Annotated in this window: 107 protein-coding genes (1 of these 107 only partly in view); 23 read left to right on the forward strand and 84 right to left on the reverse strand. The window is 59.7% G+C overall.

Features of this window, described 5'->3' with window-relative positions:
* The 7 genes from NAV33_RS12220 to flhA form a co-directional block, all read right to left on the reverse strand.
* Positions 1 to 1,923, reverse strand: the 5' portion of a protein-coding gene (locus NAV33_RS12220) for a chemotaxis protein CheA (protein ID WP_255980366.1). The gene continues 240 nt to the left of window position 1, outside the view; only the first 1,923 of its 2,163 coding nucleotides appear in the window; it begins with the start codon at positions 1,921 to 1,923; its stop codon lies beyond the left edge, outside the window.
* 12 nt (positions 1,924 to 1,935) lie between these two features.
* Complete coding sequence (locus NAV33_RS12225; RefSeq protein WP_255980368.1) at positions 1,936 to 2,730, reverse strand: protein phosphatase CheZ; 795 nt, start codon at positions 2,728 to 2,730, stop codon at positions 1,936 to 1,938.
* A gap of 20 nt (positions 2,731 to 2,750) precedes the next feature.
* Positions 2,751 to 3,125, reverse strand: coding sequence for a chemotaxis response regulator CheY (locus NAV33_RS12230; RefSeq protein ID WP_243604701.1), 375 nt, complete (start codon positions 3,123 to 3,125; stop codon positions 2,751 to 2,753).
* Positions 3,126 to 3,243: 118 nt separating this feature from the next.
* Entirely contained in the window at positions 3,244 to 3,969 is a 726-nt protein-coding gene (gene fliA, locus NAV33_RS12235; RefSeq protein WP_255980372.1) for an RNA polymerase sigma factor FliA, read from the reverse strand.
* A gap of 17 nt (positions 3,970 to 3,986) precedes the next feature.
* Complete coding sequence (gene fleN / locus NAV33_RS12240) at positions 3,987 to 4,814, reverse strand: flagellar synthesis regulator FleN (protein ID WP_255980374.1); 828 nt, start codon at positions 4,812 to 4,814, stop codon at positions 3,987 to 3,989.
* Positions 4,815 to 4,905: 91 nt separating this feature from the next.
* Complete coding sequence (gene flhF, locus NAV33_RS12245; RefSeq protein WP_255980376.1) at positions 4,906 to 6,192, reverse strand: flagellar biosynthesis protein FlhF; 1,287 nt, start codon at positions 6,190 to 6,192, stop codon at positions 4,906 to 4,908.
* A gap of 15 nt (positions 6,193 to 6,207) precedes the next feature.
* Positions 6,208 to 8,328, reverse strand: a complete 2,121-nt coding sequence (flhA, locus tag NAV33_RS12250; RefSeq protein WP_255980378.1) for a flagellar biosynthesis protein FlhA — start codon at positions 8,326 to 8,328, stop codon at positions 6,208 to 6,210.
* 268 nt (positions 8,329 to 8,596) lie between these two features.
* Here flhA and sodC point away from each other — a divergent pair, with 268 nt between their 5' ends.
* Positions 8,597 to 9,118 (forward strand): superoxide dismutase [Cu-Zn] SodC, encoded by a 522-nt coding sequence (gene sodC / locus NAV33_RS12255; RefSeq protein WP_255980380.1) that lies wholly within the window; start codon positions 8,597 to 8,599, stop codon positions 9,116 to 9,118.
* A gap of 431 nt (positions 9,119 to 9,549) precedes the next feature.
* Here the strand turns inward: sodC and flhB are convergent, their stop codons facing one another.
* From flhB to fliE, 18 genes are all read right to left on the reverse strand, one after another.
* Positions 9,550 to 10,686 carry a flagellar biosynthesis protein FlhB gene (flhB, locus tag NAV33_RS12260; protein ID WP_255980382.1) on the reverse strand — a complete coding sequence of 379 codons (1,137 nt, stop codon included), beginning with the start codon at positions 10,684 to 10,686 and terminating at the stop codon, positions 9,550 to 9,552.
* Between the two features lie 42 nt (positions 10,687 to 10,728).
* The gene (fliR, locus tag NAV33_RS12265; protein WP_255980384.1) at positions 10,729 to 11,508 is read right to left on the reverse strand and encodes a flagellar biosynthetic protein FliR; all 780 of its coding nucleotides are present in this window, start codon (positions 11,506 to 11,508) and stop codon (positions 10,729 to 10,731) included.
* Positions 11,508 to 11,777, reverse strand: coding sequence for a flagellar biosynthesis protein FliQ (gene fliQ, locus NAV33_RS12270; RefSeq protein WP_255980386.1), 270 nt, complete (start codon positions 11,775 to 11,777; stop codon positions 11,508 to 11,510). Before fliQ ends, fliR begins: the two co-directional genes overlap by 1 nt.
* A gap of 18 nt (positions 11,778 to 11,795) precedes the next feature.
* Positions 11,796 to 12,572 carry a flagellar type III secretion system pore protein FliP gene (fliP, locus tag NAV33_RS12275; RefSeq protein ID WP_255980388.1) on the reverse strand — a complete coding sequence of 259 codons (777 nt, stop codon included), beginning with the start codon at positions 12,570 to 12,572 and terminating at the stop codon, positions 11,796 to 11,798.
* Positions 12,572 to 12,991 carry a flagellar biosynthetic protein FliO gene (gene fliO / locus NAV33_RS12280; protein WP_255980390.1) on the reverse strand — a complete coding sequence of 140 codons (420 nt, stop codon included), beginning with the start codon at positions 12,989 to 12,991 and terminating at the stop codon, positions 12,572 to 12,574. The genes fliP and fliO overlap by 1 nt, the downstream gene beginning before the upstream one ends.
* Before the next feature lies 1 nt (position 12,992).
* Positions 12,993 to 13,463 (reverse strand): flagellar motor switch protein FliN, encoded by a 471-nt coding sequence (fliN, locus tag NAV33_RS12285; protein WP_255980392.1) that lies wholly within the window; start codon positions 13,461 to 13,463, stop codon positions 12,993 to 12,995.
* Between the two features lie 40 nt (positions 13,464 to 13,503).
* Positions 13,504 to 14,475 (reverse strand): flagellar motor switch protein FliM, encoded by a 972-nt coding sequence (gene fliM / locus NAV33_RS12290; protein ID WP_255980394.1) that lies wholly within the window; start codon positions 14,473 to 14,475, stop codon positions 13,504 to 13,506.
* A gap of 12 nt (positions 14,476 to 14,487) precedes the next feature.
* Positions 14,488 to 15,021 (reverse strand): flagellar basal body-associated protein FliL, encoded by a 534-nt coding sequence (gene fliL, locus NAV33_RS12295; RefSeq protein WP_255980396.1) that lies wholly within the window; start codon positions 15,019 to 15,021, stop codon positions 14,488 to 14,490.
* 197 nt (positions 15,022 to 15,218) lie between these two features.
* The gene (locus tag NAV33_RS12300) at positions 15,219 to 16,466 is read right to left on the reverse strand and encodes a flagellar hook-length control protein FliK (protein WP_255980398.1); all 1,248 of its coding nucleotides are present in this window, start codon (positions 16,464 to 16,466) and stop codon (positions 15,219 to 15,221) included.
* A gap of 132 nt (positions 16,467 to 16,598) precedes the next feature.
* On the reverse strand, positions 16,599 to 16,907 hold the full coding sequence (locus tag NAV33_RS12305; protein ID WP_255981046.1) for an Hpt domain-containing protein: 309 nt from the start codon (positions 16,905 to 16,907) through the stop codon (positions 16,599 to 16,601).
* A gap of 77 nt (positions 16,908 to 16,984) precedes the next feature.
* Positions 16,985 to 18,691 (reverse strand): fused response regulator/phosphatase, encoded by a 1,707-nt coding sequence (locus NAV33_RS12310; protein ID WP_255980399.1) that lies wholly within the window; start codon positions 18,689 to 18,691, stop codon positions 16,985 to 16,987.
* Positions 18,692 to 18,997, reverse strand: a complete 306-nt coding sequence (locus NAV33_RS12315; protein WP_255980400.1) for an STAS domain-containing protein — start codon at positions 18,995 to 18,997, stop codon at positions 18,692 to 18,694.
* 188 nt (positions 18,998 to 19,185) lie between these two features.
* A complete protein-coding gene (fliJ, locus tag NAV33_RS12320) occupies positions 19,186 to 19,638 on the reverse strand; it encodes a flagellar export protein FliJ (protein ID WP_255980402.1) in 453 nt (150 codons plus the stop codon).
* A 3-nt stretch (positions 19,639 to 19,641) separates the two neighbouring features.
* Positions 19,642 to 21,000, reverse strand: coding sequence for a flagellar protein export ATPase FliI (gene fliI, locus NAV33_RS12325; protein WP_255980404.1), 1,359 nt, complete (start codon positions 20,998 to 21,000; stop codon positions 19,642 to 19,644).
* Positions 20,990 to 21,778, reverse strand: coding sequence for a flagellar assembly protein FliH (gene fliH, locus NAV33_RS12330; RefSeq protein ID WP_255980406.1), 789 nt, complete (start codon positions 21,776 to 21,778; stop codon positions 20,990 to 20,992). The genes fliI and fliH overlap by 11 nt, the downstream gene beginning before the upstream one ends.
* 16 nt (positions 21,779 to 21,794) lie before the next feature.
* The gene (fliG, locus tag NAV33_RS12335; protein WP_255980408.1) at positions 21,795 to 22,811 is read right to left on the reverse strand and encodes a flagellar motor switch protein FliG; all 1,017 of its coding nucleotides are present in this window, start codon (positions 22,809 to 22,811) and stop codon (positions 21,795 to 21,797) included.
* Positions 22,804 to 24,588: a flagellar basal-body MS-ring/collar protein FliF gene (gene fliF / locus NAV33_RS12340; protein WP_255980410.1), complete on the reverse strand. Its 1,785-nt coding sequence runs from the start codon at positions 24,586 to 24,588 to the stop codon at positions 22,804 to 22,806. Before fliF ends, fliG begins: the two co-directional genes overlap by 8 nt.
* Positions 24,589 to 24,603: 15 nt before the next feature.
* Positions 24,604 to 24,933, reverse strand: a complete 330-nt coding sequence (gene fliE / locus NAV33_RS12345; RefSeq protein ID WP_255980412.1) for a flagellar hook-basal body complex protein FliE — start codon at positions 24,931 to 24,933, stop codon at positions 24,604 to 24,606.
* A gap of 307 nt (positions 24,934 to 25,240) precedes the next feature.
* Here fliE and NAV33_RS12350 point away from each other — a divergent pair, with 307 nt between their 5' ends.
* The gene (locus NAV33_RS12350; RefSeq protein WP_255980414.1) at positions 25,241 to 26,437 is read left to right on the forward strand and encodes a benzoate/H(+) symporter BenE family transporter; all 1,197 of its coding nucleotides are present in this window, start codon (positions 25,241 to 25,243) and stop codon (positions 26,435 to 26,437) included.
* Between the two features lie 21 nt (positions 26,438 to 26,458).
* On the opposite strand, the gene NAV33_RS12355 is transcribed toward NAV33_RS12350, so the two are convergent.
* Positions 26,459 to 27,220 carry an SDR family oxidoreductase gene (locus NAV33_RS12355; protein ID WP_255980415.1) on the reverse strand — a complete coding sequence of 254 codons (762 nt, stop codon included), beginning with the start codon at positions 27,218 to 27,220 and terminating at the stop codon, positions 26,459 to 26,461.
* A 215-nt stretch (positions 27,221 to 27,435) separates the two neighbouring features.
* On the opposite strand from NAV33_RS12355, the gene NAV33_RS12360 reads away from it, so the two are divergent.
* Positions 27,436 to 28,440, forward strand: a complete 1,005-nt coding sequence (locus NAV33_RS12360) for an NADP-dependent oxidoreductase (RefSeq protein ID WP_255980417.1) — start codon at positions 27,436 to 27,438, stop codon at positions 28,438 to 28,440.
* A gap of 58 nt (positions 28,441 to 28,498) precedes the next feature.
* Here the strand turns inward: NAV33_RS12360 and pyrF are convergent, their stop codons facing one another.
* Positions 28,499 to 29,194 (reverse strand): orotidine-5'-phosphate decarboxylase, encoded by a 696-nt coding sequence (gene pyrF / locus NAV33_RS12365; protein ID WP_255980419.1) that lies wholly within the window; start codon positions 29,192 to 29,194, stop codon positions 28,499 to 28,501.
* Between the two features lie 169 nt (positions 29,195 to 29,363).
* Between pyrF and NAV33_RS12370 the strand changes: the two genes are divergently transcribed.
* Complete coding sequence (locus tag NAV33_RS12370; protein ID WP_255980421.1) at positions 29,364 to 29,531, forward strand: DUF2897 family protein; 168 nt, start codon at positions 29,364 to 29,366, stop codon at positions 29,529 to 29,531.
* A gap of 125 nt (positions 29,532 to 29,656) precedes the next feature.
* On the forward strand, positions 29,657 to 32,251 hold the full coding sequence (locus NAV33_RS12375) for a bifunctional diguanylate cyclase/phosphodiesterase (RefSeq protein ID WP_255980423.1): 2,595 nt from the start codon (positions 29,657 to 29,659) through the stop codon (positions 32,249 to 32,251).
* Between the two features lie 18 nt (positions 32,252 to 32,269).
* Here the strand turns inward: NAV33_RS12375 and NAV33_RS12380 are convergent, their stop codons facing one another.
* From NAV33_RS12380 to NAV33_RS12410, 7 genes are all read right to left on the reverse strand, one after another.
* On the reverse strand, positions 32,270 to 32,785 hold the full coding sequence (locus NAV33_RS12380) for a hypothetical protein (protein ID WP_255980425.1): 516 nt from the start codon (positions 32,783 to 32,785) through the stop codon (positions 32,270 to 32,272).
* A 24-nt stretch (positions 32,786 to 32,809) separates the two neighbouring features.
* Positions 32,810 to 34,240: a PLP-dependent aminotransferase family protein gene (locus NAV33_RS12385; protein WP_255980427.1), complete on the reverse strand. Its 1,431-nt coding sequence runs from the start codon at positions 34,238 to 34,240 to the stop codon at positions 32,810 to 32,812.
* 123 nt (positions 34,241 to 34,363) lie between these two features.
* Complete coding sequence (locus NAV33_RS12390) at positions 34,364 to 35,164, reverse strand: OmpA family protein (protein WP_255980429.1); 801 nt, start codon at positions 35,162 to 35,164, stop codon at positions 34,364 to 34,366.
* Entirely contained in the window at positions 35,161 to 35,490 is a 330-nt protein-coding gene (locus tag NAV33_RS12395; protein WP_255981047.1) for a DUF4398 domain-containing protein, read from the reverse strand. The genes NAV33_RS12390 and NAV33_RS12395 overlap by 4 nt, the downstream gene beginning before the upstream one ends.
* Positions 35,491 to 35,521: 31 nt before the next feature.
* Complete coding sequence (locus NAV33_RS12400) at positions 35,522 to 36,349, reverse strand: substrate-binding periplasmic protein (protein WP_255980431.1); 828 nt, start codon at positions 36,347 to 36,349, stop codon at positions 35,522 to 35,524.
* 133 nt (positions 36,350 to 36,482) lie between these two features.
* The gene (locus tag NAV33_RS12405) at positions 36,483 to 37,412 is read right to left on the reverse strand and encodes an electron transfer flavoprotein subunit alpha/FixB family protein (RefSeq protein ID WP_255980433.1); all 930 of its coding nucleotides are present in this window, start codon (positions 37,410 to 37,412) and stop codon (positions 36,483 to 36,485) included.
* A complete protein-coding gene (locus NAV33_RS12410) occupies positions 37,413 to 38,162 on the reverse strand; it encodes an electron transfer flavoprotein subunit beta/FixA family protein (RefSeq protein WP_255980435.1) in 750 nt (249 codons plus the stop codon). It abuts the gene before it with no gap.
* A gap of 332 nt (positions 38,163 to 38,494) precedes the next feature.
* On the opposite strand from NAV33_RS12410, the gene NAV33_RS12415 reads away from it, so the two are divergent.
* Entirely contained in the window at positions 38,495 to 40,150 is a 1,656-nt protein-coding gene (locus NAV33_RS12415) for an electron transfer flavoprotein-ubiquinone oxidoreductase (protein ID WP_255980436.1), read from the forward strand.
* An 83-nt stretch (positions 40,151 to 40,233) separates the two neighbouring features.
* Here the strand turns inward: NAV33_RS12415 and NAV33_RS12420 are convergent, their stop codons facing one another.
* The 3 genes from NAV33_RS12420 to NAV33_RS12430 all read right to left on the reverse strand — a co-directional run bounded on the left by NAV33_RS12420 (position 40,234) and on the right by NAV33_RS12430 (position 42,225).
* Positions 40,234 to 40,800 (reverse strand): DUF1285 domain-containing protein, encoded by a 567-nt coding sequence (locus NAV33_RS12420; protein WP_255980438.1) that lies wholly within the window; start codon positions 40,798 to 40,800, stop codon positions 40,234 to 40,236.
* 9 nt (positions 40,801 to 40,809) lie between these two features.
* Complete coding sequence (locus NAV33_RS12425) at positions 40,810 to 41,412, reverse strand: DUF4823 domain-containing protein (RefSeq protein ID WP_255980440.1); 603 nt, start codon at positions 41,410 to 41,412, stop codon at positions 40,810 to 40,812.
* A gap of 192 nt (positions 41,413 to 41,604) precedes the next feature.
* Positions 41,605 to 42,225, reverse strand: coding sequence for a TetR/AcrR family transcriptional regulator (locus NAV33_RS12430; protein ID WP_255980442.1), 621 nt, complete (start codon positions 42,223 to 42,225; stop codon positions 41,605 to 41,607).
* Between the two features lie 72 nt (positions 42,226 to 42,297).
* On the opposite strand from NAV33_RS12430, the gene NAV33_RS12435 reads away from it, so the two are divergent.
* A complete protein-coding gene (locus tag NAV33_RS12435; protein ID WP_255980444.1) occupies positions 42,298 to 43,434 on the forward strand; it encodes an aminotransferase class V-fold PLP-dependent enzyme in 1,137 nt (378 codons plus the stop codon).
* Positions 43,435 to 43,650: 216 nt separating this feature from the next.
* Here NAV33_RS12435 and NAV33_RS12440 read toward each other — a convergent pair whose 3' ends face one another.
* The 14 genes from NAV33_RS12440 to NAV33_RS12505 form a co-directional block, all read right to left on the reverse strand.
* Positions 43,651 to 45,045, reverse strand: a complete 1,395-nt coding sequence (locus NAV33_RS12440) for an amino acid permease (RefSeq protein WP_255980446.1) — start codon at positions 45,043 to 45,045, stop codon at positions 43,651 to 43,653.
* Between the two features lie 191 nt (positions 45,046 to 45,236).
* A complete protein-coding gene (locus tag NAV33_RS12445) occupies positions 45,237 to 46,022 on the reverse strand; it encodes a TatD family hydrolase (protein ID WP_255980448.1) in 786 nt (261 codons plus the stop codon).
* A gap of 144 nt (positions 46,023 to 46,166) precedes the next feature.
* Positions 46,167 to 46,523, reverse strand: coding sequence for a PilZ domain-containing protein (locus tag NAV33_RS12450; protein ID WP_019342489.1), 357 nt, complete (start codon positions 46,521 to 46,523; stop codon positions 46,167 to 46,169).
* Between the two features lie 31 nt (positions 46,524 to 46,554).
* Positions 46,555 to 47,544, reverse strand: a complete 990-nt coding sequence (locus NAV33_RS12455) for a DNA polymerase III subunit delta' (RefSeq protein WP_255980450.1) — start codon at positions 47,542 to 47,544, stop codon at positions 46,555 to 46,557.
* The gene (gene tmk, locus NAV33_RS12460) at positions 47,537 to 48,169 is read right to left on the reverse strand and encodes a dTMP kinase (RefSeq protein WP_255980452.1); all 633 of its coding nucleotides are present in this window, start codon (positions 48,167 to 48,169) and stop codon (positions 47,537 to 47,539) included. Before tmk ends, NAV33_RS12455 begins: the two co-directional genes overlap by 8 nt.
* Positions 48,166 to 49,233: an endolytic transglycosylase MltG gene (gene mltG, locus NAV33_RS12465; RefSeq protein WP_255980454.1), complete on the reverse strand. Its 1,068-nt coding sequence runs from the start codon at positions 49,231 to 49,233 to the stop codon at positions 48,166 to 48,168. Before mltG ends, tmk begins: the two co-directional genes overlap by 4 nt.
* Complete coding sequence (pabC, locus tag NAV33_RS12470) at positions 49,230 to 50,045, reverse strand: aminodeoxychorismate lyase (RefSeq protein WP_255980457.1); 816 nt, start codon at positions 50,043 to 50,045, stop codon at positions 49,230 to 49,232. The genes mltG and pabC overlap by 4 nt, the downstream gene beginning before the upstream one ends.
* Before the next feature lie 2 nt (positions 50,046 to 50,047).
* Positions 50,048 to 51,292, reverse strand: coding sequence for a beta-ketoacyl-ACP synthase II (gene fabF / locus NAV33_RS12475; protein ID WP_255980459.1), 1,245 nt, complete (start codon positions 51,290 to 51,292; stop codon positions 50,048 to 50,050).
* 180 nt (positions 51,293 to 51,472) lie between these two features.
* Entirely contained in the window at positions 51,473 to 51,709 is a 237-nt protein-coding gene (gene acpP, locus NAV33_RS12480) for an acyl carrier protein (protein WP_255980461.1), read from the reverse strand.
* A 190-nt stretch (positions 51,710 to 51,899) separates the two neighbouring features.
* A complete protein-coding gene (fabG, locus tag NAV33_RS12485; protein ID WP_255980463.1) occupies positions 51,900 to 52,643 on the reverse strand; it encodes a 3-oxoacyl-ACP reductase FabG in 744 nt (247 codons plus the stop codon).
* Positions 52,644 to 52,657: 14 nt separating this feature from the next.
* On the reverse strand, positions 52,658 to 53,596 hold the full coding sequence (gene fabD, locus NAV33_RS12490) for an ACP S-malonyltransferase (protein WP_255980465.1): 939 nt from the start codon (positions 53,594 to 53,596) through the stop codon (positions 52,658 to 52,660).
* Between the two features lie 59 nt (positions 53,597 to 53,655).
* Entirely contained in the window at positions 53,656 to 54,726 is a 1,071-nt protein-coding gene (gene plsX, locus NAV33_RS12495; protein ID WP_255980467.1) for a phosphate acyltransferase PlsX, read from the reverse strand.
* A 3-nt stretch (positions 54,727 to 54,729) separates the two neighbouring features.
* Positions 54,730 to 54,912: a 50S ribosomal protein L32 gene (gene rpmF / locus NAV33_RS12500; RefSeq protein WP_037021568.1), complete on the reverse strand. Its 183-nt coding sequence runs from the start codon at positions 54,910 to 54,912 to the stop codon at positions 54,730 to 54,732.
* Positions 54,913 to 54,924: 12 nt separating this feature from the next.
* Entirely contained in the window at positions 54,925 to 55,452 is a 528-nt protein-coding gene (locus NAV33_RS12505; protein WP_255980469.1) for a YceD family protein, read from the reverse strand.
* Positions 55,453 to 55,556: 104 nt separating this feature from the next.
* Between NAV33_RS12505 and NAV33_RS12510 the strand changes: the two genes are divergently transcribed.
* A complete protein-coding gene (locus NAV33_RS12510; RefSeq protein WP_255980471.1) occupies positions 55,557 to 56,135 on the forward strand; it encodes a Maf family protein in 579 nt (192 codons plus the stop codon).
* A gap of 14 nt (positions 56,136 to 56,149) precedes the next feature.
* Here NAV33_RS12510 and NAV33_RS12515 read toward each other — a convergent pair whose 3' ends face one another.
* From NAV33_RS12515 to rluC, 3 genes are read right to left on the reverse strand one after another with little or no spacing between them, the layout of a single operon-like run.
* Entirely contained in the window at positions 56,150 to 57,133 is a 984-nt protein-coding gene (locus NAV33_RS12515; RefSeq protein ID WP_255980473.1) for a S49 family peptidase, read from the reverse strand.
* Positions 57,123 to 57,809, reverse strand: coding sequence for an HAD-IA family hydrolase (locus NAV33_RS12520; protein WP_255980475.1), 687 nt, complete (start codon positions 57,807 to 57,809; stop codon positions 57,123 to 57,125). The genes NAV33_RS12515 and NAV33_RS12520 overlap by 11 nt, the downstream gene beginning before the upstream one ends.
* Positions 57,802 to 58,755 carry a 23S rRNA pseudouridine(955/2504/2580) synthase RluC gene (rluC, locus tag NAV33_RS12525; RefSeq protein WP_255980477.1) on the reverse strand — a complete coding sequence of 318 codons (954 nt, stop codon included), beginning with the start codon at positions 58,753 to 58,755 and terminating at the stop codon, positions 57,802 to 57,804. The genes NAV33_RS12520 and rluC overlap by 8 nt, the downstream gene beginning before the upstream one ends.
* A gap of 551 nt (positions 58,756 to 59,306) precedes the next feature.
* Here rluC and rne point away from each other — a divergent pair.
* Entirely contained in the window at positions 59,307 to 62,441 is a 3,135-nt protein-coding gene (gene rne / locus NAV33_RS12530; RefSeq protein WP_255980479.1) for a ribonuclease E, read from the forward strand.
* 127 nt (positions 62,442 to 62,568) lie between these two features.
* On the opposite strand, the gene murB is transcribed toward rne, so the two are convergent.
* The 8 genes from murB to NAV33_RS12570 form a co-directional block, all read right to left on the reverse strand.
* Positions 62,569 to 63,588 carry a UDP-N-acetylmuramate dehydrogenase gene (gene murB, locus NAV33_RS12535; protein WP_255980481.1) on the reverse strand — a complete coding sequence of 340 codons (1,020 nt, stop codon included), beginning with the start codon at positions 63,586 to 63,588 and terminating at the stop codon, positions 62,569 to 62,571.
* Positions 63,585 to 64,049: a low molecular weight protein-tyrosine-phosphatase gene (locus tag NAV33_RS12540; protein ID WP_255980483.1), complete on the reverse strand. Its 465-nt coding sequence runs from the start codon at positions 64,047 to 64,049 to the stop codon at positions 63,585 to 63,587. Before NAV33_RS12540 ends, murB begins: the two co-directional genes overlap by 4 nt.
* Positions 64,050 to 64,051: 2 nt before the next feature.
* On the reverse strand, positions 64,052 to 64,816 hold the full coding sequence (gene kdsB / locus NAV33_RS12545; RefSeq protein ID WP_255980485.1) for a 3-deoxy-manno-octulosonate cytidylyltransferase: 765 nt from the start codon (positions 64,814 to 64,816) through the stop codon (positions 64,052 to 64,054).
* A complete protein-coding gene (locus NAV33_RS12550; RefSeq protein WP_158189379.1) occupies positions 64,813 to 64,998 on the reverse strand; it encodes a Trm112 family protein in 186 nt (61 codons plus the stop codon). Before NAV33_RS12550 ends, kdsB begins: the two co-directional genes overlap by 4 nt.
* 46 nt (positions 64,999 to 65,044) lie before the next feature.
* Positions 65,045 to 66,049, reverse strand: coding sequence for a tetraacyldisaccharide 4'-kinase (lpxK, locus tag NAV33_RS12555; RefSeq protein ID WP_255980488.1), 1,005 nt, complete (start codon positions 66,047 to 66,049; stop codon positions 65,045 to 65,047).
* Positions 66,049 to 66,477: an ExbD/TolR family protein gene (locus NAV33_RS12560; RefSeq protein WP_255980490.1), complete on the reverse strand. Its 429-nt coding sequence runs from the start codon at positions 66,475 to 66,477 to the stop codon at positions 66,049 to 66,051. Before NAV33_RS12560 ends, lpxK begins: the two co-directional genes overlap by 1 nt.
* Positions 66,474 to 67,106: a MotA/TolQ/ExbB proton channel family protein gene (locus NAV33_RS12565; RefSeq protein WP_102834821.1), complete on the reverse strand. Its 633-nt coding sequence runs from the start codon at positions 67,104 to 67,106 to the stop codon at positions 66,474 to 66,476. The genes NAV33_RS12560 and NAV33_RS12565 overlap by 4 nt, the downstream gene beginning before the upstream one ends.
* Positions 67,107 to 67,177: 71 nt before the next feature.
* Entirely contained in the window at positions 67,178 to 69,403 is a 2,226-nt protein-coding gene (locus tag NAV33_RS12570; RefSeq protein ID WP_255980492.1) for a DNA internalization-related competence protein ComEC/Rec2, read from the reverse strand.
* A 178-nt stretch (positions 69,404 to 69,581) separates the two neighbouring features.
* Between NAV33_RS12570 and NAV33_RS12575 the strand changes: the two genes are divergently transcribed.
* Positions 69,582 to 70,097, forward strand: coding sequence for a DUF2062 domain-containing protein (locus NAV33_RS12575; protein WP_255980494.1), 516 nt, complete (start codon positions 69,582 to 69,584; stop codon positions 70,095 to 70,097).
* 10 nt (positions 70,098 to 70,107) lie between these two features.
* On the opposite strand, the gene NAV33_RS12580 is transcribed toward NAV33_RS12575, so the two are convergent.
* The 3 genes from NAV33_RS12580 to NAV33_RS12590 are packed head-to-tail and all read right to left on the reverse strand — an operon-like array spanning position 70,108 to position 73,308.
* Positions 70,108 to 71,355 carry a lipoprotein-releasing ABC transporter permease subunit gene (locus NAV33_RS12580; protein WP_255980496.1) on the reverse strand — a complete coding sequence of 416 codons (1,248 nt, stop codon included), beginning with the start codon at positions 71,353 to 71,355 and terminating at the stop codon, positions 70,108 to 70,110.
* Complete coding sequence (lolD, locus tag NAV33_RS12585) at positions 71,355 to 72,053, reverse strand: lipoprotein-releasing ABC transporter ATP-binding protein LolD (RefSeq protein WP_255981049.1); 699 nt, start codon at positions 72,051 to 72,053, stop codon at positions 71,355 to 71,357. Before lolD ends, NAV33_RS12580 begins: the two co-directional genes overlap by 1 nt.
* 7 nt (positions 72,054 to 72,060) lie before the next feature.
* Complete coding sequence (locus NAV33_RS12590; protein ID WP_255980498.1) at positions 72,061 to 73,308, reverse strand: lipoprotein-releasing ABC transporter permease subunit; 1,248 nt, start codon at positions 73,306 to 73,308, stop codon at positions 72,061 to 72,063.
* Between the two features lie 100 nt (positions 73,309 to 73,408).
* Here NAV33_RS12590 and NAV33_RS12595 point away from each other — a divergent pair, with 100 nt between their 5' ends.
* Genes NAV33_RS12595 through NAV33_RS12605 form a run of 3 tightly spaced genes read left to right on the forward strand, consistent with a single transcriptional unit; the run spans position 73,409 to position 75,009 of the window.
* The gene (locus tag NAV33_RS12595; protein WP_255980500.1) at positions 73,409 to 73,981 is read left to right on the forward strand and encodes a PilZ domain-containing protein; all 573 of its coding nucleotides are present in this window, start codon (positions 73,409 to 73,411) and stop codon (positions 73,979 to 73,981) included.
* 3 nt (positions 73,982 to 73,984) lie between these two features.
* The gene (locus NAV33_RS12600) at positions 73,985 to 74,287 is read left to right on the forward strand and encodes a phosphodiesterase (protein WP_255980502.1); all 303 of its coding nucleotides are present in this window, start codon (positions 73,985 to 73,987) and stop codon (positions 74,285 to 74,287) included.
* Positions 74,287 to 75,009, forward strand: coding sequence for a glycerophosphodiester phosphodiesterase (locus NAV33_RS12605; protein ID WP_255980503.1), 723 nt, complete (start codon positions 74,287 to 74,289; stop codon positions 75,007 to 75,009). The genes NAV33_RS12600 and NAV33_RS12605 overlap by 1 nt, the downstream gene beginning before the upstream one ends.
* A gap of 156 nt (positions 75,010 to 75,165) precedes the next feature.
* On the opposite strand, the gene sthA is transcribed toward NAV33_RS12605, so the two are convergent.
* The 10 genes from sthA to NAV33_RS12655 form a co-directional block, all read right to left on the reverse strand.
* Positions 75,166 to 76,560, reverse strand: coding sequence for a Si-specific NAD(P)(+) transhydrogenase (gene sthA, locus NAV33_RS12610; RefSeq protein WP_255980505.1), 1,395 nt, complete (start codon positions 76,558 to 76,560; stop codon positions 75,166 to 75,168).
* Between the two features lie 134 nt (positions 76,561 to 76,694).
* On the reverse strand, positions 76,695 to 76,925 hold the full coding sequence (gene nqrM / locus NAV33_RS12615) for a (Na+)-NQR maturation NqrM (RefSeq protein ID WP_255980507.1): 231 nt from the start codon (positions 76,923 to 76,925) through the stop codon (positions 76,695 to 76,697).
* A complete protein-coding gene (locus tag NAV33_RS12620; RefSeq protein WP_255980509.1) occupies positions 76,922 to 77,947 on the reverse strand; it encodes an FAD:protein FMN transferase in 1,026 nt (341 codons plus the stop codon). The genes nqrM and NAV33_RS12620 overlap by 4 nt, the downstream gene beginning before the upstream one ends.
* A 1-nt stretch (position 77,948) precedes the next feature.
* Complete coding sequence (nqrF, locus tag NAV33_RS12625) at positions 77,949 to 79,172, reverse strand: NADH:ubiquinone reductase (Na(+)-transporting) subunit F (protein ID WP_255980511.1); 1,224 nt, start codon at positions 79,170 to 79,172, stop codon at positions 77,949 to 77,951.
* A 15-nt stretch (positions 79,173 to 79,187) separates the two neighbouring features.
* Complete coding sequence (gene nqrE, locus NAV33_RS12630) at positions 79,188 to 79,796, reverse strand: NADH:ubiquinone reductase (Na(+)-transporting) subunit E (RefSeq protein WP_255980513.1); 609 nt, start codon at positions 79,794 to 79,796, stop codon at positions 79,188 to 79,190.
* Positions 79,796 to 80,470 (reverse strand): NADH:ubiquinone reductase (Na(+)-transporting) subunit D, encoded by a 675-nt coding sequence (locus NAV33_RS12635; RefSeq protein ID WP_255980515.1) that lies wholly within the window; start codon positions 80,468 to 80,470, stop codon positions 79,796 to 79,798. Before NAV33_RS12635 ends, nqrE begins: the two co-directional genes overlap by 1 nt.
* On the reverse strand, positions 80,467 to 81,255 hold the full coding sequence (locus NAV33_RS12640; protein ID WP_255980517.1) for a Na(+)-translocating NADH-quinone reductase subunit C: 789 nt from the start codon (positions 81,253 to 81,255) through the stop codon (positions 80,467 to 80,469). Before NAV33_RS12640 ends, NAV33_RS12635 begins: the two co-directional genes overlap by 4 nt.
* Positions 81,248 to 82,459: an NADH:ubiquinone reductase (Na(+)-transporting) subunit B gene (locus NAV33_RS12645; RefSeq protein ID WP_255980519.1), complete on the reverse strand. Its 1,212-nt coding sequence runs from the start codon at positions 82,457 to 82,459 to the stop codon at positions 81,248 to 81,250. The genes NAV33_RS12640 and NAV33_RS12645 overlap by 8 nt, the downstream gene beginning before the upstream one ends.
* 3 nt (positions 82,460 to 82,462) lie before the next feature.
* On the reverse strand, positions 82,463 to 83,800 hold the full coding sequence (locus NAV33_RS12650; RefSeq protein ID WP_255980521.1) for a Na(+)-translocating NADH-quinone reductase subunit A: 1,338 nt from the start codon (positions 83,798 to 83,800) through the stop codon (positions 82,463 to 82,465).
* Positions 83,801 to 84,125: 325 nt separating this feature from the next.
* The gene (locus NAV33_RS12655) at positions 84,126 to 85,577 is read right to left on the reverse strand and encodes a glyceraldehyde-3-phosphate dehydrogenase (RefSeq protein ID WP_255980523.1); all 1,452 of its coding nucleotides are present in this window, start codon (positions 85,575 to 85,577) and stop codon (positions 84,126 to 84,128) included.
* Positions 85,578 to 85,734: 157 nt separating this feature from the next.
* Between NAV33_RS12655 and mfd the strand changes: the two genes are divergently transcribed.
* From mfd to pdeM, 7 genes are all read left to right on the forward strand, one after another.
* Positions 85,735 to 89,184: a transcription-repair coupling factor gene (mfd, locus tag NAV33_RS12660; RefSeq protein WP_255980525.1), complete on the forward strand. Its 3,450-nt coding sequence runs from the start codon at positions 85,735 to 85,737 to the stop codon at positions 89,182 to 89,184.
* Positions 89,185 to 89,248: 64 nt separating this feature from the next.
* Entirely contained in the window at positions 89,249 to 92,521 is a 3,273-nt protein-coding gene (locus NAV33_RS12665) for a DEAD/DEAH box helicase (RefSeq protein WP_255980527.1), read from the forward strand.
* A gap of 274 nt (positions 92,522 to 92,795) precedes the next feature.
* The gene (locus NAV33_RS12670) at positions 92,796 to 93,350 is read left to right on the forward strand and encodes a hypothetical protein (RefSeq protein ID WP_255980529.1); all 555 of its coding nucleotides are present in this window, start codon (positions 92,796 to 92,798) and stop codon (positions 93,348 to 93,350) included.
* Positions 93,351 to 93,430: 80 nt separating this feature from the next.
* Positions 93,431 to 94,447, forward strand: a complete 1,017-nt coding sequence (locus NAV33_RS12675) for a ligase-associated DNA damage response exonuclease (protein ID WP_255980531.1) — start codon at positions 93,431 to 93,433, stop codon at positions 94,445 to 94,447.
* A gap of 88 nt (positions 94,448 to 94,535) precedes the next feature.
* Positions 94,536 to 96,242 carry an ATP-dependent DNA ligase gene (locus NAV33_RS12680; protein WP_255980533.1) on the forward strand — a complete coding sequence of 569 codons (1,707 nt, stop codon included), beginning with the start codon at positions 94,536 to 94,538 and terminating at the stop codon, positions 96,240 to 96,242.
* Between the two features lie 193 nt (positions 96,243 to 96,435).
* Positions 96,436 to 99,045, forward strand: a complete 2,610-nt coding sequence (locus NAV33_RS12685) for a ligase-associated DNA damage response DEXH box helicase (RefSeq protein ID WP_255980535.1) — start codon at positions 96,436 to 96,438, stop codon at positions 99,043 to 99,045.
* A gap of 154 nt (positions 99,046 to 99,199) precedes the next feature.
* Complete coding sequence (gene pdeM / locus NAV33_RS12690; protein ID WP_255980537.1) at positions 99,200 to 99,856, forward strand: ligase-associated DNA damage response endonuclease PdeM; 657 nt, start codon at positions 99,200 to 99,202, stop codon at positions 99,854 to 99,856.
* 7 nt (positions 99,857 to 99,863) lie between these two features.
* On the opposite strand, the gene NAV33_RS12695 is transcribed toward pdeM, so the two are convergent.
* Positions 99,864 to 100,097, reverse strand: coding sequence for a hypothetical protein (locus NAV33_RS12695; protein WP_255980539.1), 234 nt, complete (start codon positions 100,095 to 100,097; stop codon positions 99,864 to 99,866).
* A 185-nt stretch (positions 100,098 to 100,282) separates the two neighbouring features.
* Here NAV33_RS12695 and NAV33_RS12700 point away from each other — a divergent pair, with 185 nt between their 5' ends.
* Both NAV33_RS12700 and NAV33_RS12705 read left to right on the forward strand, forming a co-directional pair.
* Positions 100,283 to 101,614, forward strand: coding sequence for an erythromycin esterase family protein (locus NAV33_RS12700; protein WP_255980541.1), 1,332 nt, complete (start codon positions 100,283 to 100,285; stop codon positions 101,612 to 101,614).
* A gap of 3 nt (positions 101,615 to 101,617) precedes the next feature.
* Positions 101,618 to 102,310 (forward strand): phosphoribosyltransferase, encoded by a 693-nt coding sequence (locus NAV33_RS12705; protein ID WP_255980543.1) that lies wholly within the window; start codon positions 101,618 to 101,620, stop codon positions 102,308 to 102,310.
* Between the two features lie 2 nt (positions 102,311 to 102,312).
* Here the strand turns inward: NAV33_RS12705 and NAV33_RS12710 are convergent, their stop codons facing one another.
* The 6 genes from NAV33_RS12710 to cysM form a co-directional block, all read right to left on the reverse strand.
* A complete protein-coding gene (locus NAV33_RS12710) occupies positions 102,313 to 102,465 on the reverse strand; it encodes a hypothetical protein (protein ID WP_255980545.1) in 153 nt (50 codons plus the stop codon).
* Between the two features lie 540 nt (positions 102,466 to 103,005).
* Complete coding sequence (locus tag NAV33_RS12715; protein ID WP_255980547.1) at positions 103,006 to 103,545, reverse strand: DUF2058 domain-containing protein; 540 nt, start codon at positions 103,543 to 103,545, stop codon at positions 103,006 to 103,008.
* A 121-nt stretch (positions 103,546 to 103,666) separates the two neighbouring features.
* Entirely contained in the window at positions 103,667 to 104,497 is an 831-nt protein-coding gene (mazG, locus tag NAV33_RS12720; RefSeq protein ID WP_255980549.1) for a nucleoside triphosphate pyrophosphohydrolase, read from the reverse strand.
* Positions 104,498 to 104,659: 162 nt separating this feature from the next.
* Positions 104,660 to 106,903, reverse strand: coding sequence for a GTP diphosphokinase (relA, locus tag NAV33_RS12725; protein WP_255980551.1), 2,244 nt, complete (start codon positions 106,901 to 106,903; stop codon positions 104,660 to 104,662).
* 364 nt (positions 106,904 to 107,267) lie between these two features.
* Complete coding sequence (gene rlmD / locus NAV33_RS12730; protein WP_255980553.1) at positions 107,268 to 108,623, reverse strand: 23S rRNA (uracil(1939)-C(5))-methyltransferase RlmD; 1,356 nt, start codon at positions 108,621 to 108,623, stop codon at positions 107,268 to 107,270.
* Between the two features lie 33 nt (positions 108,624 to 108,656).
* Positions 108,657 to 109,559 carry a cysteine synthase CysM gene (cysM, locus tag NAV33_RS12735; protein ID WP_255980555.1) on the reverse strand — a complete coding sequence of 301 codons (903 nt, stop codon included), beginning with the start codon at positions 109,557 to 109,559 and terminating at the stop codon, positions 108,657 to 108,659.
* 268 nt (positions 109,560 to 109,827) lie between these two features.
* On the opposite strand from cysM, the gene ggt reads away from it, so the two are divergent.
* Entirely contained in the window at positions 109,828 to 111,624 is a 1,797-nt protein-coding gene (gene ggt, locus NAV33_RS12740) for a gamma-glutamyltransferase (RefSeq protein WP_255980557.1), read from the forward strand.
* Between the two features lie 136 nt (positions 111,625 to 111,760).
* Here the strand turns inward: ggt and NAV33_RS12745 are convergent, their stop codons facing one another.
* Both NAV33_RS12745 and NAV33_RS12750 read right to left on the reverse strand, forming a co-directional pair.
* Positions 111,761 to 114,514 carry a response regulator gene (locus tag NAV33_RS12745; RefSeq protein WP_255980559.1) on the reverse strand — a complete coding sequence of 918 codons (2,754 nt, stop codon included), beginning with the start codon at positions 114,512 to 114,514 and terminating at the stop codon, positions 111,761 to 111,763.
* 140 nt (positions 114,515 to 114,654) lie between these two features.
* The gene (locus NAV33_RS12750) at positions 114,655 to 115,281 is read right to left on the reverse strand and encodes a trimeric intracellular cation channel family protein (protein ID WP_255980561.1); all 627 of its coding nucleotides are present in this window, start codon (positions 115,279 to 115,281) and stop codon (positions 114,655 to 114,657) included.
* Between the last annotated feature and the right edge of the window lie 62 nt (positions 115,282 to 115,343).

The raw sequence follows: 115,343 nt of genomic DNA on the forward strand, positions 1-115,343 counted from the left end.
CACCAGCCAGCGCTTGAGATAGAACAACGGCAGCGCCTTGTCGCGCACGATCACTACTTCCTGGCCATCAACCACGTTGGTGCGGGACAAGTCGAGGTGGAATATTTCGTTGACGCTCACCAGCGGGAAAGCGAACGCCTGGTTGCCGAGCATCACCATCAGGGTCGGCATGATCGCCAGCGTCAGCGGCACCTTGATCACTACTCGCGAGCCCTGGCCTTTGTTCGAGAACACATTGACCGTGCCGTTGAGCTGGGAAATCTTGGTCTTGACCACGTCCATGCCGACGCCGCGGCCGGACACATCGGAAATCTCCGATTTGGTGGAGAAACCCGGCGCGAAAATAAGGTTGTAGCTTTCCAGATCGCTCAGGCGATCGGCAGCATCCTTGTCCAGCAGACCCTTTTCTACCGCCTTGGCACGCAAAATTTCCGCGTCCATACCTTTGCCGTCGTCGGTGATCATCAAGAGGATATGGTCACCCTCCTGCTCAGCCGACAACACCACACGGCCCGTCCGAGGCTTGCCTGCTGCTTCGCGTTCTTCCGGCGTCTCGATACCGTGATCGACGGCGTTGCGCACCAAGTGCACCAGCGGGTCGGCCAGCGCTTCCACGAGATTCTTGTCCAGATCGGTTTCTTCGCCGACCAGCTCAAGATTGATCTCTTTCTTCAGGCTACGCGCCAAATCGCGAACCAACCGCGGGAAACGGCCGAAGACCTTCTTGATTGGCTGCATGCGCGTCTTCATTACGGCGCTCTGCAGATCGGCGGTCACCACATCCAGGTTGGATACGGCTTTGGCCATCGCCTCGTCGCCGCTATTGGAGCCCAGGCGCACCAGACGGTTACGCACCAGCACCAGCTCGCCGACCATGTTCATGATTTCATCGAGCCGCGCAGTATCGACCCGCACGGTTGTTTCAGCTTCGCTCGCCGGCTTCTCGGACACAGCGGCAGCTTTTGGCGCAACCTCCGTCTTCGCTGGTGCCGCAGCGATCTTGCTCGGCGCGAGTGCCGCCGCCGGCTTTACTGGAGCATCTTTTTTGGCGACTGGCGTGACAGGCGCTGCTGCTACGGCTGAAGTCGTCGCTTCCGGCTCGAACTTGCCTTTACCGTGAAGCTGATCCAGCAGCGCTTCGAATTCATCATCGGTAATTTCATTGCCACCCACCGTGGCAGGCGAGGCATCAGCGACAGGCGCTGCTGCAGCCGGCTCGACGAACTGACCCTTGCCGTGTAACTGATCCAACAACGCTTCAAATTCGTCGTCGGTAATCTCGTCACTGGCGGGTGCGACAGGCGCCTGAGCGGCCGGTACGGCACTGGGCTCTGCTGCGAACTGGCCGACACCATGAAGCTGATCCAGCAGCGATTCGAATTCTTCGTCAGTGATTTCGTCACCGGCACTCGCGGGCAGAGCGCCAGTGGAATCATCCAGAGCGCCGAGAAATTGCTCGAACTCGTTATCTGCCGTCGAGGTTTCCGGCTCCGGTTCAACCGCAGCGGGCTCGGCAACCGGAACTTCCGCTCCGGCAGGTTCAGCCAGACGCGACAGCGCGGCGAGCAGCTCGGGAGTGGCTGGCGTGACCTCGGTGCGCTCACGCACTTGGGTGAACATTTCGTTGACGGCGTCCAGTGCTTGCAGCACGACGTCCATCAATTCCGAGTCGACGCGACGCTCACCCTTGCGCAGGATGTCGAAGACGTTTTCGGCAATGTGGCAGCACTCAACCAGCTCATGCAGTTGAAGGAAGCCCGCACCACCTTTTACCGTATGGAAACCGCGAAAAATCGCATTGAGCAGCGCGGTGTCATCGGGGCTGCTTTCCAGCTCCACCAACTGCTCTGACAATAGTTCGAGAATCTCGCCGGCCTCTACCAGGAAGTCCTGGAGGATTTCTTCATCGGCGTCGAAGCTCATATTCACCTTCCCCTAAAAGCCCAGGCTCGAAAGCAGATCGTCGACATCGTCCTGTCCGGATACGACATCCTCACGTATATCGGCATGCATCTGCGGACCTTCACCGTGGGAAGGTTCTTTTTCTTGTTTTTTCTTTTCCTGCTCGGCGCGCATCGCTTCTCGGTCATGCTGAATGCCCGCCACGCGATCGACCTGGCCGGCCATCAATACAAGATTGAGAAGGTTGCTTTCGAGCTCACTGATCAGACGGGTGACACGCTTGATCACCTGACCAGTCAGGTCCTGAAAATCCTGGGCCAGCATGATTTCGCTGAGATTCTGCGACAGCTGGCTGCCATCGTTCATGGTGCGCTGGAGGAATTGATCAATGCGTTTGACCAGATCGCGGAACTGCTCGGCATTCATGTCACGGCGCATGAAGCGCTGCCAATCAGCGGTCAGGCTCTGGGCTTCGTAACTGACGTAGTTCACCAGCGGCGCGGATTCTTCAACGAGATCCATCGTGCGATTGGCCGCTTTTTCGGTCATCTCCACCACGTATGAAAGCCGGTCTGTCGCGTCGGTAATCGGTGATGGGTCTCCGCCAGTGGCGCAGGTATCCAGCTCCAGTTTGACGATGGCGTTATGCAGCTCACGGGTGAGCTTGCCCACTTCCTGATAGAGCCCGTGATTACGGGCCTGATTGAGCTCGTTGAACATCTGCACGGCTTCGTCGAAGCGGCCTTGCTGCAGACTTTCGATCAGTTGAGGTGAATGAGCCCTCAGAGTCGCTTCGAACTCTGCCAGGCTTTGGTCTGCTTGCGTCATAGTGCCCTCGCGGCGTTACTTCAGCCGTTGACGCGCTCGAAGATTTTTTCAATCTTTTCTTTGAGCACTTGAGCCGTGAATGGCTTGACCACATAGCCGTTTACGCCTGCCTGCGCGGCCTCGATAATCTGGTCGCGCTTCGCTTCGGCGGTGACCATCAACACCGGAAGGTGCTTCAGGCGATCGTCGGCGCGCACAGCTCGAAGCAGATCGATGCCGCTCATCCCGGGCATGTTCCAATCGGTGACGAGGAAGTCGAAACTCCCGCTCTTTAACATGGGCAGCGCGGTCGTGCCGTCATCCGCCTCAGCGGTATTGGTGAAGCCCAGATCGCGCAGCAGATTCTTAATGATCCGTCTCATGGTCGAGAAGTCATCGACGATGAGAATTTTCATGTTCTTGTCCAAGTACACCTCCGTAATCCCGAAATCCCCAGAACCTGCTCACGGTCTGTTGCGGGCCTCATGAATGAAGCTCGTAAGGGCCTCTAATGCTTTTTTTGCGAACCGGCCGTTAACGGGCGCGCCACTCACCAAGGCGAGCACGCAGGCGCGCCGCGCACTGACTGTGCAACTGGCTCACCCGTGATTCGCTGACGCCCAACACCTGGCCGATCTCCTTCAGATTCAACTCTTCGTCGTAATACAACGAAAGCACCAGCTTTTCACGTTCGGGCAGGTTTCCGATGGCCTCGGCCAGCGCCAGTTGAAAACGCTCGTCTTCAAGATCCCGGGACGGCTCCGGATGCGCACTGGCGGCATCCTCCCCAAATTCCCCATGTTCGCCTTCCTGAAGTAAATCATCGAAGCTGAACAAGCGACTACCCAAGGTGTCGCCCAGAATGCCGTAGTACTCATCGAGACTCAATTTAAGTTCGGCCGCAACTTCTTGATCTTTAGCGTCGCGGCCTGTTTTGGCTTCAATTGCCCGAATCGCTTCGCTGACCATGCGCGAGTTACGGTGAACCGAACGCGGTGCCCAGTCGCCCTTACGGACCTCGTCGAGCATCGCGCCACGAATGCGAATTCCAGCGTAGGTCTCGAAGCTCGCGCCTTTGCCGGAATCGTATTTTTTTGACGCCTCCAGTAGACCGATCATGCCCGCCTGCATCAGGTCATCCACCTGCACACTCGCCGGCAAACGCGCCAGGAGGTGATAAGCGATGCGTTTGACTAACGGTGCGTACTGATCGATGAGCTGATACTGCGAGTCTTTTGCATGAGCTTTGTTGTAATACATACCGAGTCCAGCCACTGTCAGTCGTTAGGCTCTGTGGCGGGCCTGACAAGGCGCTCCACAAAGAACTCCAGATGGCCCCGCGGCGTTGCCGGCAGCGGCCAGGTATCGATCTTCTGCGCGATGGCCTTGAACGCCAGCGAGCACTTAGCTCGCGGATAGGCCTCGTAGACGGCACGCTGTTTCTGTACTGCCTTGCGCACCGCCTCGTCGTAAGGAATCGCGCCGACGTACTGCAGCGCCACGTCGAGGAACCGCTCGGTCACTTTGGTCAGCTTGGCGAACAGGTTCCGGCCTTCCTGCGGAGCGTGTGCCATGTTAGCCAGCACACGAAAGCGACTGATGCCGTAGTCGCGATTGAGCAACTTGATCAACGCATAGGCATCGGTAATGGACGTCGGCTCGTCAGTCACGACTAGCAGCACTTCCTGCGCGGCGCGAACGAAACTCACGACGCCATCGCCGATACCCGCTGCGGTGTCGATAATCAGCACGTCGATATCGTGACCGATGTCGCTAAACGCCTGTATCAGCCCGGAGTGCTGCAACGTAGATAGCTGCACCATGCTCTGGGTTCCCGAAGCCGCGGGCACTATGCGAATGCCGCCCGGCCCCTGAATCAGTACATCACGCAGATCGCATTCGCCAGCAATGACGTCGGCCAACGTGCGCTTGGTAGCCAACCCTAGCAGCACGTCGACATTGGCCAGCCCAAGGTCGGCATCAAGCAACACCACCCGGCGACCGAGGTCGGCCAGCGCCAGCGCCAGATTGACCGACACATTGGTCTTGCCGACGCCACCCTTGCCGCCAGTCACGGCAATAACCTGTACGGGATGAATACCCATTTTCAAACGCCTATATCTTGCTGGGGCCCTGAGGCCATCGATGCGTTCAGCCCGAACGCGTCTTCTTTGTCTGTGTCACGGAGCAAAGCGTTCATCCGACCTTCCGTGAAGAACCGTTGTACAGCCCGGAGAACATATCGGCCATGGCCTCTTCGCTGGGAGCCTCTTCGGATTGCAGGCTCACCGCACGGCTGACCAGCTGATGGCTGCGCGGCAGATGCAGATCATCGGGGATGCGCGGTCCATCGGCGAGGTACGCGATGGGCAAATGCTGGCTGATCGTGAGACCAAGCACATCACCCAGGCTTCCCGCCTCATCCAGTTTAGTCAGAATGCAGCCAGCCAGCCCACAGCGGCGATAGTTATGCCATGTCGCTTTGAGCACCTGGCTCTGACTGGTTGCCGGCAGCACCAGATAATTCTTCGATTTGATACCACGATCAGCCAGCGCTTCGAGCTGCATACGCATCATCGGGTCGCCCGCAGGCAAACCGGCGGTATCGACGAGAATCAGGCGCTTGCGGGCCAACGGCTCCAGCGTCTTGCTCAATGGCTGACTGGGGTCGATCTGAATGACCGGCACATCAAGGATGCGACCAAGGGTCTTCAATTGCTCCTGTGCACCGATGCGGTAGTTGTCCATGCTCGCCAGGGCAATGCTCTGCGCGCCGTGTTTGAGCACGTAGCGCGCGGCGAGCTTTGCCAGCGTGGTGGTCTTGCCGGCGCCAGCCGGGCCAACCAGCGCAATGATTCCGCCCTCTTCCAACGGCTCGACCTTGCTGACCTTGATCGCCTGCGCCAGGTACGCCAGCAACATGCGCCAGGCCTGGCGTGGCTCGGACACGGTAGCAACCTTCTCCAGCAACGCGCGCGACAGTTCGGCCGGCAGGCCGATTCGTTGCAGGCGGCGCCAGAGACTGGCCTGTTGCGGACGGCGACTCTGCTCATGTCCCCAGGCAATCGAGCCAAGCTGCACTTCGATCAGTTCACGCAGACCTTGCAGCTCCGAATGCATGGCTTCGACCGCACGCGAATCTAACGACGCAGCCGCGGCGCTGGAAATCGGTGCCGGCTGAACGGCAGCCTCTGGCTTCTCGTCAAGCAGTTGACGGTCTTTACCCGCCTGAGTGCGTGACGGCGAGCTCAGCTCAGCGTGAGCATTGGCGATACGCGCCTGCGTTTTGCGCAGTTCCGCCTCGAGCGCCGGATTCGGCTGCTTGGGCGCTGCCGACTCCATCGGGTAATCAAGCACAGCGGTCAACTCGACGCCGCCAGCGACACGACGATTACCCGTGATCACGGCATCAGCGCCCAGCTCGTCACGAATCATCTTCATGGCGATACGCATGTCGGCTGCGAAGAAACGTTTGACCTGCATGGCCTGTACCCTCGGTTAATTCTGACCCACCGTTGAAACGATGGTGACTTGCTTGTTGTCCGGTATTTCCTGATAGGCCAGGACGTGAATGTTCGGTACTGCCAGCCGGGCGAACCGCGACAGCATCGCGCGGACCGGACCTGCCACCAGCAGAATCGCCGGCTTACCCAACATTTCTTGACGCTGTGCCGCCTCTACCAGGGAACGTTGCAACTTTTCGGCCATTCCCGGCTCCAGAAGAATGCCATCTTCGGAACCTTGACCAGCCTTCTGTAGACTATTGAGCAATATCTGTTCCAACCTTGGCTCAAGCGTGATGACAGGTAGCTGCGGCTCAAGCCCCACAACGTTTTGCACGATTGCACGCGAGAGCGCGACCCGCACCGCAGCCACCATCATGGCGGGATCTTGACTCTTTGCGGCGACGTTGGCGATAGCCTCGGCGATGGTGCGGATATCGCGAACCGGAACCTGTTCCTGCAGCAACGCCTGCAACACCTTGAGTAGCGTCGACAACGAAATCATTCCAGGCACCAGCTCTTCAGCAAGCTTCGGCGAACTCTTGGCCAGCAGTTGCATCAGTTGCTGGACCTCTTCATGTCCCAGCAACTCGTGGGAATGTTTGTGCAGCACCTGGTTCAGGTGAGTCGCGACTACAGTACTGGCATCGACGACGGTGTAGCCGAGCGACTGTGCCTGATCGCGCTGGCTGGCCTCGATCCACACCGCTTCCAGCCCGAATGCCGGGTCCTTGGCGGCGATTCCGTTGAGCGGGCCGAATACCTGGCCCGGATTGATCGCCAACTCGCGATCCGGATAGACCTCGGCTTCGGCCAGACTCACGCCCATCAGCGTCAAGCGGTAGGCGTTAGGCAGCAGGTCGAGGTTGTCGCGGATATGCACTGAGGGCATCAGGAAACCAAGATCCTGCGAGAGCTTCTTGCGCACGCCCTTGATCCGCGCCAGCAACTGACCACCCTGGTTGCGATCGACCAGTGGAATCAGCCGATAGCCCACCTCAAGCCCGACCATATCTACCGGGGTCACATCATCCCAGCCAAGCTCCTTGGTTTCTGTCGCACGCTGCGCTGGCAGCATTTCCTGTTGTTTTTGAACTTCCTGCTCGGCCTGTTGCTTGACCTGTTTCTGCCGATGCCAGATCCAGTAGGCGCCGCCCGCAGCGACCGCACCCAGGCCGAGAAACGACATGTGCGGCATGCCAGGCACCAGGCCCATGGCGATCATGATTGCGGCTGACACGGCCAGCGCCTTGGGCGAGGCGAACATCTGCCGGTTGACCTGCTGGCCCATGTCCTCGGAGCTGGTAACACGGGTAACCATGATCGCCGCCGCGGTAGACAGCAGCAGCGAGGGGATCTGAGCCACCAAGCCGTCACCGATGGTCAACAACGCGTAGATCTCTGCTGCCTCGGCAAAGCTCAGGCCGTGCTGTGCCATACCGATGCCCATACCACCGAGCAGATTGATGAACAGAATCAGCAGACCGGCGATGGCGTCGCCACGCACGAACTTGCTGGCACCGTCCATAGAACCGTAGAAATCAGCCTCAGAGGCAACTTCGACGCGACGCTTTTTAGCTTCGTTCTGGTCGATCAAGCCAGCGTTGAGATCGGCGTCGATGGCCATCTGCTTGCCAGGCATGGCATCCAAGGTGAAGCGGGCGCTGACCTCGGAAATTCGCCCAGCACCCTTGGTGACCACCACGAAGTTGATGATCATCAAGATCGCAAAGACCACCACGCCGACTACATAGTTACCGCCGATCACTACGTTGCCGAACGCTTCGATCACATGACCGGCTGCCGAACCTCCTTCATGGCCATGAATCAGCACCACACGAGTGGACGCAACGTTCAGCGCCAGACGCATCAGCGTCGCAACGAGCAGAATCGTCGGGAACACTGCGAAGTCGAGCGGGCGCAACGCGTAAACGCTAACCAGCAGAACGACAATGGACAACGCGATGTTGAAGGTGAACAGCACGTCCAGCAGGAATGCCGGCACGGGCAGCATCATCATGCCCAGCATTACGAGCAGCAGCAGCGGCACGCCGAGATTGCCGCGGCCAGCGCCCGCCAGACCATTGCGGATGTTGATGAGTTGCGTGCGATCCAATGGAGACCCCGGCAAGCAGAACAAAGAATTGACGCAAAGCGCGCCCTGCCGGGGCTATAGCAAGAAGGAGTCCAACTTGTTCCAGACTGCTGCGCGGGGCTTGGATAGCGCCTGCCGCCAAGATGGATGCTGCACTGGCCAGCGGTATTCGAACCGACCGGGGACTGAACAGTCTCACCCCTAGCAGCGCCGCCCGAGGTCACAGAGGCCGAGACGGCGCCAGCTACCAGCGGCATTCCGCTTCTTTTCACTTCACAGGAGTTTTGCCATGAAACAGTGGATCATTGCGGCACTCGCCAGCTGCACGGCCATGGGCTTACAAGCCGAAACCCTCAGCGTGCCGGTCAAGGCCGTGACAGCTCAAGGCATCGGCGAGTCCGTCGGCACTGTCAAGATCGAAAGCAGCCAGTACGGGCTGGTATTCCGACCCGCGCTGTCCGGCCTGGACTCCGGCGCTCATGGTTTCCACATTCATGCCAAAGGCAGTTGTGAACCGGCAGACAAAGACGGCGAAGCCGTCGCAGCGGGCGCCGCCGGAGGCCACTGGGACCCGAAGAACACCGGCAAACACGGCGAGCCCTGGGGCGAAGGCCATATGGGCGATCTCCCAGCACTGATGGTCGACGACGAAGGCAAGGCCAACCAACCGGTCCTCGCGCCCCGCCTGAAAAGTCTTGGCGACATCAAGGGCCTGGCACTGATGGTCCACAAGGGCGGCGACAACCATTCCGACCATCCACAGCCGCTCGGTGGTGGAGGCGCAAGGGTTGCGTGTGGGGTCATCGAATAACAGCAGCTGGAGGCTGGACGAGGGCTATAGTTCTGGCCACGGTGGGCCGAGGCCCACCCTACAAAAAGCAGCGGAGCGCCGCCCAATCCACACTATAGGGCGTGCCGCGGCGGCGGTTTCGCGGCATGCTCCGGACCACGTAGGGTAGGCTTTAGCCCACCAAATCACGCTCGCATACCGCCACGGCGGTTGAAGCGGAGCGCCGCGCTAATAAATTCAGGCTCAAGGCTTCTACCGACCAGATTCGCATCCGCTCTGGTGGGCTGAAGCGGAGCGCCGCCCGGCCCACCACCCTACAGACCGCGCCGCGGCGGTTCCGAGCCACACTCCCGGGCCACCGTAGGGTGGGCTTCAGCCCACCAGTTTTGGTAAGCGGGGTTGCACCCGCGTTACAGCAATTTCAGCCTCAAGCGCTTTTTTTCGGATTTTAGCTATTCATCCCGGCGCAAGTCCGGCGGAATAGGCAGACTGCTCAACGGATCAGGCCGCTTGCCCTTGCCAGAACGGTACTGGCGTAGCTGGTAGACATATGCCAGTACCTGCGCCACCGCGAGGTAAAGACCCGCCGGAATTTCCTGCTCGAGCTCGGTGGAGTAGTAAACCGCCCGCGCCAGCGCAGGTGATTCGAGAACCGTCACCTGATGCTCCTGCGCGATCTCGCGAATCTTCAACGCGAGGAAGTCGCCACCCTTGGCCACCAGCATCGGCGCCCCACCCTTGTCACCGTCATACTTCAGCGCCACAGCAAAGTGCGTCGGGTTGGTAATGACCACATCGGCATCCGGCACGGCCTGCATCATCCGGCGCTCGGCCATTTCGCGCTGCATCTGGCGAATCCGCGATTTAACCTCGGGTTTGCCCTCGCTGTCCTTGTATTCGTCGCGCACTTCCTGCTTGGTCATCATCAGCTTTTGCTTGTTGTCCCAGAGCTGGAACGGCACATCCACCGCCGCGATCAGAATAAGCCCGCAGGCCATCCACAATGCGCACCAGCCCACGACCTCAGCGCTGTGCATGATCGCCAAATCCAGCGGTTGCTTGGCGATCGACAGCAAATCGTCCTGATAGGCGCCCAGCACTGCCAGCGCCACCAGCAGTACCACTATGAATTTGGCCAACGCCTTCAGCAGCTCGACCAGCGCATGGGTCGAAAACATCCGCTTCAACCCGGAACCGGGGTTCATCCGGCTGAACTTGGGCGCCATTGACTTGCCCGAAAACAGCCAGCCGCCGAGCGAGATCGGACCGATGATGGACACGATCAGCAGCACGATCAGCAAGGGCATGATGGCCTCGAGCGCGATCATGCCGCTGCTCATGAGCAGCCGCACCATGGCATTTTCGTCCAGCAGCGTTTCCCGGCTGAGTTCGAAACTGCCCTGCATCATTGCCATCAGGCTGCCCGCCAGGCTGCCGCCGGAGGCCAGCAGACCGCCGATCCCACCCAGGGTGACCGCTACGGTATTCAGCTCGCGGGAACGGGCAAGCTGACCTTTCTCGCGAGACTCACGAAGACGTTTCTCCGTGGGTTCTTCGCTTTTATCGGCACCGCTTTCGCTCTCAGCCATGCGAGGCCTCCCGAAGCTGTAAAGAAGGCAAAGGCGAGTGCATTAGCGCAGCCCGATCAGTTCACGAAGCATGCCCAGCGCCTCGCTGACGAAGGTCTGGTATTGCGCCAGGATGTCGGCCATACCGATCCAGACGATGACCAGACCGAGCACCAGTGTCAGCGGGAAGCCGATCGAGAAGATGTTCAGCTGCGGCGCCGCACGCGTCATCAGGCCGAAGGCCAGGTTGACCACCAACAGCGCGGTGATGGCCGGCAAGACCAACAGCAACCCCGCGCCCAAGACCCAGCCGAGCTTTCCCGCCACTTCCCATAAGTGATTGGTGCCGACCAACCAACCGCCGATCGGCAAAGTAGTGAAGCTTTCGGTGAGGATTTCCAGCACCACCAAGTGACCGTTCATGGTCAGGAATAGCAGGATCACCAGCATATTGAAGAACTGGCCGATCACCGGCACCGAGACACCGTTGGCCGGATCGACCATCGACGCGAAGCCCAAACCCATCTGCATAGCGAGCAACTGCCCGGACACGATGAATACCTGAAAGAACAACTGCAGCACGAACCCCAGCATCACGCCGATTAGAATCTGCTCGGCAATCAACATCATTGCCTGCGCACTCAGCGCCTCGACCACTGGCACTGGCGGCAACCCCGGTACCAGCACGACGGCGATGGCGACCGCCAGATACAGCCGTATGCGCATCGGCACCAACTGGGTTCCGATGATCGGCATGCTCATCAGCAGCGCCGCGATGCGAAACAGCGGCAGCAGAAACTGCCCCACCCACGCGCCGATCTGCGCGTCGCTCAGCTCCAGCATCAGCCGATTATCAGCGGGATGTTCTGGATAAGGCCCTGGGTATATTCCATCAACTCACGGACCAGCCAGGGTCCCGCCCAGATCAGCGTCATCAGCATGACCAGCAGGCGCGGCAGGAAGCTCAGGGTTTGTTCGTTGATCTGCGTGGCTGCCTGAAACATCGCCACCACCAGACCGACCAGCAGGCTCGGGACCACCAGCACACCGACGAGCATGGCGGTCATCCACAGTGCTTCACGAAACAGGTCAACCGCGACTTCGGGTGTCATGACGAAACTCCGATGGGCTTATAACGTGCCGAAACTGCTGGCGAGCGTGCCGATGATCAGGCCCCAACCATCGACCAGCACGAACAGCATGATCTTGAACGGTAACGAAATGATCAGTGGCGAAAGCATCATCATGCCCATCGCCATCAGCACGCTGGCTACTACCATGTCGATGATCAGAAACGGGATAAAAATCATGAAGCCGATCTGGAAGGCCGTCTTCAGCTCTGACGTCACGAATGCCGGTACGAGTATGGTCAAGGGAGCCGCGTCCGGCGTCTGGATATCGGTACGCCTGGACAGCCGCACGAACAGTTCCAAATCACTCTCACGGGTCTGCGCCAGCATGAAGTTCTTGAGCGGGACTTCAGCACGGGCGATCGCGTCGGGAGCCGACAGCTGCTCATTCAAATAAGGCTGCACCGCTTCGTTATTTATCCGCTCGAACACCGGCGCCATGATGAACAGCGTGAGGAAAATCGTCAGGCCGACGAGAATCTGATTCGATGGCGTCTGTTGCAGGCCCAGGGCTTGGCGCAGGATGGAGAAGACGATAATGATCCGGGTGAAGCTGGTCATCAGCATGACGAACGCCGGAATGAAACTCAGCGCCGTCATGATCAGCAGAATTTGCAGGCTGACCGAATATTCCTGCTGGCCTTCAGCATCGGTGCTCAAGGTAATCGCTGGGATCGACAATGGATTATCGTCCTGGGCGATCAAGCCTCCGGCATCCTGACCCAAGGCGAGCGGAGCGGCCAGCACCAGCAGGACCGCCAACAACAATCGAAACATCAGGGCTTGTCCTTCTGATCCCTGCCAAGCAGCTCCATGAGGCGCTGGGCAAACTCCGGGTTGGCCGGCTCGGCGTCCGGCAAATGGACAGGTTCTTCAAGCACATGCAGAGGCGTGATGCGGCCAGCACTCAGGCCGAGCAAAACCTGTTCGCTGCCGACCTGCACCAGCACCAGCCGCTCACGCGGGCCCAGCGCATGGCTGGAAATCAGCTTGATGGCCTGGTTGCCGCGCGGATTGAGCTGTTGCATTCGACGCAGGAGCCAGGCAAGCAGAAAAATCAATCCGATCACCAACAGCAGCCCGAACAGCAGCTTGGTCATCTGCGTGCCCATGCCGCTGCTGTTCATGCTCGCCGATGGCTCGGCTGCCATCGCCGGCAAGGTCAGCAATAGCGGAAGGAAGGCCAGGATTCGCATGTCAGCGCAACTTCTTGATGCGTTCGCTCGGGCTGATCACGTCGGTGAGACGGATGCCGAACTTCTCGTTTACCACCACCACTTCGCCGTGGGCAATCAGGGTGCCGTTGACCAGGACATCCAGCGGCTCGCCTGCCAGCCGGTCGAGTTCTACGACCGAGCCCTGGTTGAGCTGCAGCAGGTTGCGAATGCTGATTTCGGTGCTGCCGACCTCCATGGATATCGACACCGGAATATCGAGTATCACATCCAGATTCGGGCCCTCAAGCCCGGCCGGTACGGCCGCCGGCTTCGGGCTGCTGCCGAATTCTTCCAGCGGAGCGCGCGGTGGTGCCGGCGCCGCTGCCGGCCCCTGATTCAACAGCGCGTCGATATCGTCCTGGTTGGCATCTCCCGCCTCTGCCAACGCCGAAGCCCATTCATCGGCAAGCGCCTGCTCTTCAGCGGATGTGTGTTCGTGTTCGTCTGCCATCGCTAGTCCTCGATCGGCTGGTAATTGAATTGGGGCTGGATCAACGGGGTCGCAATACGGATTCCAGCACCTGCAGGGCCAGGTTGCCCTTGTGTGCGCCCAGCTTGACCTTGAAGGACGGCATGCCGTTGGCGCGCATGATCATGTCTTCGGGCATTTCCACCGGTATCACGTCGCCCGGTTGCATGTTGAGAATGTCGCGCAATTTGAGTTGGCGCCGCACAACCGTCGCACTGAGCGGCACATTCACGTCGAGGATGTCCTCGCGCAGGGCGTTGACCCAGCGTTCGTCCTGGTCGCTGACATCCGATTGGAACCCGGCGTCGAGCATTTCGCGGATCGGCTCGATCATCGAGTACGGCATGGTCACGTGAAAGTCGCCACCGCCACTGTCGAGTTCGATATGGAAGGTCGAAACCACCACCACTTCGCTGGGGCTGACGATGTTGGCCAATGCCGGATTCACTTCCGAGTGCACGTACTCGAAGTTGACGTCGAGCACCGCGTGCCAGGCTTCCTTCAGATCGACGAAGGCCTGGTCCAGCACCATACGCACGACGCGCAGTTCGGTCGGCGTGAACTCGCGCCCCTCGATCTTGGCGTGCCGACCGTCGCCACCGAAGAAGTTGTCAACGAGCTTGAACACCAGCTTGGCGTCGAGGATAAACAGCGACGTTCCGCGCAGTGGCTTGATTTTCACCAGATTGAGGCTGGTCGGCACATACAGCGAATGCACGTACTCGCCGAATTTCATTACCTGCACGCCACCCACCGACACATCTGCCGAGCGACGTAGCAGATTGAACATGCTGATGCGGGTGTAACGGGCGAAACGCTCATTGACCATTTCCAGCGTAGGCATGCGCCCACGGACGATGCGGTCCTGGCTGGTCAGGTCGTAACTTTTGATGCTGCCCGGTTCGGCATCGCTCTCGGTATCGACCAGACCATCGTCCACACCGTGCAGAAGCGCATCGATCTCGTCTTGCGAGAGCAGGTCTTGAACAGCCATCTACAGCGACCCCTATTGCAATACGAAGTTGGTGAACAGCACTTGCTCGATGGCAAGCTTGCCGATTTCCTTCTGCGCCAGCTCCTGAACGCTGGCAGTGGCCTTCTGCCGCAGCATCTCCTGTCCTACCGGCGTGGCCAGGGTGGCGAACTCCTGACTGGAAAACAGCATGACCAGTTGATTGCGCAACAGCGGCATGTGTTCCTTCAGCGCATCGAGCGCCGCCTGATCGCGGGACATCAGCGCCACGCTTACCTGCATGTAACGCTGCCGGCCACCGGTATTACTGAAGTTGACGATGAACGCCGGCGCCAATACTTCATAGATCGCCGCCTGGTGCTGTGGTGCCGCCTGAGTATCAGCGGACTCGTCCGATTGTTGTTCAGCGTCGCCCCGGCTCATGAAGTAAATGGTACTGCCCACCGACACCCCGACCGCCAACAACAGGCCAAGCACGATCAGGATAATCAGCTTGAGCTTGCCTTTGCCATCCGGAGCTGCAGCGCCAGGATTCGCTACATCTGGGGGTCCCTGTTTCTTAGCCATGCCAAATATCCGTCATCACACGTGATTTCACTCGCATCAAAGCGTTACGAGCAACTGCTGTGCCAAAGTATCGACCAGGCAAGGGGCGCCGTAAACGATTGCCGGACGCCCCGGCTGATTTCTGACGAATAGTCAGTCGACGAAAACAAGAAAACCGGGCGTCTAGCCCGGTTTTCGGTTGTCGGCAAAAACGATTGTCAGGCGTAGTAATCCACGAGCCCGCGATCACCGCTGATACGGCTGCTGCTGATCTCCATGGTGCCGTGAGTGAATTCATCGTCCCCGCCAGCCAGCCCGCCGGTCGCAGCACTCTTGCCGCGCGACTCGCCGCCCCCTTCACCCTGCCAACCGCGCGAGAGGGACTGGTCCGAAACGTTCACGTCCATGGTCATTCCCTGTTGCGCGAACATGTCGCGCAATCGCTGCATCTGTCCTTCCAGCGCATCGCGGACGCCCGCATGAGGACTGAGGAAGGTCACTTGGGTTTGGTCCTTGGTCATGTCGATGCGCACTTCCATACGGCCCAGTTCGGCCGGGTCGAGCTGTATCTCGGCGGATTTGAGGTTCTGACTCGACAACCACATCACCCGATCGACCACCGCCTCGCTCCAGCCGGATTGCTGAATTTGCACTGGCTGTCCGGGTACGAGCGTCGACCGCTGTGCCTGCTGGGCCTGGTTCTGCTGGGTGATCGCCTGGGTCAGCGGATTGAGCCGGTTGGCTGCGGCATCGGCTGCGCTTGTGCGGCTCTCCTTCGGCGCGTCCAACTTGTCGAGCAACTCACCGAAACCCTCTTCCAGCGAGAGCTTGTCGAGATCTTCGGAGAACTCCTTGCCTGCCAGCAGGCTCGCCGGGAGCAGGTCCTGCGCATCCGCTGACGCTCCATCCTGCATAACGAGGTCCGAGAGCGGAAGCTTCTGCGTCGCAGACTGAGTCTCGAGCAACGCGCGTTGGCCGACTAATGCCTCCTCGCCCTCGCCCTCAGCATTTATCACGGTTGCCTGTGCCTGAGCCAAGCCAGCCAGGAACTCGCTGCCGGTCGGCGGCTGCGCGGCCAGCGGATCGTCAGTGCCTTCACCCTGCCCGCCCATGCCCAGCAGCAATAGCGGGTCCAGCTCCGCTTCGTCGCTTTGTGCGGCGTCATCAGCCGCCACCTCGTCACCAGGCAATTCGTTGCCGGCCTCGGCCGTATCCGGCTTTTGGATGCCGCCCGCCTCGGCAGTTTCCTGACTAGGCTTCTCGTTCACCGGCTTGTCACGGGCAGGCTTTGCCGCAGCGTCCGAGCGCTCGGCCGGTTTGGCCTGGCGCTCTTTCGCGTAAACGTTCGCGAAGCTGGAGGGCTCGTCCCGGCTGGCTTGTGGGGCTGGTTTGGGGGACGCGCTCGCAGCCTTGGCGGCAGCCGTAGGCGTCTTGATATTGAGCAACAGATCGGGGGAAACGGCCATGGGTCTTTCCGCTGAGATTGATGACGTGCGCTTTCTAAAGCAAAGTCCAGGCCAGCGGCACTACCCATCTGTTCTTGTCCACCACGATGGGCTTGACGGAGATGATGCGAGTGCGACGAAGAACGCAAAAAATCAGGCGAGCCCGCTAAAACGCTGGCGTTCGGCACGATAGAGAATGCGCACAATGGCGAACTCACGCTCGATGCGCTCGATCAGCTCAGGTGCATCGCCGAGCTGTTCACGTCTTGCGAACTCTTCCAGTTCGCGACAAAGTTCCGCCAGCAAGGCTGCGCCCATATTGCTGCAGCTCCCCTTGAAGCTGTGCGCGGCTTGGCGAAGGCTTTCCGCCTCGCCGCCCTGGCAGGCGTTCTGCAACAGGCGCAGCCTTTCTTCCGAGTCGACCAGAAAGGTGTCCAGCAGCACCGGATACTCCGCTTCCATCACTTCCTGAAGGGTCGCCAGCACGCTACTGTCGAGATGATCGACCACAGTTGTGCTCCTGGCTGCAAAGCGTTGAATTATGCATGACCGCCCCAGTGGAACTCTACGCTCATGCCCTTGCCGTCCGGCTGCCAATGGAAGTGCTCACTCAGTTGGCGAATCATCCGCAACCCCCTACCTCCTAGACATTCAGCGCAGTACTGCTTGCTTAACGCCTGCTGCACATCGAACCCCGGCCCGCTGTCACGCACCCCGATACGCAAATAGCCTTTGGCCCCTTCGGATTTAATGTCCAGATCGATCGACACACAGCCTTCCGTCAACTCGTCCAGCCGCCGCTGACGCTCACGGTAGTATTTGGCGAAACCCTCGGCATCGCACTTCAAAGACGAGTCGAGTAAAAGCACCCCATGTTCCAGCGCATTGGCATAAAGCTCGGTCAGCACCGTATAAACGGTGCCGGCGCGGTGGCGCAACGGCGGGATCTGCAGAAACAACTGCATCATCAGCGGCAATGGGTTCGATGTGCGCAAGCTGGCGGGACGGAGCTCGAAGCTCGCCGACCAATCCATCGGCCGTAACTGGCGCGCGCCAAGCGGGAATATGCCGAACGGTGGAATGTCGGTCGAAGCCATTTCTTCGGTCATGCTCACTTCGACCAGGCTCAGGTCGTCAAGTATTTGACCGTGAAAGGCGTGCAGCGCCTCTTGGATTTCGTCGAACAGCAAAGCCGGTTCGCTGTTTGCATCCATCACCGCCAGCAGACGCTGCTCGCCAAACAGCTCGTCATCGATATTGCTGATTTCCAGTACGCCATCGGACATCAGCAGCAAGCGATCACCGACTTCCAGTGGCAACGTGTCGAAGGCATCGTCGAAGGTCGAATCTCCGAGCACGCCAAGCGGCAGATGCCGGGACGGCAGTGGCAGCCGCTCCCCATTGGATGCCTTGAGCAAATAACCTTCCGGCAATCCGCCATTCCACACCCGTAATGTGCCGTGTTTAAGGCCGATATCCAGCAGTGTCGCGCAGCAGAACATCTCTACCGGCAGGATCAGTTTCAACTTGGCATTGATCTCGCGGAGGATGTCGGTGCTCGAATAGCCCTTGGCGGTCATTCCGTAAAAGGTTTCGGCCAACGGCATGGCACCAATCGCAGCGGGCAGGCCGTGTCCGGTGAAATCGCCCAGAAGCACGAACATTCGCTCGGCAGGCGCCTGCGCGGCCAGCAACAAATCGCCGTTGAACAATGCACGAGGGGACTGGCGGTAACGGATGTTCGGCGCGTTCAAGCAACCGGCATGGGCGACTTTGTCGAAAATAGCTTTGGCGGCGCGCTGCTCGTCGAGCAGCTGCTGATTCCGACGTGCGATCAGATCGCGCTGCTCCAACACCGTCGCCTGCAGTCGGCGCAGGCGATACATGGCCTGAATCTTTGCTTCGAGGATGACTGGGTTGTAAGGCTTGGCGATGAAGTCGTCACCACCTGCTTCGAGGCAGCGCACCAGCGCCTCATGCTCCGTCAGTGAGGTGAGAAAGATGATCGGTACCAACTCGTTGCCGGCCAGGCGCTTGATCTGTCGCGCAGCCTCCAAACCATCCATCACCGGCATCAGCGCGTCCATCAGCACCAACTGTGGCCGCTCGCGCTCGAACAGCTTTACCGCTTCGGCGCCATTCTCCGCAGTCGTCACCCGGTGCCCCTGACGACTGATGATGGCTGCCAGCAGCATGCGGTCGGCAACGCCATCCTCGGCGATGAGTATGGAAAGCCGACCCGACATTCAGGCGATCACGAACAATTGTTCGAAATTGGAAACCGCAAGGACCTTGCGTACATCTGGATTGCAGTTGATCAGGCGGATGTCGGCCTTATCGCCGCCGCCGTGATCGCGCAACAGCAGCAACATGCCAAGGGCGGAGCTGTCGAGGTAAGTGGCGCCACAGAGGTCCACCACGTAACGTTGCGCGGTGCTGCAAGCGCGCTGATACGCATCGCGAAAGGCCTGATGGGTATTGAAATCGAAGCGCCCCCGGATGGTAATCGTCAGCTCCTGTCCATCTGCCGATAGCTGTGAACTGATGGTCATGTAGCACTCCCTGATCCGAAACGAGGTCGTGGCTGCCGCCACGGCTGTCGTGTTAGCTGGGTAGGCGCTGGCGCATTCGCCGGTGGCGTCTCGTCCAGCCTGCGTCTGCGGCTTCTATGCCAGCCGTGCTGTAACAAAGAAGCTAAAGCTAATGAAGATTTAGCATTCAAAGCCCTGCGCAGCAAGGTTCAGCCCTGTTTCGGCCGGCCCGCAAGGCGCTGCGAAAATTCATCGAGCAGCTTTTGCTCGCGCTTGTCGGCCGCCGTTCTCGCTTCCTGCAGGTAACGCTCGACCAGTTTGCGCAGGCCGTCCAGCCGCGCACGTCGCTGTTGCCACTGATCGCGCAGCTTGTCGAGATTGTTGCGGTGCCAATCCAGGCTGCGTTGCTGCTGCCCGATGGCCGATTCGAGTTGCGAAAGGAATCGCTGGTAGTTCACCAGCCATTGGCCGGACACGCCCTGACTGCCCTGAGTCATCCACTGCTGCTGGTAATCGCTGAAATACTGGCGCAATTCGCCCAGTTTGGCTTCGGCCTGGGATAGCTGGGTTTGACCCTGACCGAACAGACGCGCGGCATCGCGCTCGGCGCGCTCGGCCATGTCGATCACTGGCGCCAGACGGGCTGCACGACTTGCCGACAAGGCTTAGCTCGCCGCTCTGGGGTTGAATACGCTGGCCAACGCTGCTTCGCTCTGGGCCAGGTACTCGGCCTCGTTCAAGCCCTGTCGAAGATAGCGGACCATCTCTGCCTGACGCGCGATGGCCAAATCCGTCTCGGGATCGCCGCCGGGCACATAGGCACCGACGCTGATCAGATCGCGGCTCTGCTGGTAGCGTGACCACAGCTGTTTGAACCGCTGCGAATGGCGCACATGCTCAGCACTGACCACCTGCGGCATGACCCGGCTGATGGAGGCCTCGATGTCGATAGCCGGGTAATGACCCTCTTCAGCGAGGCGCCGCGACAGCACGATGTGACCATCGAGCACGCCGCGCGCAGCATCGGCTATAGGGTCCTGCTGGTCGTCGCCCTCGGACAGTACGGTATAGAACGCGGTGATCGAGCCACCGCCCTCTTCGGCGTTACCAGCACGCTCCACCAGGCTCGGCAGCTTTGCAAATACCGAAGGCGGATAACCCTTGGTCGCCGGCGGCTCGCCAATGGCCAGCGCGATTTCCCGCTGGGCCTGGGCAAAGCGGGTCAGCGAATCCATCAGCAACAGGACGTTCTTGCCCTTGTCACGGAAATATTCGGCGATGCGCGTGCAGTACATGGCTGCGCGCAGCCGCATCAGCGGCGCATCGTCAGCTGGCGACGCCACTACCACGGAGCGCTTGATACTTTCCTCGCCTAAGATGTTCTCGATGAATTCCTTGACCTCGCGGCCACGCTCGCCAATCAGCCCGACAACGATCACGTCCGCCTCCGTGAAGCGGGTCATCATGCCCAGCAGCACGCTCTTGCCGACGCCGGTGCCGGCGAACAAGCCGAGGCGCTGGCCGCGACCGACCGTCAGCAAACCGTTGATACTGCGGATACCAACGTCCAGCGGTTCGCTGATGGGGTGGCGCTTGAGCGGGTTGATCACCGGACCATCCATCGGCACCCAATCCTCGGCCTTCATACCGCCCTTGCCATCCAGCGCCCTGCCGGCGCCATCGAGCACCCGACCGAGCATCGAGGTACCCATCGGCAGGCGGCCGGTATTGGCAAGCGGCACGACACGCGCACCCGGCGCGATGCCGGCCAGACTGCCAACCGGCATCAGATACAGCTTGCCGCTGGAAAATCCCATCACCTCGGCTTCGACCTGGGTCGGGTGATAGCTGTCCTCGTTGATCACCAGGCAGCGGCTGCCGACAGCAGCACGTAAGCCTTCAGCCTCCAGCGTCAGGCCAACCATACGCAACAACCGACCCTCGAGGATCGGTTGGCTGGGTAGTTTGATCGCCTCGCCGTAGGTTTCGAAGCGCTTGGCAAAACTGGTGCGCTCAAGACGCATCGGGCCGCTCCGTATTCGAACTCAGATCCAGCTGCAAATCAGCCTCGGGCGGGCTGGTAGCGTTTTCGCGCTGTTGTTCGAACAACTGCTTGATGGCCTGACCCAGACGCGTTTCGACGCTGGCGTCGATACGGCTCTGTTCGGTTTCTATTCGGCAACCACCCGGCAGCAGCTCGCTGTCTTCGACGATCCGCCAGGTCTCTTCGTGGCGCTCACGCAGCGCCTTGACCAGTTCGAAATCCTGCGGATTGATATGGATTCGCACGTTGCTGGCACCCATCGGTAGCAGCTTCAACGCATCGCGCAAAACCTGACGGATCTGGCTGGAGTCGACCAGCAGGTCGCGTTGAATCACCTCGCGGGCCAACTGGCTAACCAGCGTGACCATGGCGTGTTCGAGATTGCGATCCTGATCAGCGATGGGCTCGAGCAATTGCGTCATCAATTGCTCCAAGCTGGCGAGCTTGGGCGCCAACGCCGCGTCGGCCTCCTGCCTGGCCTTGAGCTGGCCGGCGTGAAAGCCGTCTTTTTCGCCCGTGCTGAAGCCTTCGTTATAGGCTTCCTGACGAATCGCTTCGAGTTCGTCGAGCGTCAGCGGTTTGACTTCCTCGACTGGAACATCCTCGCTGTGCGACAGGTCTTCGACTTCCGCCGGATCGTCGCCCGTCTGTAGCTCTTCCGGCTCCGCGCCTAGCGGGTCGAAGCTCGGCAAGGCCCAGCGGTTGAAGGCGTTGACATCCTTTGCGCGGATGACGTCGCTGGGGTTTTCCTTGGACATCAGGGTTATGGCTCGCTTAGATCATTTCTTCGCCGCCCTTGCCGCCGAGAACGATCTCTCCGGCTTCGGCCATACGGCGGGCGATGGTAAGAATTTCCTTCTGGGCACTTTCGACTTCGCTAATGCGCACCGGCCCCTTGGCTTCCAAATCGTCGCGCAGCAACTCGCCGGCGCGCTTGGACATATTCTTGAATACCTTTTCCTTGATACCTTCGTCAGCACCCTTGAGCGCCATCACCAGCACATCGGAGGATACTTCGCGCAGCAGTATCTGGATGCCCCGGTCGTCGACATCCGCCAAGTTGTCGAAGACGAACATCAAGTCTTCTATCTGTACCGACAAGTCTTCGTCGACGTCGCGGATGGCGTCCATCAGTTGGCCTTCGACCGAGCTATCGAGGAAGTTCATGATGTCCGCGGCCCGCTTGACGCCGCCCAGCGTCGCGCGGGTGGTGTTGGCGTTGCCGGAGAACTGCTTCTCGAGGATCAGGTTGAGTTCCTTCAGCGCCGCCGGTTGTACGGTATTGAGCGACGACACCCGCAAAACGATGTCGAGCCGCACCTTGTGATCGAAATGCGACAGCACTTCACCGGCCTGGTCAGGATCGAGATACGCCACCACGATCGCCTGGATTTGCGGGTGTTCGTAGCGAATCACATCGGCGACCGCGCGCGGCTCCATCCATTTCAGGCTGTCCAGGCCGCTGGTGTTGCCACCCAGCAGGATGCGATCGATCAGACCGCCCGCCTTGTCCTCACCCAGCGCCTGGGTGAGCATCTTGCGAATGTAGCCATCAGCGCCCACGCCGAGGCTGGTCTGGTCGCCAACGATCTCGACGAATTCACCCATCACCCGCTCGACTTGCTCGCGATGAATGTTGCGCATCTGTGCCATCGCCGTACCGACTCTCTGTACCTCTTTTGGCCCGAGGTGGCGCAGCACTTGGGCCGCATCGGCCTCGCCCAGCGACAGCAGCAGAATCGCGGCCTTGTCGACTTTGTTCATCTTGACGGGAATTCGAGCGTCACTCATCAGCGTTGATCCACTCTTTGACGACCTGAGCCACCCGGCCCGGATCTTCAGCTACCAGATTCTTGATGGCATTCAGTTGCGCATCATATCCCTCGGTCGGGCTCGGCAGCATGATGCTCTGGGGCCCGCTCAGGCTGACCCGATCATTGACTAGCGAACCGTCCATTTCATCCATGCCGCCCAGTTCGGCGTCACCACCGACAGGCTGAAGCTCCTTGCCCTTACTAGCATTGGTCAGGTTATTCAGCACTGGCCGCAAGACGCCGAACACCAGCACCAGGATGAACAGCACGCCGAGCACCTGTTTGACGATGTCCCAGAACCAAGGCTGCGAGTAGAACGGGATATCGATGAAGGTTTCGTCCAGCGAATCGGCAGCGAACGGCGCGTTGATCACGCTGACGCTGTCACCACGGCTGGCGTCGAAACCGACGGCGTTCTGCACCAGGCGAGTGAAGCGCGCCAGTTCTTCAGCGGTCAGCGGTACACGTGTAGTCTGCCCATCCGCTGAGACCGTCACCTGGTCGTCGAGTACCACGGCAACCGACAAGCGGCGCAGGCGACCCTGTTGCTGCTTGGTGTGACTGATGGAGCGGTCCAGCTCGTAATTGCGGGTCGATTGCTCGCGTTTGTCTGCCGGATACGGCGCCAGCATCGGCTGGCCGGTTGCCGGGTCCATCACCTGCTGCCCGTTGGCATCCAGCAACGGCTGTCCGGGAGCGACGGCACCAGCGGCGTCCTGTCCCGCCAGAGCGTTTTCCGGAGCCGTCGCCGGACCCGGTGGCTGGTTGCTCAGAGCACCCGGAACGCCTTGTGGGCCAAGACTGCTTTGGCGCTGCTCGCTGACGCTCTGCTCACTGCGCAGGGCAGGCTGGTCTGGATTGAAGGTTTCCGAGGTAGATTCCACCGCGCTGAAATCGACGTCGGCGGAGACCTCGGCCTTGTAGCGACCATTGCCCAGCACCGGCTGCAGGATGTTGTGTATGCGTTGGGTGTAGAGGCTTTCCATACGACGGCTGTAATCGAATTGCTTGCCGGCCATGGTCAGCTCGGAGAGCTGTTGCTGGTCGGATAGCAGATTGCCCTTCTGGTCCACCACGGTGATCTGCGATTTGTTCAGCTCCGGCACGCTCGTGGCTACCAAATTGATGATCGCCATCACCTGGCTCGGCTCGAGGTTGCGCCCCGGATAGAGCTCAACCAGAACCGAGGCGCTGGGTTTGCGCTCGTCGCGCACGAAGACTGAACTCTTCGGAATCGCCAGGTGCACACGGGCCGCCTTGACGTTATTGAGGCTGGAAACGGTGCGACCCAATTCACCTTCCAGGCCACGCCGATAACGTGTGGCCTCCATGAATTGGCTCGTGCCGAGGCCCTGCTCTTTGTCGAGAATCTCAAAGCCGATGTTGCTGTCGGTCGGCGCAATGCCAGCGCCAGCGAGCTTCAAGCGCGCACGGGCGAGATCGTCGGCCTTGACCAGCAAGGCGCCGGAGGTAGGCTCGACGGTGTAGGTAATATCAGCGGCTGCGAGGGTTTCCATCACTTGATTGGCGTCCATCCCGGCCAGGCTTCCCAGCAATGGACGGTAGTCTGGCTGCTGTGACCAGAGCACCACGGCGAAGCCGATGGCGACGCTTGCAGCCAGCCCGACCAGCAGACCGATCTGCCGCAACATCGACATTTCAGAAAGATTTTCCAGAAAGGACAAGCCAAGCAGGGGCTTCTTCGGATCGCCCGAATCAACCGTTGCCGGAACTTTGCTAAGCGCTTCAGCCATTATTCAAACCCTGCCTTAAACCGGCATCTGCATGATGTCTTGATACGCCTGCACCAGCTTGTTACGCACCTGGGTCATGGCTTGCATGGAAACGCTGGCTTTCTGCGAAGCGATCATCACTTCGGTCAGATCAATGCCGCCCTGCCCCATCTCGAAGGCGGTCGCCAGTTGGCTGGCAGCTTGCTGGGTTTCGCTCACTTTATTGACGGCCAGACCGAGCATGTCGGAAAAGCTTGGCGCGCCGGCCTCGGGGGCAGCGACCACTGGTTTCGAGCGCGCCATCGCATCGGTCTGCATGGCCCGCATTTCCAGCATCAAGCGATTGAATTCAATACCCTGGCTCATTCTTCCTCCGACAGCTGCGGTTTTTTTGACGCTTCGCAGCGACCACCTGAGTAATAGCAACATCGGTGCCATTGTCTGATCTGGGATCTCGTACCAGATCGTGACGGAGGACGAACGGTATCTGGCGGCGTAGTAGCACTGTTACGCTGATCCCGCTTGCGGCTGTACCGCGACGCAGCGCGCCTTGGCAACTAGCCTGCAGCTGCCGGGAAGCAAGGATCATGCGCGATGCCAACCGCCTGCTTCCCTGACATACCGTCCCCTCGCATTCACGTGCGTTGCCACGAAACCGGATCCGACCCCGACGATGACCAACACCGCCGCCCCGCTGCTGCGACCGCTTAAGGACAGCTCAGCCTCAACTATCGTCGCTGGCTTCATTGCCATGCTCACCGGCTACACCAGTTCGCTGGTGCTGATGTTTCAGGCAGGCCAGGCAGCAGGACTCAGCGGCGCACAAATCTCCTCCTGGATCTGGGCGCTGTCGATCGGCATGGCGGTGTGCAGCATCGGATTGTCGCTGCGCTACCGGACCCCGGTGGTTATCGCCTGGTCGACGCCCGGTGCGGCGCTGTTGATCAGCAGCCTGCCCGGCGTTCCCTATGGCGAAGCGATCGGTGCTTTTATCTTTGCGTCGGCATTGATCGCGTTGTGCGGGCTCACCGGCAGCTTCGATCGCCTGATGCGCAGAGTTCCGGCGTCCCTGGCGGCGGCGCTGTTGGCCGGCGTATTGTTCAACATCGGCAGCGAAATCTTCCGCGCGGTAGAAGTGCAACCCTTGTTGGTGTTGGGGATGTTCTTCAGTTATTTGCTGGCCAAGCGCCTGGTTCCGCGCTATGCGGTGCTCTCGGCACTGATCATCGGCTGCGCGCTGGCCGGCGGGTTGGGTTTGCTGGATTTTAGCGAGCTGAGCCTGGAAATCGCGGTGCCGGTCTGGACCACACCGACGCTGTCGTTCGCAGCTATTTTCAGCATCGGCATTCCTTTGTTCGTCATCGCCATGGCTTCGCAGAACATGCCGGGGCTGGCCGTATTGCGGGCGGAGGGTTATCAGGTGCCCGCCTCGCCCTTGATTTCCACGACCGGTATCGCCTCGGTCCTGCTCGCCCCGTTCGGCTCTCACGGTATCCATCTGGCGGCTATCACCATGGCAATCTGCAGCGGACCGGAGGCGCATCCAGATCCATCCCGGCGCTATACCGCGGCGGTCTGGTGCGGGTTGTTCTACGGGATTGCCGGAATCTTTGGCGCGACGCTGGCAGCCCTGTTCGCTGCATTTCCGCCGACGCTGGTGCTATCCATCGCAGCGCTGGCATTGCTCGGCTCGATCGGTAGCGGCCTGACCCAGGCCATGCAGCTGCCGCGTGAGCGCGAGGCTGCATTGATTACCTTCATGGTCACCGCGTCGGGGCTGACGCTGTTCGGCATCGGCTCGGCATTGTGGGGACTGGTGGCGGGAATCTTGACATTGCTGATCGTCAGCGGACGCAAGGCCGCGGCCTAATCGCCGCGGCTGTTGATACTTTCAGATGGCCGTGGCGCCACCATCGACAGCCAGTGCGTGGCCGGTCGTGAAGGCGGCGCCATCGCTGCAGAGATAGAGCACTGCGGCGGCGATCTCCTCAACCTTGCCGACCCGGCCGACCGGGTGCATGGCCGCGGCAAATTCCGCCTTACGCGGATCCGCTTCATAGGCTCGGCGGAACATATCGGTATCGATCACCGCCGGGCAGACCGCGTTGACCCTGATCTTTTTCTTGGCGTACTCGATCGCCGCCGACTTGGTGAGGCCGATCACCGCGTGTTTCGACGCCGAATAGATACTCATCTTCGGTGCCGCCCCCAGGCCCGCAACCGAAGCGGTGTTGACGATGGCGCCGCCGCCCTGCGCCAGCATTAGCGGCAGCTGATGCTTCATGCACAGCCAGACGCCTTTGACGTTCACGCCCATGATGGCGTCGAATTCGGCTTCGCTGCCTTCAGCCAGGCGGCCTTGCTCGATCTCGATCCCGGCATTATTGAACGCATAATCCAAGCGCCCGTAACTCGCGACCGCCTGCTCGATCATCGCTTTGACCTGATCATCGCGGGTGACATCGCAACGTACGAAGACCGCCTCGCCGCCCGCCTCTCGAATAGCGTCGGCACAGGCAGCACCACCCGTCTCATCGATATCGGCCACCACCACCTTTAGGCCATGTTCGGCGAACGCCAACGCCGTGGCGCGGCCGATCCCTGCTGCTGCACCGGTAACCAGGGCGACGCGCCCGGAAAAAGACATGCTCATGCTGAATATCCTATCGATTGAAGAAACGGCATTGAGTCCGAATGTGACCACAAGCCAAACATCAGTCATGGTTATACCGTCATCCTTTGCTTCATTTAACTGCCGCGAGGCGATATCACTCAGACGGATGCCTGTGCATTCCAAATTTCCGGCCTTGCTTGCAGGGATGGTCTTGGCGGGCTAAACCAAGCTTTTGCAATCGACCAGAGGCTTTCATGAACAAGACCAACCGCCAGTTTCTGCTGGCCAAACGCCCTGTCGGCGCCCCCACGCGAGACACCTTTGAATTCATCGAAAAGCCGCTGGGCGAACCTGGCCCGAACCAAGTTCTGGTCAAGGTGGAATACCTGTCGTTGGACCCAGCCATGCGCGGCTGGATGAACGATGCCAAGTCCTATATCCCACCGGTAGGCATTGGCGAAGTGATGCGCGCGCTCGGCGTTGGCAAGGTGGTTGCGTCCCAGCATCCGGCGTTCGCCGAGGGCGATTACGTCAACGGCGCGCTCGGCGTGCAGGAATACTTTCTCGGCGAGCCGAAAGGCTTCTACAAGGTCGATCCAAACCGGGCGCCGCTGCCGCTCTACCTGTCCGCATTGGGCATGACCGGCATGACGGCTTATTTCGGTTTGCTGGCAGTAGGCGAGCCGAAAGCTGGCGAAACCGTGGTGCTCTCAGGTGCCGCCGGTGCAGTAGGCAGCGTTGCCGGACAAATCGCCAAGCTCAAGGGTTGCCGCGTGGTGGGCATCGCCGGTGGTGCCGACAAGTGCCGCTTCCTCACCGAAGAGCTCGGCTTCGACGCCGCCATCGACTACAAGAGCGAGGACGTCGCAGCAGGTCTCAAGCGCGAGTGCCCCAAGGGCGTCGACGTTTACTTCGACAACGTCGGCGGCGATATCCTCGATGCCGTATTGACGCGCATCACCGTTGGCGCGCGCGTGGTGATCTGTGGCGCCATCAGCCAATACAACAACAAGGAAGCGGTCAAAGGCCCGGCTAATTACCTGTCTTTGCTGGTCAACCGGGCACGGATGCAGGGCATGGTCGTCAGCGACTACATTCCGCGCTACCCGGACGCGATGAAAGACATGGCCGGTTGGCTGCAAAGCGGTGAGCTGAAAAGCAAAGAGGACATCGTCGAAGGACTGGAGACATTCCCCGACACGCTGATGAAATTATTCACCGGTGGCAACTTCGGCAAACTGGTGCTGAAAATCGATTAAACCATCGTGCTGCAGAACCGGTCGTCTGACAGAGACGACCGGTAAAGCTTGCTATCGATCAGGCCAGTTCGGCGGCAACGGCAGCCAACGCCTGAGCCGGATCCGTCGCCTGAGCAATCGGGCGACCAATTACTAGATAATCCGAACCCGCCGCCATCGCCTCGGTCGGCGTCAAAATCCGCCGCTGATCATCCGCTTTGCTTCCAGCTGGGCGAATACCCGGCGTGACCAGTTGCAGCTGCGCGAACTGCGCTTTCAGCGATTGCGCCTCCTGCGCCGAGCAGACCAGCCCGTCCAATCCCGCCTTTGCCGCCAGTCCCGCCAGACGCAATACCTGCTGCTGCGGCTCCAGATCCAAGCCGATGTCGGCGAGGTCCGTCTGCTCCATGCTGGTCAGCACCGTCACGCCGATCAGCAGCGGTTTCGCCCCGCCCGCCTTATCCAGCGTCTCGCGACAGGCCGCCATCATCCGTAGGCCACCCGAGCAATGCACGTTGACCATCCACACGCCCAATTCTGCAGCCGCCTTGACTGCCATCGCGGTGGTGTTGGGAATGTCATGGAATTTCAGATCCAGAAAGACCTCAAATCCTTTAGCTTGGAGCGCCTCGACCACTGGCGGGCCGCAGCGGGTAAAGAGCTCCTTGCCGACCTTGACGCGGCAAAGCGCTGGATCGAGCTGCCCAGCCAACTTCAGCGCCGCCTCATGGGAAGCAAAATCGAGCGCAACGATGATAGGAGTCTGGCAAGTCATGGCGAGTCCTCGGCAAAATTCGGCGCGCATTGTCGCAGAAAATTGCAAACCAGGCGGTGTCATTGAGCGCTGAGATCCAAGCTGAATTGTGTCAGGGCACAGGCGCGCGAAATGGCGCAGCCATGTTCGGTGGCGTAAGGTGAAAGCAGCTCTTAATCAGGAGAAATAAATGCCTTGGTATATCTGGTTATTGGTGGTTCTGGTGCTCGGGATGATTATCGGTGGGTTGTTGGCGCTACGTGCCAGCGCACACAAGGTTCCACTGACCGAACAACAAAAGCAGCGAATCGCACAACGCAACGCCGAAGCGGATGCCGAAGACGCTCGTAACAAATAAGCCTGCTATTCATAACAGCGCCTCTCCATCCTGCCACGCGTCGAAAAAATGACGAAACCATAAATTAGTGATGGCTTTTCGCCAACATTCCGGTAAATATCCTGCCTCCCCTCAAGGAAGCATTGATGTCAGCAGTTCCCTCATCGGCCGAGGACCTCAGACCCAAGGCCCACATCGCATTCTCCCGACGAATCTTGCCAGGCATTGCCGGCTTGCTCGCCGTTGCGCTGCTCGCCGCAACGGTCGCAGTGATAAAAATCGCCAGTACCATCGACCACGATACTGTGACCCAGGAGCGCTTCCTGGCCGGTAAGACATTCGAGGCACATATGAGCGGCATGAATCGCCATGTCGCGGACAATGCGTTCTGGGGCGATGCCTATGCCAATCTGAGCAAACAGGTCAATCTGAACTGGGCTTACGATCAAGCGAACCTCGGCCCCTCTCTGTATGAAGATTTCGGTTACGAAGCGGTGTTTGTCGTCAATTCGGCCGGCGAAACCACTTATTCGGTGATCCGCGGGAACCTGGCTCAGGTCGGTGCACACCAGTGGCTCGGCAACGGACTCGATGTGTTATTGACCCAAGCACGCGACGCGCTGGAAGACGATGAAACCGCGGCCGGCCTGCTTTCGGCCGAAGGTTACCCGGCGATAGCTGCCGCAGCGGTAATGACGACTGGCGGCAGCGATGTGAAAGAAGCGCCCGGTCCCGCCTCGATATTGCTTTTCGTGGATGTTCTGGATCCCGGCTTGCTCCTCCACCTAGGCCAGGAATATTCAATCGAAGGGCTGCGGGTCCGTGACGAAACCGTCCGCACCGAGCGGCCTCTCATCAAAACGAAAATGCTCGACGGATCACCGCTGGTATTTACCTGGACCGTGTCCGAGCCCGGCCGCTACTTGTTGTGGATGACCCTGCCGGTGCTCGCCGTGGTCACCCTTGGGCTCGGCTTGCTGGCTTGGCTGTTGCTGCGCCAGGCGCTGAAAACCGTGAGGCTGATGGATGCCAACTACAAGCGACTGTCCAAAAGCCGCACGGCATTGGTAGCCAGCGAAGAACGTTTTCGCGACGTGGCGGAAGCCGCATCCGACTGGATTTGGGAAACCGACCAGAACGCCCGGCTGACCTACCTATCCAGTCGTTTCGAGGAAATTACCGGTCACGACCCAGCGGCTTGGATTGGCCGCCCCTTGATCGATTTGTTGATAAGCGACCACGCCGCGCTACAGGACTGGTTGGCCGCACCGCACAGAACGCCGCTGCGTTGCAGCTATCATGCGGCGAACAGTTGCGAGCGGTACTGCCGGCTCTCTGCACGTGCAATCCATCGTGGTGACGAGCTGCTGGGCTATCGAGGCACTGCCAGCGATGTCACCGAAGAAACCCAAGCCCAGGCACGCGTGCAATATCTCTCGCAGCACGACGCCTTGACCGGACTGCCGAATCGAAACCGGCTGCGCGACTATTTGGAAACCAAGCTCGATTCGCTGACAAGCACGTCACGACTGACCGTCCTTTATATCGATCTGGATCGCTTCAAACCGGTGAACGACACGCTGGGTCATGGCGCGGGCGACGAGGTGCTGGTCAGCGTCTCCAATCGCCTCAAGCAATGCATTAGAGGAGACGACCTAGTTGCCCGTCTGGGTGGCGACGAGTTCGTCATGGTGATGAGCCGTCTGCAGCACAACGAGGACGTCGAGAAACTTTGCCTCCGCGTGGTCGAGGCGATCAGCGAACCCTTCCTGTACGAAGAGAAGCAGATCTATATAGGCACCAGCGTTGGCATCGCCATAGCACCCACCGATGCGACGCAGGCCAACGAACTCTTGCGTTGCGCGGATATCGCGTTGTATCAGGCCAAGGCCGACGGCCGCGGGACCTGGCGGTTCTACGGGAACGAGATGGACAGGCGGCTGCTGGAGCGGCGCCGACAGGAAGACGAGCTCCGTCAGGCCATCGCCGAAGGCCAATTCGAGGTGTACTACCAACCGCGTTATTTCAGCGAAGGCATGCGCATCAATGGTGCCGAAGCCTTGCTGCGCTGGCAGCATCCGGCCCGAGGCCTATTGTTGCCCGAGCATTTCATTCCTTTGGCCGAAGAAACCGGGCTGATAGTCCCGCTCGGCGAATGGGTACTGCGCCAAGCCTGTAGCGAAGCCGCAGGCTGGACAAGCGATATCATAGTCTCGGTCAATCTGTCCTCTCTGCAGCTTCGCACCGGTGACCTTTACGAAATGATTCATAGCGTTCTTGGCGAAAGCGGACTGCCAGCCAGTCGCTTGGAGCTGGAAATAACTGAAACGGCATTGCTCCAGGAAAGCCAGCGCACATTGGACGTGCTTAGCCAGCTGAAAACATTGGGCGTGCGACTCGCCATGGACGATTTCGGTACCGGCTATTCCTCGCTGAGCAATCTGCGTAACTACCCGTTCGACACGATCAAGATAGACGGCAGCTTCGTCGCCGGCATGTCGCGCTCGATTGAAGATCATTCCATCGTCAAGGCACTCATCGATCTAGGGCATGGCTTGCGCATGCGCGTAACGGCCGAAGGCGTGGAGACTTCGGAACAACTGAAGCTGCTACTTGCCGACGGCTGCAGCGAGATTCAGGGCTTTCATATGAGCCACCCGCTTCGGGCTAAAGACCTGCATGCCCTGCTGAACCAGGCCAGCGCCGGCGAGATCGAGCCGTTGGGCCGAAACCCCGTTTGATACCGGACCTGATAGCGATCAGCGCTTGAGTTCGAAATTGATCTGAGCGCCATCGATTAGCGCCTCATCATGTTCCAGCCCCGGTAGAAGGCGTCCGCTCATCTGCAGCGAGCGAGAATCATCGGACTCGAACAAGGGCGGCAGTAAGTTCATGGTCGTTGCATTCCGGCCTGGCTCGAGTTGCTCGGACCAGTCCTCAGGGAGACTCAGATCGAGGTTCGGCTCAGGCAGTTCGACATCCTCGACCGCGACCTTCTTCTTCGGCGCAGCCGGAGCGGCCGGTTTGGCGGAAGGCTCAGACGCGACCCGATCAGATGGCAGCTCATCGGGATTTCCAGCGGTAACCGGCTCGAGTTTGATTTCGATCTTCGGAGGCACGCTATCCTCACGCTCAACGGATGTCGACAACGGCGCCTGCTCGCTATTAGCGACCCGAACCTTCGGCGGCGCGGGCGGGCTGGGTTCGGCCGGCACGTTGTCAGCGTCGCATGCGCTCAACAGCGACAGCGCAAGCAGGAATATCAACAACTTCATCGCCAGCGCCCTCCTCCGATCCAACTAGTTCGATTGTCGACAAAGTTCGGCCGTAAGCTCGCCAAGCGTCTTTAGAGCCCTCTCCGCCTCTGTCGTCCAGGGCAGCCCACAGTTGAGCCGCACGCAGTGATTGAACTGCTCGGTGTTGCTGAAAATCAGGCCCGGCGCGATGCTGATCCCTCGCTCCAACGCCTGCACATGCAACTCCTTAGTGTTGATCCGCGCCGGCAGGCTGACCCATAGAATGAATCCGCCGGTTGGGCGGGTCATCTGGGTTCCTTCCGGAAAGTACCGCTGCACCGCCAGTTGGAACGCACTGAGGTTCTTGCGGTACTCATGGCGGATATAACGCAGATGGCGATCGTAGCCACCGTTTTCCAGATACGCGGCGACCCCCATCTGTGTGACGCTGCAGGCCGAATGCGTGCTGAATGTTTGCAGCCGCTGTATTTCTTCCCGATAACGCCCGGGAACGATCCAACCAATACGCACACCCGGCGAAATCGTCTTGGAGAAGCTCGAGCAATAAATCACGCGCCCGTCGCGATCATTGGACTTGAGCGCCTTGATGGACCCCGCATCGAACAACAATTCGCCGTAGATATCGTCTTCGACAACCTGGATGTCGAAATTCGCCGCCAGCTTCAGCAATTGCTTTTGCCGTACATCGGGCATGCTGCCGCCGAGGGGGTTGCTCAGGCGCGCCGTCAATACCAGCGCCTTGATCGGCCATTGGCTGGCAGCTAGTTGCAATGCCTCGAGACTGAGCCCGGTGTCTGGATCGCAGGGAATCTCGATAACTTTGAGCCCGAGCAAGTCGGCCAACTGGAGCAAGCCGTAGTAACTGGGCGATTCCGCCGCAATCAGATCACCCGGCTTGGTCAGTACGCGCAAGGACATTTGCAGAGCGTCGACGCAACCATGGGTAATCACTACTTCATCCGGACCGACGACCACACCGGCATCACGCATGCGAATCGCCACTTGCCTACGCAGTGGCTCATAGCCGGGGCTGAACATGTAGCTGAACGCCCGTTGGCTCTGGAAACGAGTGACTTTGGCGAGCTGCTGATGCAAGGCACGCACGGGCAAATAATCAACATGAGGAACGGCTGCGCCCAGCGGAATCAGGCCATCGCGGCGCGACTCGCTCAGTACCTGATTGATGATGCTGCTGCGCGTGACCAGGGTGGGTCGTTCAACCTGGGCGATATCGGGCGTGGGCGCCGTCAATGCAGGCGTATGGTGGACATAGAAACCGGACTGAGGACGAGCGCGGATCATCCCCTGATCTTCAAGGTTGGCATAGGCTTGCAAGACCGTCGCGTGGCTGACGTTCAGCTGCATGCTCATCTTGCGCACCGAAGGCACACGTTCCCCCGGCCGGTAAACGCCTCGCCGAATGTCTTCGGCGAGCTGATGAGCGATACGCTGATAAAGCAACAGATTGGTCATATTGTCCGTCTCCGCCAACTGGACCATAACAGTAGTACAGCACCGTTACGCAGGACCAATACAGTTGCAGCTTAACTCGCCGACACAGTCAGTTACGTTTGCGGAAGCCGACAGAGCGCGATGTCAACGCGAGTTACTCAGTCGCCCTTGCTCATCGGAAAACAGGATCTCGACCCGCCGATTCTGCGCGCGCCCGCGGGCCGACGCGTTCTCGGCGATGCGGAACTGCTCGCCGTAACCCACTACCTCAATGCGTTGTGCGTCGATGCCCAGACCCTGCAAAAAGTTGCCCACCGCCTGTGCACGAGCCTGGGAGAGCGCAAGATTTTCCGCCGCGTCACCTCGATTATCAGTGTAGCCCTCGATCCGAATCATGCGCTTGGGATTGAGCTGGAGGAAATGCACCAGCTTGAGCAACGTGCGATTGGCCGATGCTCCCAGCTCAGCGCTTGCCGCCTTGAACAGCACGTCGCCCAACGTCATCACCAGGCCACGGTCGGTTTCGGCGGCAGCCAGGCTGATCATCTGATCTTCCAACCAGCGGCCCTGCTGCTGCATGTCTAGTAGCTTGGCTTGCTGCAACGTCTGCCGCAGGCGCTCACGTTCCATAGCTAGCCGTGTGGCGCGCTGCTGATTCTGCAATTGTTCGCTGTGCTGGCGAGCGATCTCGCTATAGCGTTTACTGAGATAAGCATAGTGACTAACGTCCTCCGCACTGCCCAGGTAACTGGCGAAGCGTCTGGCTCGTTCTAGCGACTCGCCCGCACGCATCACGTCCTTGGGCGCATCGCGAAGCACCTGAGGGTCTTCGCTGACGCTTTGATACGCAGCAGCCGCTTGTTGCAGCTGCTGCTCTGGCGTCGCACAACCCTGAAGTCCGGCGAGCGCGACCAGCAAAACGGGTAAGAGGCGTACTGGCATCATCGCAGATCCCTCAACTGTTCACGCAACCGTGCGATGCGCCGGTTCAACTCTGTCACCTCGAGCTGACCTTTTTCATTCAGCACGGTGGCCTCCGCCAGCCTGGCGTCCAGTTCTGCTTCCTCGGCTTGCAGGCGCGCTTCGCGATAGCGCTCGTCCTTCATCGCAGCGATAGCCATCGAGAGCTTGCGTTCGGCGAGAGCAAATTCCGGGGTCTGCTCCGACGCGCCAACCGCACGTGCTTGGCTTAGCGCCTGTTCGGTCAGACGTAGCTGCTCAGTGGGTGCTGGATCGCTGGCACAACCGACCATTGCCAACAGGACAAGCATGCAGGAAAGGTATTTTTTCAAGAATATAATCCTAGCGTTGCGGATTGCTTTCCAGCGCCAACTGCTGTTGCCTCCAGCGATCAAGATTTTCCGCCAGCAGCTGCTGCGGAACCCCGGCGGCACGCAATTCTGTCATTTTTATCGCCAGTTGTCCGCGCAGCCAGGGTCCGTTGCAGGCCGAGTCATGCGCCACGGCGAAATGCATGCCGCGGCTGAACACCGGCGGTTGCAGTCTTTGTACGTCATCAAGCAAACCCAGCGGCCCAGCCAGCGCGACTGCACTGTAACGCTCGTGCAATACGTAATCGGTTTTACCGATCAGTAAATTTTGCATGGCTTCGGCCAGGCTCGGCGACGATTTCAGGCGAAGGTTGTTTTTGACGTACGCGTCGAACTCGCTGCCAAAACGAGCGTTCGCTACGTAGGTGCCCGTCTGGCCTGAGAGATCGTCACGGTTGGCATAGAGGAAACCCGGCTCGTTGCGCACCCACGCAGCTATCTGCAAGCCGGAGACTGATGGATGGATGAAATCCAGATGCGCCAACTCCGGCGTACTGAGCATCGCGTCAACAAGCAGATCTACCCGGCCGCTGCGAACCTCCTCAAGCGCCTTGTCGGCATCGCCTGTGTAGAGAACCTCAAGCTTCAGATTGAGTGAATCGGTGATGGCCTTCAGCAGATCGGCGTTGGCACCCATCAACCGCTTAGGGTTCTGCGGATCGCGCCATAGGAATGGTGGGTTGTCCGCACCGCCCGTTGCGATCAGCCTGTCACACTTTGCAGCTGCCGCGCTCGCAGCCAACGGCGTCAGCAGTAGCAGGGTAATCAAAGCGGATTTCAGCGGAACGGCACAGCGCATGGGGAACCTCATCGTTCGGAATCGAGCAGGCACCTGCCGGGGCCAGACGGCGATCTTACCATTGGCTACCGCAACCGAGCGCCCATGAAAAAACCCGCTCCTGGGAGCGGGTTTCATTCTAAAGCCGGTCAGCTCAAACGAGTTTCTCGAGCTCCGGCACGATCTCGAACAGGTCACCCACCAGGCCGTAATCGGCGACCTGGAAGATTGGCGCCTCTTCATCCTTGTTGATCGCAACGATCACCTTGGAATCTTTCATGCCCGCCAGGTGCTGGATAGCTCCTGAGATGCCCACGGCGATGTACAGCTGCGGCGCAACGATTTTGCCGGTCTGCCCGACCTGCATGTCGTTTGGCACGAAGCCGGCATCGACCGCGGCGCGCGAGGCACCAACGGCAGCGCCCAGCTTGTCGGCCAGCGAATACAGATGCTTGAAGTTGTCGCCGTTCTGCATGCCACGACCGCCGGAAACGACGATCTTGGCAGCGGTCAGTTCTGGACGATCGGACTTGGCCAGCTCTTCGCCAACGAAGGACGAAACCCCCGCATCGCCAGCACCCGAGATCTGTTCGACAGTAGCCGAACCACCTTCTGCCTTGACCGGATCGAACCCGGTGGAACGAACGGTGATGACTTTGATCGCCGCGCTGGACTGCACGGTGGCAATGGCATTACCGGCATAGATCGGACGCTTGAAAGTATCAGCGCTTTCTACGGCGATGATCTCAGAGATCTGGTCGACGTCCAACTGTGCAGCCACACGCGGCAGGAAATTCTTGCCATTAGTGGTGGCAGCAGCCAGCACATGGCTGTAATTAGCAGCCAGGCCGGCAACCAGCGGCGCGACGTTTTCCGGCAACTGATTGGCATAGGCGGCATCGTCTGCAACCAGAACCTTGGAGACGCCTTCGATCTTGGCAGCCGCTTCGCCAATTGCCGCGCAGCCGCTGCCGGCTACCAGTACATTAATGTCGCCGCCAATCGCTTTGGCAGCAGCAACGGTATTGAGCGTAGCAGCAGCCAGAACGGCGTTGTTGTGTTCAGCGATAACCAGGATAGTCATTTAGATTACCTTCGCCTCGTTCTTCAATTTCTCGACCAGTTCAGCCACGGATTTGACCTTGATACCAGCGCTGCGAGCCGCTGGCGCTTCGACTTTCAAGGTCTTCACGGTGGAGGTGGTGGATACGCCCAGTACGTCCGGGGTCAGGACTTCGAGCGGCTTTTTCTTGGCCTTCATGATGTTCGGCAGCGAGGCATAGCGCGGCTCGTTCAGGCGCAGGTCGGTGGTGACGATTGCTGGCAGATTCAGCGAAACGGTCTGCGAGCCGCCATCGATTTCGCGCTCGACCTTGACCTTGTCGCCTTCAACTTCGACTTTCGAAGCAAAGGTGCCCTGAGCGTAGCCAGTCAATGCACCGAGCATTTGGCCGGTCTGGTTGTTGTCGCTGTCGATGGCCTGTTTGCCAAGGATGACCAGCTGTGGCTGTTCCTTATCGACTACCGCTTTCAGCAGCTTGGCGACGGCCAGAGAGTTGAGTTCTTCAGTCGATTCGACCAGAACGGCGCGATCAGCACCCAGTGCCAATGCGGTGCGCAGTTGCTCCTGCGCAGCGGTCGGACCAATGGAAACCACGACGATCTCGCTCGCAACGCCCTTCTCTTTCAGGCGTACAGCTTCTTCCACGGCGATTTCGCAGAAGGGGTTCATCGACATCTTGACGTTGGCGAGGTCGACGCCGGAGTTGTCCGCCTTGACGCGAACCTTGACGTTGTAATCGACCACTCGTTTGACAGCTACAAGAACCTTCATGGATTCCTCGTTACTCTCCGGTGAATAGAATTTCGCCGAGGCGAACCGAGCCATGCTCGAGGTCCGGGGTCGTCAATTCAGCCACCGGACCTGTTCGGCGAGCACAAAACTGCTCGTATCTTGACTGCTGGTGATGGCCGGGGTCAACAGCGCAAATACCCCGTTATAAGCCGCAGTTTCCCGATTCTAACAGGGCTGCGTAAATTCAAACAAACGTTTGTATTGGACCCTTTCCGGCGTCTATATATAATGCCGCAGCTCGGCTTGGTCAGGGAAACGATCCAGCCCTCCATCACCTAAAAAATAATCAAGCCTTGAGTAGGAGATAGCCAATGGAACGCGAATACATGGAATTCGACGTAGTCATCGTCGGCGCCGGCCCCGCGGGCCTTTCTGCTGCCTGCCGACTAAAGCAAAAAGCCGCCGATGCCGGGAAGGAAATCAGCGTCTGCGTCGTCGAGAAGGGTTCCGAAGTAGGCGCCCACATTCTGTCCGGTGCCGTGTTCGAGCCCCGCGCATTAAATGAGCTCTTTCCCAACTGGAAAGAACTCGAAGCGCCACTGAACACCCCCGTCAAGCGCGACGACATCTACCTGCTCAAAAACGCCGAAGCCGCGCGCAAGCTGCCCAATGCACTAGTTCCCAAGACCATGCACAACGAGGGCAACTACATTATTTCGCTCGGCAACTTCTGCCGCTGGCTGGCGCAACAGGCCGAAAACCTCGGCGTCGAGATTTATCCCGGCTTCGCAGCTCAGGAAGCGCTCATCGATGAGCAGGGCGTGGTTCGTGGCATTCTCACCGGCGACCTCGGCGTGGACCGCGAAGGCAATCCAAAGGAAGGCATGTACACCCCAGGCATGGAGCTGCGTGCCAAGTACACCCTGTTCGCCGAAGGCTGCCGCGGCCATATCGGCAAACAGCTGATCAATCGTTTCCAGCTCAACGCCAATGTCGACCCGCAACACTACGGCATCGGTATCAAGGAACTCTGGGACATCGACCCGGCCAAGCACGAACAGGGCCTGGTCGTACATACCGCAGGCTGGCCGCTGGATGACGAGAACACCGGCGGCTCATTCCTCTATCACATCGAGAACAACCAGGTCGTGGTCGGCTTGATCGTCGACCTGTCCTACAGCAACCCGTTCCTCTCGCCGTTCGACGAATTCCAGCGCTACAAGCATCACCCGGTGGTAAAGCAGTACCTGGAAGGCGGCAAGCGCGTTTCCTATGGAGCGCGCGCCATCGCCAAGGGTGGCATCAATTCGCTACCCAAGATGGTCTTCAATGGCGGCGCACTGATCGGCTGCGATGCCGGCACGCTGAACTTCGCCAAGATCAAGGGCAGCCATACGGCGATGAAATCCGGCATGCTCGCCGCAGAGGCGGTTGCGGACGCCCTGTTCGCCGGCCGCGAAGGTGGTGACGAACTGACCGGCTACGAAGAAGGCTTCAAGGCCAGCTGGCTTTATGAAGAGCTGCATGCCAGCCGCAATTTCGGCGCGGCGATCCACAAGTGGGGCGCGGTCAAAGGCGGTGCATTCAATTTCATCGACCAGAACATTTTCGGTGGCAAGATCCCATTCACCCTGCATGACACCAAGCCGGACTACGCATGCCTGAAAACCGCAGCCGAATCGAAGAAGATCGATTATCCCAAACCGGATGGCAAGCTCAGTTTCGACAAGCTCAGCTCGGTATTCCTTTCCAATACCAACCATGAAGAAGAGCAGCCGGTCCATCTCAAACTGACCGATCCGAGCATTCCGATCGAGAAGAACCTACCCCTGTACGACGAACCCGCCCAACGCTACTGCCCGGCTGGCGTCTACGAAGTGGTAGATAATGACGATGGCAGCAAGCGCTTCCAGATCAACGCGCAAAACTGCGTGCACTGCAAGACGTGCGACATCAAAGACCCCGCACAAAACATTACTTGGGTGGCGCCGGAGGGCACCGGAGGACCTAACTACCCCAACATGTAAATTGCAGAAGGCTCCCTCGGGAGCCTTTCTTATTTTAGTTAGCGCAGACTCGAATCCGAACGGATTATCTCATCCTGTTCGAATTATTCGGTGCGCCCAATGGGGAAAAATTGTCCGTGGCTCCAGACACCCAGCCAAGTAGCGCCTTCGATCTCACGCGGTACAGCCAGCTCGACCAGTTGGTAAAAAACGTTTCGATGAATCAGCGCGTCGAGATTGGCGCGCACATGAACATAGGGTGTTGGCTCCTGACTATCGGGATCGAGTTCGACCCGCATCGGGTGTTCTGACCCAGCTTCGATTTCGTCGTCGACGTTGGTGATGAAGCGAAGGATCTGTGCATCGCCGCTCCCCTCCACCTCCAGCCGAACCGCCACGAAGGGTGCGTCATCAACCTGGATGCCGACTCTCTCCACCGGGGTCACCAAGAAGTATTTGTCGCCATCGCGCCGGATAACCGTGGAAAACAGCCGCACCATGGAGGGCCGCCCTATCGGCGTGCCCATGTAGTACCAACTACCATCGCGGGCGATTCGCATATCCAGATCACCGCAAAACGGCGGATTCCAGAGGTGCACCGGTGGCAGGCCTTTCTTTTCGAATTTCGGAATCTGACCCAGCAGATCCGCGGCTTTTTCAGAATCGCTCACGTGCGCTCCCTAACGACTGAGGCCCGTCAGGCGCCGGGCGTAGTCTCGCAAAGGCGGACCCAGCAAAACCTGCGGCGTCGCATCATAAATATTCAACAGCCCGCCCCGACTGCGGATTCGAGCTGTATCGACAAGATAGCGGTTGCCAGTCTCGATCAGCATCAACTGCACCACGCTGGTGTCGACACCCAGACGATCGAGAGCGCGCTGATCGTTGAGTTCATCGAAACTACCGATGCGATCATCGGCAGCGGCAAATCGCGTGTACAGCAAGTAGTTGGCACCCGCGGCAGCCGCCTGGTTCAGTGCCTCGTCCAACCCGACAGGTTCCGGGGCTCGTCGGACCAGTGGGAAATACTCGACGAACCCCTTGAAGGCCTCCTCGGCTACCACGTTGGGTCTGGGATAGGCATTGCCGGGCGGCACAAAATGACCTTGGGCAATATAGATGAACGAATCGGGCTGCAAGCGCCAGGACGCGGATCGCACGGTCTCGCTGTGATCGAGAATACCGACGTCGCGCAATTGATCGCGAGTACCTTCGGCCATGTCGCTTATCTTCATGCATCCGCTCAGTACGAGCAAAGCTGCGATAAGGCTAAACACTTTCATTTTTTGCTCCTGCCTCTGACGGAAAACCGGCGAATAGCGAAGCAATGCAGCAAACAAGCCAGTTCAGTACGAAGAGAGGTTACAGGCCCGGGCGCCGTTCTTGGCGTTATAACGAGTACAGGATCTTCGAGTAACGCGGCGAACCTGCGCCAGCGCTGACAGGCGCGGCAGGCCCCACCCAGCATAAATGGACTAGTCGCGCTTGCGCTTGTTGCCCATGCGTACACCGATATCCATCAGGAACTGGAAGAAGCCTTCCTGATCTTCCAGCACGTTACTCCAGAACGGCGAGTGATAAAGCGCTACGGCTCCATGCACCAGCGCCCATGCAGCGCAATAGTGGAAGTATGGCGGCACATCTTCCAGCTTTCCTTCGGATATGCGCCCCTTGATCAGTTGGGTCAAATGTTCGAAGTTGGATGCGCGAATGCGGTGGAGTTCTTCGACCATTTCCGGAACCTGATTTCCTTTGACGACCTTCTCTTCGAGACGATCGAACAGGCGATAGCGCTGGGGATCGCGCATGCGGAATTCAAAGTAAGCGCGTGACAGCGCTTCCTTGTCCTGATCGAGGTTTGGCGAGTGCAACAGCTCGTTCAGGTCGCGCTCGTAGTCCAGCATAAGCCGCAGGTAAATCTCGGCCTTTGATTTGAAGTGCTTGTAAATGGTGCCTTTGCCGATACCCACCATGTCGGCGATCATCTCGACAGTGACGCTGTCTTCTCCCTGATCGAGAAAAAGCTGAAGCGCTGTATCGAGAATCTCTTGCTCGCGACGGCGAAATTCGCGGACCTTCCGGGGTTCAGTTTGCATAAGAGGCTGCAGCTTGAAAATCAAAGCGGATTATTATGCCTATCTAGTCAGAAAATGCACGGAACATCGCCAATGAGTACATTGAATGACGAATTTCCTCAAATCGAGGGGCTGCGATATCTGAACCATGCTGCCGTCGCGCCCTGGCCGCGCCGGGCGACAGAAGCAGTGAGGACTTTTGCTCAGCAGAATATGACGCTGGGCGCGCGCGACTATCCAAAATGGCTGAACGTCGAGACGAGTCTGCGTGGGCGCTTGGCCAGGCTGCTGAATGCACCATCCACGGCAGACATAGCGCTGGTGAAGAATACGTCCGAGGCACTGTCCTTCGTGGCATTCGGTCTGGATTGGAAAGCCGGCGACCAGGTCGTCATCAGTGACGAGGAGTTTCCGTCTAACCGGGTGGTCTGGGAGGCTTTGCAGCCGCAAGGCGTCGAGGTGATACAGGTCAATCTCAAGGGCGAAAATCCTGAGGCTGACCTGCTTGCTGCCTGCGGACCGAAGGTGCGGTTGATGGCGATCAGCGCGGTGCAATACGCCAGCGGCCTGCGGCTCGACTTGCCGCGTCTTGGCGAGGGCTGCGAACAGCGTGGCGTGCTGTTATGTATCGACGCAATCCAACAGCTGGGGGCGCTGCCGTTCGACGTTCAGCAATACCGGTGTGCCTTTGCCATGGCTGACGGGCACAAATGGCTGCTGGGTCCCGAAGGGCTCGGCGTCTTTTACTGCCGCAGTGATCTGCGCGCCAAATTGAAGCTCCATGAGTACGGCTGGCATATGCTCGAGCATGCCGGTGATTACGATCGAAGCGATTGGGAGCCGGCCCGTAGCGCGCGCCGCTTCGAATGCGGCAGCCCGAATATGCTCGGGACCATGGCGCTGGAGGCAAGCCTGTCGTTGCTGGAAGATGTCGGCATGGACAGAGTGGGTCGGGCGCTGGGCGAGCGCATCGATCATCTGCAATACGAGCTATCAGCTATGTCCGGCGTTGAGCTATTGAGCCCTGCCGATTCGTTTCGGCGAGCGGGGATCATGACCTTCAGGGTCAGCGGCTTGAAAAACCAGATGCTATTCGATCGTCTCAAGGCGGAGCAGATTGTCTGCGCCCTTCGCGGCGGCGGCGTAAGGCTCTCGCCACACTTCTATACCCGCCCGGATGTCATTGAACAAACCTTGTCGGTGATTCGCGCCCTTGCTGCGGTCCAGTGAGCGATCAACGGCACCACAGCTATTCCAAATCCGTTTTAAAAACGCGGCGAATCGGGCGGCAAAGTCGTCAATCCAGGCCAATACTTCAAGCACTGGCCGAGCAATCCCCCCAATGCTCGGCCAGCTGAGGGAGCGAGGAACGTGACCTCATACTCCTAATGGTCTTGACCCGGCTCCTCGCGAAGCCGGGTTTTTTTTGCATGGACATAGCGGGGTTCAGCGGAGCCTGGCGCCTCTGGCCAGGCGAAATCGGAAGCAGATCCAGATAAACAGCACCCAGAATGGCATGGCGAATATCGAACTACGCAGCCCGGGCATCGACAGCATGATGGCTGCGATCAGCGCCACGAATGCTAGGCAGAGGTAGTTGCTAAAGGGAGACCAGAAGGCTTTGAACGAGGGTTCGATGCCCTGTTCTGTGATTGCCTTGCGGAATTTCAAGTGGGCGAGACTGATCATGGCCCAGTTGATCAATAGCGCGGCGACCACGAGAGACATGAGCAATTCCAGGGCGGTTTGCGGCAGCATGTAGTTCACCAGCACGCAAAGCATGGTCACCAGCGCGGAAACGGCAATGGCCAGCACCGGAACCCCGCGGCGATTGACCATCATCAGCCCCCTCGGCGCGTCGCCCTGCTCAGCCAGGCCATAGAGCATCCGGCTGTTGCAGTAGACGCCACTGTTGTAGACCGAGAGCGCCGCAGTCAGCACCACGAAGTTGAGGATGTGCGCGGCGGTATCGCTGCCGATCAGTGAAAATATCTGTACGAATGGGCTGCCGCTGTAGGGATCGCCGGCCGAACCCAGGGTTTCCAGCAGACTGTCCCAGGGATACAACGCCAGCAGCACGCTCAGCGCACCGATGTAAAAAATCAGGATGCGGTAGACAACCTGATTGATGGCCTTGGGAATGACCGTCTTCGGATCGGATGCTTCGGCAGCCGTGATCCCTACCAATTCGAGCCCACCGAAGGAAAACATGATGATCGCCAGCGCCATGATCATCCCGCTGACCCCATTGGGGAAAAACCCGCCGTGATTCCACAGGTTGCTGAAACTGGCTTGCTCACCACCCTCGCCACTCAGCAACAGGTAGAGACCCAGCGCGATCATGCCAATGATTGCGCCAACCTTGATGATGGCGAACCAGAATTCGGTCTCGCCGAATGCTTTCACGTTCACCATGTTGATGAGATTGATCAGTACGAAAAAAGCAGCCGCGGTGGCCCAGGTTGGAACCTCCGGCCACCAGAACTGCACGTACTTACCAACGGCAGTCAGCTCAGCCATTCCCACCAACACGTAGAGCACCCAGTAATTCCAGCCCGAGAGAAAGCCCGCATAAGGCGCCCAGTATTTGTGGGCGAAATGGCTGAAAGATCCTGCGACCGGTTCTTCAACGATCATTTCGCCAAGCTGACGCATGATGAGGAACGCGATCAGGCCGCCTATGGCGTAACCGAGAATCATCGACGGGCCAGCACTGCGAAGTACACCAGCCGAGCCTAGAAACAGACCCGTGCCGATGGCGCCGCCGAGCGCAATCAGCTGGATATGCCGATTTTTCAGGCCGCGCTGAAGCGGGCCGGTCTGCAGCGTGTCGCTGGACATGCGTCACCTTGTTCTGTTTGTAACGAGAAGTTGCCCCGTCCTGGCTGATGAGCGGTGGCGGAGTTGAACTGGAACGTCGAGCCTGATGTCCCGACCTTTGGCGATGCGAGCACCGAAACGGCGCCGAATTTTACACATGAGCTGCGGGTGAGGCAGCGTCATACGCGTCAGGGCGCAACAAAGGAAATCAATCAGGCGCCGATCCGAGCCAGCGGGAACAGCCGCTTGAAGTTGCTGGTGGTCTGCTCCGCCAGCACATCGAAATCGACACCACGCAGGTCGGATAGAAACTCGGCAACGTCACGCACGTATTGCGGCAGATTCGGTTTGCCACGATAGGGAATCGGAGCCAGATAGGGAGAATCCGTCTCGACCAGCAGACGATCCGCTGGTACACGACGGGCAACCTCTCGCAACGCATCAGCATTGCGGAACGTGACAATTCCAGAAAGTGAAATGTAGAAACCGAGATCCAGCGCTGCCTTCGCCATGTCCCAATCTTCAGTAAAGCAATGCAGCACCCCAGCCTGTGGCAACGCCGCTTCACGAAGCAGCTCCAGCGTGTCAGCGCGGGCCGCGCGGGTGTGCACGATCACCGGCTTGCCGCAGATTCGGGCAGCCTCGAGATGCAAACGAAAGGATTGTTGCTGCAGATCAGCGGCTTCGGGCTCGTAGTGATAGTCGAGACCGGTCTCACCGATCGCCACGACACGGGGATGTTCCAGCTCGCTCAGTAGCCAGTCAAGCACAGGCGCGGCGCCTGGATCGAGGTCTAGCGGATGCACACCGACCGAGCAATCGACATCGTCATAACGCTCTGCCAGCGCCTTTACAGCCGCAGTATTGTCGGCACTGACGCCGATACAGAGAAAGTGGCCAACACCACGCTGTCGCGCAGCAGCCAGTGCCGCATCAAGAGAACCTTCGTGTGCAGTGAGATCGAGTCGATCAAGGTGACAGTGGGAATCTACCAGCATTGAACACGCTACTCATCGAGCCAGATTGGGCGTGCATTGTAGGGGAAACAACAGCTGCAAGCTGCAAGCTGCAAGCGAGCTGACACCAAAGTCTGGAGGCTTTTCCTTTTCCGGTTGCCTCTGAAGCTTTTCGCTGTTTCCTACCTACATGGTATGCGTCGGCCGATCCGACTTCATAGCGCCAGCCAGGTAGGTCTCGATCTTGTTGCGAGCGGTCGAATCACCCTCGTTGAACTGCACACCGACACCGGCCGCCCGGTTGCCCTGCGCGCCCTTCGGTGTGATCCACACGACCTTGCCAGCAACAGGGATTTTTTCCGGTTCGTCCATCAGGCTCAGCAGCATGAATACCTCATCGCCGAGCTTGTAGCTCTTGTTGGTGGGGATGAACAATCCACCGTGCTTGATGAATGGCATGAACGCCGCATAGAGCACCGACTTGTCCTTGATGGTCAGGGACAGGATGCCGTTACGCGGACCAAGATTTGCAGGCAGGCTCATGCGGTATTCCTAACAACAGTTCCGGTGGATTCTAGCTTGGCCCAGGCAAACTTGCCCACTGCACCAGCAGCGCTTCGAGAAGCAAGACACGGTTGAGATTGGCTTTGCCCAATACTTTCTGCCGGTGGGCCAACAACCAGTCCTGTAATGCAAGCAACTTGGCCGATGAGGATTTTTGTGCCAGGTATTGAACGACTTTTTTCATATCGGCAGCACCGAGCCCAGCTTCATCGCCGGTCATCTGGAAACGCAAAATCAGATGCGCCCATTCGCAAAACCAATCGAACAATAGAATCAGCGAGAACGGATTCCAGGCTTCGGCCAACTGACTCGGGGATTGCTGTTGCTTGAGTAGCTTCTTCACCCCCTCGACGATCTGTACACGCATCTCCAGCACGCCCAGCCCATGCAGCTTGAGCGCTGCAAGGGGTGAACCCGCCGCCAGTGTCAGCAGCTCTTCGCGTTGCGCTGTCGACAGGTCCGCAAGCTTGTCACCAAGCCAGTCTAGGCTTTGCTGACGTCCAGGTAAGGGACAGCTCTGCTGCACACAGCGACTTTTGATTGTCGGCAACAACCGGCTGGGCTGATGACTGATAAGCAGCAACACGGTGTTACCCGCTGGCTCTTCGAGGCTTTTGAGCAGAGCGTTAGAGGCGTTCAGATTCATCGCCTCGGCCGGCTCGAGCAGCACCACCTTGCGCCCGCCGAGCTGTGCGGTCTGGCTGACGAACCCGACCAACTGACGCACCTGATCGACACGAATAGCCTTGTCGATTTCCTCTGGTTCGAGAATGTAATGATCCGGATGGGTGTGTGCGGCGAGGAGCTGGCAACTCTTGCAGTGCCCACACGCCCCATCCCGCGACGGCTGTTTGCACAGCAGCAACGCCATCAGTTGTTCGGCCAGTGCTCGCTTACCGATACCGGCGGGACCGTGCAACAAATAGGCATGGGCGTGCTCCTGCCGGCCTGCCAGTAACTGCCACAAGTCGCTCTGCCAAGGAAGAATGCCGTCAGCCAAGGGCACGCTCCAAAACCTCGGGCACTAGCGTTTCCAAATCCCGCTGCACCGCAGACAGTGGCTGGCCGGCATCGAGCACGCGATAGCGCTGCGGAACCTCGCGGGCTCGGTCGAGATAAGCGCTACGCACGGCCTCGAAGAAGGTCAGGCCTTCCTGCTCGAATCGATCGAGACGCCCGCGTGCAGCAGCGCGGCTCAAACCTACCTCCACCGGCAGATCGAAGATAAGCGTCAGATCCGGGCGCAGATCACCTTGCACGAAACACTCAAGCTGTTCGATACGTTGAAAGGATAAGCCGCGACCGCCGCCTTGATAGGCGTAGGTCGCATCGGTGAACCGATCGCAAAGCACCACAGCGCCGCGTGCCAGGGCCGGTCGAATGACTTGAGCGAGATGCTGTGCACGCGCCGCGAATACTAGCAGCAACTCGGTATCGCTGGCCATCGGCTCGTCTGCAGGCGCCAGCAACAGTTCGCGCACTCGCTCAGCAAGCGGTGTTCCGCCGGGTTCACGGGTCAGTACGACATCTAGGCCGTGCTCGCGAAAACGCTGAGCGAGGTATTCCCGGTTGGTGCTCTTGCCGGCGCCCTCAGGCCCTTCCAGAGTAATGAAGAGTCCTGTCACTGAATATTCTCGGCTGGCGCCGGCGCTTGCCGGGGGGGTGGACTGGAGCGATAGTCGGCGCGACGCTGGAGCTGGTATTCGCGTACCGCGCGATTGTGTTCGCTCAGTGAATCACTGAACACGTGGCTACCGTCTCCACGAGCGACAAAATAGAGGCTTTTCCCTTCCACCGGATGCAGTGAGGCGTGAATGGCCTCACGGCCCACCATTGCGATCGGCGTCGGCGGCAGTCCTGCATTGGTGTAAGTATTGTAGGGCGTCGGCCTGCGCAAATCCTTGCGGGTAATCCGTCCCTGATACCGCTCGCCCATTCCATAGATGACTGTCGGATCGGTCTGCAGCAGCATGCCGCGCTCGAGGCGACGGACAAAGACGCCTGCGATTTCACCGCGTTCGGACGGCACACCCGTTTCTTTTTCGATGATCGAAGCCATGATCAGCGCCTGATAAGCGTCCTGGTAAGGCAGTCCCTCGCTGCGCTGCTGCCACTCTTCAGCCAAAACGGTTTCAAGCCGTGAAAAGGCCCGCTGAAGCAATTCGAGATCGGTTACTCCACGAGTGAAGCTGTAGGTATCCGGAAAGAAGCGCCCTTCCGGATGAATGCCCGCCTGACCGAGTCGCGCCATGACCTCGCTGTCCGACATATTCCGGAGTGTTTGCTGGATCGTGGGCAATGCCTCCAACGCGGCGCGAACCTGGCGAAAATTCCATCCTTCGACAATTGTCAGGGTGTGCTGAACGACCTCGCCACGCTGCCACAACCCGATCATGTCGTGCGCGGTCATCCCCTGAAGCAATCGATACTCGCCGCTGTGTAGATTCTGACCAGACAGATTCAAACGCCAATGCAGCCGCAACCAGAACGAGTCGTCCAGAAGCCCTTCTCGCTCCAGACTTTGGAATAGCCCGCTGGGCGTATCGCCGGGTTTGACCTCGAGGGTATGCGTCTCGCTGAGCTGCAATGGTTGCTCTAACGCGGAGTAGAGTTTCCAGGCAACCAGACCGAGGGCCAACGCGGCGACCAGTACGGCACCCACGAGCATGAAAGAGAGTTTTCGAATCACGTATTACTCGACAGATCAGCAACCAGGCTTTGAAGTTTACGTGTGAGCGATCCCACCGGCCAGACGCTCGCCTGCAGTTGCCGCACGGGCCAGATGCCATACAGGCTGTTGCAGACGAAGACCTCGTCGGCACCAAGCAATTGATCGAGCGAGATATCAGCTACCTGCGTCGGAATGCCTGCGCGGCGGGCCCGCTCTAAAAGCTCTCCACGCATCACGCCGGCCACGCCGCACCGCTCAACCGATGGCGTGAGCAGTACGCCGGATTTCACGATGAAAATATTGCTGAAAACAGCCTCAATGACACGCCCGGACGTATCACGCATCAACCCCTCAGCGACTGCGGGATCCTGCCATTCAGCACGCGCCAGCACCTGTTCCAACCGATTAAGGTGTTTCAGTCCGGCCAATGCTGGCTGCTCGGCGAGGCGAGTCGTACAAGCGAACAAGCGCACGCCATCTTCAGAATGTTCGATCGGGTAGTTCGGCAGAGGCGAGCCAGTCAGCACCGTTCGCGGCAGGCAGGGCTGCGGCAGCCTATAGCCACGCATCCCATCGCCGCGACTGAGGATCAACTTGGCCACGCCATCACCAAGCGCTGCGCTAAAAGCGGCGATTTGCGCGCGAAGCGTAATGAATTCACAAGGTATAGCGAAGCGTTGGCAGCCAAGTTCGAGACGATGCAGGTGGCGATCCAGCAGTTCCGGCTGGCCGTCGACCACCTTTATGGTCTCGAACAGACCGTCACCGTATGCGAGCCCACGATCATGAACAGACACCCCATCGGCGGGTTGCCCATTCACCCAGCTCAATGTCACTCGGCGAACCGGCGGAAAACCAGCGAACCGTTGGTGCCACCGAAACCAAAGGAGTTGGAGACTGCGACATCAATCGTCCTTGGTTTCGCCTCGTGCGGCACGAAGTCCAAATCGCAGCCTTCATCTGGCTCATCGAGGTTGATAGTCGGTGGGGCGACCTGATCGCGAATGGCAAGCACGCTGAAAATCGCCTCGACGGCACCGGCGGCACCCAGCAGGTGACCAACCATCGACTTCGTCGAACTCACCGACAGATCATAGGCATAGCTACCGAACACGGACTTTATCGCGGCGGTCTCAGCCTTGTCGCCAGCGGGTGTAGATGTGCCGTGAGCGTTGATGTAGTGCACCTGATCGATATCGATTTTAGCGTCGACGATGGCGTTGCGAATGCAGCGAGCAGCACCTGCGCCGTCTTCTGGCGGGGACGTCATATGGAAAGCATCGGCACTCATGCCGAAACCGATCAACTCGGCGTAAATTTTCGCGCCACGCGCTTTGGCATGTTCGAGCTCTTCCAGGACCAACGCGCCAGCACCGTCGGACAAGACGAAGCCATCCCGCCCCTTGTCCCAAGGTCGACTGGCTGCCGCTGGGTCGTCATTGCGTGTGGACAGCGCTCGCGCTGCGGCGAAACCGCCAATTCCGAGCCCGCTGGCAGCCATTTCCGAGCCCCCAGCGACCATCACATCTGCCTCGCCATAGGCAATATTGCGCGCAGCCATGCCGATGCAGTGCGTTCCGGTGGTACAGGCTGTTGCGATGGCATAGTTCGGGCCCTGCAAGCCCAGATGGATCGACAGAAAACCCGAGACCATATTGATTATCGAGCCCGGGACGAAAAATGGTGAAATACGCCGCGGCCCCTGCTCGATCAATGACTTACAGCTGTTTTCGATATTGGTCAGGCCGCCGATACCAGAACCCATAGCCACGCCAATGCGCTCACGATTAGCGTCGTTGATTTCCAGTCCGGAATCACGCACTGCCTGAAAACTGGCAGCCAGACCATACTGGATGAAAAGATCGAGCTTGCGAGCTTCTTTCGCTGGCAGGTACTGCTCGACATCGAAATTCTTCACCGACCCGCCAAAGCGAGTGGAATAGGCGGAGAGGTCCATATGTTCTATCGGGCCGATACCACTGCGGCCGGCGAGAATCCCTTGCCAGCTGCTTGGCACATCGTTACCCAGCGGCGATAGCATGCCCATCCCGGTGATTACGACGCGTCTACGCGACACAGCAATTCTCCTTCCGTTTACACTTGGCCCGCTCGATCCCGCTAGCTAGCAACGGATCAAAACCAACCATCTCAAGCATCGCGCAAATATACGCGACCAGCTGAATTCAGCTAACTCAAACAAAAGCCGCACTGCCCGTTCAAGGCAGTGCGGCTTACTGGTTCGAAGCAGGATTACAATTTACTGCGCGTGCGCATTGACGTAATCGATAGCTTCTTGAACAGTGGTGATCTTCTCGGCTTGCTCGTCCGGGATTTCGGTCTCGAATTCCTCTTCCAGAGCCATAACCAGCTCAACAGTATCAAGGGAGTCGGCACCCAGGTCTTCGACGAAGGAAGCGCTGTTGGTGACTTCCTCTTCCTTGACGCCAAGTTGCTCGGCAACGATTTTCTTGACGCGTTCTTCGATGGTGCTCATACCTTGTTTTCACTCCTATGGAAAAATCAGGCAGCTAGTCTGCGCGGTAGTGTATAGAAAGCGTTTTCCGCATTTCAAGCTGAAAGCGGGCAAGCATGAACCTGCTTTCAACCTTCTGTCTATAAACAAGCCGCAGTTTTATAACGAAATTGTCAGCCGTTATGACTGCTTACATGCATTGGGCGTCACATTAACTCATGTACATGCCGCCGTTCACCGGAACCGTAGCCCCAGTAACATAGGCAGCACCGTCAGAAGCTAAGAAGGCAACGACCTTGGCAATCTCTTGCGCCTGCCCAAGACGACCCAGCGGGATCTGACCCAGCAGAGCGTCACGCTGCGTTTCCGGCAGTTCACGCGTCATATCGGTATCAATGAATCCCGGCGCCACGGCATTGACCGTGATACCGCGCGACCCGACCTCACGAGCCAGCGCACGACTGAAGCCCTCGAGCCCGGCTTTGGCCGCCGCGTAGTTTACCTGTCCGGCGTTGCCCATGGCACCTACTACGGAGCCGATACTGATGATCCGCCCCCAGCGCGCCTTGGTCATGCCTCGCAGAACGCCCTTGGTCAGACGATAAAGACTGCTAAGGTTGGTGTTGATCACATCGTGCCATTCATCATCTTTCATCCGCAGCATCAAATTGTCGCGAGTGATGCCTGCGTTGTTAACCAGAATAGCCGGCTGGCCGAAGCTTTGCTGGATCTGCTCCAACGTGCTTGCCACGGACTCGTCACTCGTGACATCCAAGACCAAACCTGCGCCCTCGATACCGCTTTCCTTGAGCGTTTCGGCGATGCGCTCGGCACCCGAAGCAGAAGTCGCGGTGCCAATCACGATCGCACCCTGACGACCCAATTCCAGAGCGATGGCCTGGCCAATACCGCGACTGGCACCGGTTACCAGCGCAACCTTGCCTTGCAAATTCATAGATTTCTCCTTGTTCAGACCAGTGCGCCGCGAGCGGCAGCAAAAGCTTCGGGGGTGTCCAGATTGTAGGTGTTCAGGCCTTTTACACAGCGCTTGTTGAGTCCCGAAAGCACCTTGCCCGGACCACATTCGACCAGATCGGTTACGCCGCGCTCACTCAATGCAATGATCGTCTCGACCCAGCGAACCGGACTATAAAGTTGTGCCAGCAAGTTGCGCTTGAGCGTGTCGAGATCCGTGACTGTCGCCGCGCTGACATTCTGCACCAATGGAATTTCGGGCGTCTGCCAGGCTGCTTCGGTGACGGAATTGGCAAAACGCTCTGCCGCAGGGCGCATTAGATCGCAATGCGACGGCACGCTGACCGGCAACGGCATTGCGCGCTTGGCACCCCTAGCTTTGCAGGCTTCGATAGCGCGCCCAACGGCTGCGGCGTTGCCAGCTATCACTACTTGGCCAGGCGCATTGAAGTTGACCGCACTGACGACCTCGCCTTGGGCCGCTTCGCTGCAGGCCGCCAGGACATCCGCATCTTCCAGCCCCAAAATCGCCGCCATGCCGCCAGTGCCTGCCGGAACGGCTTGCTGCATGAGCTGGCCACGCAACTCGACCAGCTTTACTGCGTCGGCAAACGGGAGACTGCCTGCTGCGACCAGTGCCGAGTATTCGCCTAGGCTGTGACCTGCTACAAATGCCGGCTTCGCACCACCCTCAGCCAGCCACAAACGCCAAAGCGCAATCGAAGCCGTAAGAATGGCCGGCTGAGTCTTGTCGGTCTGATTCAGATGCTCCTCTGGACCTTGCTGGGAAAGCGCCCAAAGATCGTAGCCCAGCACCGACGAGGCTTCAGCGAACGTATCGACGATCAGCGATTGTTGGGTGCCGTGCTCTGCGAGCATGCCAAGGGCCTGGGAGCCCTGCCCAGGAAAGACGAATGCAAGTGATGCGGACATGAAACGGCTCTCTTGTGGTTGTTTCGTCAAAAAATACGCCACGAGGACGCACCGAATTGTCAGTTGGATGGTGAGCTGCTGGCAGCGGTCACATCACCGGGACCGTTTATTGATCGATTGGTCACAAGCAGCTGCTCGAGCCGACTATGCAGCTTCTCCGGCAGATTGTGCTGCAAGTCTTGGGCTGCGCGCAGAATCGCCGAACGGAAACCTTCCGCGCCCGCCCCGCCATGACTCTTCACAACGATGCCCTGAAGCCCCAAAAAACTTGCGCCGTTATATTGCGCCGGCCGCAGATCGGCTCGTAGCTGGCGTAACAGAGGTAGAGCCAGCGCACCCACCAGGCGCGAGACCAGCGAACGGCGAAAAAGCGCCTCGACACGCAAGGCAACCATATGCGCCAGCCCCTCGCTGGACTTGAGCAAAATATTGCCAACGAAGCCATCACACACCGCCACGTCAGCCTCGCCACGAAACAACCCGTCACCCTCGATGAATCCCTGATAATTAATATCGCCAGCCTGCTGCAATAGCCCAGCTGCCGCCTTGACCTGCTGGTTTCCCTTAATTTCTTCTGTACCAACATTTAGCAGCGAGACTCTCGGGCGTTCGATCCCTAGACTTTGCGCAGCAACCGAACCCATTACCGCGAATTGATAGAGTTGCTCGGCGGTGCAATCCACGTTCGCACCTAGGTCAAGCAACAGACAGGCACCATCGATAGTGGGGATAGCGGTCATCATGGCAGGACGATCGACTCCAGGCAGCGTCTTCAGTACGTGGCGAGCCAATGCCATCAAGGCACCCGTATTACCAGCACTGACACAGGCCTGAGCCTGACCATCGCGCACCAATTGCAGAGCGACGCGCATTGATGACCGCGGCTTGGCGCGCAGTGCCTGTGTGGGTCGTTCGTCCATGCCGATTACCTCGTCAGCATTGACGATCTTCAGGCGCGCTCGATCCACCCCCGCATGCCGGGCGACGATTTCTTCGAGAATGGAGGATTGGCCAACCAGGGCCAGATGTAACGAGGGGGATTCAGCCAGACACTGGAGACTGGCCGGAACAATGCAGTGGGGACCAAAGTCCCCACCCATTGCGTCGATCGCTATGATCGGAGCAGACAAGACTTACTCGTCAGCGCCCTTGTCGATCACTTTACGACCACGATAAAAACCTTCCGGGGAAACGTGGTGACGCAGGTGAACTTCACCAGTGCTCTTTTCCACGGACAGGGCGTTCGGCACGAGCGCGTCGTGCGAACGACGCATGTCACGGGCGGAACGGGATTTTTTGTTCTGCTGAACAGCCATTGGGGTCAACTCCTAAACGTTTGGGTCACGCTTTAACTGCGCCAGTACGCTGAACGGGTTGGACCGCGATACCTCGTCCTCACTCGGCTCGGGCTCATCAGGCCCAACCGGCGGCTGGCAAACTTCTTGGTCATGGAGTGGAACAATCGGAAGAGCGAGCAAAAGCTCCTCTTCAACCAGCGCCAGCAGATCCAGAGGATCCTCTCCCACTTCCAGCACGTCATAGCCCTTGGGCAGGTGCTGACTGTTCGAACCCTCATTCACCACGGCATAGTCGCATTCGCTGTGAATAGGCAGAACAACCGGCTCCAGACAACGCTGGCAAATCATTATGACCTCAACATCCAGCTCGCTGTGGATCACCACAGTACGCTGCTCGTCGCGCCCGAAATCAAAACTGGCGCGCACCACACCTTTATCGTCCTCGAGAGGATCGACGAGCCGCTTCAGCTCCGACAACTGCAGCTCACCCCTCAGAGTGGCCGCTCGATCAGCGAGCTTGCGCGGGTCAACGTGCGGAGGTATTGGTCCTTTCAACATAAGCGCGGCATTCTAGGGATGCGCCCATCGACTGTCAAAGGAATTCAACCCCACAATTGAGCCCGACCAACCAGTAATTGGCCCCCTATATATAAGGAAGGAAAATGCGCCGTCTGCTTCTCGCATCAAGCTCCCCCTATCGACGCGAATTGCTTTCGCGACTGCGGCTGGCATTCGATTGGAGCGCTCCGCAGATTGACGAAACCGCACATATTGGAGAATCGCCGGAGCATCTTGTGCGCCGACTGGCCAGCGAGAAGGCTCAGGCGCTGACCGAGACCCACCCGGATCACTTGATCATCGGCTCCGATCAAGTCGCCGTGTTTGAGCAGCAGATCCTCGGTAAACCCCATACGTTTGAGCGAGCAAAGCAGCAGCTGAAGATCTGCAGTGGAAAAAGCGTGAGCTTCCTGACCGGGCTAGCGCTTCTGGATAGCCGAAACAGGACTACCCAAGTCGACTGCGTATGCTTTACCGTGCATTTTCGGGTTCTTGAGGACCAACAAATCGAGCGCTACCTGCATGCCGAACGACCTTACGACTGCGCCGGCAGCTTCAAGGCCGAAGGATTAGGGATCAGCTTGTTCCGCGCCACGGAAGGCACGGATGTTACCAGCCTGATCGGGCTGCCGCTGATCAGGCTGGTAGACATGCTCAACGAGGCAGGAATCGAAGTGCCTTGACAGGACGAGAGTAACTATCGCAGCTGCGGTCCCTGGAAGCCCATCCATAGAGCAAGCTGCGCGCCAAGGCTAGCACCGAGCTTCTTGGTAAAGCGATCCAGAGCGGAATCTTTGACAGTGAAGTCCACCAACTCCTCTTCTCCGACTACTTCGCGCGCGACGTATCCGGTGCTGCCGAGACCGTCGATCAGACCGAGCTCCAGCGCCTGCTCGCCGGACCAGATAAGCCCGGAAAACAATTCAGGATGCCCGGTAATCTGCAATCGATCCCCCCGCCCCTGCTTGACGCTATCGATGAACTGCCGATGAGTGGTGGCCAGAACGCTGCGCCAGAATTCGGTTTCCTCAGGTTTTTCCGGCTGGAACGGATCGAGAAATGCTTTGTGTTCACCCGACGTGTACACCCGACGCTCGACACCCAGCTTGTCCATCGTCTCGACAAAACCAAAAGTCGCTGCCGTCACTCCGATAGAGCCAACAAGACTCGATTTATCCGCATAGATTTCGTCCGCTGCACTGGCAATGTAATAAGCACCCGATGCACCCAGATCGGTAATCACCGCGTATACCTTGATGGCCGGATACTCGCCACGCAACCGACGTATTTCGTCATAGATATAACCCGACTGCACCGGACTGCCACCTGGGCTATTGATCCGCAGCACCACACCTTTGGTATTGGCATCCTCAAAGGCTGCACGAAGCGCTCCGACAATATTGTCCGCACTCGCCGACTCCTCGTCGGCAATCATCCCGCGCACATTGATGACGGCGGTATGGCTACCACTGGCATGCTTTCCATCACCCAATTGCAACAAGGGCGAGAACATCAGCAACGCGCCGAACAGATAAATGAATGTCAGCAGCTTGAAGAAAATCCCCCAACGCCGGGCGCGCCGCTGTTCCTGCACACCAGCAAGCAGTGTCTTTTCCAGCAACTTCCAACTGCTGCGGTCTTCCTTGCTTTCATTCACCGGCGCTTTCCATTCATCCGACATATGCAACTACCTCTGCTGTACCAGCGGAACGCAGCCAATTGCCGAGCTCCGAAAAACGATTGATGAGCATGCTCGGCGCGTATGCCTGTAGCACCTCCATGGGCTGCGCACCGTAGGAAACCGCAACACTGTCTACGCCAGCTCGCCTAGCCATCTCCAAATCGAACACCGAATCTCCAATCATCACCGCCTGCTCGGGACGCGCCCCGCAATGCGCCAGAATTTCGCGGATCATTAGAGGGTCAGGCTTGCTCGCGGTCTCGTCTGCGCAGCGAGTCACATCGAAGAAACCCGTCCAACCCTGACCTTCAAGCACCCTGTCCAGCCCACGCCGACCCTTGCCAGTCGCCACAGCGAGCAGATACCCCTGATCGCGAAATTGTTGCAATGCCTGCGCGACGCCTGGATACAACGCCGACGGCTCAATTTCCAGGGAAAGATAATGGTCGGCATAGGCGCGACGAAACGCCTCGATCGCACCCGCATCAGTCAGATGCGGATACAGCACCGCAATCGCCTCGGGCAAACCGAGCCCAATGATCCCCTTGATGGCGACTTCATCAAGCGCTGGCAGATTACAGCTGGCCGCTGCGGCAGAAATCGATTCGACGATACGCCCGATCGAGTCCACAAGAGTCCCATCCCAGTCGAAGATCAATACTTCGTATTTATTCACCCAGCTTCTCCATCGTCCGCGTCCAGACTTCATCGACCGGCGCCTCCAGACTCAACTCGCCGCCGTCGGGCAAAGGCACCTTCAGGGCATAGGCGTGTAGAAAGAGGCGCTTGCCGCCCAGATCACGGACAATCTTGGAGAACTCTTCATCGCCGTATTTGTTGTCGCCAGCAATGCCATGACCAGCGTGACGCGCATGTACGCGAATCTGATGCGTGCGTCCTGTCACCGGCTTGGCTTCGACCAGCGTAGCGAAATCACCAAAACGGCGCAGCACACGGAAAAGCGTCAGCGCCTCCTTGCCCTCATCGGTAACCTCGACCATGCGCTCACCCGAGCGCAACGTGTTCTTCAATAGCGGCGCATTTACCTGCTTCTTACTGGTATCCCAGCGGCCCCGCACGAGCGCCATGTAGCGCTTGTCGACGCCATCACCGCGCAACTCCTGATGCAGGTGGCGCAGCATGCTGCGTTTTTTTGCGATCATTAGCAGACCCGAAGTATCCCGATCCAGGCGATGGACCAGCTCCAGCTCTTTCACGTCCGGACGCAGTTGGCGCAGTGCTTCGATGACCCCAAAACTGAGCCCGCTGCCACCGTGTACCGCGATACCCGCCGGCTTGTTCAGCACGATAAGCGCCTTGTCTTCGTAGACAATCGCAGCTTCCAGACGCTCGAGAAGGCCCTGGGCCAACGGCGCTACCTCATCGCGCTCGGCCAATCGAAGCGGTGGAACACGCACCACATCACCTGCCTGAAGTTTGTATTCGGGCTTGATTCGTCCTTTGTTGACCCTCACCTCACCCTTGCGCAGGATGCGGTAGATCAAGGTCTTGGGCACACCCTTGAGCTGGGTACGAAGAAAATTATCGATGCGCTGGCCGGCAAGTTCCGGCGAGACCTCGAGCAGCTGAACGCCGGAGATCTGAGAGGGGGTATTGGTCATCGGCGGATGATATCAATTTTCATGAATTTGAAGCACTTAAACATTGCTGTTATAGTCCCGAACGCCGCCAAAAGCGGCCAGGTCGAGGAATGCCAGCGAAACCGCCATTTCTGACCCTGTAATGCAAGGACGTGAGGCCGTCCGACGGAGCTTCTCTCAAGTAGCGTTGAAGCACCGAAACAAGCCTTGAAGACATGATGCGTGCCCCCGTTGGGGAATCGCGATAATCGACAACCGCTCCCGGATTTCTGCGAGTGGCACCCGATTTTCAAAGTATGAGTGTTGGGTGGAGATGCACAGCCATCGGATTGCGTAGCAAAGGCTTTCACAGACGCTTCATTCCGTCCGCTACCGATTGCTGATTCCTCCTCCCGAACCATTGCTTCTGTTCCGACAGCAAGCAGGAGACGTCGTCGCGACGCCGGCCCAACTGGCCTCACATCGCTGGACACTGGAATGCCTTACAACCATTCCTGACTCACCTGACACCGACCGCGAGAGTCGTGTGTGCCGAACGCCGTTTCCGCTGCCCTGGAAACCGACGGTACTACATGAAAAGAATGCTAATTAACGCAACTCAGCCAGAAGAGTTGCGTGTCGCACTGGTCGATGGCCAGCGTCTGTTCGATCTCGATATCGAATCCGGCGCCCGCGAACAGAAAAAAGCCAATATCTATAAAGGCAAAATCACCCGCGTCGAGCCCAGCCTCGAAGCAGCCTTCGTAGACTTTGGCGCAGATCGCCACGGCTTTCTCCCCCTCAAAGAAATCTCCCGCGAGTATTTCAAGAAGGCTCCGGAAGGCCGCGTCAACATCAAGGACGTCTTGAGCGAGGGCCAGGAAGTCATTGTCCAGGTCGAAAAGGAAGAGCGTGGCAACAAAGGCGCAGCCCTGACTACCTTCATCAGCTTGGCTGGCCGTTACCTGGTATTGATGCCGAATAACCCGCGTGCGGGTGGTATATCGCGCCGCATCGAGGGCGAAGAGCGCAACGAATTGCGCGAAGCGCTGAATGGCCTCAACGTTCCAGCCGACATGGGCCTGATCGTCCGCACCGCCGGCCTCGGGCGCTCCAGCGAAGAAATGCAATGGGATTTGGACTACCTCCTGCAGCTGTGGAGCGCGGTGAAGGAAGCCTCGCAGGATCGTTCAGCGCCCTTCCTGATCTACCAGGAATCCAATGTCATCATCCGTGCCATCCGAGATTACCTGCGCCAGGATATCGGCGAAGTCCTGATCGACAGCGTCGAAGCCCAGGATGAAGCCCTTTCGTTCATCCAGCAGGTGATGCCGCAGTACGCCAGCAAGATCAAGCTGTACGAAGACAGCGTCCCGCTGTTCAATCGCTTCCAGATCGAAAGCCAGATCGAGACCGCATTCCAACGTGAAGTGAAGCTGCCGTCCGGTGGCTCCATCGTCATCGATCCTACCGAAGCGCTGGTTTCCATCGACATCAACTCGGCGCGCGCCACCAAGGGCGGCGACATCGAAGAAACCGCGCTACAGACCAACCTTGAAGCAGCCGAGGAAATTGCTCGTCAGCTGCGCCTGCGGGATATCGGCGGTCTGATCGTCATCGACTTCATCGACATGACCCCGGCAAAAAACCAGCGCGCCGTGGAGGAGAAAGTCCGCGAAGCGCTCGAAGCTGACCGCGCACGCATTCAGGTCGGTCGCATTTCTCGCTTCGGCCTCTTGGAAATGTCCCGTCAACGTCTGCGCCCGTCTCTCGGCGAAACCAGCGGCATCGTCTGCCCTCGCTGTAATGGCCAAGGCATCATCCGTGACGTCGAATCGCTGTCACTGGCTATCCTGCGCCTGATCGAAGAAGAAGCGCTTAAAGACCGCACCGCAGAGGTTCGGGCTCGCGTGCCCTTCCAGGTCGCCGCCTTCCTGCTCAACGAGAAGCGCAACGCTATCACCAAAATCGAACTGCGCAGCCGCGCACGCATCTTCATTCTGCCGGATGACCACCTGGAAACACCGCATTTCGAAGTACAGCGCCTGCGCGACGACAGCCCGGAGATCGTCGCCGGTCAGGCCAGTTACGAGATGAGCCCGACCGAGATTGAAGAAGCCCAGCCGGTTAGCTCGACTCGTACGCTGGTGCGACAGGAAGCAGCAGTGAAAACGGCGCCGCAGCGTACCGCACCCGCACCTACCCCTGCTCAGTCGCCAGCCGTAGCCGCACCTGCCGTTCAGGAACCAAGCCTGTTCAAAGGATTGGTCAAATCTTTAGTCGGCCTTTTTGCTGGCAAGCAGGAAGCGCCGGCGGTGGAAGTTGAGAAGAAACCTGCAGCCAGCAGCCGCCCACAACGCAACGATGAGCGTCGCAGCGGTCGCCAACAAAACCGTCGTCGTGATTCACGCAGCAATCGCGACGAAGAGCGCAAGCCACGCGAAGAGCGTGTACCGCGTGAGGAACGCCAGCCTCGTGAAGAGCGCCAGCCGCGTCCACCGCGCGAAGAGCGCAAGCCACGCGAACCTCGTGAATCTCGCGAGCCGGTAGAAGCCAGCGAGAGCCCTTCGCAGCCTCAACCGCGTCGTGAACGCACTCCTCGTGAGGACCGTCAGCCCCGCGAAGAGCGTAAGCGTGAATTGCGGGCGCCGCTCGACGAACCGACCCAGGCAGCTCCGGGCGTGGACCTCATCGAGGAAACGACAGAGCGCAAACCGCGCCCGCCTCGCGAAGAGCGCAAACCTCGCGTCGAGCAGAGTGTGAACGAGGAAGAACTGCAGCAGAACGAAGAAACAGTTGAAAACGCACAGGACGAGCAGGAATCAACCGAGGGCAATGATCGCCCGCGTCGCCGGTCCCGCGGCCAGCGTCGTCGCAGCAACCGCCGTGATCGTCAGCGTGATGCCAATGGCAACGAGATCGACAGCGAGGCCGAGGCGGCTACAGCTGAAGTCAGCGAGAGCAACGCTCCGGTGAAATCCGAACAGGTCGCCATCGCTGCCACGGCAGCTGCTCTGGCTGCCAATACGGCGGACACCGAGACAGCACCGACTCCAGCCCAGCCCGAAGACGAGGCGATGCCGACAGCGTCGGTGCTCGCCGAAAGCGCCACCGAAAGCATCAGTGAATCCAAAGAGGTTGCGAAGCCTGCTGAAAGCATCTCAGCGCCGGCAGTCGAGGTCGCTACACCGGTTGCCTTGGAAGCCGAGCCGGCCCTGCAGGAGACCAGCCAACCAGAACCGGTCACAGCCGAACCCACATTTGCCGAAGCAGTCTCGCCTGCTGCCGAGCAACCCGCCCCGGTTGCGGTCGAACCTGCGGCGCCGGTTGTGACTGCCTCTGGCCGCGCAGCTAACGATCCGCGTGAAGTACGCCGTCGCCGCCTCGAGCAGGAACGTCTAGCCAAGGAAGCGTCGGAGGTTGAAGCGAAAACCGCAGCCGAAGCGAAGGACCCAGTAGAACAGCCAATGGCCAGCCCTGAGATCGTTGTCGGCGAAACGGCCAGCGATGCGCCAGCCGGGCACATGTTCGACGCAACCAACAGCAGCAAGGAAAAGCCCGCCGAGGCTGCTCCCCAAGCTGAGCAACTAGCTGCCGAACCGAAGACTGAACAGGTCGACGCGGAAACAGCCCAGCCGAACGCCGAGCCGACCGAAGTTGCACAAGCCAAGCCTGATGTAGCTGACGACGCTGGCGAGCAAGACGACGCCGAGAAGCGTCAGAGTTAATCTCGTCGCAATTGAAAAAGGGATGCTTCGGCATCCCTTTTTTGTGGTTCGCTGGAGGCCCAGCGGCACGAGCCGGACCTCGCAAACAACCGGGCCACACTGAGGCGGCGCCAGGCCGCCGCACGAACTAGATAACGTTCGGCTCGATTTCCAGCTGTACGGCAAAACGCTCGGCGATATCCGCCTGAATACGCCGGGCGAGCTGGATGATCTGCTGACCGGTGGCCTGACCGTAATTAACCAGAACCAGCGCCTGCAGCTTGTGCACGCCGGCATCGCCATCCCGATACCCTTTCCAGCCCGCACACTCGATCAGCCAGCCGGCAGCAAGTTTGACCTGCCCCTCCGCCTGAGGAAACGCCACGACGTCCGGAAAGCGTTCGCGCAGGGCATCGGCTACAGATTGCGGCACCAACGGATTCTTGAAAAAACTACCGGCGTTGCCCAAGATCCTGGGATCAGGCAGCTTCCCGCTACGAATGGCGCAGACCGCGCGACTGACATCTGCTGGCGTAGGTGAATCAATAGCGTGTTGTTGCAGCCACTGACGGAGCGGCCCGTAATCCAGCTGCAGATTCGCCGTCCGCTGCAGCGCGAAGCGCACCCGAAGGATGATGTAGCGCCCCGCCTGCCGCTTGAATACGCTGTCGCGATAGCCGAACTCGCAGGCTTGCAGATCGAACTCGCGTTGGGCACCCGTTTCTCGGTCCAGCGCAGTTAGCCCGGCGAATACATCCTTGACCTCGACGCCGTACGCGCCGACATTTTGAATTGGCGCGGCGCCGACAGTGCCAGGAATCAGACTGAGATTTTCCAACCCCGACAATCCGAGCTCCAGGCTGCGCAACACGAAGGGATGCCAGGGCTCCCCCGCCTCCGCCTCGATTATCACCCGTTCACCGTCATCCTCGAGCACCCGAACACCTCGGCTTGCCATGCGAAGCACCAGCGCATCCAGGTCGGTCGTAAGCACGAGATTGCTACCGCCGCCCAGGATCCACAGCGGAACTCTGAGACGCCGCGCCTCGCCGAGCGCTTCAGCTACGTCTTGATCGCACTGTGCTTCGGTGAAGTGCGCCGCACGGGCTTCGACCGCGAAGGTATTGAGCGCCTTGAGCGAGCGATTCTGTTCGATAAGCAGACTCACAAGCGTTCCCTGACTTCATCAAGTAACGCCGTGGATGCCCGCTCGACAAGATCCAGCACCTGCTCGAAACCGTCCTCGCCACCAAAATAAGGATCCGGCACAACATCTTGACCCAGGCGATAGCGGCGCAGGAACAAATCGAGTTCACCATGGGAGTCAGCAGGTCGCAGCGCCTGCAAATAGGCCAGATTGTCATGATCCATCGCAAGGATAAGATCGAAGCGCTGGAAGTCTTCTTTGGTCACCTGACGTGCCTTCAGCGACTGCAGATCGTAGCCTCGCAGCGCGGCCGCCTGGCAGGATCGCTGGTCTGGCTTCTTGCCGACGTGCCAGTCACCGGTTCCGGCCGAATCGATGCTGATTCGACTTTCCAGCTGGGCCACCTGCACCTGTTTACGAAACACCGCCTCAGCGGTGGGTGATCGACAGATATTGCCCATACAAACGAACAGAACCTTCACGCTCAGGCTCCGAGCAGCTTGCGGACACGTTCCAGATCCTCAGCGGTATCGACCCCGGCCGGAGGTGCCTCAACCGCATCAGCTACATGAATGCGCTTGCCATGCCAGAGTGCCCGCAGTTGCTCCAAGCATTCTGTGTTTTCAAGCCAGCAAGGCCCCCAGGCAACGAAGTCGGCGAGGAAGCCGGCCCTGTAGGCGTAGATGCCGATATGCCGGCGATACGGAACACCAGGCGGAAGCGCATCCCGATCATGCGCGAATTCATCCCGCGCCCACGGCAATGGCGCACGGCTAAAGGTGAGCGCCAGCCCGTCGATATCGCTGAGCACCTTCACCACATTGGGATTGAATAGGGCCTGCGGATCGCTGATCGGCTCGGCAAGCGTTGCGATCGCCGCCTCCGGGTGACCAGCGAGATTGCGCGCAACCTGGTCGATCACCGAAGGAGGAATCAGCGGCTCGTCGCCCTGAACGTTCACTACGATGGCATCAGCCGGCAAACCAAGCTTTTGTGCCACTTCGGCGAGGCGATCGGTGCCCGAGTTGTGCTCCACCTGGGTCAGCAACGCCTCCGCGCCAAACCCTTTGCAAGCTTCGAGAATGCGCTGGTCGTCGGTGGCAACAACGACCCGCTGGGCACCACTTTTACACGCCTGCTCCCAGACGTGGCGGATCATCGGCTTACCGGCAATGTCCTGCAGTGGCTTGCCTGGAAGGCGGCTGGACGCGTAACGCGCCGGAATCACGACAGTATAGGCGCTACTCATTTGTCCAGACGCTCATCCACTTCCAAGGTGCGGGCTTCGCTTTCCAGCATCACCGGGATGCCATCACGCACCGGAAAAGCCATTCCGTCGGCTTTGCAGATCAATTCGAATTTGTCTTCAGTCAGCTTCAGCGGACCCTTACAGAGTGGGCAAGCGAGAATATCGAGGAGTTTGGTATCCATGCGCGGTCCTTGGATGCAGCCGACTGCACCTGGCAGATCGAGCGGCTTAGGGGTGTTCGGGCAGCAGTCGGTCCAGCTGGGCGTCGAACCAGGTAACAAACGCAGCCGAAGGCTCGGCTTGCACCTGCAGATAGCACCAACCCGGGAGCGCAAATGCCCGGCATTTGACCGCATCCTTTTCAGTCATTACCAGCGGTAGCGCGGGGCTGAAGCTCAGCTGCTCGGGGCTATAGCGGGCATGATCGGCGAAGGGGTGCGGGATCGGTCGCCAGTGTAGCGCCTCGAGCGTAGTGAAGAAACGCTGCGGATTACCGATCCCGGCGACCGCATGCAGCTGCTGGCCTGGCGGAAAATGGTCGAGCGGCCAGTCCTGCCCACTGACCAGCTCTATCAACCTTGACGGTTGCAAGGCGAAGGAATAGCCGAATGCGCTGTCGGCAGAAGCGCCGTTGAGCAGCACCGCATCGACTGACTGTAAGCGATCAACAGGTTCACGCAACGGACCGGCGGGCAGGCAGCGACCGTTACCCAATCCACGTGCCGCATCGATGAGCACCAGTTCGAGGTCTCGAGCAAGCCGGTAATGCTGCAATCCGTCATCCGAAAGGATTAGATCGAGCGACTCGCTCTTGAGCAATTCACGAACCGCGCGCTCGCGGTCCGGATCGATCATCATCGGCACACCGGTCCGCCGAGCGATCAGCAACGGCTCGTCGCCCGTCTCCGCTGCCGAATGCTCTGGCGACACACGCCAGGGATACGAAGGAGGTGTGGCGCCGTAGCCCCGACTGACCACGCCGACCTTCAAGCCACGCTGGCGGCAGTGCTCGATCAGCCAGAGGATCAACGGGGTTTTCCCCGTTCCGCCAACGGTGATATTGCCCACTACCACAACAGGTACTGGAGCCCGGTAGCTATCAACGTTGCCACTGACGAATTTGCTCCGTCTGGCGTTGACTACGCGCCGATAGAGCATCTCAAGCGGAGCGAGCAAAGCCAGCGCTGGATGCCCCTTATACCAGGCTCGCTGTAGACGGTCGGCAAAGGACATCAGGGCTCCGGCTGGGCCTCGACAGTGGTGATACGCAAATGAGCAAAGCCCAGCTTGCCAGCAGCATCCATCGCGGTGATCACCGCTTGATGCGGCGTCTTGCCGTCTGCGCTGATGATCATCGGCAGGCTGGTGTCACCGCCAGACTCCTTGCTGAGCGCGGCCATCAAAGTGTTCAGATCATGCTTGATCAACGCTTTGCCGTTGAGGCTGAAGCTGCCGTCGACGTCGATAACCACTTCCAACCGTTTCTTCTCGACTTCTTGCGGCGGCATACCGCTGGCCGCTTCCGGCAGATCGACCTGAAGCTGGGTCTCGCGGGTGAAGGTAGTAGTGACAACAAAGAACAGTAGCAGAATGAACACCACGTCGATCAACGGGGCCAGGCCGATATCGACGTTCTCCCGCGCCTTACGACGAAACTTCACGCCTTGCCCTCACCCAGATCGACGTCACGGTCGCCCTGCACCACCTCGACCAGCTTGATCGCCTCTTGCTCCATACCGACCACCAGTTCTTCGACACGGCGCAGCAGGAAGCGGTGGAAGAACAACGCTGGGATGCCGACCATCAGACCGGCGGCAGTAGTGATCAGCGCCTTGGAAATACCGGCCGCGAGCAAAGGCGCGTTAGCCATACCGGAGCCCATGAAGGCGCTGAAAATCTCGATCATCCCGAGCACTGTGCCCAGAAGCCCGAGCAGTGGCGCGATACCGGCGATGGTACCCAGCGCATTGAGATAGCGCTCCAGGTCATGCACGACCCGCGCTGCGGCTTCCTCGATGCACTCCTTCATGATTTCCCGGCCATGCTTGGAATTGGCCAGACCTGCGGCCAGGATTTCACCGAGCGGCGAATCCGCGCGCAGCTCCTTGAGCTTTTGGTTGCTGAGCTTTTTGTCCTTGATCCATTTCCACACCTGTCCAAGCAGATGCGGCGGGGTCACGCGGCTTGGCCGCAGCGTCCATAACCGTTCGGCAACGATGCCGGCAGCAGCGATGGAACACAAAATGATTGGCAGCATTATCCAGCCACCCGCTTTAACCAGCTCCCACACGAGATGAATCCCCCTCGAAAAAGTGGCGCCACTCTAGCATAGGGGCGCTAAACCGCTGACGGCCTCTGTTCTCATTTTTCCCGCCAGAATCGACGTTCGGCGCGCAGTCCCCGAACCGGCTCAAAACGCCCAAGAGCGATCCGCATGGCGCCCTGCTCCGCCGTGTCGTAGAGCTTCGCGCCGGAGGCCTGCAGACGTCGCACTACATCAGGGTGTGGATGACCAAAGGGATTGTGCAGGCTGCGTGAAACAAGCGCACCACTGGCTCCGACCGCTTCGATGAACGCTGTCGATGACGAACTACGACTGCCATGATGAGGCACCAACAGCCATTGCGCATTAACCGCCAGGTTGCTCTCCAGCAACGCCTGTTCGGCCGACACATCGATGTCCCCGGTGAGCAACAGGCGTTCGCCGGCTGCCTCGACCAAGAGCACGCAAGAAGATTGATTGCCATCTCGAGGGTGCGACCATCGCCATAGAGTGAAGCGCACCTGATCCCATTCCCAGCCCTCTCCGGACCGGCATGATTCGGCGCCCAACGAGGCAGGCAGCCGTTTCGGCTCGCCGCTGAGCACTCGTGGCGCCGGCATTAGGCGATTGATGGCCTCGGCGCCACCAGCGTGATCGCTATCGGCATGACTGAGGATCATCATGTCCAGATCGGCCAGCCCCAGCGTGCGCAATGAGGGAAACACGACCCGCTCACCGATATCGAAGTCGCCATAGCGCGGCCCTGCGTCATACAGCAACGCATGCTCACGTGTACGCACCAAGACCGCCAATCCCTGGCCAACGTCGAATATCCAGACCTCTGCCTGTCCCGCCGTCTGCTTTTGTACCGGTGGAAACAAAAGCGGTGCGAGTAGCACCAGCCCCAGGGCCCGGAACGGCACGCCGGGCGGCAAAAGAACGAGCACCATGCCCAGCGCCACCACACACCATCCCCACAGCGGTAAGGATGCTGGCAGCCAGGCAGGTTGCCAATCAGCAAGCCATTGCAACCCCTCGAAAAGAATCGCTAATAGTCCGCCAGCCAGCCATAACAACAATTCACCAACTTCCGAAAGCCATAGCAGCGAGGTGCCAAGCAGTGACAGCGGCACAATCAGTACACTAACCAGCGGCACTGCAAACAGGTTGGCGATTGGCCCGCTCAGGCTCACCGGCAAGCCAAGCGCAAGCAACACCGGCAGTAGGCCGAGCGCCATGCTCCATTGCGCACGACCCAGCGTTTGCCACCAAGACCAGCTACCCAATCGACCCCGGAAGATCAGTGCGAGCAATCCAACCGCTGAGAACGACAACCAGAAACCCGATTGCAGGCTCACCAGGGGATCGATCAGCAGGACGCCGTTAAGCGCCATCAGCAGCGGCATCCATACACCGAGATGTCGAAAGCGCAATCGCCACATGAGTACCAGCGCGACCATCATGCAAGCGCGCTGGACCGGCACTTCGAAGCCCGCCAGCCAACCGTATCCAAGCGCGCCAACCAGAGCGAGGCCACACGCCCAAGGTAGCCAGGCGACCCGTGGCGGCCAAATACCCCAGCGCGCCATCAGCGCGACCAAGCCATAAAGCAAACCGGCCAGCATTCCGACATGCTGACCCGAGATCACCATCAGATGCACGGTGCCGGTGTCCTGCAGGATCCGCCAATCGGACGTCGACAGGCCACTGTCGTCCCCCACTACCAGCGCTGCGATGGCGCCCGAGCGTCCATGGGCGTCAACCTCCATCAAGCGTTGTCGCAACCGATCACGCCACGCCTGCTCCCCCGCCGCGATCGACACCCGCTCGCCCGCCTTGATCGTGCCACTGGCGCCGATTCGGCGAGCCAGAAGCCAAGCCTCGTAATCGAACGGATGCGGGTTGACCAAGCCTCGCGGCCTTTTTAGCTTGGCGGCGAGCCGCCATCGCTCCCCCGCCTGCATGACAGGCCCGCCGTACCAGGCCAGGCGCATCCGCGAAGGCAAGCCGGTGTGCCTGGACGAGATATCTTCCAGCTCGAATCGCACCACACCGTCACGAATGTCAGGCAGTCCGGTTACTCGCCCCTCAAGCCAGAAGGTGCGTCCGTCGAGCTCCGTCGGAAGGCGGTCATCCATGGCCCAGTGAGCGCTTAAGCAGGCCCAGCCAAACCCTAGGCAAAGAAATCCGATCGCCCGATAGCGAAACGGCAGCAATGCCAGGCCCACTGTAAATATGAACGGCAGCGCCGATAACGGCGGCAGTTGCGGTAGGAAGCGCAGCAGTAGAAGGCCTGCTGCCAGCGCCAGCATCGCTGTACGCATTACGTGGATTCCTTTCCAAACGATGGTACGACCCGCCGAGCAGCTGATGCGTGTTCTCTGCGGCCCTTACCGACATCCTATCGGCGGTCGCAGTGTAGAATTTATGTCACAAAGTCATCTCAGCGCCGGGTCTCGTTTCAGGCATAATCGGCGCGCTTCAGCCCGCCAGAGAACCTTCATGCCGCGTCGTTTTTTCAAACGCTACATGCCGCACCCCGATCGCATCAAGGCTCACAAGTCCCTGCGTTTTCTTGGCGCGCTGATTCACGATCCCAATCTGCTTCACCTCAACCGGCATTCAGTTTCCAGAGCGATGGCTATCGGCCTTTTCTGGGCCATGATTCCGATGCCCATGCAAATGCTTGCGGCGGCCCTATGCGCTGTACCGGCCAGAGCCAACCTGCCGATAGCCGTGGGCTTGGTCTGGCTGACCAATCCGTTGACGATGCCACCGGTCTTCTATTGCAACTACAAGGTCGGCGCCTGGCTGATGGATACACCCGTCTCACCAATGCCGATGGAGCTAAGCCTCGCCTGGGTTCGCCAGATGCTCAACAGCCATTGGCAACCCCTTTTTCTCGGCTCATTCGTCGTTGCCGTCGTCTCGGCGGTACTGGGTTATATCGCCACCCAAGCATATTGGCGCTGGTGGGTCAGCCGCAGTTGGCGCAAGCGCCAGCAAGGTCGCCGCTGAGCGCCGCTTGTTATTCGTAGCGTAGTGCCTCGGCGGGCTGAGTCTGCGCGGCGCGCCAGGCGGGATAGAGCGTCGCGAGGAAACTTAAAATCAGCGCGGCAAGCGTAACAAGCAGAACATCTTCCAGCCGCAGTTCTGACGGCAAGGTATTAATGAAATAGACGTCGGAGCTGAAGATATGCTGCCCTGATATCTTTTCCAGCCAGCCAACCAAAGCGCTGACATTGAGCGCGCCGAGCACGCCCAAGACGGTACCTATCAGCGTGCCGGTCAACCCGATAATGCTTCCCTGTACCATGAAGATCCTCATGATCTGTCGGGGTGTTGCGCCCAGGGTACGCAGGATCGCAATATCGGCACGCTTATCCGCCACCACCATGATCAGGGTCGCGATGATATTGAAAGCGGCCACCGCCACGATCAACAGCAGCAGCAGCCCGATCATGGTCTTTTCCATTTTCATCGCGCTGAACAGGCTGCCCTGGGTCAGTGACCAATCCTCGCCGCGATAGCCATCGCCGAGCATGGTAACGAGCTCGGCAGCCACTTCAGGAGCGCGGTACAGGTCGGCCAGCCGCACCCTGACGCCCGCAACCTGATGCGGTTGCCAGCGAAGGATTTGCGCCGCATCGACGCGATGGATCATCGCCAGACTGCCATCCAGCTCGGCACCGACCTTGAACACCCCAACGACATTCAGGCGTTGCATGCGCGGCGTGATGCCACCGGGCGTGTCACTGAGCTCGGGCACGATCAGTGTCAGCTTGTCGCCCAGCTTCAGGCCGAACCGACGCGCAGTCATCAGTCCGATAATCACCCCGGAATCGCCCGGTTTGAGATCATCGAGTCGGCCGGCAACCATTTTCGAGCCGAGGATCGACACGTCGGCTTCCGCCTGTGGATCGATACCATTGATCTCGATCGGTTGCATTGAGCCCTTGAACGAAAGCATGCCTTCGAGCGGGGTGATAGGCGCCGCGCCGAGTACTTCGGGATGCGTACGAACCCGCTCGGCGACCGACTGCCAGTCTTCCAGCGGCTGCCCATCGCCAGCGACCATGGCGTGCGGGACCATACCGAGAATGCGGTTGCTCATCTCCCTCTGAAAACCATTCATGACCGACAGCACCATGATCATCGCCAGCACACCCAGCGAGAGACCGATCATCGAAGTCAGCGAAATGAACGAGATGAAATGGTTGCGGCGCTTGGCGCGCGTGTAACGGCTGCCAATGAAGATGCTTAACGGCCTGAACATTAGCCAGCCACCAGCCGACCGTCTTCCAGGCGCAATATGTGATCCATTTGCCCGGCCAGTTGCGGATCGTGTGTTACGACGAGAAAAGCGGTGCGCAACGAGGTGCTTAGCTCCAGCATCAAGTCCTGAATACCCTGCGCAGTGTGGTGATCGAGGTTGCCGGTGGGCTCGTCGAGCAACACCAGAGCCGGACGATTGGCCAACGCCCGGGCAATCGCCACGCGCTGGCGCTCGCCACCGGACAGTTCCGAAGGCTTGTGCGCCAGTCGATGACCGAGCCCCACACGCTGCAGCAGTTCGCCTGCTCGCGCGCGCGCTTCGGAAATTGGCGCCTTGCCGATCAGCAGCGGCATGCAGACATTCTCCAGGGCGGAGAACTCTGGCAGCAGATGATGGAACTGATAGACGAAGCCCAGCGCGCGATTACGCAGCAGGCCGCGATCCTTCTCGCTGAGCGCGGAAAGCTCCTCTCCGGCCAGCCAAACGCTTCCTTCGGTGGGTGTGTCGAGTCCGCCGAGCAGGTTCAGCAGCGTGCTTTTGCCGGAGCCGGAACTGCCGACGATGGCGACTCGCTGACCGGGGAACAGCTCCAACTGCAGCCCGGAAAGCACATTGACTGACTCGGGGCCCTGTTCGTAGCGCTTGCCCAAATTGCGGCAGCTCAACACCGCGCTATCCAGCGAAGACCTTTCATTCATAACCAGCTCACTCATAACGTAGCGCCTCTGCCGGCTGGGTGCGGGCCGCACGCCACGCCGGATAAAGGGTGGCGAGAAAACTCAGGACGAGCGCCGCGACACAAACCTGAACCACATCGGCAGTCATCAATCGAGACGGCAGATAGTCGATGAAATACACATCGGCACTGAGAAATTTGTGGCCGATCAGGCGTTCCAGCGCGGCGATCCAGCTACTCACATTGAGCGCAACGAAAATTCCGAGCAAGGCACCAACGAGGGTTCCGACGACGCCGATGACCGTTCCCTGAACCATGAAGATCGCCATGATTTGCCGGGGCGTTGCGCCGAGCGTACGCAGGATGGCGATATCGCCGCGCTTGTCGGTCACGACCATGACCAATGTGGAGATGATATTGAACGCTGCTACGGCAACGATCAGCAGCAGCAGCAGACCGATCATGGCCTTTTCCATGCGGATCGCCTGGTAGAGATTGCCATGAGTACGGGTCCAGTCACGCGAATAGAAGTCGTCACCCAGCTGCCCTGCCAGCTCCCAGGCTATACGCGGCGCCTGGAACAGATCGACGAAACGCAGGCGCAAACCTTGAACCTGGTCCGGCTTCCAGCGATGCAGGCGTGCCATGTCGGAGATATTGGCCATCGCTACATAACCATCGATCTCACCCGCACCGACATGAAAAATACCGCGCACGGTAAAGCGCTTCATGCGCGGAAATACCCCTGCCGGCGTGACCGTTACTTCCGGAGCTACAAAGGTGACCTTGTCGCCGACACCGACGCCGAGCGTTTCGGCAGCCTTATCGCCGATAACGATGCCGAACTCGCCAGGCTCGAGAGCCTCCAGTGACCCTTCGCGAAAGAACCGTCCAATGATCGAAACGTCCGGCTCGATCTCGGGATCAACGGCGTTGATAAGAATTTTGGTGACCTGTCCGCGACTGGTCAGCAAGCCCTGCATCTGAATAAATGGCGCTACCGCCGCTACCTGCGGATGCTTTTCCAAACGCTGCCCCAGCGTCTGCCAGTCGTCGATCGGCAGCGGGCTTTCGATCGTTGCGTGCGGCACCATGCCAAGCACCCGGGTGCGCATTTCATAGTCGAAGCCATTCATCACCGAAAGCACGACGATCATCACCAGCACGCCCAGTGCGAGCCCGATCATGGACGTGAACGATATGAAGGAGACGAAGAGGCTGCGACGTCTGGCGCGTGTGTAGCGCGCCCCGATATACACGGACAGCGGTCTGAACATAAATCGATGAGTTCGCTTTCGCTGGCAGGAAATAACAAGCTGAATGACGTTGCCAAGCGGCCTGATACACTCAAGCCATCACTGCAGCCCAGGGATCGACATGCCCACAGAAGACACCGAAGATCGCCGCGAATACTATCGTATCGAGGACATGATCGCACTGGAAATCCTGCCATTGGAACACGCCGAAACAGTCTCCAGTAGTGGTTCAACGCAGCTGTTCGACCTACTCGGCGAGCTGCATCAACTTGAATTCGAAGCGCAGCATCTCCTGCGTCAGATAGCTGAGGGCAACCGCACGCTAGCCAATTATCTGAAGGTGCAGAACAAGCGTATCGACCTGCTTAGCCAGGTGCTGGCGCAGGATCTGCTGAAGGACATCGGGCCCGCGCGCGAGGTGGTGCTTTCCGAAGGCGGCATAAGCTTCGCTCATGATCAGCCACTCGTCGAGGGCTCGGCCTGGACACTCAAGCTAGTGTTGATGCCGCAGGGTCTGGGCATGCTGTTGACGGCACGCGTCGCGAGTTGCCAAGCGCTCGATGATGGCCAGTTTGCAATCGGAACGTCCTTCGAAGCGTTGACTGATGCACAACGGCAATTACTCGCTCGACATATCCTGCAGAAACAGGCGACGGAACGGCGCCTGGCTCGTGAAAGCCTGCAAGGAATTTGATACATGCACCCGCTACCAATCGTCTTTCTGCTGTTCGCTCTAAGCGCCCCGGCCCGTGCCGACATCATCCGTATTCCAGTTGGTCAACAAGGCCACGTCGAGACGACCATGCCCAGCCGCGGCGACTCAAAGAATCAGGTACTCAATAACTTCGGCCTCGCCGATGAAGAGCATCCGGCGGTCGGTCAGCCGCCCATCACACGATGGGATTACCGCGAATTTTCCGTTTACTTCGAAGGCAACCGAGTAATCAACAGCGTTCTACACCATCAACGCATCAGACCCGTACAGCGAGAAATGCAATAGTGACCTTGATCTATGGCCACCGCGGCGCAAAAGGTGAAGCTCCAGAAAATACCCTGATCGGCTTCCAGCAATGCCTCGCCCATGGCGTGCGTCGCTGCGAGCTGGATCTGCATCTGTCGAAAGACGGCGAGCTGATGGTCATCCATGATCCGACCTTGAAGCGCACTACCGGTCAGCGCGGCAAGGTGGTGGAGCACGATGCCGAAGAACTGGTGCATTACGATGCGCGCAATGGCGGACCAGGCTGGAAACAACCCTGCCCCATTCCTCGCTTGTCAGAACTATTCGAAAAATGTGATTTCGATCATTGGCAGCTGGAAGTCAAAAGCGCTTCAAGGGTTCGCGCCGCGCGCTCGGTAATGGCAATTAGGGAACTGGCCGAACGCTATGGCCTGCTTGATCGTATTACCGTCACATCTGGCTCACGAGAAGTGCTGCGGGCGCTCAAGCGACTGACGCCCGAGTTGTCCTGCGGGCTGGTGGCCGAGTATGGCTGGCTCGATCCGCTGAAGGTGGCCAAGCAATACGGCTGCGAGCTACTGGCGCTGAAATGGACTTTATGCACACCCGAACGGATCGCTAAAGCGCGCCAGCAGGGCTTGCACGTATCGGTATGGACTGTGAATGAGCCGGCGCTGATGCGCCGACTCGCCGATTTCGGAGTCGACAGCCTGATTACCGATTTTCCTGGTCTCGCGGTTGAAACATTGCGTAAGAAATAAGCGGTTCCGGGCTTAAAGCTTGAAGCCCGGAACCCCTCGGTTCTTTTCTATAGCTTGCAGCTTTTTCTCCGCTTCCTGATCAAAAGCTTTCCCGGTTTGGCCAACGCCAATCCTGGGTATCGTCTCCGACCGGCTCAGGCCACCGGTCGGAGCCGCTCAAAAAAGCCGGTTGAGCCCGTCGAACGCAGCCACGCGATAAGCTTCAGCCATAGTCGGGTAGTTGAAGGTGGTGTTGATGAAATACTTGATGGTATTCGCCTCACCCGGCTGGTTCATGATTGCCTGACCGATATGCACGATCTCTGAAGCCTGATAGCCGAAGCAATGCACGCCCAGTACCGCCAGCGTCTCGCGATGGAAAAGAATTTTCAGCATGCCGACCGGCTCGGCGGAAATCTGCGCTCGCGCCATTCCCTTGAAAAACGCCTTGCCCACTTCGTAGGGAATCTTCGCTTCGGTGAGCTCTCGTTCGTTCTTGCCGATCGAGCTGATCTCCGGAATGGTGTAGATCCCTGTCGGCACGTCGTCGACGAAGCGCCAGCTATCGTTCTCGACGATGCTACCTGCAGCCGAACGGCCCTGGTCGTATGCAGCGCTGGCCAGCGATGGCCAGCCGATCACATCACCGGCCGCGTAGATGTTGCCGACGTCGGTACGGTAATGCTCGTCGACCTTTATCTGCCCACGACTGTTGACCTTGAGGCCGATATTTTCCAGGGCCAGCTTGTCGGTATTGCCGGTCCGCCCGTTACACCAGAGGAAGGCGTCTGCCTTGATCTTCTTGCCTGATTTGAGATGCAGGATGACACCGTTGTCCACCCCTTCAACGCGCTCGTACTCCTCGTTGTGACGGATCAGCACATTGTTGTTGCGTAAGTGATAACTCAGCGCATCGGAAATCTCGTCATCAAGGAAGCTGAGCAACTGATCGCGATTGTCGATCAGGTCGACCAGTACGCCGAGGCCGCTGAAGATCGATGCGTATTCTGAGCCGATCACACCGGCTCCGTAGATGATCAAGCGACGCGGCGTATGGCTTAGGGTCAGGATGGTGTCGCTGTCATAGACACGCGGGTGCGAGAAGTCGACATCGGACGGGCGGTAGGGCCGCGAACCGGTGGCAATGATGAACTGATTGGCAACCAGCTTTTCGACCATACCGTTGGCACTGACCACCTCGACTGTCTGCTCGTCGGCAAAGCTCGCGGTGCCAAAGAACAAATCGATACGGTTACGCGCGTAGTAACCGGTACGCGATGTGACCTGCTTGCCGATTACGCTCTCAGCACTCTTGAGCACGTCAGGGAACGAAAACCAGCGCGGTTCGCCGATCTGGCGAAACAGCGGATTGGTGTTGTACTGCATGATCTGCCGCACCGAGTGGCGCAACGCCTTGGAAGGGATGGTCCCCAGATGGGTGGAGTTGCCGCCGACGTGCGGTCTGCTGTCGACCACGGCGACCTTGCGTCCCGCCTTGACCGCATTCATTGCCGCACCTTCGCCGGCAGGGCCTGAGCCCAGTATCACCACATCGTAGTTGTAGACAGCCATATTCACCCCTGAACACGCAGCAGGCAGCCCTGCCGCTGTTAACGAATTCGGTAGACCCAGAAGGGGGCGTCATTCGCTGAAGCGCCGCCGCCCCGAGCCGTTGTTACGCCGATGCAACCCGAGCGGCACGACTGTCAGCGTCTGGTCGCATCGTATGCGAGATCTGCTTTTGCGCCCTGGCTCGTCTGCTGTTTCATTTCTTCGCATTTTTCGCGACTACCGCCGCAAATCGAGCACTCTTTCTCGATGCCGAGATTGGCAATACCCCCGCAGGACCCTGCGATGGGCTTGCGCCCCATGATCACGCCAATGGACATGCCGAACACAACCAACAACATGACGAGAAAAACAATTAACCAAGTCATTGCTCCGCTCCCGCACCGAACAGCTCATTAAAGGCTTCGGTGCTTCTGCTTACGAATTCCTGTCCTTCGCGAACCACGAAGAACGCTGCAATTTTCCGTTCAGTCGCAAACGTCAGGCCACGCTCAGGACCCAGCACCATGAGCACAGTAGACAACCCGTCGGCGCGCAATGCCGATGGATCGACCACCGTCACCGCCGCCAAGTGGTGGTCGATAGGGGCACCGGTCTGCGGATCCAGCGTGTGCGAATAGCGTTTGCCGTCACGCTCGAAATAGTTGCGGTAATCGCCGGACGTAGAAACGGCATAGCCGTCCAGCTCAATGATCCGCTGCGCAACACGCTCGTTATCCCGAGGCGCCTCGATGGCAATGCGCCATGGCGATCCGTCCGGCTTATGGCCTTGAGCCTTGAGTTCACCGGTGATTTCCACCAGATAACTGCTGACCCCGGATGCTTCGAGCGCTGCCACCACCTGATCAACCGCATAGCCAGCCGCAATGCTATTGAAATCGACCTGAACGGCTGCGTCCTTGCAAAGCTGTTCACCGTCGATCCGAAGATATTGCTGACCAATATTCTGACGAACGATGACGATTTCCTCGGCAGAGGGCACCCGTTCGCCGCGGCCGTGCGGGCCGAAGCCCCACAGATTGAGCAACGGCTCGATGGTCAGATCCAGCGCACCGTTGCTTTCTTCCGAAAGCTGCTGCCCTGCCAGGATCAGCTTACGGACTCCGCTCGGCATGGCCATGCACTCATGTGCAGGCAAGGCGTTAAAGGTTTCGATATCCGAGTCGGCGCGGTAGGTCGAGAGCTGCTTGTCGATCCCCGCAAGTATCGACTCAGTCTCGCGCTGCAGCTGTTCCTTGGCAGCGGCCTTGTCTCCGGCCACATACTTCACCGAATAGGTGCTGCCCATGGTTGGTCCGCCAAAGCTTTCTACCTTGTCCTGAAATAGACAACCCGTCAGGGCTGTCGCCAGAGCGACAACGATGACGGGCTGTAGTAACGCTTGGGTCATGCTAGCCGCCGAAGTCGTCGAGCAGAATGTTCTCCGGCTCGACGCCTAGGTCCGTGAGCATCTTGATCACCGAGGCGTTCATCATCGGCGGACCGCACATGTAGAACTCGCAATCTTCCGGAGCCGGATGGTCCTTCAGATAGTTCTCGAGCAGAACGTTATGGATGAAGCCAGTCGGGCCGTCCCAGTTATCTTCAGGTTGCGGATCGGACAGCGCCAAGTGCCACTGGAAATTGTCATTTTCCGCCTGCAGCTGATCGTATTCCTCGACATAGAACGCCTCGCGCATGGAGCGCGCGCCGTACCAGAAGGTCATCTTGCGTTTGGACTTCAGGCGCTTGAGCTGATCGAAGATATGTGAACGCATCGGCGCCATGCCCGCACCGCCGCCGATGAAGACCATCTCGGCATCGGTGTCCTTGGCGAAGAACTCACCGAACGGACCGTAGACGGTGACCTTGTCGCCCGGTTTTAAGCTGAACACCCAGGAGGACATCTTGCCCGGAGGCAGATCGTCCTTGCCTGGTGGGGGTGAAGCGATACGGATGTTGAATTTCACCAGACCGACTTCTTCCGGGTAGTTCGCCATGGAGTAGGCCCGGATCACGGTTTCGTCGACCTTAGATACGTACTTCCACTGGTTGAACTTATCCCAGTCCCCTCGATACTCCTCCTGAATATCGAAGTCTTTGTAGCGGACCTCGTGCGGCGGGCATTCCAGCTGAACATAACCACCGGCACGGAAGTCCACGTTCTCGCCTTCCGGAAGTGTCAGGGTCAGCTCCTTGATAAAGGTAGCGACGTTCGGATTGGAAAGCACGGTGCATTCCCACTTCTTCACACCGAATACTTCTTCCGGCACTTCGATCTTCATGTCTGTCTTGACCGGGGTCTGGCAGGACAGACGCCAGCCCTCTCCCGCCTCGCGGCGGGTGAAGTGCGACTCCTCGGTGGGCAGCATCTCGCCGCCGCCGCTCTCGACAATGCACTTGCACTGTGCACAGGTGCCGCCGCCACCACAGGCCGACGACAAGAAGATATTGTTGGACGCAAGGGTCTGTAGCAGCTTGCCGCCGGCGGGCACGGTGATGGTGCGTTCGCCGTTGATCTCAATGCTGATGTCGCCGCTGGAAACGAGCTTGGCGCGTGCCGCCAGGATGATCACCACCAGCGCAAGCACGATGGCAGTGAACATGCCAATGGCGAGGAAAATTTCGTAACTCATCTGTTCATCCCGTCCTTAGAGCTGTACGCCAGAGAATGACATGAAGCCCAGCGACATCAGGCCGATGGTGATGAAAGTGATGCCCAGCCCCTGCAGACCCTCCGGCACATCGCTGTACTTCAGCTTCTCGCGGATACCTGCCAGCAAGGCAATGGCCAGCGCCCAAGAAGCACCGGAACCCAGGCCGTAGACCGTACTTTCTGCCAGGTTGTAATCACGCTCTACCATGAACAGAGAACCAGCCATGATGGCGCAGTTCACAGTGATCAATGGCAGGAAAACCCCCAGGGCGTTATACAAACTGGGAACGTACTTATCGAGCAGCATCTCCAGGATCTGCACGATCGCCGCGATCACGCCGATGTAGCTGAGCAGACCCAGGAAGCTCAGATCAACGTCTGGCAGCCCTGCCCAGGACAAGGCTCCGGCCTTAAGCAGATAGGTATAGATCAGGTTGTTGGCCGGCACGGTGATGGCCTGCACCACGATGACCGCGATACCCAAGCCTATCGCCGTTTCCACCTTCTTCGAGATCGCGATGAAGGTACACATACCGAGAAAGAACGCCAGAGCCATGTTCTCGATGAACACGGCACGGACGAACAGACTGATGTAGTGCTCCATTAGTAAGCCTCCTTGTTCGAGACTTGCGGCGCCATCTTGAAGGAAGGCTTCTCGACCTGCTCCCTCTTCCAACTGCGGATGCCCCAGATGATCAGTCCGATCAGGAAGAACGCAGACGGCGGAAGCAACAGCAAGCCGTTGGGCTGGTACCAACCGCCATCGTTGACCACCGGAATGATCGTGTAGCCCATCAGCTTGCCGGCACCGAACAGCTCGCGGAAGATGCCGAGAACGATCAGCATGGCACTGTAGCCGAGACCGTTACCAATTCCGTCGAAGAACGACAGTATCGGCGGATTCTGCATGGCGAAGGCTTCGGCTCGCCCCATCACGATGCAGTTGGTGATGATCAGGCCGACAAATACCGATAGCTGCTTGGACAGCGAGAAAGCGTAGGCTTTGAGGATTTGATCCACCACGATTACCAATGACGCAATGATCACCATCTGCACAATCATGCGGATACTGCCTGGGATCTGTGAGCGGATCATCGAAATGAACATGCTCGAAAAGGCAGTCACCAGTGTTAGCGCGATGGACATCACCAAAGCGGTTTTCAGGTTCGAAGTAACAGCCAGGGCCGAACAGATACCAAGGATCTGCAGACCGATGGGGTTGTTGTTGAAGACCGGATTGAACAGGACTTCCTTAACGGTAGGTTGCGACATGATCAAGCCTCCCCAGCGCGCAGGTTAGCGATAAATGGTCCGAAGCCATCTTCGCCCAACCAGAAATGCAACAGGTTATTCACTCCGTTACTGGTCAGTGTCGCACCGGCCAAGGCATCGACTTGGTGGTCAGCCTGCGGACTTTGCGGATCGACACCACCCTTGACTGCCTCAATGGCCAGCTCGCCATCTTCGTTGAACAGTTCTTTGCCCTGCCACTGACTGCGCCACTTCGGGTTGTCTACTTCACCGCCAAGACCCGGAGTCTCGCCGTGCTGATAGAAACCCAGACCCTCAACGGTATTCAGGTCGCCCTGAATGGCTACAAAACCATACAGAGTGGACCACAGCCCGTAGCCACGAACCGGGACGATCAGCGTCTCAAGCTCGCCATTTTCTTCGACGATATAAACGACACTGTAACGCTCACGGCGTTTGATCGAGGCGATGTCCTCATCACTTGGCAGCGCTTTCGAAAGTTCGGGGTCCTTGGCAGCGACCAGGGGGTCGAAGCTGTTCGGATCGAACTCATCGCTGAACTTTCCGGTTTGCAAATCGACCAGCTTGGCGACGATACGCTCACCGTACAGGGTCTTGACCTGCTTGGCAGACATACCCGCCTCACCCAGGCCGGCAATCGCCAGAATGCTGCGCTGCTTGTCCAGCTGACGATTTTCCATCTGCGTCGGACGCAAAGCCACAGCCGCGCCGGCGACAAATACCGAGCAAACCAGGCAGACCAGCAGGGCCACCACCAGCGTTCGGGTAGTGGATTCTTTTTGACTAGACATTACGTGCCAGCCTCCGCTTGATATTGGCCTGAATGACAAAGTGGTCAATCAACGGTGCACAAAGGTTGGCGAACAGGATTGCCAGCATCATGCCTTCTGGAAAGGCCGGATTGACCACACGGATCAACACGACCATGACGCCGATGAAGATGCCGAACACCCACTTTCCGGTATTGGTCATGGATGCCGAAACCGGATCGGTAGCCATGTAGATCAAGCCAAAGGCGAATCCACCCACCACCATATGCCAGTACCAGGGCATGGCAAACATCGGATTGCTGTCGGAGCCGATCAGGTTGAACAAGAAGCTCAGCCCGATCATGCCGAGCATCACGCCCGAAACGATGCGCCAGGAGGCGATCTTGGTCATCAGCAATACCGCACCGCCGATGAAGATGGCCAGCGTACTGGTTTCACCGAGCGAGCCGTGAATGGTTCCAACGAAAGCGTCCATCCAGGTGATACCACTGGCGATCACGTTTTCCATGCCGCCGGCAAAGCTCAGGCTGAGTGCGGTAGCACCGGCGAAGCCATCTACTGCAGTCCAGACCGCGTCACCCGACATCTGCGCCGGATAGGCGAAGAATAGGAAGGCACGGCCGGTAAGGGCCGGGTTGAGGAAGTTCTTGCCGGTGCCGCCAAAAATCTCCTTACCGATTACGATACCGAAGCTGATACCCAGGGCGACCTGCCAGAGTGGAATGCTCGGCGGAAGCGTCAGGGCGAACAACACCGAAGTAACAAAGAAGCCTTCGTTGACTTCGTGCTTGCGGATCGAGGCGAACAGCACTTCCCAGAAACCGCCGACGATGAACGTCACCGCATAGACTGGCAGGAAGTAGGCCGCACCCTGAATGAAGTTATCCCACAGGCTGTTCGGATCGAACCCGGCCAGCGCGCTGATCAGCGCCATGCGCCAGCCTTCCTGCGCAGCAAGCAGATCAGGGCTTTGTGCATAGATCAGGTTGGCTTGGTAGCCAGTGTTCCACATGCCGAAGAACATCGCCGGGAAGGTGCACAGCCAGACCGTGATCATCATCCGTTTGAGGTCGATGCCGTCACGCACGTGAGCCGTGGTCTTGGTCACGCTGCCAGGACGATAGAGGAAGGTGTCCGCGGCTTCGTAGAGTGCATACCACTTCTCGTACTTGCCGCCCTTCTCGAAGTTGTGCTCGATCTTGTCGAGGTATTCGCGAATGCCCATACCTTACCCCTCCTTCTCGATACGGGTCAGATTGTCCCGCAGGATCGGGCCGTATTCATATTTGCCGGCACAGACATAGGTGCACAGTGCCAAATCTTCTTCATCCAGTTCCAGGCAGCCGAGCTTCTGTGCCACCTCGGTATCACCGACGATCAAGGAACGCAGCAATTGGGTCGGCAGGATGTCCAGCGGCATGACTTCTTCATAGTTACCAACCGGTACCATGGCGCGAGGGCTGCCGTTGGTGGATGTGGAGAAGGCGAACTTCTTTCCACCCATCAACTTCGAGATATAGATGTTGAGTATCGAATGCTTGTCGCTACCTGCACGCAGGTAGTGCAACATCTCGCGCTCCTTGCCTTCACGTAGACAGGAAATCTGCTGGTGATAACGACCGAGGAAGGCGAAAGCCCCATGTGCCGTGCGTCCGCCCAGCACTGAGCCGGACACCACGCGATTCCCACCGGGCTGCAGCTCACCGGCCGTCAGCTCGTCGAGGCTGGCACCCAGGCGTGTCCGCACGAGGCGTGGATTTTCCACCACCGGACCGGCAAGCGAAACCACACGCTCGACCGACAGGCGACCAGTGGTGAACAACGCACCGATTGCAATCACGTCTTGATAGCCGATGGTCCAGACACTCTTGCTGGCGCTAACCGGATCGAGGAAATGGATGTGCGTACCGGCCAGGCCCGCTGGATGCGGGCCGGAGAAGATTTCGGACTTTACCTTGGCGAGCTGCTCGCCTGGCAACGAAGCGCCCTCTGCCTTGCACAGGAATAATTTGCCAAGGTTGCCGAGCACTTTCAGGCCCGCTTCGAAATCATCGGCACGCTCGCCAATGATCACCGCCGGATCGGCAGCCAGCGGATGGGTGTCGATAGCCGTGACGAAAATGGAGCTGGGCACGGCGTCGATCGCCGGCACCTTGCTGTAGGGGCGCGTACGCAGGGCTGCCCAGAGGCCCGATTGCTGCAGGTTCTCACGAACCTGTGCATCGCTTAGCCCTTCAAGTTCGCCAGCGCCGTACTGGCTGAACGTCATCTCGTCCGTTCCATCGAGGTCAATGACCACCGATTGCAGAACGCGCTTCTCGCCCCGATGAATAGCGCTGACCACACCTGAGCCAGGCGCGGTGAAATGAACCCCAGGAGTCTTCTTGTCGGAAAACAGAACCTGCCCCAATTTGACGCGATCGCCGACCTGAACTTCCATGGTCGGCTTCATGTCGGGGTAATCAAACCCTAATACGGCGACGCTTCGGACGGGCCTTCCAGCCTCGATACGCTGCGTCGGCGTACCTGCAATGGGCAAATCAAGCCCACGTTTTATATTGATCATCGGTTCGCTAACCACTGATTTAAAAGGCTTTTTTACGAGCCCGACGGCTTGGCTAAAAGTCGAATTGCACGACGCGCACTGATGAATTATCAGCGCGGCGCTATGCCGCGGGTCCAGGTAGAAATCCGCCCGATTATAGAGGCCACGACCCGTGACTGACCACCCAAGGCCTTCCAAATTTTTGACTCAGGACCGGCAGCCACCTATAACCATCTATTGACGCCGGGCTCTACGAACACCCTGAACGGCCGAATTTTCCGCCGAATTTGCCTAGAGTTGAATGCAAAACGGGAGCCGAAGCTCCCGTTTATCGACACCCGGCGCCTTAGCGTGGGAAGGCTGGCGGATTGACGCCTGCCATGTCCTCCATCACACGCACCACCTGGCAGCTATAGCCAAACTCGTTGTCATACCAGACGTAGAGCACAACGCGGTTATCACTGCAGATGGTCGCCTCGGCATCCACCACGCCGGCGTGCCGCGAGCCGACGAAATCACTGGATACAACTTCCAGCGAGTTGACGTAGTCGATCTGCTTCTGCAGATCCGAGTGCATCGCCATTTGACGCAGGTACTCGTTGATCTCCTCGCGCGTGGTGGCTTTTTCCAGGTTCAGATTGAGAATGGCCATGGAAACGTTCGGCGTCGGTACGCGAATGGCATTGCCAGTCAGCTTGCCCTTGAGCACCGGCAGCGCCTTGGCGGCCGCCGTAGCGGCACCAGTCTCGGTGATCACCATATTCAACGCAGCACTACGACCGCGACGACTGCCTTTGTGGAAGTTATCGATCAGGTTCTGGTCGTTGGTATAGGAGTGCACAGTTTCCACGTGGCCGTTGACGATGCCGTACTGATCGTTGACGGCCTTGAGCACCGGCACGATGGCATTGGTGGTGCAGGAGGCCGCGGAGACGATCTTGTCATCAGCGGTAATTTCACCGTGGTTAATGCCATGAACGATGTTCTTCAGCTCGCCTTTGCCTGGCGCTGTCAGCACTACGCGTGCAACGCCTGGACACTTCAGATGCTGGCCAAGACCTTCGGAATCACGCCATTTGCCAGTGTTGTCGACCAGCAGTGCGTTCTCGATGCCGTATTGGGTGTAATCCACCGAGGCCGGGTCATTCGAGTAAATCACCTGAATCAGGTTGCCGTTGGCGGTGATGGTGTTGTTTTCGGCATCGATATGGATGGTGCCTTCGAACGGACCGTGCACCGAGTCACGGCGCAGCAGGCTGGCGCGCTTGACCAGGTCATTCTCGGCACCCTTGCGCACGACGATGGCACGCAGGCGCAGGCCGTCGCCGCCGCCGGTCTTCTCGATGAGGATGCGCGCCAGCAGGCGGCCAATGCGACCGAAACCGTAGAGCACCACGTCGGTACCCTTGTGCACGCCGGTGGTGTTGCGCTTGCCAGCCACTTCAGCCAGTTCGTCACGCACGAACTGATCGAGGTTGCGGCCGTTGCCCTCGGCCTTGTACTTGGCGACGACTTTACCCAGGTCGACCGAAGCGGCGCCCAGATTCATGTCGCTCATAGTGGCGAGAATCTGATGCGTCTCGTGCACACAGAGTTCGGCTTCGTCAGCCTGACGATGACGAGCAAAGCGATGGGCCTTGAGCAGCGCGATGACCGAGCGATTGATCAAGCCACGGCCGTAGATGGAAGTCACCACGTTATTGTTACGATACAGCTGACCAATCAGCGGAATCATCGCTTCGGCGAGGGCTTCTCGATCAATCCATTCACCAAGACACTGGTCGGGCTTCTGAGTCACGGGCAGTTCCTTCCAACATGTAGGGGCTGAGAAAAGGGGCTACATTATGCCGACGCACCCTAGCGTCGGCAATCTGTGCAGCGGAAACACTGACAGCGTCCCGCGCGGATAGTTACAATCCGCGCGGTCCATTTTTCGACCGGAGCCACGCCCACTCGTGTCCGTATTGCGCCTTCCGCCCATGCCTGCCGCCAGCGGCAAGCAAACCTGGGGCAACCTTCCCGGAGCCGCGCTGAGCCTGGCCATTGCCGAAGCAGCCAGCAACGCAAAGCGATTCACTCTTCTTCTCACGGCCGACAGTCAGAGCGCCGAGCGCCTGCAGGAAGAACTAGGCTTCTTCGCGCCAGAGTTGCCAGTGCTGCATTTTCCTGACTGGGAAACATTGCCCTATGACGTTTTTTCGCCGCATCAGGACATCATTTCCCAGCGTATTGCGACGCTTTACCAGCTGCCTGAGCTGACCCATGGCGTGCTGGTAGTTCCTATCACCACAGCGCTACACAGGCTTGCGCCCAAGCGCTTCCTGCTCGGCTCCAGTCTGGTGTTGGATATAGGACAGAAGCTCGACGTCGAACAGATGCGCGCACGCCTGGAAGCTGCCGGCTACCGTTGCGTCGACACGGTGTATGAGCATGGCGAGTTCGCCGTACGCGGCGCACTGATCGACTTGTTCCCTATGGGCAGCGCCCTGCCCTATCGCATCGACCTGTTCGATGACGAGATCGAGACGCTGCGTACTTTCGATCCAGAGAACCAGCGCTCGATCGACAAGGTCGAGTCGATTCGCCTGCTGCCGGCCCGTGAGTTTCCGTTGAAGAAAGAGTCGGTGACCGGCTTTCGCGCACGTTTCCGTGAGCGTTTCGATGTGGATTTCCGTCGCTGCCCGGTCTATCAGGATCTCTCCACAGGGATCACGCCAGCGGGCATCGAGTACTACCTTCCGCTGTTCTTCGACGAAACCTCGACGTTGTTCGACTACCTGCCAGAAGACACGCAGGTGTTTTCCCTGCCTGGCATCGAGCAGGCTGCCGATAATTTTTGGAAAGATGTTCGCAATCGTTACGAAGAACGCCGCGTCGATCCTGAACGCCCGCTGTTGCCGCCTACCGAATTATTCGTACCGGTGGAAGATTGCTTCGCCCGGCTGAAGCTGTGGCCACGGATTGTTGCGAGTCACGACGACGTCGAACCCGGCATTGGCCGCGAGCGTTTCCCCGCCAGCCTGTTTCCGGAACTGGCGATCGATGCCAAGGCCAGCGAACCACTAGGCGCGCTGCGTCGCTTTCTCGATGAGTTTTCTGGCCGCGTACTCTTCACCGCCGAATCCGCCGGCCGCCGCGAAGTGCTGCTGGAATTGCTCGCGCGGCTGAAACTGCGGCCGCAGGAGGTCGCCGGCTGGCCGCAATTCGTCGAAAGCACGGAGCGCCTGGCGATCACCATCGCCCCACTGGATGACGGGTTATTGCTTCAGGACCCGGCACTGGCGCTGATAGCGGAAAGTCCGCTGTTCGGCCAACGCGTCATGCAGCGTCGGCGCCGCGAGAAAGGCCGCGACGCTGGCGAAAACGTCATCAAGAACCTTACCGAGCTGCGCGAAGGCGCGCCGGTGGTTCATATCGACCACGGGGTTGGACGCTACCAAGGCTTGGTCACACTGGAAATCGAAGGCCAGGCCGCCGAGTTCCTCCAGCTGCAATATGCCGAGGAAGCCAAACTTTACGTGCCGGTCGCCAGCCTGCATCTGATCGCCCGCTACACCGGCAGCGACGACGCACTGGCGCCACTGCACCGGTTGGGCTCGGAGACTTGGCAAAAAGCCAAGCGCAAGGCGGCCGAGCAGGTTCGTGATGTTGCCGCCGAACTGCTGGACATTTATGCCCGCCGCGCGGCCCGCGAAGGTTATGCCTTTGCCGATCCACAGCTCGACTACGAGACTTTCAGCGCTGGCTTCCCGTTCGAAGAGACCCCCGACCAGCAAGCCGCCATCGAAGCCGTGCGCAGCGACATGCTCGCACCCAAGCCGATGGATCGCCTGATCTGCGGTGATGTCGGTTTCGGCAAGACCGAAGTGGCGATGCGCGCCGCCTTTATCGCCGTACACAGTGGCCGCCAAGTAGCCGTTTTGGTGCCCACTACCCTGCTTGCCCAACAACATTACAACAGCTTCCGTGACCGCTTCGCCGACTGGCCGGTACGAGTTGAAGTAATGAGCCGCTTCAAATCCGCCAAGGAAATTCAGGGCGCGGTGCAGGAACTGGCCGAAGGCAAAGTGGACATTCTGATTGGCACGCACAAGCTGCTGCAAGACGACGTGAAGTTCACCAATCTGGGCTTGGTCATCATCGACGAGGAACACCGTTTCGGCGTTCGCCAGAAGGAACAGCTCAAGGCCCTGCGCAGCGAAGTGGATATCCTCACGCTGACCGCCACGCCGATTCCACGCACGCTGAACATGGCGGTCGCCGGCATGCGCGACCTGTCGATCATTGCCACGCCACCGGCTCGACGGTTGTCGGTGCGCACCTTTGTCATGGAACAGCAGAACTCCGTGATCAAAGAAGCGCTGCTGCGTGAACTGCTGCGCGGTGGTCAGGTGTATTACCTGCACAACGATGTGAAGACGATTGAAAAATGCGCCGCGGACCTTGCCGAGCTGGTTCCCGAAGCGCGAATAGGCGTAGGCCACGGCCAAATGCGCGAGCGCGAGCTGGAACAGGTGATGGGCGACTTCTACCACAAGCGCTTCAACGTTCTGATCGCCTCGACCATCATCGAGACTGGCATCGACGTGCCCAGTGCGAACACCATCATCATCGAGCGTGCGGACAAGTTCGGCCTGGCCCAGCTGCATCAGCTGCGCGGTCGGGTCGGTCGTAGTCACCACCAGGCGTACGCCTACTTGTTGACCCCGCCACGCAAAGCGATGACCCCGGATGCGGAAAAGCGTCTGGAAGCCATCGCCAACGCGCAAGACCTGGGTGCCGGCTTCGTGCTCGCGACGCACGATCTGGAAATCCGCGGTGCTGGTGAGCTGCTTGGCGACGGCCAGAGTGGGCAGATCCAGGCGGTCGGCTTCACCCTTTATATGGAAATGCTCGAACGCGCAGTCAAGTCCATCCAGAAAGGCGAACAGCCGAATCTCGATCAACCGCTGGGCGGCGGACCGGAGATCAACCTGCGCGTGCCTGCGCTGATTCCGGAGGACTATCTGCCGGATGTGCATGCGCGGCTGATTCTCTACAAGCGCATCGCCAACGCCGCCGACGAGAACGGGCTGCGTGAACTGCAGGTAGAAATGATCGATCGCTTCGGCCTGTTGCCCGAACCGGCCAAGCATCTGGTACGTCTGACATCGCTCAAGCTGCAGGCTTCCGGCCTCGGCATCAGCAAGATCGACGCCGGCCCTCAAGGCGGGCGAATCGAGTTCACCGCAGACACCAGCGTCGATCCGATGGTGCTGATCAAGCTGATCCAGAGCCAACCCAATCGCTACAAATTCGAGGGTGCTACCGTGTTCAAATTCCAAGTGCCTATGGAGCGTGCCGACGAACGCTTCAATACTCTGGAAGCGCTGCTCGAGCGTCTGGCCCCAACGCAAGGCCAGTAATACGTTCGCCCGCCCGGCGCAGCACCGCTGCGCCGGCTTGACCACCGACCCCTAGCCGGTAGCTATGCCCGACGCGTTTTTCGACCATATCCCCGAACCTTGGACGGCTTACTTCTCGCCCCTTGCCCTGAACCGTGGCCTGGAATACGCCAAGCAGGAGCGGGTTCGGATCGAACAGCAAACGGACCAGAGGGTTATCGCCAGCTGCCTTGGCTCCGGTAGCAACCGCTACCGCCAGACGCTTTCCATTAGCCCACGCGGGGAATTGCACTGTCTGTGCACCTGCCCGGTAGGATGGGTCTGCAAACACGCGGCGGCGGTCCTGTATGTGCTTGAGCGACAACAAACGGAACTCAACGAACCTGCTGACAAGACGCAAGACGGCCTGCCCGGCGCGCTGCAAACTTGGCTTTCGCAACTGCCCGAAGCCCTCGGCGAAGCGCCCGCAGCGTTACCGCAGAACAGCCTGCGTTATCTGATCGAGCCAGACCTAACCGTTGCCGTATTCAAGGTGCGCCAGCTCAAGGACAGCAGCATCAGCGATATTCAACCTTATTTCGCGATGCGCGAGGCGAGCTTCCGCCAGCCGCGCTTCCTGCAACCGATCGACCTGCGCATCGCAGCCCTGCTGAGCCTTTGCAAGAGTGCCGGCCACAGCTTCTGGCTCGACGGCCCGAACGGCGGCGAAGCATTGCGTCTGGCGCTGGAAACTGGACGTGCCTATCTGAATTTCGAACAGCCGCCGCTGCAGCCCGGCCTTTGTCGCGAGGTCCGGCTGGAATGGCGCGACGCCAGCGACGGCGCTCTGCGTGTCAACCTGGCGCCAGAGGGCACCGAACTGCTCACGGCGGTCGACCCGCTCCATTATCTGGACAAGACTCGCAACGAAATCGGCATGGTTCGCCACGGGCTAAGCGATGCGTTGGCACGGCACCTGATCGGCGCCCCAGAGGTGCCCGCTGGCCAGGTCGCGCTATTCAGCCTCTCGCTGAGCGACATTGCCCCGGAACTGCCTGCGCCCGCTCGGCCGACCGAAAGGCGCATCGACGACCTTCTTCCCCAGGCACGGCTGACACTCGGCAGCCGTCACGTCACGAACTACCACGCCGCTAGCGGACGGATGATCAACGACCAACAGCACCGCGCCGGACTCAGCTTCGTCTATGACTGCAGCGCCGTACACGGCAAAAGCAAAGCTGCAGAGCGGGTTCGCCAGATCAATGGCCAGGATGTGCTCAGCATTGCCCGCCAACCCACGGCCGAGCAGGCCTTGCGCCAGCGTCTTCAGCAGCTGGGCCTGCGCCCTGCTCTGCGGCAGAGTCAGGCGCTGCCGAAGGACTCGGCAGAAATGTTCGAGCTGCCCAACGAAGCCGCCTGGCTGCACTTCGCCGAGCAACTGCCACAGCTGCGCGACGAAGGCTGGGAGATCGTCATTCAGCCAGGCTTCGCCTACGACCTCACCGCTATAGACGATTGGTATGCCCAAGTGGAGGAATCGCCGGAGCACAGCTGGTTCGACCTGGAACTGGGCATCGTCGTCGAAGGCGAGCGCATCAGCCTGCTACCGGTGCTTCTCGACGTGATCCGCAAGAATCCGACGCTGCTCGCTGCGCCGCAGCTGGCCCAGCGCGGCGACGATGAAACACTGCGGGTGCAGCTGCGCCAGCGCGACAACGCTCAGCCGCTTCAGGTGATGCTGCCGTTCGGCCGGCTCAAGCCGATCCTCGCGACATTGGGCGACCTTTACTTGCAACCGGAGCTCGGCAACAGCCTGCGGCTGGATCAGGCCGACGCCGTGCGCTTGAATCACCTGGAGCAGTTGCCGCTGGACTGGCAGGGTGGCGAGCGGTTACGCGATTTTGGCCGGCGCCTGCTGGACTACAAGCAGCAACCCTGCGAGGCACCGACCGGTCTGAATGCCGAACTGCGTCCCTATCAGCTTGAGGGTCTGAGCTGGATGCAAACCCTGCGTGCGCTGGAAGTCGGCGGCATTCTTGGGGACGACATGGGTCTGGGCAAGACCCTGCAGACCCTGGTCCACCTGCTTACCGAAAAACAGGCCGGGCGCCTGGACCGTCCCAGCCTGGTCGTCATGCCCACCAGCCTGATACCCAACTGGCAGGACGAAGCGGCGCGGTTCACCCCGGATCTGCGGCTGCTGACCCTGCATGGCACGGCGCGGCACAAGCACTTCGATGCGCTGGGCGATTACGATGTCCTGCTGACCACCTATGCGCTGTTGCCCCGGGATATCGAGCCGCTAAGCGAACAACCTCTTCACGTGCTGATCCTGGACGAGGCGCAGAACATCAAGAACGCCAGCAGCAAGGCCGCCCAGGCTGCCAGCCGGCTGCAAGCGCGGCAACGCCTGTGCCTGACCGGCACGCCAATGGAAAACAACCTCGGCGAATTGTGGTCATTGTTCCACTTCCTGATGCCAGGCTGGCTGGGTAACGCCAAGGAGTTCAACCGCACCTATCGCACTCCGATAGAAAAGCATGGCAACCAGGAGCGGCTGCAACATCTGATCGGCCGCATCCGCCCGTTCCTCCTGCGTCGTCACAAGGAACAGGTGGCCCGCGAACTCCCACCAAAAAACGAGATTGTGCATTGGGTGGACCTGACCCCGGCCCAACGCGATCTATACGAGACGGTGCGTTTGGCGATGGATCGCAAGGTCCGCGAGGAGATCGACCGCAAGGGCTTGGCGCGCAGCCAGATCGTCATCCTCGAAGCGCTGCTCAAGCTGCGCCAAGTCTGCTGCGACTTGCGCCTGGTCAAGGGTGAAGCGGGCCGTTCGGCCAAGAGCGGCTTTTCCGGCAAGCTGGACAGCTTGCTTGACATGCTCCAGGAACTGCTCGCCGAAGGCCGCCGCGTGCTGCTGTTTTCACAGTTCACCTCGATGCTGGCGCTGATCGAGGACAGCCTGCGTCAGCGCGGCATCGATTACGTGCAGATTACCGGCGAAACCCGAGACAGGCGCACCCCGGTGCAGCGTTTCCAGCGCGGTGAGGTGCCGGTATTTCTGATCAGCCTGAAAGCCGGCGGCACCGGCCTCAACCTTACCGCCGCCGACACCGTCATTCATTACGATCCTTGGTGGAACCCAGCCGCCGAGAACCAGGCCACCGACCGCGCCTACCGCATCGGCCAAGACAAACCGGTGTTCGTCTACCGCCTGATCACACGTGGCACCGTCGAAGAACGCATTCAGCAATTACAGCGACGTAAGGCCGACCTGGCCGCCGGCGTGTTGGATTCAGGCAACCAGGGCGAGTGGCAGTTGGAGCAGAACGATATCGAGGCACTGCTCGCCCCGTTGGGAAGCTTGAGCTGAGGATTGAGACTTCCAGTTTCAGGCGGCGGGTAGGCTGGACGCCTTCGCTCGTTACCTTGCATGAGCAGCTCCCTCTCCCCTCGGTGAAAGTACGCAGCAAGCCAGGAGAGGGGCTGGGGTGAGGGAGAAGCTGTTATCCCCTAGCCTGACAAGCCCCCACAAGGAACCGCCTTTAGGCCGACCTCCAACGGCTTTTTGATGCCCGCCGCTTTCAAGCCCGAAATCCAATCTCTATGATCAACACATCGGCCCCGCCCAATATAGGAACGTAATCATGAGCCGCTATGAGATCGCCTTTTCCGGCCAACTCGCACCGGGCGCCACACTGGAACAGGTCGAGGCCAATCTCACGCGCCTGTTCCAGGCCGATGCCCAGCGCATCGCGCTGCTGTTTTCCGGTCGTCGGATAGTGATCAAGCAGGACCTGGACTTCGCCAACGTGGAAAAATACCGCGAAGCCATGGCCCGTGCCGGTGCGATCGCCGAGGTTCGAGCCCTACCGGTGGAAGTCGAAGAGATCGAACTGGCCCCGCCGCCAGCGGTAGAGCCCACGACGCCAGCAGCCACCCAAACCTCTACGGCCGCGCCGTCGCCGCTCAAGGTCGTGCCTCGCGACGAATATATGGCAGCTTTTGTCGACGTCGAGGCGCCGGACTTCGGTATTGCACCGGTAGGTGCCGACTTGCAGGATGCCCGTGCGCCTACTCAAGCGCCCGCCGTTGACCTTTCGCAGTTCAGCCTGGCCCCTGTGGGCAGCGACATGGGTGAACGCCGCCGCGCGAGCGATGCACCGGTACCTGACATTTCGCACCTGAAACTGCAGGACTGAACCTATCGGGCGGCGTCCGCCCGAACTCCTTCAGCCCCGACAGGCTCCAACCCTACAAGCCCTCAAAGTGCCTGTATTCAATGGACCTTGTCGTTGCCCGCCCAGAAGGCCTCTACTGCCCGCCCGGCGATTTCTATATCGATCCCTGGCGTCCGGTCGACCGCGCCGTGATCACCCATGCCCACGGCGACCATGCCCGCTGGGGCATGAACCATTACCTGGCATCCAGCGACAGCGAAGGCATCCTGCGCTCGCGAATCGCGGCGGATATGCCGCTGCAAACGCTGGCGTACGGCGAATCCATCGACCATCACGGCGTAAAACTCAGCTTTCACCCCGCCGGCCATGTGCTTGGCTCAGCGCAGGTACGCCTGGAATATCGCGGCGAAGTCTGGGTCGCCTCAGGAGACTACAAGGTCGAGCCCGATGGCACTTGCGCCCCCTTCGAGCCGGTGCGCTGCCATACTTTCATCACCGAATCGACCTTCGGCTTGCCCATCTATCAATGGCCATCGCAGACCGAAGTATTCCGAGAAATCAACGACTGGTGGCGGGCCAACGCCGCGGTAGGCCGTGCCAGCGTGTTGTTCTGCTATGCCTTTGGCAAGGCGCAGCGGATTCTTCACGGGCTCGATGAAAGCATCGGCACAGTGGTGGTTCACGGCGCTGTTGAACCACTGAACAAGGTCTACCGTGAAGGCGGCGTTTACCTTCCGCCGACCGTTTATGCGGGAGATTTGAAAAAGGGCGACCCGCGCCTGAAGCAGGCGATCATCCTCGCCCCGCCCTCGGCTGGCGGCAGTACCTGGATGCGCCGATTCGGCGACTATGCCGACGCCTTCGCCAGCGGCTGGATGATGTTGCGCGGCACGCGCCGCCGTCGCGGTGTCGACCGTGGTTTCGTACTTTCCGACCACGCCGACTGGCCCGGCCTGCTCTGGGCCATCGAACAGACCGGCGCCGAGCGGGTGATGGTCACCCATGGCTCGGTGCCGGTGCTGGTGCGCTACCTGCGTGAAATGCGCGGCCTCGATGCGCAGGCCTTCGAAACCGAATATGGCGACGAAGACGATGCGCCTGAACCGGAGGCTCAGTGATCCTCCATTCCTGCTCCGCCCTGCTCCCCTGTAGGAACGGGCTTGCTCGCGAAGCCCTTTCAATCGCTACTTGGCACGGCGGCGTCCGATGAAAGCCTTCGCCACGCTCTACAGCCGCCTCGATGCGACCACCTCGAGCAATGCCAAGCTCGCCGCCATGCGCGATTATTTTCGGGAAGCCGACCCTGCCGACGCCGCTTGGGCCGTGTACTTTCTCGCCGGCGGGCGACCGCGCCAGCTGGTGCCGACCCGAGTATTGCGTGAAACGGCCATGCAGGCCGCCGGCCTACCGGAGTGGCTATTCGAGGAGAGTTATCAAGCCGTCGGCGACATGGCCGAGACCATCTCGCTGCTCATTCCCGAATCTGCCCATAGCTCCGACGACGGCCTCGCCGTGTGGATGCAGGACAAGTTGCTGCCGCTACGCGGACAGCCGCCCGAAGAACTGGCCTTACGCCTGCCTGAGCTATGGGCGCAATTGGACCGCCTGAGTCTGATGGTCTGCATCAAGCTGATCACCGGCGCCTTTCGCGTCGGCGTGTCGAAGCTTCTGGTAACCCGCGCGCTGGCCTCGCTGGTGGACCTCGATCCCAAGCGCGTAGCACAGCGACTCGTGGGCTATACCGACCTATCGCACCGGCCGAGTGCTGAAGGCTACCTCACGCTGATTGCCGATGAATCGGAGCACGAGCACGCACAGCGCGGCGGCCAGCCCTATCCCTTCTTTCTCGCCCACTCGCTGCAAGCACCGGTGGAGCAATTCGAAGAGCTGCTTGGATCGCCCCATAACTGGCATATCGAATGGAAGTGGGACGGCATCCGCGCCCAGCTGGTCAAGCGTGACGGGCAGATATGGATCTGGTCACGCGGCGAAGAATTGGTCAGCGATCGCTTCCCTGAGCTTTGCGAACTGGCCGGATGCCTACCGGACGGCACCGTTATCGACGGTGAAATCGTGGTCTGGAAGTCGCAACCGACAGAGCAGCCAGCCGCGCTGTTCGAGAGTTCATCCGCAACAGGCAGCGAGCCGGCCCGCTTCGGCGTACAGCCCTTTGCCCTGCTGCAACAACGAATCGGCCGCAAAAACCTCACTGCCAAGGTGCTTGAAGACGCACCCGTCGCGGTGCTCGCTTACGACCTCTTGGAATGGCAAGGCGAAGACTGGCGCCAACGACCACACCGTGAGCGACGAGAGCAACTCGATACGGTCGTAGCACAATGCCCCAACCCGATCCTGATGGCCTCGCCCTTGATCGAAGGCAGCGATTGGGCTGATCTGGCTCGCCAGCGCGAGGCATCTCGTGCCCTGGGTGTGGAAGGCATGATGATCAAGGCTCGCGCGGCGCAGTACGGCGTGGGTCGCACCAAGGATGTCGGCACCTGGTGGAAATGGAAGATCGACCCCTACTCGGTGGACGCGGTATTGATCTATGCCCAGCGAGGCCACGGCCGCCGCGCCAGCCTTTACACCGATTTCACCTTTGCCGTCTGGGACGGCGAACCAGGCGCGCCGGAGCGCAAGCTGGTGCCCTTCGCGAAAGCCTATTCGGGGCTGACCGATGAGGAAATGCGTAAAGTCGACGCCATCGTGCGCAAGACCACCGTGGAAAAATTCGGACCGGTGCGCAGCGTGACGCCGACACTGGTATTTGAACTCGGCTTCGAGGGCATCGCCGCCAGCAGCCGGCACAAAAGCGGCATCGCCGTCCGCTTCCCGCGCATGCTGCGTTGGCGCCACGACAAGCCGGTCGAGGAAGCCGATACGCTGGAGACGTTGAAGGAATTGCTGGGATGACGCGGCCATGCGCTCCCGTAGGGACCAATATGCTGGCGATCCACAACCACGCGGCGGCGTCTGTTCGCGAGCAAGCTCGCTCCTACAAGTGCCATGTCGCACCTCAACGCCGTCGCATTTCTGTAGGAGCCAGCTTGCTGGCGAATCGCAGCCACGCGGCGCCTTATGTTCGCGCGTATTCGCGGCGCGAAGCATGAGCAACCGACCAGCCACAGTTGGCGAAAATTGGTTCGCCAGTAAATCCTGGCAACCCTTTTCGTTTCAGCAGGAAGTCTGGCAAGCCGTGCAAAACGGCGAATCCGGCCTGCTTCACGCCACCACCGGCTCGGGCAAGACCTACGCCGTCTGGCTCGGCGCGCTCGATCGTTTCGCTTCTGTAGGAGCGGGCTTGCCCGCGAAAGAGTCGGATGCACTCGCCAAGCCATCGGACAAACCTGCTCCACTCACAGTCCTCTGGATCACTCCTATGCGCGCCCTGGCCGCGGATACGGCCCGAGCACTCCAGGCGCCGTTGGACGACCTCGGCATCAACTGGAGTATTGGCCTGCGCACCGGCGATACCGCCAGCGCCGAACGCGCCCGACAAAGCCGCCGATTACCGAGTGCGCTGGTCACAACACCGGAAAGCCTCACCCTGTTGCTGACCCGCGCCGATGCGCGCCAGGCCTTCGGCGGGCTGCGCATGCTGGTGGTAGATGAGTGGCACGAGCTGCTGGGCAACAAACGCGGCGTACAGCTGCAGCTGGCGTTGGCGCGGCTGCGTAGCTGGATGCCGGAACTGATCGTCTGGGGGCTATCCGCCACGCTCGGCAATCAACCGCACGCACTGGAAGTGCTTCTGCATCCGGGCACAGGCCGGTTGGTTCAAGGAAAAATGAACAAGGAGCTGCGCGTCGACACTTTGTTGCCGCCCAGCATTGAACGCTTTCCCTGGGCTGGGCATTTGGGCCTGCGCATGCTGCCGCAGGTGGTCGAAGAAATCGAATCGGCGGCCACTTCCTTGGTGTTCACTAATACCCGCTCGCAATCGGAGCTGTGGTATCAGGCGATTCTCAATGCGCGGCCGGACTGGGCCGGGTTGATCGCGCTGCACCACGGCTCATTGGCCCGCGAAGTACGGGACTGGGTGGAGTTGGGACTCAAGCAAGGTGCGCTGAAGGCGGTGGTCTGCACCTCCAGTCTCGATCTGGGCGTGGATTTTTTGCCCGTCGAACGCGTGCTGCAGATCGGCTCGCCCAAGGGCGTGGCGCGGCTGATGCAACGCGCTGGGCGCTCTGGTCATGCGCCTGGGCGGGCCTCGCGAGTCACACTGGTGCCGACACATAGCTTCGAAGTGGTGGAAGCCGCGGCCGCTCATGTCGCCGTTGCCGAACGGCGGATCGAAGCCCGCAGCGCTCCGCATCGATCGCTCGATGTGCTGGTGCAACATCTGGTAAGCATGGCGCTGGGCGGTGGTTTTCGGCCGGATGAGCTCTACGCCGAGGTGCGCCGGGCCTGGTCCTACCGAGATCTCGATGCCGAACAGTGGCTGTGGGCACTGGCTTTTGTCCGTCACGGTGGGCATTCGCTTACGGCCTATCCGGATTATCAGCGGGTGGAACCGGACGAAACCGGCCTGTGGAAGGTCCCGAGCCGGCGTGTCGCAATGCGCCATCGGATGAGCATCGGTACGATCGTCAGCGATGCCAGCCTGACCGTGAAATTCTGGGCCAAGGGTGGCAGTGGCCGCTCACTGGGCTCGGTGGAGGAAGGTTTCATCGCGCGCCTGCGACCGGGTGACAATTTCCTCTTCGCCGGACGCCTCTTGGAATTGGTGCGGGTGGAAAACATGACCGCTTACGTTAGCCGTGCCACTGGCAAGAAGGCCGCTGTGCCACGCTGGAACGGTGGGCGCATGCCGCTTTCCAGCGAGCTGGCCGATGCGGTGGTGGAACAACTCGGCGCTGCCTCGCGCGGTGAGTTCGCCAGTGACGAGATGCGCCTGGTGCAGCCGTTGCTAGAAGTACAGCTAGGCTGGTCGGCGCTGCCCACTGAAACCACGCTGCTGGCCGAGGTGATGAAATCCCGCGAAGGTTGGCACTTGTTTCTCTACCCCTTCGCCGGTCGCCACGTGCACCTGGGCCTCGCCAGCCTGCTTGCCTGGCGAATGGGCCAGCGCCAGCCGGTGACCTTCTCCATCGCGGTCAATGACTACGGGTTCGAACTGCTTTCGGCCACCGAAGTGGACTGGATGCACTGGCTGACGCCCGCCTTGTTCAGCCAGGACAACCTGCTGCACGACGTGCTCGCCAGCCTTAACGCCGGCGAACTGGCACGCCGGCGTTTCCGCGAGATTGCGCGTATTGCGGGACTGGTGTTTTCCGGCTACCCAGGCGCGCAGAAAAGCGCCCGGCAGCTGCAGGCTTCCAGTGGGTTGTTCTTCGATGTGTTCCGCCAGTACGACCCGGACAACCTGCTGCTGACCCAGGCAGAAGAGGAAGTGCTGCGCCAGGAACTGGAGGTCGAGCGGCTGGAACAAACCCTGACGCGCCTGCAACAGCGTCGGCTGGACATTCATCAGGTCAAGCGCACCACGCCATTGGCCTTTCCGCTGATGGTCGAGCGTTTTCGCGAGAGCATGAGTTCGGAAAAGCTGGCCGACCGTATCCGCCGAATGGTCGCCGAGCTCGACAAAGCCGCCGGTCCCGGTGGTTATCAGCCCGAGCAAGGCGACGCCATTGCGGTCGAGCGGGAAACCAGCCCGAAACGCAAACCGCGCATGACCAAGGACGGCACGCCGAGGCCGAAGAAGGCGAAACCATAATGCGATGAGCTTTGGGCGAGGCTATTCGCGAGCAAGCTCGCTCTACAAAAAGCAGTGCTCAACTCCGTCACCGTAACGCTCCTGTAGGAGCGAGCTTGCTCGCGAAACGGCACAACACAGACCATCGCCGGGCCAACAGATTAGACTGCCCCCAATGACCCCATACTTGCCCATCGAACTGAAAAACACCGAGCTCTGGTTACTCGCCGACAAAGCCATCTACTGGCCGGAGCTGCAAGCGCTACTGATCGCCGATATCCATTTCGGCAAGGCCGCCGCCTACCGCCGTCTCGGTCAGCCGGTACCACACGGCACCACCCAAGCCAATCTGCAGCGACTGGATGCCTTACTGGCCCGCTACAGCTGTCGGCAGTTGATCTTCCTCGGCGATTTTCTGCACGCACCGGAATCCCAGACGCCCGCCATTCTGGCGCAACTGCATGCATGGCGCGCAACGCACCCCCAGCTCGAAGTCACGTTGATCCGCGGCAACCACGATCGCCGCGCTGGCGACCCACCGGCGACGCTCGACATGGCCGTGGTCCCCGAGCCGCTGCTGCTCGGCCCGTTCGCCCTGCAGCACGAACCCGATCCGCACCCTACTCATCACGTGCTGGCTGGCCACGTACACCCCGCTTATCGCCTCATCGGACGGGGACGTCAGAGCTTGCGCCTGCCCTGCTTCTGCATCGGCGCGCAGGTGAGCCTGCTGCCGGCGTTTGGCAGTTTTACCGGCATGATGGAGCTCGACGCCGACCCAGGTCGGCGTCTGTACGTGGTTGGGGATAACAACGTGTGGCGGGTAGCGTGACCGGCAATCAAGCCTGCGAAATGCCGGTTACGGTGATGCCGAAGCGTTCGGCCAGAAGCGTGGCTGGCGTCTCCTCTATGTCCGGGTCATGCTCGAAGGCATTTTCCTCACCGGTATATTCCTGTTCGGCCTTCTGGGTAACCAGCGCTACTGCCTCATCTATATCCGGCTGGTGATCGGATTCGGTCCTGAGGATAGAGGTGTTGCCGTCTTTGCTGTACGCGATGATCCAGGTCGTCATGATGCCCCCTCATTCTTAGCGCCTTCGGCAAAATTCTCTCGCCGATATTGGCGTTGCTTTGTTTAGAGACTAGCCCGTCACCTTCAGTTCTGCCGCTTATGCTTGATCGGACGACCTGCCGAACGGTCCGAACAGAGGTATGCAACGTCGGTCATCGATAGAAGAGCAAGCAAGGAGACGAGGCCATGATCCAATCTCGCCCACGGCCTACCGAGATGACCGAAGAGCAGTTGGCAGAGTTGCTGCGTCAGCATGCCACTCCGCTGCCGCCGGTCGACGATCCAACCTTTGCCAATCATTTCGATCAGTTCGCCGACGCACGGGTCGTGCTGATCGGCGAGGCCAGCCACGGCACTTCGGAGTTCTACCGCGCCCGAGCGGCCATCACCCGCCGGCTGATCGAGCAACACGGATTTACCATCATCGCCGCCGAAGCGGATTGGCCGGACGCTACGAAGATCGACCGCTACGTGCGCCAGAAACAGCCGCCGACGTGGGTCGAAGAAGGCTTCAAACGCTTCCCGACCTGGATGTGGCGCAACCAGGAAGTCGCGGATTTTGCGCGCTGGCTGCGAGATCACAACGACACTCTGCCGCCCGAGCGGCGCGTCGAGTTTCGCGGGCTGGACGTCTACAGCCTTGGCTCATCGATTCAGGAAGTGCTCGGCTATCTCGACCGCGTCGACCCTCAAGCCGCCAGCGCCGCTCGCCACCGCTACGGTTGCCTCAGCCCTTGGCACGAGGAGCCGGCGATCTACGGCCACAACGTGATGCTTGGCCAGCCGTCCTGCGAAAACGCAGTGGTCGAACAACTACGCGCGCTTCTCGATCAACGGTTGGAATATCTGGAAACAGATGGTGACAGTTTCTTCAACGCCGAGCGCAACGCCCGTGTCGTGCTTGCCGCTGAGCAGTATTACCGGTCCATGTACCAGGGCTCGACCGAATCCTGGAATTTGCGCGACCGACATATGTTCGACACTCTGCGCGCCTTGCTGGAGCACCGCGGCGACGATGCCAAAGCGGTGGTCTGGGCGCACAACTCGCACATCGGCAACGCCGCCTCGACGTCCATGGGCTGGGGCGGTGAGTTCAATATCGGCGAGCTATGCCGTACCGCCTTCGGCCGAGACGCGGTGCTGATCGGCATGGCAACCGATCGCGGCGAGGTGGCGGCGGCGGATAACTGGGACGAGCCGATGCAGGTCAAGCAGGTCCGTCCTTCGCGCCCGGACAGCTGGGAGCAAATGTTTCTGCGCGCCGGCAAGCCGGCATCGCTGACAACCTGGCGCGACGATGACGAACTGCGCCGTGCATTGGCCAAGCCGCGGCTCGAGCGCGCCATAGGCGTCATTTACCGTCCGGCCACTGAACGTCAGAGTCATTATTTCCAAGCCATACTCTCTGAACAGTTCGACGCCCTGATATGGCTGGAGCAGACGACGGCAGTGACGCCCATCGGCCCACAGCAGATCGACGACGACATCGTTCCGGATACCTATCCATTCGGAGAGTGAGTCATGCGTGCGTTCATTCCTGAAACCAATTTGTTCCGCGACCGCGTCCATGCCGGCCAGGAACTGGCCGAGGCGCTGCTGCATCTGGCCGATACGAAACCCTTGGTGCTCGCTCTGCCACGCGGCGGCGTGCCGGTTGCCTTCGAAGTAGCCAAGAGCCTGAACGCGCCGCTGGATCTGGTGCTGGTGCGCAAAATCGGCGCGCCGGGTAACGAGGAGCTGGCGCTGGGTGCGGTGATCGACGGCGCCGAGCCCAAGTGGGTGATCAACCAGGAGCTATTCAACCAGATCGCGCCGCCGCCAAACTGGTTTGACGAAGAGATGCAGCGCCAGCTGACGGAGCTGGAGCGTCGTCGCCAGCGCTACTGTGGCGATCGGCCAGCGCCCTTGCTCGGCAATCGCTGCGTGATCGTGATCGACGACGGCGTCGCCACTGGCGCGACCGTAAGAGCGGCGCTGAAGGGATTGAAACAATCGAATCCGAGCAGAATCGTGCTCGCGGTACCTGTCGGGCCGAGGGATGTGATCGAGATGCTGCGAACGGAGGTGAATGAACTGGTGTGCCTGGCGATGCCCGAGCCCTTCATCGGTGTCGGATGTCATTACAGTAATTTCGACCAGACTCGCGACGAACAGGTCATCGACCTGCTCGCGCGTGCTCAAGCCTTCATAGCGGACAAGCCGGCAGAACCTTGAAATCAGGCCACTGGTGCAGGTGGCGGCTGGTCCGGGATCGTCGGTTCGCCCGGCTCGCTGGGCAGGTCCGGTACGCCTGGTTCTTCTGGATCACCCGGCACACCGTTGGCCTGCCAGCTGAGCGTCTGGTTGTCATCCAAATAACCTGTTTCCATGTCGCTGTCCTCCGCTGCTGTACCGGAAAGTCCGGATAGGTCTACAGCAGTAGAGGCCGAGCGGCCGGCAGATATCCGTCCTTCCGTCGGGGAGCCAGCCCTCAGCAAACAGCGATTCCCGCGCATGAAAGCCGCTCACCGCAACCACCCGCACGCCTCGCGCATGACAGGCTTACTCGCGACCAGGCACTCCGCATTCGCCAGCAAGCTGGCTCCTACACAAAGAGGACCTGCTGGGCTTCTACGATGGGAATCGAAATTATCACCGGAGCAGCCAACCGCAACGATCCGCACGCTCCCCGTAGGAGCGAGCTTGCTCGCGAACAAGAGCACCACATTCGCCAGCAAGCTGGCTCCTACAAAAGAGGCCCTGCTGGGCTTGCACGATGGTTGATCGAAATAGCACCGGAGCAGCCAACGCAACGATCCGCACGCTCCTCGTAGGAACGAGCTTGCTCGCGAACCGCCTTGAGCGCTTCGCCAGCAAAGCCTTGGCGTCCTCTGGCTCTTACGATTTGATTGTGGGTATCGGCAGGTTCGTTACCACATCAGATCGTCGGGAATCTGGTAGGCAGCGTAAGGATCGTCCGCATCCGGAGCTTCGGTCTGGGTGTTGAGCTGGACGATACGGCGCGGATCGCGCTCCTGAATCTTCAACGCCGCCTCGCGCGGAATGACTTCGTAACCGCCACCATGGCGGACGATGGCCAGCGAGCCGCTGGACAGCTTGTCACGCATCAGCTTGTTCACCGACAGACGCTTGACCTTCTTGTCATCGACGAAGTTGTAGTAATCCTCGGTGGTCAACTTGGGTAGGCGGCTGCCTTCGATCAGCTGCTTGATCTGCGCAGTACGCGCCTTCTGCTCGGCCTTTTGCTGCTGCTGGCGGTTCAATTCCTGGTCCCGGGCCTGCTTCTCGGCCTGGGCCTTTAGCGCCGCTTCGCGCTGAGAGTCATCCTTTTCTGCCTGGCCTTTCTTAACCAGACGCTGCTGTTTCTGCTGCTGCTTGCCGGCCTGTTTGGCCTGCTTCTCATTGACCAGCCCGGCTTTGAGCAGCTGGTCGCGAAGGGAAAGACTCATGTGTCGGCTCGTCTCGTCGTGGATTCAAAATTAGACGTAGGGTGGATCAGGCTTTGTCGATTCACCCAGGAGAATTGTGGTGGATGAAATGGCCATCCAGGTCTTCGAATTGTCTTGGCTGTTAACCGCAGGAAGGCAACCGTTCGGCTTTCTTCGCCTCGCCCCAGAGCATGTCGAGCTCTTCCAGATCGCAATTCTCGATGGGCCGGCCGCTATCCCGCAAGGCTTGTTCTATAAAGCGGAAGCGCCGCTCGAATTTGCGATTGGCTGCGCGCAGTGCGTTCTCCGGGTCGACCTTCAGATGCCGCGCCAGATTCACCGCGACGAACAGCAGGTCGCCAATCTCTTCGGCGATGGCCTCGGGGTCGTTCTCGCTCATGGCTTCGAGCACTTCGTCCAACTCTTCGCGCACCTTATCCACTACCGGCAACGCATCCGGCCAATCGAAGCCTACCTGGGCGGTTCGCTTCTGCAACTTGGCAGCACGGCTTAGCGCCGGAAGCGCGCTGGGTACATCGTCGAGCAGAGACAATTGCTCCGGTGCACCGGCCTTCTCGGCGCGCTCCTCGGCCTTGATCTCTTCCCAACGCTGTTTGATCGCCGCCTCGTCGAGGCGCGGCAATTCAGTCGAACCGTAAAGGTCTCCGTCGGGGAAGACATGCGGGTGGCGGCGCAACAATTTGCGAGTAATGCCGTCGACTACCGCGTCGAACTCGAAGCGCCCTTCCTCTTTTGCCAGCTGGCTGTAATAGACGACCTGAAACAACAGATCGCCGAGCTCACCGGGCAGATGATCGAAATCCCCGCTCTCGATGGCATCGGCGACTTCGTAGGCTTCTTCGAGGGTGTGCGGCACGATGCTGGCGTAATCCTGCTGTAGATCCCAAGGGCAGCCATTCTGGGGGTCACGCAGCCGGGCCATCAGATGCAGCAGGTCGTTGAGTTGGTACATAGGATTCCTCGGGCCGAGCGGCAATCGTAGCGGCGTTTCGGTGGATGTAAAAAGCGACAATCCACCCTACGGAGTCAAGCCGATTGTAGGGTGGATCGGGGCGCGTAGCTGACGCTTCACCCATCCACCGTGACGCGGCCGGCAACACCGCCGGAGAGCGCCTCACGTCGCTCTCTGACGCTTGGCCTCGATGATGTTCGGGAGTTGCGAAACCCGGCCAAGCAGCCGCCCCAGAGCATCCAGCCCTGGAATTTCAATGGTCAGCGACATCAACGCCGTGCTGTCTTCCTTGTTCGAGCGCGTGTTGACGGCGAGTACGTTGATCCGCTCGTTGAGCAGGATCTGCGAGACGTCGCGCAGCAGGCCGGAACGGTCATAGGCACGGATGACGATATCCACGGGATAGGTTTTCTCGGGGATCGGGCCCCAACTGACCTGGATGATCCGCTCCGGCTCGCGCCCGGCCAGTTGCAACACCGAGGCGCAATCCTGACGGTGGATACTGACGCCACGGCCGACGGTGATATAGCCCACGATGGGGTCGCCCGGCAGCGGCTGGCAGCAGCCTGCCATTTGCGTCAGGAGATTGCCGACGCCCTGAATCTGCACGTCGCCGCGCTTGCCCGGCTTGGTGCTGGTAGGGCGACGCGGGATCAATTCGAGCTGATCGGAATGGCCGTCCGGCTCCACCAATTGCTGGGCATGATTGACCAGCGGGGCCAAACGCAAATCGCCGGCGCCAAGCGCGGCGAACATATCTTCAGCGGCCCTCAGGCCGGCTTTTTCGGCCAGTTTGTCGAAGTCGACCGGTGGCAGATCGAGACGTCCCAGCTCACGTTCCAGCATCGCCTTGCCGGCAGCGACGTTCTGATCGCGAGCCTGCAGCTTGAACCAGTGGACGATCTTTGCCCGCGAGCGTGAGGTGGTGATGTAGCCCAGGTTCGGGTTCAGCCAATCGCGGCTCGGCGAGCCGTGCTTGCTGGTGATGATCTCGACCTGCTCACCGGTCTGCAGGCTGTAGTTGAGCGGCACGATGCGCCCATTGATCTTGGCGCCGCGGCAGTTATGGCCGATTTCGGTATGCACGCGGTAGGCGAAGTCCAACGGTGTGGCACCTTTGGGCAGGTCGATCGCATGGCCGTCAGGCGTGAATACGTAGACGCGGTCGGGTTCGATATCCACTCGCAATTGATCGGCCAGACCACCGATATCGCCCAGTTCCTCGTGCCATTCGAGCACCTGACGCAGCCAGGAAATCTTCTCCTCGTAATGGTTGGAGGTGCTCTTGACGTCGGTGCCCTTGTAACGCCAGTGCGCACAGACGCCCAGCTCAGCCTCCTCGTGCATGGCCTGGGTACGGATCTGTACCTCCAGCACTTTGCCCTCCGGGCCGAGCACGGCGGTATGCAGTGAGCGGTAGCCGTTCTCCTTGGGGTTGGCGATATAGTCGTCGAATTCCTTGGGAATGTGCCGCCAAAGCGTATGCACGATCCCCAGCGCGGTGTAGCAATCGCGTACTTCCGGCACTAGCACACGTACGGCGCGAACATCGTAGATCTGGCTGAATTGCAGACCCTTCTTCTGCATTTTCCGCCAGATCGAATAGATGTGTTTGGCGCGGCCGTCGATCTCGGGATCGATGCCGGTAGCCGTCAATTCTTCCTTGAGCTGCTGCACCACGCTGTCGATGTACTGCTCGCGGTCCAGACGACGCTCATGCAACAGCTGGGCAATTTGCTTGTACTGCTCGGGCTCGAGATAGCGGAAGGACAGATCTTCCAATTCCCACTTGATATGGCCGATGCCCAGGCGGTGCGCCAGCGGTGCGTAGATATCGAATACCTCGCGAGCGACGCGGTGGCGTTTGTCATCGTCGGCATTTTTCACCGCACGGATCGCGCAGGTGCGCTCGGCCAACTTGATCAGCGCGACGCGCACGTCGTCAACCATGGCCACGAGCATCTTGCGCAGGTTCTCCACCTGGGTCTGGGTGCCCAGTACCAGCGACTCGCGCGGGTTGAGACTGGCGCTGATGGCGGCCATGCGCAGCACGCCTTCGATCAGCTTGGCTACCACCGGGCCGAACTGCTGATGCACCTCTGCCAGCTGAATCTTGCCTTCGCGCACACCACGGTACATGACCGCCGCGACCAGGCTGTCCTGGTCAAGTTTGAGATCGGCGAGGATCTCGGCGATCTCAAGCCCGGTCTGGTAACTCGAGGTGCCTTCGCTCCAGAGATTCTGCGCGGCGTTGGCCTGCTGCTCAGCCGCGCGGGCGAACTCGCAGGCCTGTTTGAGTGCGTCGCGGTCGAGTGCCGGGTCCATCCCCAGCACATGATCGAGCCAGCCATCGAGGTTGATGCTGCCGTCGGTATTGATCGGCTGAAGCGCTCTGACCTGGACCATCTATTACCTTTCCTCAGGGTCTGTTCCCGTTTCGTCGCGGCCGCGACGGAGCCAGCTTTTGCGCGAGACAAGGCACGAGTCGCGCAGTTTGGTCGTTCAAATAAGCGACGAGAAACGCAGTATCGCGCAAAAACTGGCCCGTCCCTCCGGGTTGCGCGGCAAATGACGCCAGGCGGCGTTGCGGGACTTGGTAAGGGAACAACCATTACCGGCGTCCCGCGCCTTGCCTGGCGTCATTTGGCGCAGCAACGCGGCTCGCAGCGAAACGGGAACAGACCCTGCTCATCATCTGCGTCGAATACGCCGACTTTCTCGGAGTCGGTCGGTTGAACCACAGGCCTTTTGCCTGTCGAAAATTCCAGCGCTACGCCGGCCGCTCGAAGAGCGCCATGGCCTCGACGTGCGCTGTTTGTGGAAACATGTCCAGCACCCCGGCCCGTTTCAGTTGAAAGCCTTGGCGCACCAGCTCTGCGGCGTCGCGTGCCAGCGTTGCAGGATTACATGAAACATAAACCACGCGCCGTGCTCCTAAAGTCTGCATTTGCCTGGCCAGTTCCAGCGCGCCGTCACGCGGCGGATCCAGCAACACCGCGGCAAAACCGCCTTTGGCCCACTGCGCTTCGATAAGCGGCTTCGACAGGTCCGCCTGATAGAAGTGCGCATTCTCCAGACCGTTATGCGCCGCATTGGTGCGGGCGCGCTCGACCATCTCTTCGACGCCCTCGACTGCAATCACCTCAGCCCCCTTACGGGCCAGCGGCAGGGCGAAGTTGCCCAGTCCACAGAACAGATCCAACACCCGCTCGCCCGGCTCCGGTACCAACCATTCCAGCGCCTGCGCCACCATCGCCTCGTTAACCGGTGCGTTGACCTGAACGAAGTCGCCCGGCCGCCAGGCCAATTCAAGATCCCAAGCCGGCAGGCGGTAGCCGAGCCTATACGCCGACTCCAGCGGCTGCGGCTGGCCTTCGCCCTGCAACCAGAGCTGCGCGCCCTGCTCCAGTGCGAACGCCTTGAAGCGCTGCAGATCCGCGTCTGCCAGCGCCACCGTATGGCGCACTAGCACAGCTTCGGACGTGCCGCTGAACAGCTCCACGTGACCGATCGCCTGCGGTTTGTCTAAGGCTTGCAAAACGGCCAGCAACGCCGGCAGCAGCATTTGCAAAGGCTGTACCAGCACAGGGCATTCGTGGATCGAAACGATGTCCTGGCTGGCGCCAGCGCGAAAACCGACGTCCAGCCGCCGGGCCTTGTTGTCCCAGCGCACCGCCAGCCGGGCACGGCGGCGATAACCGAACTCGGGCCCGCTCAGCGGTGTCGCCCAGATCTGCGGCTCGATACCCGCCAGCCGCGACAGCTGCTCAGCGAGGCTGCGCTGTTTCAGTTCCAGCTGGTCTGCGGCGGCCAGATGCTGCAGATTGCAGCCACCACAGACGCGGGCATGCGGACAGGGCTCCACGCGGCGTGGCGCACTGGCGTCCAGTACACGTTCGCTACGGGCTTCGACGATCTGGCTGCGTGCGCCCAGTACCCGCGCCTCGACGTTCTCGCCCGGCAAGGCGCCCTCGACGAACCAGGTCCGACCGTCGAGAAAGGCGATGCCGCGGCCGTCGTTGGCCAAACGCTCGATATTCAGGCGTTGCTTCTTGCCGGTTGGTATTTGCGGCTTCTTCTCGCCACCACTGGGCTGAAAGCGCAAGCCGCTGCTGCGTTTGGCCATCAGCGAATTCCGCCCTGTGCGCGCGTTGTCGGGTCAATTGGGCTGGTCATAGACGCCTGTCGACAGGTAACGGTCGCCCCGGTCGCAGATGATCGCGACGATCACGGCGTTTTCGACTTCCTGTGACAGGCGCAGCGCGCCAGCCACCGCACCACCGGAGGACACGCCACAAAAGATGCCCTCTTCACGGGCAAGGCGACGCATCACGTCCTCGGCTTCGGCCTGGGCCATGTCGACGATACGGTCGACACGCTCGGCCTGGTAGATCTTCGGCAAATACTCTTCCGGCCACCGGCGAATGCCCGGAATCGACGCGCCTTCCATGGGTTGCAACCCGATGATCTGGATCGCCGGGTTCTGTTCCTTGAGATAGCGCGACACGCCCATGATGGTGCCGGTGGTGCCCATGGAGCTGACGAAATGAGTGATGCTGCCACCCGTCTGCTGCCATAGCTCAGGGCCGGTGCTGGTGTAATGCGCCTCGGGGTTGTCGCCGTTGGCGAACTGATCGAGCACCTTGCCGCGACCTTCGGCGGCCATCTTCACAGCCAGGTCACGGGCGCCTTCCATGCCCTCGTCCTTGCTCACCAGAATCAGCTCGGCGCCGTAGGCGGTCATGGCCGCCTTGCGCTCGGCGCTGGAGTTGTCCGGCATGATCAGAATGAACTTATAACCTTTGATCGCCGCGGCCATGGCCAGGGCGATGCCAGTGTTGCCGGACGTGGCTTCGATCAGCGTATCGCCGGGCTTGATGTCGCCGCGCGCTTCGGCACGCGCGATCATCGACAGCGCCGGACGATCTTTGACCGATCCGGCCGGGTTGTTGCCTTCGAGTTTCACCAGAATGGTATTGCTGGTTTCGCCGGGCAGACGCTGCAAGCGAACCAGCGGAGTATTGCCGACGCAATCGGCAATGGTCGGGTACTGAATTGTCATGGCGTCGATGAACCGAGCGGCATTGGAAGGCGCACATGATACCGGCAACGACCGCAGACGGGCAGACCGCTTGACCCTTGCTCGTATCCTGAACGGCACGAACCGAACCAGCACGAGCCCGTAACTTAAGAACGCAGCGAACTACAAGGCGAGCCAGTTGTACCGCGAAATGCCGACGCTGGCCGATCAAGCTTGGCCGATGCTTGTCTGTCGTTAGGTCTATAAAGAATCTATCTTCGAGCTTTTACCTTTTACTAAGGAACCCGCCATGCCCGCCGGACGCGCCGCACTGGTTTCAACGCTTCTCCTCCTCAGCCTTACCGCTTGCACCAATCCGGATGGCCCATCCAGCGATACTCCGCCAGCTCCGGAGGCCTCAAGCGGTTACACCGCAAAGCCCGGCTGGGCCGTCGAACGCTTCGCCGTGGCCGCGGCCAATCCGCTGGCGACAGAAGCGGGTTACGAAATTCTCAAGGCCGGTGGCAGCGCGATGGACGCCGCCGTTGCGGTGCAGATGGTTCTGAGCCTGGTCGAGCCGCAGTCCAGCGGGCTCGGCGGCGGTGCCTTTCTACTGTATTGGGACGGTGAAAATGTCGCTGCGCTGGACGGGCGAGAGACGGCGCCGGCCGCTGCCAATGAAAACTTGTTTCTGAATGCAGACGGCACACCCATGGACTTCCTTCAGGCCGTGGTTGGGGGCCGCTCGGTCGGTGTACCTGGCACGGTGAAGATGCTTGAACAGGCACACCAGCAGTACGGCAAGCTGCCCTGGAGAAAACTGCTGCAACCTGCAATTCGTCTTGCCGAGGATGGCTTCGCCATCAGTCCACGGCTGCACAGCCTGCTCCAGAGCGACCCAGCGCTACGCGACAACCCGCCCGCGGCAGCCTTTTACTACCAGCCGGACGGCAAGCCGTGGCCTGTCGGTTACCGACTGCGCAACCCCGCCCTCGCCGCACTGCTGCGCAACATTGCGCAGGATGGCAGCGATGCCTTCTACCGCGGCACCAATGCCCAAGCGCTGGTTAAACAGGTAAACAGCCATCCGGGCAACGCCGGGAAGATCACGCTAAGCGACCTTGAGGTCTACGAGCCGCGTCAGCGCGACGCTCTCTGCAATCTCTGGCGGAACCAGTATCAGGTTTGCGGTTTTCCACCGCCCTCTTCCGGGCACATCACCCAAATGCAGATCCTCGGAATACTGGAGCAACTGGGACCCTTGCCGGCACTGGATCAGGGTGTACCGTCAGTCGAGTTCCTGCACCGCTATACCGAAGCGGCGCGTCTGGCCTACGCCGATCGTGCAAAGTATCTGGCTGATCCGGATTTCGTTCCCGTACCGGGGCGGACCTGGAACAGCATGCTCGCACCGGACTATCTTAAGCAGCGCGCCGAGCTGATCGGTCCGCGCAGCATGGGCACCGCCGAGCCCGGCGAACCTGGCGCCATGCCCATCGCGTTCGCATCGCAGGCTGAGCAGCCGGAGTACGGCACCAGCCATATCAGCATTGTCGATGCCGAAGGTAACGCGCTGGCGATGACCACGACTATCGAACAAGCGTTCGGTTCGCGCCTGCTCAATGACGGCGGTACCGGGCTGCCCGGTGGTTACCTGCTGAACAACGAACTCACCGATTTCGCCTTCGTACCACGTGATGCCCAGGGCCGGCCGGTGGCCAACCGCGTCGAGCCGAATAAGCGTCCGCGCTCGAGCATGAGCCCGACGCTGGTGTTCGATGCTGCGGGCGAGAAGTTGCTGGCAAGTGTCGGCTCGCCAGGCGGCGCGGCGATCATCCACTTCACGGCGAAGACACTGCTGGGCATGTACGGCTGGGGGCTGGATGCGCAGCGGGCGATCGACCTGCCCAATTTCGGCAGCTTCAATGGTCCGACAGTGCTGGAAGCCGGCCGATTCCCGGCCAGCACGGTGCAGGCGCTTAAAGCGCGAGGTCATGAGGTCAACGAGACGGAGATGACCAGCGGACTACAGGCTATTCAGCGCACCGACAGCGGCTGGTTCGGCGGTGCCGATCCGCGTCGTGAAGGGGTAGTGATGGGCGAGTGAGCGCTGATCTTCGGGCAAGCCTGCGGCCCGCATTCGCCGCGGGGCGCGCCTCCCACAAAAACGGCGCGGTGTGCGCTGTGGCCTTTGTGAGAGGCCCGACCTCGGGGCGAACGTGTTCAACGTGGACGACATTGCGCTAGACGACCCGAGCCTCGTATTCCAACCGTTCGATGGCGCTGTCCAACTCGTCCAACGCCTGGGCGGCGCTCGGGTGATTCTGCTTGAGCAAGGTCTCGCTGCGCTCGCAGGCGGCCCGCAGCTGCGGAACGCCGCAGTAACGGGTAGCGCCGTGCAGTCGGTGGACGCGATCGACCATCGCCTGTTGATCGTTGACCAAGCGCGCTTCACGGATCGCCCGCCGATCATCATCCAGGGACGCCAGCAACATGCTCATCATGTCCGCCGCCAGATCGGCCTTGCCCGCAGCCAGACGTAACCCCTCCTCCGCATCCAGCACCTTGAGGTTATTTTCCGGTAACGGCACTTCGGCAGGTGCCGCCAGGAAACTGCGCAGCAGCGGCAGCCCGGTCCACTTCAGCACCACCTGCGCCAGCTGCCGTTCGCTGATCGGTTTGGTCAGGTAATCGTCCAGGCCGCTCTGCAATAACGAACGCTTTTCGTTGGACAGCGCATGCGCGGTGAGCGCGATGATCGGCAGCGGTGGCTGTCCGCTGTCGACTTCCCATTGACGGATCGCCTCCGTGGTCTGGCGGCCATCCATGCCGGGCATCTGCACGTCCATGAAAACCAGATCGAAGGCTTTACGCTTGACCGCCTCGAGCGCCTCCTTGCCGCTGCTCACCGCTTCGGCCTCGCCCCCCATGTCGGTCAGCAGGGTTTCGAGCAGCAACAGGTTGGCCGGATTGTCGTCGACACAAAGGACGCGCGGCGGGCGGGTCTCGGGCATCGCTATGTTCTCGATCAATGCCTGAGGTGGACGCAGCAGATCGAGCAGGACCCGCTGAAGTTTGCGCGTACAGGCCGGCTTGCCCTGCAGCTGCGTATGAGTGTGAGATTCGGGTAAAGCCTCGTGGTACTGCGCCTGCTCGCTGGTCGGGCAGAGCACGATGCACTTGCAGCCCAGCCCCTCGAACTCCCATAGGCGCTGGCACAGCTGCTGCGGTCCGATCTCGCGGCTGGACACGCCGAGCACGGCGATTTCGATGGGCGTATCGCCTGTACGTGCGGTCGCCACAGCATCCTGCAACTGATCCAGGGTTTCGAACGACACTACCTCTAGACCGCAACCTTCCAATTGATGCTGCAATGCTTGGCGCGCCAACGGGTGTTGTTCGAGCAGGCCGATCTTGCGCCCCAGCAGGGCCGCGCGCGGCAGGTCCTCGATATCGTCGCGCGCCTTGGGCAGACTCAGACTGATCCAGAATTCGGAGCCCTCATCCGGAATGCTATCGACGCCGATTTCGCCGCCCATTTGTTCGATCAGGCGTTTGGAGATCACCAGCCCGAGCCCGGTCCCTCCGGGTTGGCGCGACAGGGAATTGTCCGCCTGGCTGAATGCCTGAAACAGCGCACGCAGGTCCTGATCGGTCAAGCCGATGCCGGTGTCCTGCACGCTGATGCGCAACTGGGCGCGATCGGAGCGTTCGTCCTCGACCATGGCGCGAACGACGATAGTGCCTTCATTGGTGAACTTGATGGCGTTGCTGACGAGATTGGTCAGCACCTGCTTGAGTCGCAACGGATCACCGACTAGCGACAGCGGCGTATCGCGATACACCAGGCTGACCAGCTCCAGATGTTTGGAATGAGCCGCCGGGCCGAGGATGGTCAGAGTGTCTTCGATCAAGTCGCGCAGATTGAAGGGAATACTGTCGAGCACCAATTTGCCGGCCTCGATTTTCGAGAAATCGAGAATTTCGTTGATGATTCCCAACAGGCTGTCGGCGGACTTTTCGATGGTCGACAGGTAATCCTGCTGACGCGGCGTCAGGTCGCTTTTCTGCAGCAGATGGGTAAAGCCGAGAATGCCGTTGAGCGGCGTGCGGATTTCATGGCTCATGTTGGCCAGGAACTCGGATTTGATCCGGCTGGCCTCTAGAGCCTCCTTACGCGCCAAGTCCAGTTCGATGTTCTGGATCTCGATGGTTTCGAGGTTCTGCTGTACGTCCTCGGTCGCCTGATCGATGCTCTGTTGCAACTCCTCGCGGGCGCTGAGCAGCGCCTCGGCCATACGATTGATGCCCGCCGCCACCTCATCCATTTCATGGCTGCCGAGCGGAGGCAGCCGAGTTTCCAGATAGCCGTCCTTGAGCTGAGCCACCGCTACCTTGACCTTGTGCAGCGGCTTGCTGATGGCGGTGCTCATGCGCAATGCCAGCAATGCGGTGATGATCAGTCCGGCGCCGATCAGCAACAGACTGGTGAACAGACTGCGATAGCCACGCAACAGCGTGCCCTGATGCGACAGCTCCAGTTCCAGCCAGCCGATCTGGCGGAAATCGTCGTTCGGGTTGTCTTCGGCGAGGTTGAGATGCTTGCCAAGCACTGGCATCAGGATGCGCGTGGTGTCGACACTGCTGACCTGAGTCAGCGCCTCGGGATCGGCCGGTGGCGAGGGCGTAATCATATTTGGCCCGGCATGGGCCTGCAGGTTGCGCTCGATATCGAGGATGGATACCGCGCGCACATCATGTTGATCCAGCACCTGCTTGAGGATCCGCTGAAGACGCTTGTCGTAGCCCTGGGCCATGGCCGGTGCAGCCAGCGGCGCCAACTGCTCGGCGATCAGTTGGCCGCGTTCGTCGAGTTGGTGGCGCATCTCCGCCAGCTGCATCCAGGTGAAATAGATGCCGAGCACCACGGCCAGCACGGTGCTGGGCAGCAGTATCAGCGCCAGCACACGACTCCTTATTCCTAGGTCTTTAAGCACGGATCCATTCCCCGGTTTGCCAGGCGACTAGTGTAGCGGCTCAGCGTGCGGGAATCTGCCTGCCAGAGCCGCCCGGCGACAGGGCGCGCTGACGATCGATCAGCAATCCGTCAGGCAGACCCTGGCAGGCAGTTGGACAATCAGTCCAGACCGCGGATATTCCGCTCCTGAAAATCGGGAAGTTTCCAATGGAAGGTCATCGCCAGCACACGGAACAGGAAGCCGGCACAGAGTGTGGCGAGCGAGGCGATGGAATTGCCGACACCCAACCAGAGCAGCGCGACATAGAGCACACCCGTGAACAGCGCCACCGTCGCATACAGCTCGCGTTGCAGCACCATCGGCACCTCGTTGCAGAGGATGTCGCGCAGCAATCCGCCGAACACACCGGTGATCACGCCGGCCAGCACCACGATCGAGGCATGCGCGCCCATCTTCATCGCCACGCCGCAGCCGATCACGGTGAACGCCACCAAGCCCAGACCATCGACCAGCAGAAACACCTGCCGTAGATGGTGCATATGCCGCGCGACCATGGCGGTAACAATGGCCGCGCCAATGGTGAATCCAAGGTATTCCGGGTTGGCGATCCAGCCCACCGGGTAATGCCCCAGCAACACGTCGCGCGCCGTGCCGCCGCCGAGTGCGGTCACCGTGCCTAGCAGGCAGATGCCGAACAGATCCATACCGCGACGCATGCCCATGATGGCGCCGGACATGGCTTCAGCCGTAATCGCGATCAGATAGATAATGTGCAACAAGGTCACGGCGCGACTCCAAGCTGGGCGGGACGATGAAAGGCGCGCGATTATGGGGCAGACTCCGGCTT

The organism is Stutzerimonas stutzeri, from assembly GCF_024448715.1.
GTDB classification, from domain to species: domain Bacteria; phylum Pseudomonadota; class Gammaproteobacteria; order Pseudomonadales; family Pseudomonadaceae; genus Stutzerimonas; species Stutzerimonas stutzeri_AR.

Bases quoted from the DNA above. Each gene is read 5' to 3' on its own strand.
- NAV33_RS12225 (WP_255980368.1), bottom strand. From the start codon at position 2,730: ATGACGCAAGCAGACCAAAGCCTGGCAGAGTTCGAAGCGACTCTGAGG.
- NAV33_RS12230 (WP_243604701.1), bottom strand. From the start codon at position 3,125: ATGAAAATTCTCATCGTCGATGACTTCTCGACCATGAGACGGATCATT.
- fliA (WP_255980372.1), bottom strand. From the start codon at position 3,969: ATGTATTACAACAAAGCTCATGCAAAAGACTCGCAGTATCAGCTCATC.
- fleN (WP_255980374.1), bottom strand. From the start codon at position 4,814: ATGGGTATTCATCCCGTACAGGTTATTGCCGTGACTGGCGGCAAGGGT.
- flhF (WP_255980376.1), bottom strand. From the start codon at position 6,192: ATGCAGGTCAAACGTTTCTTCGCAGCCGACATGCGTATCGCCATGAAG.
- sodC (WP_255980380.1), top strand. From the start codon at position 8,597: ATGAAACAGTGGATCATTGCGGCACTCGCCAGCTGCACGGCCATGGGC.
- flhB (WP_255980382.1), bottom strand. From the start codon at position 10,686: ATGGCTGAGAGCGAAAGCGGTGCCGATAAAAGCGAAGAACCCACGGAG.
- fliR (WP_255980384.1), bottom strand. From the start codon at position 11,508: ATGCTGGAGCTGAGCGACGCGCAGATCGGCGCGTGGGTGGGGCAGTTT.
- fliQ (WP_255980386.1), bottom strand. From the start codon at position 11,777: ATGACACCCGAAGTCGCGGTTGACCTGTTTCGTGAAGCACTGTGGATG.
- fliP (WP_255980388.1), bottom strand. From the start codon at position 12,572: ATGTTTCGATTGTTGTTGGCGGTCCTGCTGGTGCTGGCCGCTCCGCTC.
- fliO (WP_255980390.1), bottom strand. From the start codon at position 12,991: ATGCGAATCCTGGCCTTCCTTCCGCTATTGCTGACCTTGCCGGCGATG.
- fliN (WP_255980392.1), bottom strand. From the start codon at position 13,463: ATGGCAGACGAACACGAACACACATCCGCTGAAGAGCAGGCGCTTGCC.
- fliM (WP_255980394.1), bottom strand. From the start codon at position 14,475: ATGGCTGTTCAAGACCTGCTCTCGCAAGACGAGATCGATGCGCTTCTG.
- fliL (WP_255980396.1), bottom strand. From the start codon at position 15,021: ATGGCTAAGAAACAGGGACCCCCAGATGTAGCGAATCCTGGCGCTGCA.
- NAV33_RS12300 (WP_255980398.1), bottom strand. From the start codon at position 16,466: ATGGCCGTTTCCCCCGATCTGTTGCTCAATATCAAGACGCCTACGGCT.
- NAV33_RS12305 (WP_255981046.1), bottom strand. From the start codon at position 16,907: ATGGAAGCGGAGTATCCGGTGCTGCTGGACACCTTTCTGGTCGACTCG.
- NAV33_RS12310 (WP_255980399.1), bottom strand. From the start codon at position 18,691: ATGTCGGGTCGGCTTTCCATACTCATCGCCGAGGATGGCGTTGCCGAC.
- NAV33_RS12315 (WP_255980400.1), bottom strand. From the start codon at position 18,997: ATGACCATCAGTTCACAGCTATCGGCAGATGGACAGGAGCTGACGATT.
- fliI (WP_255980404.1), bottom strand. From the start codon at position 21,000: ATGCGTCTTGAGCGCACCAGTTTTGCCAAGCGCTTCGAAACCTACGGC.
- fliH (WP_255980406.1), bottom strand. From the start codon at position 21,778: ATGTCCAAGGAAAACCCCAGCGACGTCATCCGCGCAAAGGATGTCAAC.
- fliG (WP_255980408.1), bottom strand. From the start codon at position 22,811: ATGAGTGACGCTCGAATTCCCGTCAAGATGAACAAAGTCGACAAGGCC.
- fliF (WP_255980410.1), bottom strand. From the start codon at position 24,588: ATGGCTGAAGCGCTTAGCAAAGTTCCGGCAACGGTTGATTCGGGCGAT.
- fliE (WP_255980412.1), bottom strand. From the start codon at position 24,933: ATGAGCCAGGGTATTGAATTCAATCGCTTGATGCTGGAAATGCGGGCC.
- NAV33_RS12350 (WP_255980414.1), top strand. From the start codon at position 25,241: ATGACCAACACCGCCGCCCCGCTGCTGCGACCGCTTAAGGACAGCTCA.
- NAV33_RS12355 (WP_255980415.1), bottom strand. From the start codon at position 27,220: ATGAGCATGTCTTTTTCCGGGCGCGTCGCCCTGGTTACCGGTGCAGCA.
- NAV33_RS12360 (WP_255980417.1), top strand. From the start codon at position 27,436: ATGAACAAGACCAACCGCCAGTTTCTGCTGGCCAAACGCCCTGTCGGC.
- pyrF (WP_255980419.1), bottom strand. From the start codon at position 29,194: ATGACTTGCCAGACTCCTATCATCGTTGCGCTCGATTTTGCTTCCCAT.
- NAV33_RS12370 (WP_255980421.1), top strand. From the start codon at position 29,364: ATGCCTTGGTATATCTGGTTATTGGTGGTTCTGGTGCTCGGGATGATT.
- NAV33_RS12375 (WP_255980423.1), top strand. From the start codon at position 29,657: ATGTCAGCAGTTCCCTCATCGGCCGAGGACCTCAGACCCAAGGCCCAC.
- NAV33_RS12380 (WP_255980425.1), bottom strand. From the start codon at position 32,785: ATGAAGTTGTTGATATTCCTGCTTGCGCTGTCGCTGTTGAGCGCATGC.
- NAV33_RS12385 (WP_255980427.1), bottom strand. From the start codon at position 34,240: ATGACCAATCTGTTGCTTTATCAGCGTATCGCTCATCAGCTCGCCGAA.
- NAV33_RS12390 (WP_255980429.1), bottom strand. From the start codon at position 35,164: ATGATGCCAGTACGCCTCTTACCCGTTTTGCTGGTCGCGCTCGCCGGA.
- NAV33_RS12395 (WP_255981047.1), bottom strand. From the start codon at position 35,490: ATGCTTGTCCTGTTGGCAATGGTCGGTTGTGCCAGCGATCCAGCACCC.
- NAV33_RS12400 (WP_255980431.1), bottom strand. From the start codon at position 36,349: ATGCGCTGTGCCGTTCCGCTGAAATCCGCTTTGATTACCCTGCTACTG.
- NAV33_RS12405 (WP_255980433.1), bottom strand. From the start codon at position 37,412: ATGACTATCCTGGTTATCGCTGAACACAACAACGCCGTTCTGGCTGCT.
- NAV33_RS12410 (WP_255980435.1), bottom strand. From the start codon at position 38,162: ATGAAGGTTCTTGTAGCTGTCAAACGAGTGGTCGATTACAACGTCAAG.
- NAV33_RS12415 (WP_255980436.1), top strand. From the start codon at position 38,495: ATGGAACGCGAATACATGGAATTCGACGTAGTCATCGTCGGCGCCGGC.
- NAV33_RS12425 (WP_255980440.1), bottom strand. From the start codon at position 41,412: ATGAAAGTGTTTAGCCTTATCGCAGCTTTGCTCGTACTGAGCGGATGC.
- NAV33_RS12430 (WP_255980442.1), bottom strand. From the start codon at position 42,225: ATGCAAACTGAACCCCGGAAGGTCCGCGAATTTCGCCGTCGCGAGCAA.
- NAV33_RS12435 (WP_255980444.1), top strand. From the start codon at position 42,298: ATGAGTACATTGAATGACGAATTTCCTCAAATCGAGGGGCTGCGATAT.
- NAV33_RS12440 (WP_255980446.1), bottom strand. From the start codon at position 45,045: ATGTCCAGCGACACGCTGCAGACCGGCCCGCTTCAGCGCGGCCTGAAA.
- NAV33_RS12445 (WP_255980448.1), bottom strand. From the start codon at position 46,022: ATGCTGGTAGATTCCCACTGTCACCTTGATCGACTCGATCTCACTGCA.
- NAV33_RS12450 (WP_019342489.1), bottom strand. From the start codon at position 46,523: ATGAGCCTGCCTGCAAATCTTGGTCCGCGTAACGGCATCCTGTCCCTG.
- acpP (WP_255980461.1), bottom strand. From the start codon at position 51,709: ATGAGCACCATCGAAGAACGCGTCAAGAAAATCGTTGCCGAGCAACTT.
- fabG (WP_255980463.1), bottom strand. From the start codon at position 52,643: ATGAATTTGCAAGGCAAGGTTGCGCTGGTAACCGGTGCCAGTCGCGGT.
- fabD (WP_255980465.1), bottom strand. From the start codon at position 53,596: ATGTCCGCATCACTTGCATTCGTCTTTCCTGGGCAGGGCTCCCAGGCC.
- rpmF (WP_037021568.1), bottom strand. From the start codon at position 54,912: ATGGCTGTTCAGCAGAACAAAAAATCCCGTTCCGCCCGTGACATGCGT.
- NAV33_RS12505 (WP_255980469.1), bottom strand. From the start codon at position 55,452: ATGTTGAAAGGACCAATACCTCCGCACGTTGACCCGCGCAAGCTCGCT.
- NAV33_RS12510 (WP_255980471.1), top strand. From the start codon at position 55,557: ATGCGCCGTCTGCTTCTCGCATCAAGCTCCCCCTATCGACGCGAATTG.
- NAV33_RS12515 (WP_255980473.1), bottom strand. From the start codon at position 57,133: ATGTCGGATGAATGGAAAGCGCCGGTGAATGAAAGCAAGGAAGACCGC.
- rluC (WP_255980477.1), bottom strand. From the start codon at position 58,755: ATGACCAATACCCCCTCTCAGATCTCCGGCGTTCAGCTGCTCGAGGTC.
- rne (WP_255980479.1), top strand. From the start codon at position 59,307: ATGAAAAGAATGCTAATTAACGCAACTCAGCCAGAAGAGTTGCGTGTC.
- kdsB (WP_255980485.1), bottom strand. From the start codon at position 64,816: ATGAGTAGCGCCTATACTGTCGTGATTCCGGCGCGTTACGCGTCCAGC.
- NAV33_RS12550 (WP_158189379.1), bottom strand. From the start codon at position 64,998: ATGGATACCAAACTCCTCGATATTCTCGCTTGCCCACTCTGTAAGGGT.
- lpxK (WP_255980488.1), bottom strand. From the start codon at position 66,049: ATGTCCTTTGCCGACCGTCTACAGCGAGCCTGGTATAAGGGGCATCCA.
- NAV33_RS12570 (WP_255980492.1), bottom strand. From the start codon at position 69,403: ATGCGTACAGCGATGCTGGCGCTGGCAGCAGGCCTTCTACTGCTGCGC.
- NAV33_RS12575 (WP_255980494.1), top strand. From the start codon at position 69,582: ATGCCGCGTCGTTTTTTCAAACGCTACATGCCGCACCCCGATCGCATC.
- NAV33_RS12580 (WP_255980496.1), bottom strand. From the start codon at position 71,355: ATGTTCAGGCCGTTAAGCATCTTCATTGGCAGCCGTTACACGCGCGCC.
- lolD (WP_255981049.1), bottom strand. From the start codon at position 72,053: ATGAATGAAAGGTCTTCGCTGGATAGCGCGGTGTTGAGCTGCCGCAAT.
- NAV33_RS12590 (WP_255980498.1), bottom strand. From the start codon at position 73,308: ATGTTCAGACCGCTGTCCGTGTATATCGGGGCGCGCTACACACGCGCC.
- NAV33_RS12595 (WP_255980500.1), top strand. From the start codon at position 73,409: ATGCCCACAGAAGACACCGAAGATCGCCGCGAATACTATCGTATCGAG.
- NAV33_RS12600 (WP_255980502.1), top strand. From the start codon at position 73,985: ATGCACCCGCTACCAATCGTCTTTCTGCTGTTCGCTCTAAGCGCCCCG.
- sthA (WP_255980505.1), bottom strand. From the start codon at position 76,560: ATGGCTGTCTACAACTACGATGTGGTGATACTGGGCTCAGGCCCTGCC.
- nqrM (WP_255980507.1), bottom strand. From the start codon at position 76,925: ATGACTTGGTTAATTGTTTTTCTCGTCATGTTGTTGGTTGTGTTCGGC.
- NAV33_RS12620 (WP_255980509.1), bottom strand. From the start codon at position 77,947: ATGACCCAAGCGTTACTACAGCCCGTCATCGTTGTCGCTCTGGCGACA.
- nqrF (WP_255980511.1), bottom strand. From the start codon at position 79,172: ATGAGTTACGAAATTTTCCTCGCCATTGGCATGTTCACTGCCATCGTG.
- nqrE (WP_255980513.1), bottom strand. From the start codon at position 79,796: ATGGAGCACTACATCAGTCTGTTCGTCCGTGCCGTGTTCATCGAGAAC.
- NAV33_RS12640 (WP_255980517.1), bottom strand. From the start codon at position 81,255: ATGTCTAGTCAAAAAGAATCCACTACCCGAACGCTGGTGGTGGCCCTG.
- NAV33_RS12645 (WP_255980519.1), bottom strand. From the start codon at position 82,459: ATGGGCATTCGCGAATACCTCGACAAGATCGAGCACAACTTCGAGAAG.
- NAV33_RS12650 (WP_255980521.1), bottom strand. From the start codon at position 83,800: ATGATCAATATAAAACGTGGGCTTGATTTGCCCATTGCAGGTACGCCG.
- NAV33_RS12665 (WP_255980527.1), top strand. From the start codon at position 89,249: ATGCCCGACGCGTTTTTCGACCATATCCCCGAACCTTGGACGGCTTAC.
- NAV33_RS12670 (WP_255980529.1), top strand. From the start codon at position 92,796: ATGAGCCGCTATGAGATCGCCTTTTCCGGCCAACTCGCACCGGGCGCC.
- NAV33_RS12675 (WP_255980531.1), top strand. From the start codon at position 93,431: ATGGACCTTGTCGTTGCCCGCCCAGAAGGCCTCTACTGCCCGCCCGGC.
- NAV33_RS12680 (WP_255980533.1), top strand. From the start codon at position 94,536: ATGAAAGCCTTCGCCACGCTCTACAGCCGCCTCGATGCGACCACCTCG.
- NAV33_RS12685 (WP_255980535.1), top strand. From the start codon at position 96,436: ATGAGCAACCGACCAGCCACAGTTGGCGAAAATTGGTTCGCCAGTAAA.
- pdeM (WP_255980537.1), top strand. From the start codon at position 99,200: ATGACCCCATACTTGCCCATCGAACTGAAAAACACCGAGCTCTGGTTA.
- NAV33_RS12695 (WP_255980539.1), bottom strand. From the start codon at position 100,097: ATGACGACCTGGATCATCGCGTACAGCAAAGACGGCAACACCTCTATC.
- NAV33_RS12700 (WP_255980541.1), top strand. From the start codon at position 100,283: ATGATCCAATCTCGCCCACGGCCTACCGAGATGACCGAAGAGCAGTTG.
- NAV33_RS12705 (WP_255980543.1), top strand. From the start codon at position 101,618: ATGCGTGCGTTCATTCCTGAAACCAATTTGTTCCGCGACCGCGTCCAT.
- NAV33_RS12710 (WP_255980545.1), bottom strand. From the start codon at position 102,465: ATGGAAACAGGTTATTTGGATGACAACCAGACGCTCAGCTGGCAGGCC.
- NAV33_RS12715 (WP_255980547.1), bottom strand. From the start codon at position 103,545: ATGAGTCTTTCCCTTCGCGACCAGCTGCTCAAAGCCGGGCTGGTCAAT.
- mazG (WP_255980549.1), bottom strand. From the start codon at position 104,497: ATGTACCAACTCAACGACCTGCTGCATCTGATGGCCCGGCTGCGTGAC.
- relA (WP_255980551.1), bottom strand. From the start codon at position 106,903: ATGGTCCAGGTCAGAGCGCTTCAGCCGATCAATACCGACGGCAGCATC.
- rlmD (WP_255980553.1), bottom strand. From the start codon at position 108,623: ATGGCCAAACGCAGCAGCGGCTTGCGCTTTCAGCCCAGTGGTGGCGAG.
- cysM (WP_255980555.1), bottom strand. From the start codon at position 109,559: ATGACAATTCAGTACCCGACCATTGCCGATTGCGTCGGCAATACTCCG.
- ggt (WP_255980557.1), top strand. From the start codon at position 109,828: ATGCCCGCCGGACGCGCCGCACTGGTTTCAACGCTTCTCCTCCTCAGC.